This is a genomic window from Dyella jiangningensis (assembly GCF_003264855.1).
GTDB classification, from domain to species: Bacteria; Pseudomonadota; Gammaproteobacteria; order Xanthomonadales; family Rhodanobacteraceae; genus Dyella; species Dyella jiangningensis_C.
The window spans coordinates 1-115343 of record NZ_NFZS01000005.1 but is presented as its reverse complement, the minus strand read 5'-3'; the positions used below and the strand labels follow the sequence as shown (position 1 = coordinate 115343).

The 115343-nt window shown below is 65.6% G+C and carries 88 protein-coding genes and 1 pseudogene (1 of these 89 running past the window's edge); 39 read left to right on the top strand and 50 right to left on the bottom strand.

What is annotated here, in order from left to right:
• The 5 genes from CA260_RS18500 to CA260_RS18480 form a co-directional block, all read right to left on the bottom strand.
• Window positions 1-972 carry the 5' portion of a glycosyltransferase family 39 protein gene (locus CA260_RS18500; RefSeq protein WP_111984548.1) on the bottom strand. The gene continues 654 nt to the left of window position 1, outside the view, so the window shows 972 of its 1626 coding nt (coding positions 1-972); the start codon lies at window positions 970-972; its stop codon lies beyond the left edge, outside the window.
• Between the two features lie 142 nt (window positions 973-1114).
• Window positions 1115-3070: an LTA synthase family protein gene (locus CA260_RS18495; RefSeq protein ID WP_111984547.1), complete on the bottom strand. Its 1956-nt coding sequence runs from the start codon at window positions 3068-3070 to the stop codon at window positions 1115-1117.
• Window positions 3071-3232: 162 nt separating this feature from the next.
• Window positions 3233-4462: a multifunctional CCA addition/repair protein gene (locus CA260_RS18490; protein WP_111984546.1), complete on the bottom strand. Its 1230-nt coding sequence runs from the start codon at window positions 4460-4462 to the stop codon at window positions 3233-3235.
• A gap of 47 nt (window positions 4463-4509) precedes the next feature.
• Window positions 4510-5451, bottom strand: coding sequence for a complex I NDUFA9 subunit family protein (locus tag CA260_RS18485; protein WP_111984545.1), 942 nt, complete (start codon window positions 5449-5451; stop codon window positions 4510-4512).
• Window positions 5452-5464: 13 nt separating this feature from the next.
• Window positions 5465-7540, bottom strand: a complete 2076-nt coding sequence (locus CA260_RS18480) for a transglycosylase SLT domain-containing protein (RefSeq protein ID WP_111984544.1) — start codon at window positions 7538-7540, stop codon at window positions 5465-5467.
• 193 nt (window positions 7541-7733) lie between these two features.
• On the opposite strand from CA260_RS18480, the gene CA260_RS18475 reads away from it, so the two are divergent.
• Window positions 7734-9353: a glycosyl hydrolase family 17 protein gene (locus tag CA260_RS18475; RefSeq protein ID WP_111984543.1), complete on the top strand. Its 1620-nt coding sequence runs from the start codon at window positions 7734-7736 to the stop codon at window positions 9351-9353.
• Here CA260_RS18475 and CA260_RS18470 read toward each other — a convergent pair.
• From CA260_RS18470 to CA260_RS18450, 5 genes are all read right to left on the bottom strand, one after another.
• The gene (locus tag CA260_RS18470; protein ID WP_111984542.1) at window positions 9252-9686 is read right to left on the bottom strand and encodes a hypothetical protein; all 435 of its coding nucleotides are present in this window, start codon (window positions 9684-9686) and stop codon (window positions 9252-9254) included. The genes CA260_RS18475 and CA260_RS18470 overlap by 102 nt on opposite strands.
• Window positions 9683-10492 carry an endonuclease/exonuclease/phosphatase family protein gene (locus CA260_RS18465; RefSeq protein WP_111984541.1) on the bottom strand — a complete coding sequence of 270 codons (810 nt, stop codon included), beginning with the start codon at window positions 10490-10492 and terminating at the stop codon, window positions 9683-9685. Before CA260_RS18465 ends, CA260_RS18470 begins: the two co-directional genes overlap by 4 nt.
• Before the next feature lie 120 nt (window positions 10493-10612).
• Window positions 10613-11269 (bottom strand): thiol:disulfide interchange protein DsbA/DsbL, encoded by a 657-nt coding sequence (locus CA260_RS18460; protein ID WP_111984540.1) that lies wholly within the window; start codon window positions 11267-11269, stop codon window positions 10613-10615.
• Window positions 11270-11315: 46 nt separating this feature from the next.
• Window positions 11316-12185, bottom strand: coding sequence for a thiol:disulfide interchange protein DsbA/DsbL (locus tag CA260_RS18455; RefSeq protein ID WP_111984539.1), 870 nt, complete (start codon window positions 12183-12185; stop codon window positions 11316-11318).
• Window positions 12186-12254: 69 nt separating this feature from the next.
• Complete coding sequence (locus CA260_RS18450) at window positions 12255-13028, bottom strand: c-type cytochrome (protein WP_111984538.1); 774 nt, start codon at window positions 13026-13028, stop codon at window positions 12255-12257.
• A 110-nt stretch (window positions 13029-13138) separates the two neighbouring features.
• On the opposite strand from CA260_RS18450, the gene yihA reads away from it, so the two are divergent.
• Window positions 13139-13774, top strand: coding sequence for a ribosome biogenesis GTP-binding protein YihA/YsxC (yihA, locus tag CA260_RS18445; protein ID WP_111984537.1), 636 nt, complete (start codon window positions 13139-13141; stop codon window positions 13772-13774).
• 3 nt (window positions 13775-13777) lie between these two features.
• Here the strand turns inward: yihA and CA260_RS18440 are convergent, their stop codons facing one another.
• Window positions 13778-14269, bottom strand: coding sequence for a GAF domain-containing protein (locus CA260_RS18440; RefSeq protein ID WP_111984685.1), 492 nt, complete (start codon window positions 14267-14269; stop codon window positions 13778-13780).
• 104 nt (window positions 14270-14373) lie between these two features.
• Between CA260_RS18440 and bioD the strand changes: the two genes are divergently transcribed.
• The 3 genes from bioD to dcp all read left to right on the top strand — a co-directional run bounded on the left by bioD (window position 14374) and on the right by dcp (window position 17843).
• Complete coding sequence (gene bioD / locus CA260_RS18435) at window positions 14374-15045, top strand: dethiobiotin synthase (protein ID WP_111984536.1); 672 nt, start codon at window positions 14374-14376, stop codon at window positions 15043-15045.
• Between the two features lie 49 nt (window positions 15046-15094).
• Window positions 15095-15445, top strand: coding sequence for a hypothetical protein (locus CA260_RS18430; protein ID WP_111984535.1), 351 nt, complete (start codon window positions 15095-15097; stop codon window positions 15443-15445).
• A 190-nt stretch (window positions 15446-15635) separates the two neighbouring features.
• Window positions 15636-17843: a peptidyl-dipeptidase Dcp gene (gene dcp / locus CA260_RS18425; RefSeq protein ID WP_111984534.1), complete on the top strand. Its 2208-nt coding sequence runs from the start codon at window positions 15636-15638 to the stop codon at window positions 17841-17843.
• A gap of 129 nt (window positions 17844-17972) precedes the next feature.
• On the opposite strand, the gene CA260_RS18420 is transcribed toward dcp, so the two are convergent.
• A complete protein-coding gene (locus CA260_RS18420) occupies window positions 17973-19025 on the bottom strand; it encodes a DUF5694 domain-containing protein (RefSeq protein WP_425479754.1) in 1053 nt (350 codons plus the stop codon).
• Window positions 19026-19300: 275 nt separating this feature from the next.
• Between CA260_RS18420 and CA260_RS18415 the strand changes: the two genes are divergently transcribed.
• Entirely contained in the window at window positions 19301-20785 is a 1485-nt protein-coding gene (locus CA260_RS18415) for a DUF2252 domain-containing protein (protein ID WP_238149832.1), read from the top strand.
• A gap of 1071 nt (window positions 20786-21856) precedes the next feature.
• Here the strand turns inward: CA260_RS18415 and CA260_RS21530 are convergent.
• From CA260_RS21530 to CA260_RS18390, 5 genes and pseudogenes are all read right to left on the bottom strand, one after another.
• A pseudogene (locus CA260_RS21530) lies at window positions 21857-22360 on the bottom strand (ArnT family glycosyltransferase); the annotation flags it as partial.
• A 209-nt stretch (window positions 22361-22569) separates the two neighbouring features.
• A complete protein-coding gene (locus CA260_RS18405; protein ID WP_111984532.1) occupies window positions 22570-24252 on the bottom strand; it encodes an ArnT family glycosyltransferase in 1683 nt (560 codons plus the stop codon).
• Between the two features lie 96 nt (window positions 24253-24348).
• Window positions 24349-25419 carry a glycosyltransferase family 9 protein gene (locus tag CA260_RS18400; RefSeq protein ID WP_111984531.1) on the bottom strand — a complete coding sequence of 357 codons (1071 nt, stop codon included), beginning with the start codon at window positions 25417-25419 and terminating at the stop codon, window positions 24349-24351.
• A gap of 578 nt (window positions 25420-25997) precedes the next feature.
• Window positions 25998-26786: a LytR/AlgR family response regulator transcription factor gene (locus tag CA260_RS18395; RefSeq protein ID WP_111984530.1), complete on the bottom strand. Its 789-nt coding sequence runs from the start codon at window positions 26784-26786 to the stop codon at window positions 25998-26000.
• The gene (locus tag CA260_RS18390; RefSeq protein WP_111984529.1) at window positions 26783-27898 is read right to left on the bottom strand and encodes a sensor histidine kinase; all 1116 of its coding nucleotides are present in this window, start codon (window positions 27896-27898) and stop codon (window positions 26783-26785) included. The genes CA260_RS18395 and CA260_RS18390 overlap by 4 nt, the downstream gene beginning before the upstream one ends.
• Window positions 27899-28108: 210 nt before the next feature.
• Here CA260_RS18390 and CA260_RS18385 point away from each other — a divergent pair, with 210 nt between their 5' ends.
• Window positions 28109-28507, top strand: a complete 399-nt coding sequence (locus tag CA260_RS18385; protein WP_146745382.1) for a hypothetical protein — start codon at window positions 28109-28111, stop codon at window positions 28505-28507.
• 90 nt (window positions 28508-28597) lie between these two features.
• Here the strand turns inward: CA260_RS18385 and CA260_RS18380 are convergent, their stop codons facing one another.
• The 9 genes from CA260_RS18380 to CA260_RS18340 all read right to left on the bottom strand — a co-directional run bounded on the left by CA260_RS18380 (window position 28598) and on the right by CA260_RS18340 (window position 44147).
• Window positions 28598-29965, bottom strand: a complete 1368-nt coding sequence (locus CA260_RS18380) for a glutamate--cysteine ligase (RefSeq protein WP_111984527.1) — start codon at window positions 29963-29965, stop codon at window positions 28598-28600.
• Between the two features lie 79 nt (window positions 29966-30044).
• Window positions 30045-31424 (bottom strand): sensor histidine kinase, encoded by a 1380-nt coding sequence (locus CA260_RS18375; RefSeq protein WP_111984526.1) that lies wholly within the window; start codon window positions 31422-31424, stop codon window positions 30045-30047.
• Window positions 31417-32082 (bottom strand): response regulator, encoded by a 666-nt coding sequence (locus tag CA260_RS18370; RefSeq protein ID WP_111984525.1) that lies wholly within the window; start codon window positions 32080-32082, stop codon window positions 31417-31419. Before CA260_RS18370 ends, CA260_RS18375 begins: the two co-directional genes overlap by 8 nt.
• Before the next feature lie 287 nt (window positions 32083-32369).
• Entirely contained in the window at window positions 32370-35396 is a 3027-nt protein-coding gene (locus tag CA260_RS18365) for a TonB-dependent receptor (protein ID WP_238149830.1), read from the bottom strand.
• 896 nt (window positions 35397-36292) lie between these two features.
• Complete coding sequence (locus CA260_RS18360) at window positions 36293-39340, bottom strand: TonB-dependent receptor (protein WP_111984523.1); 3048 nt, start codon at window positions 39338-39340, stop codon at window positions 36293-36295.
• 553 nt (window positions 39341-39893) lie between these two features.
• Window positions 39894-40817 (bottom strand): Grx4 family monothiol glutaredoxin, encoded by a 924-nt coding sequence (gene grxD, locus CA260_RS18355; protein ID WP_111984522.1) that lies wholly within the window; start codon window positions 40815-40817, stop codon window positions 39894-39896.
• Between the two features lie 88 nt (window positions 40818-40905).
• The gene (locus tag CA260_RS18350) at window positions 40906-41763 is read right to left on the bottom strand and encodes a UDP-2,3-diacylglucosamine diphosphatase (protein WP_111984521.1); all 858 of its coding nucleotides are present in this window, start codon (window positions 41761-41763) and stop codon (window positions 40906-40908) included.
• 540 nt (window positions 41764-42303) lie between these two features.
• Entirely contained in the window at window positions 42304-42900 is a 597-nt protein-coding gene (locus CA260_RS18345; protein ID WP_111984520.1) for an SGNH/GDSL hydrolase family protein, read from the bottom strand.
• Window positions 42901-42905: 5 nt separating this feature from the next.
• Window positions 42906-44147 (bottom strand): aminotransferase class I/II-fold pyridoxal phosphate-dependent enzyme, encoded by a 1242-nt coding sequence (locus tag CA260_RS18340; protein ID WP_111984519.1) that lies wholly within the window; start codon window positions 44145-44147, stop codon window positions 42906-42908.
• A 139-nt stretch (window positions 44148-44286) separates the two neighbouring features.
• On the opposite strand from CA260_RS18340, the gene rsgA reads away from it, so the two are divergent.
• The 5 genes from rsgA to CA260_RS18315 all read left to right on the top strand — a co-directional run bounded on the left by rsgA (window position 44287) and on the right by CA260_RS18315 (window position 50051).
• Window positions 44287-45342 carry a ribosome small subunit-dependent GTPase A gene (rsgA, locus tag CA260_RS18335; RefSeq protein ID WP_111984518.1) on the top strand — a complete coding sequence of 352 codons (1056 nt, stop codon included), beginning with the start codon at window positions 44287-44289 and terminating at the stop codon, window positions 45340-45342.
• A 199-nt stretch (window positions 45343-45541) separates the two neighbouring features.
• The gene (locus CA260_RS18330; protein WP_238149829.1) at window positions 45542-45895 is read left to right on the top strand and encodes a hypothetical protein; all 354 of its coding nucleotides are present in this window, start codon (window positions 45542-45544) and stop codon (window positions 45893-45895) included.
• Entirely contained in the window at window positions 45892-47163 is a 1272-nt protein-coding gene (locus CA260_RS18325) for a flavohemoglobin expression-modulating QEGLA motif protein (RefSeq protein ID WP_111984517.1), read from the top strand. Before CA260_RS18330 ends, CA260_RS18325 begins: the two co-directional genes overlap by 4 nt.
• A gap of 162 nt (window positions 47164-47325) precedes the next feature.
• Entirely contained in the window at window positions 47326-49617 is a 2292-nt protein-coding gene (locus tag CA260_RS18320) for an NADP-dependent malic enzyme (protein WP_111984516.1), read from the top strand.
• A gap of 134 nt (window positions 49618-49751) precedes the next feature.
• Entirely contained in the window at window positions 49752-50051 is a 300-nt protein-coding gene (locus tag CA260_RS18315; protein WP_111984515.1) for a DUF6916 family protein, read from the top strand.
• On the opposite strand, the gene CA260_RS18310 is transcribed toward CA260_RS18315, so the two are convergent.
• Genes CA260_RS18310 through CA260_RS18295 form a run of 4 tightly spaced genes read right to left on the bottom strand, consistent with a single transcriptional unit; the run spans window position 50044 to window position 52209 of the window.
• On the bottom strand, window positions 50044-50604 hold the full coding sequence (locus tag CA260_RS18310) for a GNAT family N-acetyltransferase (protein WP_111984514.1): 561 nt from the start codon (window positions 50602-50604) through the stop codon (window positions 50044-50046). The genes CA260_RS18315 and CA260_RS18310 overlap by 8 nt on opposite strands.
• Window positions 50601-51134 (bottom strand): phage tail protein, encoded by a 534-nt coding sequence (locus CA260_RS18305; protein WP_111984513.1) that lies wholly within the window; start codon window positions 51132-51134, stop codon window positions 50601-50603. The genes CA260_RS18310 and CA260_RS18305 overlap by 4 nt, the downstream gene beginning before the upstream one ends.
• A gap of 28 nt (window positions 51135-51162) precedes the next feature.
• On the bottom strand, window positions 51163-51693 hold the full coding sequence (locus CA260_RS18300; protein ID WP_111984512.1) for a phage tail protein: 531 nt from the start codon (window positions 51691-51693) through the stop codon (window positions 51163-51165).
• 15 nt (window positions 51694-51708) lie between these two features.
• On the bottom strand, window positions 51709-52209 hold the full coding sequence (locus CA260_RS18295; protein WP_111984511.1) for a phage tail protein: 501 nt from the start codon (window positions 52207-52209) through the stop codon (window positions 51709-51711).
• A 391-nt stretch (window positions 52210-52600) separates the two neighbouring features.
• Between CA260_RS18295 and CA260_RS18290 the strand changes: the two genes are divergently transcribed.
• Entirely contained in the window at window positions 52601-58078 is a 5478-nt protein-coding gene (locus CA260_RS18290) for a putative Ig domain-containing protein (RefSeq protein ID WP_238149828.1), read from the top strand.
• A 172-nt stretch (window positions 58079-58250) separates the two neighbouring features.
• Window positions 58251-60944 (top strand): pyruvate dehydrogenase (acetyl-transferring), homodimeric type, encoded by a 2694-nt coding sequence (gene aceE, locus CA260_RS18285; RefSeq protein ID WP_111984509.1) that lies wholly within the window; start codon window positions 58251-58253, stop codon window positions 60942-60944.
• A 294-nt stretch (window positions 60945-61238) separates the two neighbouring features.
• On the opposite strand, the gene CA260_RS18280 is transcribed toward aceE, so the two are convergent.
• From CA260_RS18280 to CA260_RS18270, 3 genes are all read right to left on the bottom strand, one after another.
• Window positions 61239-61571 carry a hypothetical protein gene (locus CA260_RS18280; protein ID WP_111984508.1) on the bottom strand — a complete coding sequence of 111 codons (333 nt, stop codon included), beginning with the start codon at window positions 61569-61571 and terminating at the stop codon, window positions 61239-61241.
• Window positions 61572-61647: 76 nt separating this feature from the next.
• Window positions 61648-62850 carry a 5-demethoxyubiquinol-8 5-hydroxylase UbiM gene (ubiM, locus tag CA260_RS18275; protein ID WP_111984507.1) on the bottom strand — a complete coding sequence of 401 codons (1203 nt, stop codon included), beginning with the start codon at window positions 62848-62850 and terminating at the stop codon, window positions 61648-61650.
• Between the two features lie 128 nt (window positions 62851-62978).
• Window positions 62979-64226, bottom strand: a complete 1248-nt coding sequence (locus tag CA260_RS18270; protein ID WP_111984506.1) for an MFS transporter — start codon at window positions 64224-64226, stop codon at window positions 62979-62981.
• A 151-nt stretch (window positions 64227-64377) separates the two neighbouring features.
• Here CA260_RS18270 and CA260_RS18265 point away from each other — a divergent pair, with 151 nt between their 5' ends.
• Window positions 64378-64680: a DUF3247 family protein gene (locus CA260_RS18265; RefSeq protein ID WP_111984505.1), complete on the top strand. Its 303-nt coding sequence runs from the start codon at window positions 64378-64380 to the stop codon at window positions 64678-64680.
• Window positions 64681-64705: 25 nt separating this feature from the next.
• On the opposite strand, the gene CA260_RS18260 is transcribed toward CA260_RS18265, so the two are convergent.
• Window positions 64706-65917 (bottom strand): acyltransferase family protein, encoded by a 1212-nt coding sequence (locus tag CA260_RS18260; RefSeq protein ID WP_111984504.1) that lies wholly within the window; start codon window positions 65915-65917, stop codon window positions 64706-64708.
• A gap of 154 nt (window positions 65918-66071) precedes the next feature.
• On the opposite strand from CA260_RS18260, the gene CA260_RS18255 reads away from it, so the two are divergent.
• The 3 genes from CA260_RS18255 (at window position 66072) to CA260_RS18245 (ending at window position 68381) form a co-directional block, all read left to right on the top strand.
• Window positions 66072-66959 (top strand): LytTR family DNA-binding domain-containing protein, encoded by an 888-nt coding sequence (locus tag CA260_RS18255; protein ID WP_111984503.1) that lies wholly within the window; start codon window positions 66072-66074, stop codon window positions 66957-66959.
• A gap of 183 nt (window positions 66960-67142) precedes the next feature.
• Window positions 67143-67877, top strand: a complete 735-nt coding sequence (locus CA260_RS18250) for a hypothetical protein (protein WP_111984502.1) — start codon at window positions 67143-67145, stop codon at window positions 67875-67877.
• A gap of 60 nt (window positions 67878-67937) precedes the next feature.
• On the top strand, window positions 67938-68381 hold the full coding sequence (locus CA260_RS18245; RefSeq protein ID WP_111984501.1) for a DUF6491 family protein: 444 nt from the start codon (window positions 67938-67940) through the stop codon (window positions 68379-68381).
• A 221-nt stretch (window positions 68382-68602) separates the two neighbouring features.
• On the opposite strand, the gene CA260_RS18240 is transcribed toward CA260_RS18245, so the two are convergent.
• The 3 genes from CA260_RS18240 to CA260_RS18230 form a co-directional block, all read right to left on the bottom strand.
• Window positions 68603-69424, bottom strand: coding sequence for a ferritin-like domain-containing protein (locus CA260_RS18240; protein WP_111984500.1), 822 nt, complete (start codon window positions 69422-69424; stop codon window positions 68603-68605).
• Window positions 69425-69567: 143 nt separating this feature from the next.
• Window positions 69568-69984: a universal stress protein gene (locus tag CA260_RS18235; protein ID WP_111984499.1), complete on the bottom strand. Its 417-nt coding sequence runs from the start codon at window positions 69982-69984 to the stop codon at window positions 69568-69570.
• Between the two features lie 32 nt (window positions 69985-70016).
• Window positions 70017-70361 (bottom strand): glycine zipper 2TM domain-containing protein, encoded by a 345-nt coding sequence (locus tag CA260_RS18230; RefSeq protein ID WP_111984498.1) that lies wholly within the window; start codon window positions 70359-70361, stop codon window positions 70017-70019.
• A gap of 194 nt (window positions 70362-70555) precedes the next feature.
• Here CA260_RS18230 and CA260_RS18225 point away from each other — a divergent pair, with 194 nt between their 5' ends.
• From CA260_RS18225 to CA260_RS18185, 9 genes are all read left to right on the top strand, one after another.
• Window positions 70556-71014 carry a hypothetical protein gene (locus CA260_RS18225; protein ID WP_111984681.1) on the top strand — a complete coding sequence of 153 codons (459 nt, stop codon included), beginning with the start codon at window positions 70556-70558 and terminating at the stop codon, window positions 71012-71014.
• A gap of 100 nt (window positions 71015-71114) precedes the next feature.
• A complete protein-coding gene (locus CA260_RS18220; RefSeq protein ID WP_111984497.1) occupies window positions 71115-71657 on the top strand; it encodes a peroxiredoxin in 543 nt (180 codons plus the stop codon).
• The gene (locus CA260_RS18215) at window positions 71657-72226 is read left to right on the top strand and encodes a hypothetical protein (protein WP_111984496.1); all 570 of its coding nucleotides are present in this window, start codon (window positions 71657-71659) and stop codon (window positions 72224-72226) included. The genes CA260_RS18220 and CA260_RS18215 overlap by 1 nt, the downstream gene beginning before the upstream one ends.
• 62 nt (window positions 72227-72288) lie before the next feature.
• Window positions 72289-73038, top strand: a complete 750-nt coding sequence (locus CA260_RS18210; protein ID WP_111984495.1) for a DUF2884 family protein — start codon at window positions 72289-72291, stop codon at window positions 73036-73038.
• Window positions 73039-73144: 106 nt separating this feature from the next.
• Complete coding sequence (locus CA260_RS18205) at window positions 73145-73585, top strand: DUF2383 domain-containing protein (protein WP_111984494.1); 441 nt, start codon at window positions 73145-73147, stop codon at window positions 73583-73585.
• A gap of 37 nt (window positions 73586-73622) precedes the next feature.
• A complete protein-coding gene (locus CA260_RS18200) occupies window positions 73623-74195 on the top strand; it encodes a DUF924 family protein (RefSeq protein ID WP_111984493.1) in 573 nt (190 codons plus the stop codon).
• Between the two features lie 36 nt (window positions 74196-74231).
• Window positions 74232-74507: a DUF2845 domain-containing protein gene (locus CA260_RS18195; RefSeq protein WP_111984492.1), complete on the top strand. Its 276-nt coding sequence runs from the start codon at window positions 74232-74234 to the stop codon at window positions 74505-74507.
• Window positions 74508-74619: 112 nt separating this feature from the next.
• A complete protein-coding gene (locus CA260_RS18190) occupies window positions 74620-74937 on the top strand; it encodes a DUF2845 domain-containing protein (protein WP_111984491.1) in 318 nt (105 codons plus the stop codon).
• 91 nt (window positions 74938-75028) lie between these two features.
• A complete protein-coding gene (locus tag CA260_RS18185; RefSeq protein WP_111984490.1) occupies window positions 75029-76252 on the top strand; it encodes a low temperature requirement protein A in 1224 nt (407 codons plus the stop codon).
• A gap of 84 nt (window positions 76253-76336) precedes the next feature.
• Here the strand turns inward: CA260_RS18185 and CA260_RS18180 are convergent, their stop codons facing one another.
• On the bottom strand, window positions 76337-77365 hold the full coding sequence (locus CA260_RS18180; protein ID WP_111984489.1) for a 2-dehydropantoate 2-reductase: 1029 nt from the start codon (window positions 77363-77365) through the stop codon (window positions 76337-76339).
• Window positions 77362-79020 (bottom strand): FAD-binding dehydrogenase, encoded by a 1659-nt coding sequence (locus tag CA260_RS18175; RefSeq protein WP_111984488.1) that lies wholly within the window; start codon window positions 79018-79020, stop codon window positions 77362-77364. The genes CA260_RS18180 and CA260_RS18175 overlap by 4 nt, the downstream gene beginning before the upstream one ends.
• 196 nt (window positions 79021-79216) lie before the next feature.
• Here CA260_RS18175 and CA260_RS18170 point away from each other — a divergent pair, with 196 nt between their 5' ends.
• The 4 genes from CA260_RS18170 to lpdA all read left to right on the top strand — a co-directional run bounded on the left by CA260_RS18170 (window position 79217) and on the right by lpdA (window position 84903).
• On the top strand, window positions 79217-80035 hold the full coding sequence (locus CA260_RS18170; protein ID WP_172461908.1) for a DUF2884 family protein: 819 nt from the start codon (window positions 79217-79219) through the stop codon (window positions 80033-80035).
• A gap of 164 nt (window positions 80036-80199) precedes the next feature.
• Window positions 80200-81033: a mechanosensitive ion channel family protein gene (locus tag CA260_RS18165; protein ID WP_111984486.1), complete on the top strand. Its 834-nt coding sequence runs from the start codon at window positions 80200-80202 to the stop codon at window positions 81031-81033.
• A gap of 216 nt (window positions 81034-81249) precedes the next feature.
• The gene (gene aceF, locus CA260_RS18160) at window positions 81250-82944 is read left to right on the top strand and encodes a dihydrolipoyllysine-residue acetyltransferase (RefSeq protein ID WP_111984485.1); all 1695 of its coding nucleotides are present in this window, start codon (window positions 81250-81252) and stop codon (window positions 82942-82944) included.
• Between the two features lie 93 nt (window positions 82945-83037).
• A complete protein-coding gene (gene lpdA, locus CA260_RS18155; RefSeq protein WP_111984484.1) occupies window positions 83038-84903 on the top strand; it encodes a dihydrolipoyl dehydrogenase in 1866 nt (621 codons plus the stop codon).
• 62 nt (window positions 84904-84965) lie between these two features.
• On the opposite strand, the gene CA260_RS18150 is transcribed toward lpdA, so the two are convergent.
• From CA260_RS18150 to CA260_RS18125, 6 genes are all read right to left on the bottom strand, one after another.
• Window positions 84966-86009: a hypothetical protein gene (locus CA260_RS18150; protein WP_111984483.1), complete on the bottom strand. Its 1044-nt coding sequence runs from the start codon at window positions 86007-86009 to the stop codon at window positions 84966-84968.
• Between the two features lie 551 nt (window positions 86010-86560).
• Window positions 86561-87229 (bottom strand): hypothetical protein, encoded by a 669-nt coding sequence (locus CA260_RS18145; protein WP_111984482.1) that lies wholly within the window; start codon window positions 87227-87229, stop codon window positions 86561-86563.
• Between the two features lie 55 nt (window positions 87230-87284).
• Window positions 87285-89159, bottom strand: a complete 1875-nt coding sequence (locus CA260_RS18140; protein ID WP_111984481.1) for a tetratricopeptide repeat-containing sulfotransferase family protein — start codon at window positions 89157-89159, stop codon at window positions 87285-87287.
• A 67-nt stretch (window positions 89160-89226) separates the two neighbouring features.
• Complete coding sequence (locus CA260_RS18135) at window positions 89227-92136, bottom strand: TonB-dependent receptor domain-containing protein (protein ID WP_111984480.1); 2910 nt, start codon at window positions 92134-92136, stop codon at window positions 89227-89229.
• Between the two features lie 170 nt (window positions 92137-92306).
• Window positions 92307-93398, bottom strand: coding sequence for a DNA polymerase IV (gene dinB / locus CA260_RS18130; protein WP_111984479.1), 1092 nt, complete (start codon window positions 93396-93398; stop codon window positions 92307-92309).
• A 455-nt stretch (window positions 93399-93853) separates the two neighbouring features.
• Window positions 93854-95182, bottom strand: coding sequence for a tyrosine/phenylalanine carboxypeptidase domain-containing protein (locus CA260_RS18125; RefSeq protein ID WP_172461907.1), 1329 nt, complete (start codon window positions 95180-95182; stop codon window positions 93854-93856).
• Between the two features lie 220 nt (window positions 95183-95402).
• On the opposite strand from CA260_RS18125, the gene CA260_RS18120 reads away from it, so the two are divergent.
• Both CA260_RS18120 and CA260_RS18115 read left to right on the top strand, forming a co-directional pair.
• Window positions 95403-96731, top strand: coding sequence for an APC family permease (locus CA260_RS18120; protein WP_111984477.1), 1329 nt, complete (start codon window positions 95403-95405; stop codon window positions 96729-96731).
• 88 nt (window positions 96732-96819) lie between these two features.
• Window positions 96820-99006 (top strand): beta-galactosidase, encoded by a 2187-nt coding sequence (locus CA260_RS18115; protein WP_111984476.1) that lies wholly within the window; start codon window positions 96820-96822, stop codon window positions 99004-99006.
• Window positions 99007-99338: 332 nt separating this feature from the next.
• Here the strand turns inward: CA260_RS18115 and CA260_RS18110 are convergent, their stop codons facing one another.
• The gene (locus CA260_RS18110) at window positions 99339-101075 is read right to left on the bottom strand and encodes a M1 family metallopeptidase (protein WP_111984475.1); all 1737 of its coding nucleotides are present in this window, start codon (window positions 101073-101075) and stop codon (window positions 99339-99341) included.
• Between the two features lie 148 nt (window positions 101076-101223).
• Here CA260_RS18110 and CA260_RS18105 point away from each other — a divergent pair, with 148 nt between their 5' ends.
• A complete protein-coding gene (locus CA260_RS18105) occupies window positions 101224-101826 on the top strand; it encodes a DUF4126 domain-containing protein (RefSeq protein WP_111984474.1) in 603 nt (200 codons plus the stop codon).
• A gap of 1188 nt (window positions 101827-103014) precedes the next feature.
• Here the strand turns inward: CA260_RS18105 and CA260_RS18100 are convergent.
• From CA260_RS18100 to CA260_RS18085, 4 genes are all read right to left on the bottom strand, one after another.
• Window positions 103015-104391: a leucyl aminopeptidase family protein gene (locus tag CA260_RS18100; RefSeq protein WP_111984473.1), complete on the bottom strand. Its 1377-nt coding sequence runs from the start codon at window positions 104389-104391 to the stop codon at window positions 103015-103017.
• A 345-nt stretch (window positions 104392-104736) separates the two neighbouring features.
• On the bottom strand, window positions 104737-105438 hold the full coding sequence (locus CA260_RS18095) for an HAD family hydrolase (RefSeq protein WP_111984472.1): 702 nt from the start codon (window positions 105436-105438) through the stop codon (window positions 104737-104739).
• A gap of 11 nt (window positions 105439-105449) precedes the next feature.
• Window positions 105450-106667, bottom strand: coding sequence for a LysM peptidoglycan-binding domain-containing protein (locus CA260_RS18090; protein ID WP_111984471.1), 1218 nt, complete (start codon window positions 106665-106667; stop codon window positions 105450-105452).
• Window positions 106668-107001: 334 nt separating this feature from the next.
• Window positions 107002-108375 (bottom strand): Do family serine endopeptidase, encoded by a 1374-nt coding sequence (locus CA260_RS18085; protein WP_111984470.1) that lies wholly within the window; start codon window positions 108373-108375, stop codon window positions 107002-107004.
• A 431-nt stretch (window positions 108376-108806) separates the two neighbouring features.
• Between CA260_RS18085 and CA260_RS18080 the strand changes: the two genes are divergently transcribed.
• The 5 genes from CA260_RS18080 to CA260_RS18060 form a co-directional block, all read left to right on the top strand.
• Window positions 108807-110951 carry an adenosylcobalamin-dependent ribonucleoside-diphosphate reductase gene (locus tag CA260_RS18080; protein ID WP_111984469.1) on the top strand — a complete coding sequence of 715 codons (2145 nt, stop codon included), beginning with the start codon at window positions 108807-108809 and terminating at the stop codon, window positions 110949-110951.
• Between the two features lie 138 nt (window positions 110952-111089).
• Complete coding sequence (locus CA260_RS18075; RefSeq protein ID WP_191983779.1) at window positions 111090-111656, top strand: histidine biosynthesis protein HisIE; 567 nt, start codon at window positions 111090-111092, stop codon at window positions 111654-111656.
• 252 nt (window positions 111657-111908) lie between these two features.
• Window positions 111909-112652, top strand: coding sequence for an NrdJb (locus CA260_RS18070; protein ID WP_111984467.1), 744 nt, complete (start codon window positions 111909-111911; stop codon window positions 112650-112652).
• A 171-nt stretch (window positions 112653-112823) separates the two neighbouring features.
• A complete protein-coding gene (locus tag CA260_RS18065) occupies window positions 112824-114911 on the top strand; it encodes an AAA family ATPase (RefSeq protein ID WP_111984466.1) in 2088 nt (695 codons plus the stop codon).
• Between the two features lie 337 nt (window positions 114912-115248).
• A partial coding sequence (locus CA260_RS18060; protein ID WP_146745381.1) for a transposase occupies window positions 115249-115343 on the top strand: 95 nt, incomplete at its 3' end.

The following is a 115343-nucleotide window of genomic DNA, read 5'->3' as shown; positions in this document are numbered from 1 at the left end:
GCTGAACACGAGGCCTCCGTATTTGATGGCGGACCAAGCCGATTCCAGCTTCTGCCCGAAGATCATGGATTCGTTGCCCTGATCGGTAACGGCCAGGCGGGTCATGTTCCAGGCATAGGCAATGTTGTTGCCAGTAGCGCCGCTCGCTTCGAATGGGTGTAGTTCTCCAAGCATGTTGTGAATGAAGGCCAGCGTCGGGGCGATACCTTTCAACTTGATCAGCAGGGAAAGGTATCCAAGAGCATAGGGGGTCAGGCCAAGTATGAGTCCCGCTAGCCATGCGGGGAGGTCGCGCCAACCACCGCGTCGGCGCCATGCGATGAGCAAAACTAGGCCGGGCACGAAGAACCCGAGCACGAAATAGCCATAGCAGGCCAGTCCGGTGAACACTCCCGACAGTAGCGTACGCCTGCGCGCCAGTTCGGGTTGATCGTTTATCGGCATGGCGTACGCAAGAGCCACCACCAACCATGCCGCCCCCCCCATCTGGATGTAGAACTGGGTGCGAAATGATGCGGAAAAGGCCAGCTCAGTGGCCAGCCCAAGCGTGCATGCGCAGGCCAGTGCACGTGAACGCGTAAGGCGATTTGTCGTAACAAAAAGGGCCGCTACCAAGATAGCGCCGAACAGCGCTTGCGCTACACGCAGCGTGACGACGCTGAACCCGAACACTGCAAAGATTGGCAAGCCCACGTAGACATTTTGGGCGCCATAGTAAAGGCCGCCGAGAATCGGGAAGACCTTCGACGGTATTCCAGCGCTGGGCTGTCTTGCGTTGTGATGCAACAGCTGTGCAGCGACAAAATCCGGGTTCACCGCATCCATGTACAGGCCAGGCAGATTGACCTGCACAAGCACCAGAGTGAAGAACGCAGCGAGCGACAACCAGATTGGCCACGCGTGCTTTGCGTCACCCAATGACCAGCCGGGTGTCATAGGTCCCATGGCGACCGTGCAGGGTGAAGTGGTCATCTCTGACAGTCCTTTGAAAGAAGATTGTTTGTCCCGTCAGACAAGTCGAGCGCTCCCGCTCATGTCGCGTCGATGCCCATGACGTCATGGCGAACGGAGCCACCCGCTCTCCAAAAGCGGGCGCCCATTCCTCCCACGTGCCTCATTTTACCGGCTTGCTGTCCTCCGGCCGCTTCACCATCAACCCATGCTTGAACAGGAACGCCGCCACCTGGTAGTACGCCGTGGCGTCGTCTACCTGGTGCTGGTCGATCGGCGTGTTGGGCACGGCGTCGCCGTTGTCGAAGTCGGGGCGAACCTGTTCGAGCTTGCGCTGGGGTTCGAGGATGGTCAGCACGTCGTGGTGCAGGTAGCCGAGCTTTTCGTAGGTGGCGGGGAAGGCGCGTTCGCGGCCGGGTTCCAGCTGGAAGATGTCGGCGCCGAAGAAGCGGCTGCGGTAGCTGAAGTTGAGCAGGCCCATCACGGTCGGGATGATGTCGACCTGCGCCATCTGGCGCGTGACGCGCTGCGGCTGGATATGCTTGGGAGCGTAGATCCACAGCGGGATGTGGTAGCGGTTGATGGGCACGCTGGTGCGGCCGGCGCTGGAGGCGCAGTGGTCGGCGGTGATCACGAAGATCGTGTCGTCGAAGTACGGCTTGCCCTGCGCGCGCTTGAGGAAGTCGGCGATGGACCAGTCCGTGTACGCCACGGCGGCTTCACGCGTGCCGTCCTTCTGCGTCACGCGATTGGCGGGCACGGTGAAGGGGCGATGGTTGGAGGTGGTCATGATGTGCAGGAAGAACGGCTTCTTCTGCGCATACGCTTCGTCCATCTGCTTCAGCGACAGCGTGTAGAGGTCCTCGTCGGCCACGCCCCACACGTTTTCGTGATGGATGGTCTCGCCCTTGCCGATGTCGTTGCGGTCGACCGCACGATAGCCGTTGTGCGAGAAGAAGTAGTTCATGTTGTCGAAGTAGCCGTAGCCACCGTAGACAAAGTCGGACTGGTATCCGCGATCGTTGAAGACGTTGGCGGCGGAGAACAGGTTCTCGTTGTTGTGCGCCTTCACGATCGAATCGCCGGGCGTGGGCGGCACGGACAGCGACAGCGCCTCGAGGCCGCGCACGGTGCGCGTGCCGTTGGCGTAGAGGTTGTCGAAGAACATGCTCTTGCTGATGAGCGCATCGAGGTTCGGCGTGATGCCGCGCTTGTCACCGAACTCCGCGAGGAAATCGGCCGAGAAGCTTTCCACGCTGATCAGCACCACGTTGAGGTGCTTCTCAGGGCCTTCGTGGCGGATCTCGCGGGTGAGGTCGCGCGGGTCGTCGCTGACATAGGTCGCTTCGGGCGTCTTGACGAGCTCGCGCACGCGGCGGAACGCGTCCTCTTCGGGCAACGTACGATAGAAGCGCGAATAATCCAGATGGCTGCTACGGAAGGCGGCGAAGAACTCATACACGCCGTTGCCGGAGAGTTCGTTCACGTAGGCGTTGTCGGTGCGGTCCTTGTAGGTGCCCTTGATGGCCACCGCGGTCACCACGGTGATCAGCAGCCACACCAGCGCCACCTTGCTGCGCTGGAGAAAGCGCGTGCCGCTGTCCTCGGCCTTCAGGCCGCGGCGGCTGAACCACACGATCACCAGCGTCGCCAGCGCCAGCAGGCTGATCCAGGTGCCCAGCGGATACGACTCGCGGATATTGCCGATCACCTCGGTCGTATAGACCAGGTAGTCCACCGCGATGAAGTTGAAACGCGTGCCGAATTCGCCCCAGAACACCAGCTCGGAAGCGCCGACGAACAGCAGGCCGAACAAGGTCACCGCGCCGCCGCCGTAGAGCAGCCATTGGCCCACGCGCGACACGTACATGCGCTGCGGCACCAGCCACAGGTACAGCATCAGCGGCCAGGCGATGTAGATGAAGGCGACCAGGTCGTAGGCCAGGCCAACACCGAACGCGTACGCCCAGTACAGCGGGTTGTGCGGCACGCCGCTGCCTGCCATGAACAACAGCACGATGCGCGTGAGGGCGCCGATCAGCACATAGCTGATGGCCAGCCACCACAGGGGACGGAACCGCTGGCGCAGCGGCGAAGTCGGGAGAGACGCAATGGACACGGATGACTCCGGGCAGTGGAACGACAGGCGCCCGGCTCACAGGGCGACGAGCGGCGACCCGTCTTTATACACGGCGAAGGCCTGCCAGGCAGGTCTTCGGGGCGCCGAACCCGGCATTTTAGCCAGAACGGCCTTCCCGCCGGCTTTCGGCGGCGGGGCCATTCAGCGGCCCGACTGGCGCAGTATGTCGATGGCCGCGATCCGCGCGGCGGCCATGGCGTCGCCGATGGCGGGGCCGGTAAGGCCCTTGGCGACGAAGGGCTCGGAGCGGATCGCCGCGGCGGCATCCCGCGCCCGTTGCAGGTATCCGGCCTGCGGGTAAGCGTCATCCTGGTGGCCCAGCCGCCCGCGCTTGTCGGCCTCGCAGGCGGCCAGGAACAGGCTCAGGCGCTCGGGGCGTCGCAATGCATCCAGCGACGTGAGCAGGCGCAGCACCGTGGCAGCCTTCAGTTCAAAGGCCCGATGCGCGTTGAGGTGCTCGCGGCACACATGCTCGGCCAGCGTCGCGTGCTCCGTCGGTACTTTCAGTCGCGCGACCAGGCGCTGCAGCGGCGCGACGCCGGCATGTTCGTGGCCGATGTGGCGCGGCAGCACGTCCCCGGGCGTCAGCGCCTTGCCGAGGTCGTGGGTGAGCGCGCAGAAACCCACCACGTCGTTGCCCGGTGCGATGCGTGCGGCCATGTCCAGCACCATTTCGACGTGCACGCCGGTGTCGACCTCGGGATGGAACTCCGCGCGCTGCGGCACGCCGTAGAGCGCGTCCACTTCGGGAAACAGTACGGCGAGCGCGCCCGATTCGCGCAGTACGCGCAGGAACGCGGAAGGCTGCGCCTCGCCGAGCGCCTTGCGGGTCTCCTGCCACACGCGCTCCGGCACGAGATGATCCACCTCGCCATCGCGCACCATCTGCTGCATCAGCGCCATGGTCTCCGGCGCCACGGTGAAACCCAGCGGTGCGAAGCGCGCGGCGAAGCGCGCCACGCGCAGCAGGCGGACGGGATCTTCGACGAAGGCGGGCGACACGTGGCGCAACAACCGCTGCTCGAGATCCCGCTGGCCATCGAAAGGATCGACCAGCGTGCCGTCCTCGGCTTCGGCCATCGCATTGATGGTGAGGTCGCGGCGCGCGAGGTCCTGCTCCAGCGTCACCGACGGATCGGCGTGGAAGGCGAAGCCGTGGTAGCCGGGGCCGGTCTTGCGTTCGGTGCGGGCGAGTGCGTACTCCTCGCTCGTCTGCGGATGCAGGAATACCGGGAAATCCTTGCCTACCGGGCGATAGCCTTGCGCCTGCAGTTCTTCGGGCCGCGCGCCCACCACCACGTGGTCGTGGTCGATGACCGGCCTGCCGAGGCGTTTGTCGCGGACTGCACCGCCAACGAGATAGATGCGCATGCGTCGATTCTGCCATGCAGCGCCGATGCGGCCACAGTCGCGTTGCTTCAGCGCGTGAGTCGTGCGCTGGAGAGGCGACGCTGGCGCGCCGGCTCCCGCAGCAGCAGCGGCAACCATGGCGACAGTGGCTGCGGCACGATGCCCAGCGCGGCGTAACCGTCCTGCTTGCCCACTGAATCGGTGCGCAGCGTGCGGAAGTTGTCGAGCGAGAAGGGCTTGCCGGGCAGCAGCTGGGCGAACTGAGCCTGCAGGCGTCCGAGGCTGTCAGGCAGCGGCACGATGGGCGTACGCAGCCCCGCCACATCGCGGATCTGCCGCACGATATCGCCGAGCGTCAGCACCTGTGGCCCGTACAGTTCGAAGCTGCGGTCCATGCCGAGCCTGTCGTCGTCCACGCAGCGCGCGATCGCCTCGGCCACGTCGCCCGCCCAGGTCGGCGCCAGGCGCGCGGACGCGCGCGCGAGCGGCAGCGCGGGCATCTGCCGCAGCAGCGTGGCGAAACGATCGACCAGGCCGCCACCGCGACCGAACATCACGCTCGGCTGGTAGATGGTCCAATCCAGCGACGAGTTGCGCACGTGTGTTTCGGCCTCGCCCTTGGTCTTGAGGTATTGCGAGAGACCCTGGCCTGCCTTGAGCGCGCTCATCTGGTGCAGTCGCGACACGCCGGCCGCCTGGCAGGCGGCGATCACGCGCTGGGTCAGTTCCACATGGGCGTGATGGAAGGTCTGCTTGCCGAAGGCGTTGAGGATCCCGACCAGATTGATCACCGCGTCGGCACCTTCGAACTGGCGACGCAAGGCGTTGGCGTCGTAGACGTCGGTGCTGCAGATACGCACCGACGGCAGCACGCCCAGCTCGCGCTTGCGTTCGCGGTTGCGCGAGAGCAGCACGATGCGATGGCCGTCGGCCGCCAGTCGTGGAACGAGGTACGAACCGACGAAGCCGGTGCCGCCGAGCACGACCAGTTGCTTGGGTTTTTTAACCACGTGCAGGCCTCTCTCAGTGCGTGCCGTTGGAGGTTGATGCCGGCGGCGCCATGCTGCTCGCGGGCGCCGCGGTGGCGGCTTCCGCCGGTACCGCCGGCGCCGCGACCGGGCAGCCCACCAGCTTGCGTTCGCCGTTGACCGACGCGAGGTCGAAACCTTGGCCGATCGGCGTCAGGCGCTGCGACAGCGTCACCGCGTTGCCGTGCTGGCGCCAGTCGTAGATCACCGCGAAGGACATCACGCGCGCCACGTATTCGCGGGTTTCCTTGTAGGGAATGGTGGCGACGAACAGGTCCGGCGGCAGCGCGCCGCGCGCCTCCAGCCACTGGTCGACCTTGCCCGGCCCTGCGTTGTACGCCGCGCTGGCGAGCCAGATCGAGCCGCTGAAGCGCTGCGCCATCTGCGCGAGATAGCGCGTGCCCAGGATGATGTTGGTCACCGGGTCGAACAACGTGTCGCCGCCGCCCCAGCTGATGCCGTTGCGCTTGGCCACCAGTGCGGCGGTCGAGGGCAGCAGCTGCATCAGGCCACGCGCGTCCGCGCCGGAGCGCGCATCGCTCATCCATGCGCTTTCCGCGCGCAGGATGGCGTACGCCCAGGACGGATCGATGCCCGCTTCCTGCGCCTGCGTGACCAGGCCGTCCTGGCTGGCGAGCGGGAAACGCTGCTCGTAATAGCGCAGGGCTTCGCCGTTGTTGAAGGTGAACACCGCGCGGTCATACCAGCCGCGTCGGTATGCGAGGACGACGGCGAGCCGCTGCGTTTCCGCATCCGTGCCATCCAGCGCCTGGCTCCATTCGCGACGCGCCTGGCGCGGCAGGCCGACGGCGAACAGTTCGAATGCGCGCTGCAGGCCGCGATTGGCCAGCAGGGCCTGTTCGCGTTTCGCATTGCTGGTGAGCTGGAGCTGGCAGATGCCGTAGGGCTGTTCCAGCCGATCGGCGGCGAGGAAGCCGTAGAACGTGGGCTCCTGCGCCAGCGGCGTCAGCACGCGCTGCGCTTCGGCGCCGCGATCCAGTTCGGTGAGCGCGCGCGCGCGGAACCAGCGCCATTCGCCGTCCTGCTGCTGCGTGGGCGGCATCGCATCGATGGCCGCGAGCACGGCCCGCCAGTCGCGCTGGGCGAGGGCCGCGCGCACGCGCCACTCGCGGCTCACGTCGGTCTGCAGCGCAGCGGGCAGCGCCGCGAGGCGCGACAGCGCACCCTCGTCGTAGTCGGTCGCATGGAACAGGGCCAGCGCGTACACCACGCGATCGCGCTGCGGCTGCGTGAAGGCGAAACGATCCTGCAGCTTCTGCCAGGCGATGTCGGCGGTCACGGACTGGCGACGCGCCAGCCGTTCCACCGCCATCGCAGCGGCCTGGCGGTTGCGCGGCGTGTCCGGCCACTGGTTGGCGGCCACCGCCGCGGCGCCCGGATCGCTCAGCGCCGACGCCAGGCGCTTGGCGGCTTCGGCGTCTTCCGCGGGCAGCCACGCCGCCATGGCGTTGATCGAGCCCGGCTGCACGGCATCGGCGGCGCGGTCGATGCGCTCCCACAGGCGTTGCGGCGTGAGCAGGCCCTGGTCGTGCGCGGCGCTCAGCACGGGATCGCAGGCGCCGGGCAATTTGGCTTTGGCCCACAGCGCGGCGAGGTCGCGGTCGAAATCGAGCTGCGCGCCCTTGCTCAACTGGGCCTGCAGGGCATTGCAGGCCAGCGCGTCGCCCTGTCCCGGCTGATACATCGCGAGGAAGTTGTCCCAATCCTGCCGACGCGCCAGTTCGCCGAGGAAGTCGCGGCGAAGATCGCCCGCGGGAATCTGGTCGGGATAGCGCTTGAGATAGGACTCCACCTGCGTACGACCGATCTGCCGCAGGTTGTGCGTCAGCGCGGCCGCTTCCAGGTAGGGATAGATCGGATAGTCCTCCAGCCCCTTGGCGAGGCTGCGCCAGTTGTCGCCACCTCCTTGTGCCGCCGCATAGGCCTGCTTGAAGGCGGCGCGCTGTGCCTGCGTGGGCTCGGCGGCGCTGGCGGTGCCGGCCAGCAGCAGGCTGGCCATCATGATGAGCAGGCGTCCGGCGAATCGGCGCGGTGCCACGGAGAGGGACATGAAAGCTCCTTTTTTTGCCTGTTCCGCGCAGTGCATCGTAACGTCTGGCAATGCATCGGACCCGACAGCATGACCAACGGCCGCTGAGCGTGGCGTGAAACCGACGCGACCGTGGCCGCGGGGCGGGCCTGATAGAATCTGCCGCCCACGAGGCGCCGCGTCCGGCGCATGAACCTGGCTTTCAAGGAAGCGCATGACGCCACCGTCCTCGCCGTCGTCCCGTGTAGCGCCGCTGGCGTGGCTGGCGCTTGTCGCCGCGGCATTGTGGGGCGTGCTCTGGTGGTGGCAGCTAGGGCGCCCGGTGGCGCTGCCCGAAGCACCTTCCTCGCGCATCGCCTGCGTGTCCTATGCACCGTTCCGCAAGCCGGGCGAGACGCCGCTCAACATCCGCGCCTACGTGAGTCCCGAGCGCATCGACGCCGATCTGCGCGCGCTCTCCCAGCGTTTCGATTGCGTGCGCACCTACTCGCAGGGCTTTGGCCTGAACGCGGTGCCGGACATCGCGCAGCGCTACGGCATGAAGGTGCTCATGGGCATATGGATCGGCCGCGATCCGGTGATGAACGACAAGGAGATCAAGTCCGGCATCGCCACCATCAAGGCACATCCCGACGTGCTGCGTGGCGTGGTCGTCGGCAACGAGGTGCTGCTGCGTGGCGAACAGACGCCGTCGGCGATGGCGCAGTACGTGACCGAGGTGCGCGACGCCGTGCGCGACACGCATGTGCCGATCACCTATGCCGACGTGTGGGAGTTCTGGCAGCGCTATCCGGAGATGGCCAAGGTGGTGGACTTCATCACCATCCACATCCTGCCGTACTGGGAAGACGCACCGGTGGAGCCGGCATACGCCGTGCAGCACGTGGCCGACGTCTATGCCCACATGAAGGCGGAGTTTCCTGGTCGCACGGTGATGATCGGCGAGACGGGCTGGCCCAGCCAAGGCAAGCAGCGCCGCGCTGCCGCCGCGAGCCTGGTGAACGAGGCCCGCTACATGCGCGAATTCCTGCGCTACGCGGGCAGCGTGGACATGCCCTACAACGTGATCGAGACCTTCGACCAGCCCTGGAAGCGCGAGCAGGAAGGCACGGTCGGCGGCTACTGGGGCATCTTCGATGTCGATGCGCAGCCGAAGTTCTCGATGCAGGGTCCGGTGATCGAAGAGCCACGCTGGCTGCTGGGCTGGTGGGCCGGCGTGCTGGGCGCCGTGCTGTTCGTGCTGGCGGCCGTGTGGCGCCGCGAATGGCGTTCGCGCAGGGCGCGCGTCGCGTTGGTGCTGTCCGGCTTTGCCTGCGGTGCGGCGCTGGCGTGGCAGTTCCGGCAGATGTGGTTCGCCTGCCGCGACGTGGTCGAATGGGCGGTGTCCGGCACGCTGTGCGTGCTGGCGCTGCTGACCACGATTGCGTTGGCGCGATGGGTGGCCGCGCGCCTGTGCGGTGGGCCGGTTCGCGCCATGCCGAGTCCGCGCGCGCGCTTCGCGTGGATGTTCGTCCTCACGCTTTACGGCTTGCTGCTGGTGTTCGACGGGCGCTACCGCGATTTCCCGCTGGGCCTGTTCTGGCCGCCGGCGCTGGGCTACTTCGTGGCCGCCATGCTGGACGCCGGCAGGACCTGGTTGCCCAGCGCGGAGGAGCGCTTCATGGCCTGCCTGATGCCCTTGCTGGCAGCGGTGACGGTGGTGCAGGACGTCGGCCTGAACCCCGCCTCGTGGTCATGGCTGGGCGCCAACCTCATGCTGGGCGGCGCCGCGTTGATCGCATGGCGGCGCACCGTCCGCCTGGGCACGCACGAGCCGCAGGCAGCCTATCAGTAGGGCGAGTGCGCCCGGTTCGAAACAATACAGCACCACCGCGACCAGTCCCGTCGCTGCCGCCAGCCAGGCGGTGAACACGCGGTTGCGCCACAGGGCCAGCGCGGCGGCGGCCAGGGCCACCCAGCCATAGATACCGATGCGCACGCCACCGACGTTGCCGGTGATGAATCCTTCCACGGTGGCATGCCGCAGGTTGCAGGCGAACGTCGTGCCCGTTTCGCATGTGCGCGCCACGTCGGGCGACTCGACCAGCCCGTAACGCAGCATCAGCGGCACGGCGCCCAGTGCGATCAGCAACAGCCAGGGCAGTATCAGGGTGAGCGTTCGCTTCATCGGCGCAGTCGAAAGGGTTGGGGGGCGATATGGTTCGGCAGGCGGATCTCCGCCGCCAGCGGCAGGTGATCCGAAAACGCCTGCGGCAGGGCCCACACCTTGTCGAGCTGGATCGCCTCGGACGTGAGGATATGGTCCAGTGCCCGGCGCGGCTTCCAGCTCGGAAAGGTGGGCGTCGCCTGGTCGGGCGACACCAGGGTGGACTTGGCGAACAGGTGCTTCATCTCCGCACTGCGCAGCTCGGTGTTGAGGTCACCCATCAGCACCGCGTGCCGATAGTCCTGCAGCACCTCGCCGATGAAGGCGAGCTGCTTGGCGCGCGCCGGAGCGCTCAACGAGAGATGGGCGATCATCACCGCCAGCGCGTCCTTGCCCTCGCCGAAACGCGCGAGCAGTGCGCCGCGGCCGGGAATGCGGCTGGGCAGCGGGAAGTCCAGCACGCTGGTGGGTTCGAGACGGCTGATCAAGCCGTTCGCCGAATGCGCCAGGCGGGCCATCGGACGATTGGGCTGATGGCTCCAGAACGGCATGCCTGCCGCTTCGGCGAGGTAGCGCGTCTGGTTGAGGAAGCCCGAGCGCAGGCTGCCGGCATCCGCTTCCTGCAGGCCGATCACGTCGAACTGCGGCAGCACTTCGGCCAGGCGATCGAGGTTGTCGAGCTTGCTTCGACCCGGCAGCACCGCGTTGATGCTGCGGGTGAGGTATTCGCTGTAACGCTGCACGCTGGCGCCGGCCAGGATGTTGCAGCTCAGCAGACGTAGACGGCGCTCCGGGGCGGCGGGGGCGGGTGAATCGGCGCGGTTCATCGGGCGGCAGGGTAGTGGCAAAGGGTGACGGGCGCCATCGCGGGCGCCGCCGGATGCGCAAGCATGCCCGCCGGGGTGTGAATGTGGGGAAAGTCCCGCCGGACTTTCCCCGTGCAGGGATTACTTGCCGCCGGCCAGCTCGCGCTTGGCCAGCCACTGCGTCAGCGCCGCCAGCTGGTCCAGCGTCTTGATGTTGGCGCTGCGGTACTTGCCGTCGACCACGATGGTCGGCGTGCCGTCGACCTGCCAGGCCTGCACCAGCGCGGCATCCTTGCGGATCTGCTGGGTGACTTCGTCCGACGTGGCGATGCGCATGAAGTCGTCGCGCTTCACGCCATGGCTGGCGTAGAAGTCGGCGATCTCGTCCAGCGTGGAGATCGGGTAGTGGTCCTCGAACTTGGCCTTGAACAGCGCCAGGTGGGTCTGCTCCACCACGCCCAGCTTCTTGGCGGCGTAATACGCGCGGGCGTAGGGCACCCACTGGTCGTTGAATGCGGCCGGCAGCAGCTTCAACACCACGCCCGGCGGCAGCTGCTTGCGCATCTGCTCGGCAAGCGGCGCGAAGTGGGCGCAATGGATGCAGCCGTACGAGAACACCTCGACGACCTCGACCTTGCCTTCATTGCTGTAGCGCTGGGGCGTCCCGCCGATCGTGACGTACTCGGTGCCCTCCGTGTAGGGCGCCGGATCGTTGGAGCCGGTGGCGGTGCAGGCGGTGGTCAGCAGCAGGCCGGCGATCAGGCCGAGGGCGCGCAGGGAGGCGAAACGCTTGAGCATGGGCGATGTTCTCAGGTAAGCGGTGGGTGGGAATTGGAGGTCCGGCTTACTTGCCGGCCGCTTCCTTGGACACCAGCCACTTCGTCAGTTCCACCACCTGGTCGTAGCCACCGGCCGAACGCGGGGTCAGGCGGTACTTGCCGTCGATGACGATGGTGGGCGTTTCTTCGATGCCGTAGTTCTTCACCAGTTCGTCCGAGCGCTTGACCTTGGTGTTGATGGTGAAGGAGTTGGCCACGGCCACGAATTCCTTCGGATCCGCGCCGAACTTCGCGTAGACCTTGGCGGCATCGTCCAGGGTCGGCAGGGCGGATGCGGGCTTCAGGCCCGCGCCGCCAGCCTTGAGGGCGCTGAGCTCGTTGGTCTTCCACACAGCGTCATACATGGCGTCGTTGGCCTTGTCCGCCACGCCCAGCGCCTGCGCGGCGAGGAAGGCGCGCTGCAGCATCGGCCAGTTTTCCTGCGGCATGAACGAGGCGGGCAGGTAGGCGACCACGGCGTCGGAAGGCAGCTCCTGCACCAGCTTGTTCATGGTCGGATGGAACTGGTTGCAGGCCGGGCAGCCGTACGAGAACACCTCGAGCACTTCGATCTTGTCGGTGTTGGTCATCTTCGGCTGGGCCGGCTCGATGCGCACGTACTGCTTGCCTTCGACCCACTTGCCGTCGTCGACGAACGGCGTGGCCGGAGCAGGTGCGGGCGCCGGTGCCTGGGCCGCGGTGCTCGCTGCAGCCGGAGCCGCCGTGCTGGCGGCCGCAGGGGCGGCGGCGGTGGAAGCGGCCGGCGGCTGCGCGGCCGGGGCGGTTGCCGCCGGAGCCGGAGCGGGCTGCGGGGCCGTGCTGGCGTTGTCGTTGTTGTGGCTGCAGGCGGCGAGCACGAGCAGGGCGGAACACAGGAACGACAGACGCTTCAGCATGGTGATCCTCGGTACTTGGTCTGGCTTGGAACGAACACGCCGGCCTGGGGGCCGGCGTGTCGAAGGCGCTTACTTCGCGGCGGCGGCGCCGGACGCGCCTTCGGCGGCGTGCAAGCCTTCAATGTAGCTGGCGACGGCGGCGATGTCCTTCGCGTCGAGCTTCTTGGCGATGCCCGGCATGATCTGCGCGTGCGCGTCGTCGCCCCAGGTGGTGCCGTCGTGCCACGACTTGAGCGTGGCCTCGATGTACTGCGCGTGCTGGCTGGTCAGCTGCGGGTACGCGGCGCCCGGGTTGCCGCGGCCGTCGATGCTGTGGCACGCCATGCATGCCGGCACACCCTTGGTGGTGTCGCCCTGGCGATAGAGCTGCTCGCCACGCTCGACCAGCGCCTGGTCGGCCACGCCCGGCAGCGATGCCTTGCTGGCGAAGTAGGCGCCGATGTCGTGCATGTCCTGCTCGGAGAGCGGGGTCGCCATGCCGAGCATGATCGGGTTCTGGCGCTTGCCGCTCTTGAAGCTGGTGAGCTGGCGAACGATGTAGGACTCCTGCTGACCCGCGAGCTTGGGGTACTGGGCGTCGCTGGAATTGCCGTCCATGCCGTGGCAGGCGCCGCAGGCGGCGGCCTTGCCGGCACCGGCAGCGGCATCACCCGGCTTGACGGCGGCGGTGGCTTCGCCCGGCTTGGCCTGTTCGGCGCTGGCGGCGGCCGCAGGCTGCGCGGCGGTGGCCGCGGCGGCGGGCTTGGCTTCCTGGGCGAACACCACGCTGGAAGACAGCGCAAAGACGAGGGCTACGGCATAACCAACAACAGCGGGCCGGAAACCGGCGGGCCGAAAACTCATACACTTGTCTCCCGAAAAACTGCTATGGCTGCACGGCTCGCGCTGGCCTGCACGTCCGCAACTGGCAGAAACTCCCGGATTATCTCCGCGCCACCTTAGCCGGTCAAACCATGTCCAACCCATTGCAAGGGGCCCAGTTCGTGCTGGCGGCCCACCGAATCTCACAACTTCCGCCGGACGACGGCGCCGAAGTGGCCTTTGCCGGGCGCTCCAACGCCGGCAAGTCCAGCGCGCTCAATGCGTTGACGGGCCACCGCGGCCTGGCGCGTACCTCCAAGACACCCGGTCGCACGCAGCAAATGGTCGCATTCTCGCTGCCGCCGCTGCCGCAGGGTGAAGGCGAGGCGCCCTTGACGGTGCGGCTCATCGATCTTCCCGGCTACGGCTATGCGAAGGTGCCGGAGGAGCTGCGCGCGCACTGGAAGCAGGAAATCGACGCTTACCTGCATCGCCGGCGCAGCCTGCGGGGCGTCGTGCTGATTTCCGATATCCGCCATCCGATGAAGGAATTCGACCGGATGATGCTGGATTTCTGCTTCGCCACGCACCTGCCTTGCCACGTGCTGCTGACCAAGGCCGACAAGCTCTCGCGCAATCAGGCCGCGCAGGCCTTGGCGGCACTGCGCAAGGAACTGGCGGCGGGCGGCACGCAGGCCACGGCGCAGGTGTTTTCCTCGCAGACGCCGACGGGCGTGGACGAGGCGCGCGCGGCGATCGTGACCTTGCTGCAGACGCCGCGCGAGTAAACCTCAGCCCTTGAGGTTTTCCATGAAGACCGCGCACAGCGCTTCCATGCCGGTGCGGTCTTCCTCGTCGAAACGTGCGACGGACGGACTGTCCACGTCCCACACGCCGAACAGGCGGCCGTCGGCGCGCACCAGCGGCACCACGATTTCCGACTGCGACGCTGCGTCGCACGCGATATGGCCGTCGAAGTCGTGCACATCGCGCACGACCTGGGTCTCGCGCGCCTGCGCCGCCGTGCCGCACACGCCGCGGCCGAGGGCGATGCGGATGCAGGCGGGCTTGCCCTGGAACGGGCCGACCACCAGCTCGGTGCCGTCGTACAGGTAGAAACCGCACCAGTTGAGGTCGGGCAGGCTGTGATAGACCAGCGCCGAGAAATTCGCCGCGTTGGCGATCGTGTCGGGCTCGCCCTCGAGCAGGCCGCGCGCCTGCCGGCACAGGTCCTCGTAGTGTTCGCGCTTGCTCGCGTACGCCTGCGTGGATACTTCGAACATGGGCATGAGCCTCGTTGCCAAAGCACGTATTATGCGCCCGCACGGTGCGCACCGGCACGACGGGTCCGCGCATCGTTTCCAGGCCGCCACCAGGGGACAGGCGCATGTCGACGTTCTTCGTAGCGGGTACCGACACGGGCATAGGCAAGACCCATGCGACCTGCGCGTTGCTGCACGCCGTGCGTGCCCGCGGTCTCAACGCCTGCGGCATGAAGCCGGTGGCCAGCGGCAGCACCGAAACACGCGAAGGCCTGCGCAACGACGATGCACTGGCGCTGCAGGCGGCCAGTAGCGCACCGATGCCCTACGAGTGGATCAACCCCGTCGCGCTGCGCGAGCCCTTGTCGCCGCACCTGGCGGCTGCGCACGAGGGCGTGGATATCCGGCTGGCGCCACTGCGCGACGCCTTCATGCGCTTGTGCGACATGCACGACGTGGTGATGGTCGAAGGCGTGGGCGGCTGGCTGGTGCCGTTGTCGCGCGGACTGCTCGCCTCGGACATCGCGCGGCAATGGCAGTTGCCGGTGATCCTGGTGGTCGGCATGCGGCTGGGGTGTCTGAGCCATGCCTTGCTCAGCGCGCGTGCCATCGCCACCGACGGTTGCCGGCTGGTCGGATGGATCGGCAATCGCATCGATCCGGACATGGCGGCGGTGGATGAGAACCTGGCGACGCTGCGCCAGTTGCTGCCTGCACCGTGCCTCGGTGTGCTGCCTTATGGCGAGCCGCCGCAAACGGCTGCGGCTCAGCTGGATCTTGAAGCGATCTTGGAGTGATTTTCACGCCGCGCGTGCTTGCATGGGCGGCCGGAACGGAGATTTCACCATGGCGTTGCGCAGCCACTATTACCTGTCGATTGCCGATCTCGCCCATGCCCGCGGGCCGGTACCTTCGCTGAGCTATGATGGCGCCGGCCCCGACGACCTCGCTGCTGCAGTGCAGGAAGCCCTGCGTACGCCGTCGCTGTTCGAGCGCTGGCGCGCCATGCAGGAGGAGCCGGATGAGGTCGATCCCGCCCTCGGTGCGACCGACGCGGCTGCCACCGTGAGCGCCCATGTCCACGACCTGCGCATCGACGTGGACCTCATCACCGACCTGCCGATGAGCATCGTGCGGCACCGCCTGAACCTGCTGATTGGTTCGAACTGGCAGCTGCGGGACATGCGCAAGGCGTAAAACCCACCGCTGTAGGAGCGCACCCAGTGCGCGACCGCGGCTTCTCGGCGTCCCCGCTCCGTCGGCTTTTCGCGCACCGGGGGCGCTCCTACACACCGCCTTGCGGTGGCAGGGACTTCCAGCCCTTGGCACCCCCACCGCGGTGTGGTTAGGCTCCGGGTTCGTTTATCCGCCCTCCAGGGGAACCCTGATGCTTCGTCTCCGCACCCTCGTGATCGCCACCTCCATCGCGCTCGCCGCCTGTTCGCAGCAGTCGAACGAGCAGGCCCAGCAGCCCGCTCCGGCACCGGCCAGCACCGCGCCGGCCAAGGCGTCCACCGCCGCCACCACGCCTGAGGTCAGTGCCGTGAATCCGTTCCTCGAACCCAGCACGCTGCCGTTCCAGGCGCCGCCGTTCGACAAGATCAAGGATGGCGATTACCAGCCGGCCTTCGAAGAGGGCATGAAGCAGCACCTGGAGGAGATCAACAAGATCGCGGACAACCCGGAGCCGCCGACCTTCGAGAACACCTTCATCCCGATGGAGAAGTCGGGCCAGCTGATGACGCGCGTGATGCAGGCGTTCAATGCGGTGAGCGGCGCGAACACCAACGACACGCTGCAGAAGGTGCAGCAAGAAGAGGCGCCGAAGTTCGCCGAGCATCAGGACGCGATCGTGCTGAATGACAAGCTGTTCAAGCGCATCGAAACCGTCTACGAGCAGCGCGATTCGCTCAAGCTCGATCCGGAGTCCAAGCGCCTGGTCGAAGTCACCTACAAGAACTTCGTGCGCGGCGGCGCCAAGCTGTCCGACGCCGACAAGGCGAAGCTGAAGGACCTCAACAAGGAAGAGTCCACCCTCAGCACGCAGTTCACCAACAAGCTGCTCGCCGCGACCAAGGCCGGCGCGCTGGTGGTGGACGACAAGAGCAAGCTCGATGGCCTGTCCGATGGCGACATCGCCGCGGCGGTGGAAGCGGCCAAGGCGCGCAAGCTGGACGGCAAATGGGTGATCCCGCTGCAAAACACCACGCAGCAGCCGGCGCTGCAGAGCTTGAATGACCGCGCCACGCGCGAGCAGTTGTTCAAGGCCTCATGGGATCGCGCCGAGAAGGGCGACGCCAACGATACGCGCGACATGATCGCCCGCATCGCGCAGATCCGCGCCGAACAGGCCAAGGTGCTGGGCTTCTCCAGCTACGCCGCGTGGAAGCTGGAAGACCAGATGGCCAAGACGCCCGAGGCGGCGTTGACCTTCATGGACAAGCTGGCCCCGGCGGCCACGGCGCGCGCCGAGCGCGAGGCCAAGGACATCCAGGACGTGATCGACCAGCAGAACGGTGGTTTCAAGGTCGAGGCGTGGGACTGGAACCATTACGCCGAACAGGTGCGCAAAGCCAAGTATGACCTCGACGAATCGCAGATCAAGCCGTACTTCGAACTGGACAACGTGCTGCAGAACGGCGTGTTCTACGCCGCCAACCAGCTCTACGGCCTGACCTTCAAGGAGCGCAAGGACATTCCGGTGTGGCAGCCGGACGTGCGCGTGTTCGAAGTGTTCGACAAGGACGGCAGCTCGCTCGCGCTGTTCTACTGCGACTACTTCAAGCGTGACAACAAGAACGGCGGCGCCTGGATGAGCAACCTGGTCGGCCAGTCCAAGCTGATGGGCACCAAGCCAGTGGTGTTCAACGTCGCCAACTTCACCAAGCCCGCACCGGGCCAGCCGGCGCTGCTGTCGTTCGACGACGTGATCACCATGTTCCACGAGTTCGGCCATGGCCTGCACGGCATCTTCGCCAATTCGGAATACCCGAGCCTGTCGGGCGCGGCCACCGCGCGTGACTTCGTGGAGTTTCCGTCGCAGTTCAACGAGCACTGGGCGACCGATCCGAAGATCTTCGCGAATTACGCGAAGAACTATAAGACCGGCGAGCCGATGCCGCAGGAACTGGTCGAGAAGATCAAGAAGTCGAAGACCTTCAACAAGGGCTACGACATGACCGAGCTGGTGTCGGCCGCGCTGCTCGACATGAGCTGGCATAGCCTGGGCCCGGATGCGCCGAAGCAGGACCCGGACAAGTTCGAGGCCGATGCGCTGGCCAAGGCCAAGATCAACCTCAGCTACGTGCCGCCGCGCTACCGTTCCAGCTACTTCCAGCACATCTGGGGCAACGGCTACGCCGCCGGTTATTACGCCTACCTCTGGACGGAAATGCTGGCCGATGACGCCTTCCAGGGCTTCGTCGACAAGGGTGGCCTGACGCGCGCAAACGGCGACCGCTTCCGCGAGATGGTGCTCTCGCGCGGCAACACCGAAGAGCTGGGCAAGATGTACAAGGACTGGCGCGGCAAGGATCCGAGCATCGAACCGATGCTGCTGAACCGTGGCCTGAAGGAAGCGCCGCAGAAGAAGTAAGGCTTGCGCTGATGTGATGCGAAAGGGCCGGCCATGCCGGCCCTTTCTTTTTGGGCTACATCCATGGCGATGGTCGGTAGCGGTGCGCACGCCGCATGGTCGTCAATGCCTCAAGCCGCGACTTCCGGCTCACTCCAATACTTTTTCCGCATCCACGATGTCCACGCCCTGCATCTGCCCGAGCAGGTTGTCGAACCAAGGCTTGTGCGAGACGCCGACAAGGGACAGCACACGCACGCCCGGGGACTCACGGAACGCAGCGTGCACGTTCGCCACCATCCGCAGGTTGCGGGTTTCCCAGCCGGCCACGTAGATCTGTCCGTAGTGCTGCGGGGAAGCGTCACCGAGCGCCGCACCAAAATCGCTGCGAATTCGCGCATCGAGCTCGGATGGCTGATTGATGAAGCGATACAGCGCAAGCATGTCGCCACGCTGCCAAAACGCTGCTTCCGAGGCATGGAGAGGTTTCGCGATCTCCGCTGCGCTGTCCCACGCATGCTGGATGGCGCTGCCGAAGGCGGCGGCATCCGCCACGTTTACGTTGTCGCCGGTGTGGTCGTCGACTCCGAACACGCGTTGCAGCCCGAGTCGAACCGCAAGCGGCGCGGCGATCTGAAAGCTCTCGTCATTGCTGGCGGCCTGTTGGCGAAGTTGCGTCGCCAGTGTGTCGCTCAGGCCGTCACCGGCGCGGCGCTGGTCGTCGGGCAGGTAAAGCCATTGCACCATGGCGGAGGCCGCATCGCCGGCGGCCAGGAACAAGGCGGCGAGGTGCCGTCGTTGCGCGAACGCTGGCTGATCGGGCCAGTGCTTAAGCGTGCGCACCACTTCCGCGATGGCGGCGGGCACGTCCAGACCAGTGGCGGACCGCGCTGCGCTCGTGTCACGGCAGTAGGGCCGTACGTCTTCTGGCGCATAGATCGCGGGATGGCGCGCCATGGCATCGCAGCTCTCGCCGGAAATCTGTTCGACCGTGATGATCTGCGGCTTGAACGACGCGAGCCGATCCAGCACCGGACCCAGCGACGCCGGTTTGAAGGTCTTGGGCGCGTCAGCCAAGTGCACCGTGCCCAGTACGAAGACCTGGGTGCGCGGTGCGGCATCGTGCGCATCCAATCGGGACAAGTCGACGGTCGATTGCGCAAAGGCAGCGCTGGATAGGCATAAAGCCAACGGGCACAGCAGCCAGGGTTTGGTCATGGATGGAACCCGGAGGGGAGGACGGATCGACGCTAGGAGCGGCCGGGGTGCCGGGCCAGTGCTGGAGTGCAGGGGATCATCTGGCCTATGCAGGGCTGCGGGATGTCCGGCCTGACTGGCCGTTCGTCTTGGGCAACCGGCCATTTCACGTAATTCACGTAGTTTTTCGGTTCCCATCCGGCGGCAGTCGGCGTCAAATGGCGTTCCGGCCGGCGGTTTCGCGGCCAACCTGGCAACGCGCAATCTCGAAGGGGGCATCCATGTCCACGGCAGCTGAGCCTCAGGTTTCTTCCCGCAAGCCGTCCGGCAAGGCTCGCTCTGCCTCGGCCAACCACAAGCCGAAGATCGCGGCGCCGCCGCCGATGCCGCTGGACAGCCTGTTGCCCCACAGCTTCCGGCACACGGTCGAGGACCGGGAAGCCATGGGCAAGGCGCTGCGTTCCGTCTGCTCGCGCAAGACGCTGGGTGGCTGGTCGCCGACGCGCAAGCGATTCGATCCCGTGGATGTGCTGATCGAGACGTCGAAGGGGCGCATCGAGACGCTGGTGCCGATTCGCTACGGCCGCATGATGGCATCGCCGTTCGCGTTCTATCGGGGCGCCGCCGCGATCATGGCGGGCGATCTCTCCACCACGGCAAGCACCGGCGTCCACCTTCAGATCTGCGGCGATGCGCATCTGGTCAACTTCGGCGGCTTCGCGACGCCCGAACGAAAGCTGGTGTTCGACATCAACGACTTCGACGAAACCACGCCGGGACCATGGGAGTGGGACATCAAGCGTCTTTGCGCCAGCCTGGTGGTGGCCTCGCGCGCCAACGGTTTCAGCGCCGACGACGCAAGGGAGTCGGCGTGGGAAGCGGCTTCCGCCTATCGCGACCATTTGGCCGACTACGCCGCCATGCCCCTGCTGTCGGCCTGGTACGACCATATCGACCTGGAAGACGTCATCGACCGCATGGAAGACCAGCAGCTCAAGAAGCTTGCCATCAAGAGCGTGCACAAGGCAGTGGAATACACCGCGCATACCAAGGAGTTCGTCAAGCTGACCGTCGCCGGCGGATCGCCGCCGCGCATCCAGGACGAGCCGCCGCTGATCTATCACGACAATGCCTTGCAGAACGAGGTCAGCCAGGAAGACCGGATGAAGGCGTTCGCGTCCTACCGTGAATCGCTTTCCGCCGAGCGCCGCGTGCTGCTTGATCGCTTCGAGCCCATGGACTCCGCCATCAAGGTCGTCGGTGTCGGCAGCGTGGGCACGTACTGCGGCATCATGCTGCTGGTGTCTGGCAATGGCGATCCCTTGTTCCTGCAGTTCAAGGAGGCGCGCGAATCGGTCATCGAGCGGTTCATCGGCAAGTGCGCCTATACGCACCAGGGGCAGCGCGTGGTGTCGGGGCAGCGCCTCATGCAGTCGGCCAGCGACATGTTCCTCGGCTGGACGCAGGGCGCGAACCGGCACTTCTACGTGCGGCAGCTGCGCGATGCGAAAGTGTCGCCGCAGGTGGAGCTGATGAAGCCAGCCAACATGCGGCGTTACGGCCGGCTGTGCGCGCACGCCGTGGCGCGTGCGCATGCGCGTTCGACCGACGCCATCGTGCTGGCCAGCTATCTCGGCAAAAGCGATGCGTTTGCCGATGCGATGGCATCGTTCTCGGTCGCCTACGCCGACCAGAACGAGCGCGATCACGATGCGCTGGTCAAGGCGGCGCGAGCCGGCCGCGTCGATGTGGCGACGATCCAGTGAGCACGGCGTGTCGACAGCGCGCCGGCGTGCTGCCTGCGGATCGTGTCGGCGCTGGAATGCGTCGACACGATCCACGCGTCATTCGATGAGCTCGCCCTTGGATTGCGCGTCCACCAAGGCGGGTGCTGGCCAGACCGCCAGCCATATTCCACGGAACGGCTGGATGTAGACCGCATGCGCGCGGTCGAGCGCGGTGAGCCGGCGCGGGTAGGTGATCACCCGTCCGTCCGGATGCGCCTGCGCCCAGCGCGTGGCTTCGTCCATGCCGTGGAGCTGCGTCACGGGTTGGGTCAGCCGTCCGAGGAAGGTGTACTGGCCGTCGTTCGATTCGAAATTGGCCATGGGATGGCCTTCCGCTTCCGCCCGCGCAAGCATCTTCGCGACGGGCGTGAAGTCGTATGCCGGCCACAGGGTGAGCGTGAAAAGACCGTTGGCGGCCACGGCCGCGATCAGCCCGACGATGGCGATGCGTTGAAGTTCGCCCTTGCGTGGCGTGACCAACACCCCTGCCAGCAGCAGAAAAAGCAGGCCGAACGGGAGACTGCTGCGCGACACCGCGACCAGCTGGTGATCGAGCACGCGCCCGTCATGGACCAGCTTGCCCAGCAGCGCCAATGCGATGCCGCCGACGCCCAGCAGCAAGGCGAGCGGCCAGGGCTGAAGCCAGCGCGACGTGGTCGGTCGACGTTCGTGCAGAGACGCCAGCGCGAAGGCGATCAGCAGGGCGAAGCCGCCGAATTCCGGCAGCACGTAATAGGGTTGCTTGCCGCTCACGACGGAGAAACCGAGCAGCACGGGGCCGAGCCATGCGAACAGGAAACGCAGCCCGTCCTCGAACGGTCGTCGCAGGGACAGCAGGGCCACCCAGCAACGTGGCCAAAGCGCAAAGGGCAGCACCAGTACCGGAAGCAGCGGCAGATACCACCAGAACGGTTCGGCGTGCGCGAATGCGTCGACGACGCGTCCGGCGGTCTGGTGGATCAGCAGTCGCTGCCGATAGGCCTCGCCGCCGGCATCGGTGGCCGCCAACGCCCACGCCAGCAGCAACGCGCCACCGGCGAGGATAGCCGCAGCCCCGGTCGCATACCAGCGGCCACGATGGTGTTGCGCCCAGCGGTTCCAGAGAGGTCCCAGCAGCCACGGAAAGGCCACATGCAGCAGCATCACCGGTCCCTTGCTGAGCAGGCCCAGGCCCACCGCAAGCGCGAACCAGGCAAAGCGCGGCGCGTCCTGCCCGCGCCCGGGCGTCAGGCACAACAGGGCTGCCAGCACGCAGTCGGCGAGCAGCACTTCGTACATGACCTGCAGGCCGAACAGGAATCCGAACGTGAGGGCGCCGGCGATCCATGGCGCCGTGCGAGCCACCGCTGCGTGCCGTGGAAACAGGCGCCGCGCGAGCATCGCGACGAGGACGAGCTGCAGCGCGCCCAGCAGCACTTCCAGCAGGCGTGGCCACACATCGCCCACGCCGCCCACGAGCCAGCCCAGATGGATCAGCCACAGCAGCAACGGCGGCTTTTCGCTGTAGGGCAGACCGTTGAGATAGGGCACCACGAAGCTGTGATGCGTCCACATCTCCCACGCCACCGACAGCGTGCGCGTGGAATACATCGGCATCGGCCCATGCTGGAAGATGGCGACCAGGGCAGCCAGCAGCCAGCACCAGAGCCACGGCATCTCCGCGACCAGGCTCCGCAGCGAGCGTTGGTGGCCGGCGATGGGGCTGGTGTCGCCGGAATATCGGGCCGGTGTGCCGCGCTCTTGATGCATCGTCATCGGTGGGCTCAGCGGCGCTTGTCGATGCCGCCCCAATCCTCGACGTCACCGACGGGCACGACGCCGCCGCGACAGGAGGGGGCCACGGCATCGAGCCGGTAAAGTCGCCAGTCGCGTCCGCTGGTGATTCCCATGTCCAGCGTCGCCGCCTTGTCGATGCACGGCGCCATGACGTCGGAAAGCACCAGCACCCAGCGATGCGCGGGCGACTGTTGCTGCCAGCGGATCGCGGCGGCCAGTTGCTCATGCCACGGCGTCACGAAACCGAAGTCGGTCACCTTGCGCTGGAAGGCGAGCGGAAGTTCTTCCTTCCAGGCGACGAGGGCCAGTTCAGCATCGGGTCCGATGGTCTGCTCGACACGTTGCACCAGCGGCGCCTGTGAGCTTGCGCGGGCCAACAGCGGCGCCACCCACAGGCCCCACGCCAGCCAGAGGCCGGCGAGCCCCGCGAGCAGCGCCATGCCGGCGCGGCGCAGGCGACAGGCCGCGATGCAAAGACCCATCCAGATGCCGATGACGATGCACGCGATCCACAACGACGACGCGTGGTCCCCAAGCTGCCGGGCTTCGACGAAATGACGCGTCCACGCCGTGGGATGCAGCATGCCGAGCAGGCCCAATGCCAGCGCGGGAACCGCCAGCGCCAACACGAACGCCAGCGCCAGCCATTGCGCCCAGCGTCGCTGGAGGATGTCGCGCAGGAACGGGCCTGCACACAGCGCCAGCAGCGGCAGCGCCGGCATGATGTAGACATCGCGCTTGGCGCGCGTGAGGCTGAAGAACACGATCACCAGCACCGACCAGGCCAACGGCAGCAGGAAACGGGCATCGTGTTCACGCAGCCGTTGCCGCCACGCGGGCAACAGCCCGGGTAAGGCGAGGCTGAGCGGCAACCACGAGGTGAAGATCACCTCCAGGTAGAACCATGGTGGCTGGAAGCTGTTCCATGGATGCACGTAGCGATGCAGCGTCTGGTTGACGAAGATGTCGCTGACGTAATCGCGTGCCGCAATGCTGTCGTGCGCGTGCAGATAGAAGGCCAGCGGCAGCAGCCAGCACGCGATGGCTGCCAGGAAAGCCAGCGCAGCCACCAGCCAGGTTGCGATGCGCTCCGGCGCCGTGGAAAGGCCTTGCCAGCGATACCGTCGCGCCAGCAGCCATGGAACCAGCATCAGGAAGGCGAGCACGCCCACGCCCTTGGTGATGACCCCCAGCCCTGCGGCGAAGCAGCCGAACCATAGCGCGCGTCGGTCCGGCCCGAGCAGGAAGTGCCTCAACAGGCCTGCGTTGGCGGCGGTGACGAAAAACGTGACCGTCGGATCGATCTGCCCTCGCTTGGCCTGGAACACGAACTGCACGGTGCACAACAAGGCGAGCGCCGCCCACATGCCGGCGCGATGGTTCCACAGTCGCCGGCCCAGGTCGTAGACCAGCCACAGCGTGCCCAGTGAAGCGAGCAGCGAAGGAAGCAGGAAGGCGACGCGCCAGTCGCCAGTGAGCGCATGCGACGCCGCCTGCATCGCCATGAAGGTCGGCGGCTTGTCCGAATACCAGTCGCTGCCGCGATGAGGTATCAGCCAGTTGCCGGAGGCCACCATCTGATGGGCCACGAGCGCGAAGCGTGGCTCGTCCGATGGCGTGGGCGTGCGCATGCCGATGCCCGCCGCGAGCAACAGCAAGGCCAGCAACATCAGCCACCATCGTTCGCGACGCTCCCGTCGCAAGGCATCCGCTATGACAGGGCCTTGATGCGATTCGACGCGATCATCCACGGGATATATGCGCCATCAGTGCGACAGTCCCAGGCTGCCCAGGCCGGCTTCGTTCCAGTCCAGGTCGGGGCTCGTGCTGGCCGAAGTGCTCGCGGCAGCGCCTGCGCGTCCCAGCAGCGAAGGAAAGCTGCGGATCACCTGCTCGGCCGCTTCCCTTGCGGAAAGGCCGTGTGTGATCAGCGAGCAACTTCCCGATCCGTACGGCGCGTATACCGACGCATCGGTGACGCAGAACATGCCGACCGTGGGCACCTTGGACGCCACCGCCAAGTGCATCACGCCGCAGTCCGCCGTGATCATCAGGTCCATGCCTGCCATCACGGCGCCCATGCGCCGAATGTCCGACGAGTAATAGCCCGGATACGCTTCGCCGAGCATGGAATGCCCATGCATGGGAATGAGTTCGAGGATGCGCGATTGCGGACTCATCGATTCGAACGCCGCAGTGAACTCATTCCACCACGTCGCCGGGTATCGCTTGGCGCCGGTCGCGTTCGCAAAGACGCCGATGGTCGGCTGGGAAGCAGCCTGGCGCGATGGCGGCAGCAGTTGCTCGATCACCGCGCGGCCATGGGCGCGTTCCTCTTCGGTCAGGCGGATATCCAGGGAGGGATAGTCGGCCACCGGCTCGCTCTCCGCCGCGTAGTGCTCGCGTGCCCAGCGCAGCAGGTTGATGGGACGCTGCGCCATGTGCTGGCGGGCCACCGCCGTCGGCACCGGATGCGTCAGGCCCGAACGCAACGCGTCGTCACTGAAGCCGAGCTTGTAGCGTCCCCGCAGGAATTTGGTCAGCACGCGGCTGAAGCCCGAGCCGAGGCATGGATCGACGATCAGGTCGTACTCGGTCTTGCGAATGCGCAGCAGCATGCCGGCGAACGATATCGGGTGCTTGAAGCCGCGCTTGGGCAGGCAATAGACGTTCTTGACGCAGAAGAAGGTGCTGAACACTTCTTCGGCGATCGGTCCTTCCGTCAGGACATCGATCTCCGCGCCCTTGTACAGGCGTTCCAGCTCCGTGATCAAAGGGGTCAGCAGGATCGTGTTGCCGAGCCGATGGTTCGGCCGGCATATCAGGACGCGATACACGCCTTTTTTCGGCAGGGAATCCTGCTTGGCATTAACGCCGGATCTTTGCACGCGACACCAGAAGGGAAGAAAACGTTGGTATGGAGTTAAACCATCGCATCCAGCGCGGCGCTTCTTGCGAAGCCTTCGACACGAGCCGTCCCATGGCCACCACAAGTATCGGCGGGCTTACTTTCACCAAGCTTATGCATGATCGCTTTCCACCGCCGGTGTTCGCTGCAAGCGATGCGATTCAAGCAGCAGTCAGTCCGATTTAAGCTTCGCGAAAGCATTGGTTTGGACATCCGAACGGCGATGCGCATGAAGTCGCTCCGCCGCGACGAAAGATAGGGAGCGTGCACCGCTACACAAAGTGGCGCTTCGGCGTTTGCCTGCCACGAAGTGAGGCAGCGGATGCTTCGCAACGACGGCCGCGAGGCGCGTGAACTTGCGGTTTGCATCGCATGCGCCAGGAACAGGGCTGAGCGCTGACACGCGTCCCGGACGATTTCCGTTTGCGTGGTCTGGCCGTACTGCGCATGTGCAACGCGAGGGGCGATGTCGCTATCCGCAATGGCGCGTATATTGGGTGGAACGCACTAAGCGTCAGGCTTCGCCTCGCGTGCGGAGACAAGCCGCAGGAAGGCCTCGTGCTGGTAGCGGCTCATGCGCAGCTTCTGCCCGGTGTCCATGGTGACGACGTGGTGTCCGTTGAACCACGGATGGATCGCCTGGACGCGGCGCATGTTGATGATCGCCGAACGATGGATACGCGCGAAGCGCCGTGGATCGAGCCGCGTGGCCAGCGACGACATCGTTTCGCGCAGCTCGTGTACGCGATCGGCCAGGTGCAGCAGCACGACGTTGCCACTGGCCTTGATCCACACGATGTCGTCGACGCCGACGAAGGTGATGTGCTCGCCGATGCGCACGGCAAGGCGCTCGACATACCGGTCGCGCTGCCGCAACGCCTCCAGCGCCTGCATGATCCGGGCGGAGGACGGCTCGTTGCGGTTCGCTCGCTCGGCCAGCCGGCTTTTCGCGCGCGACAGGGTTTCGGCGAAACGCTCCCGGCTGAACGGCTTCACCAGGTAGTCCACCGCGTTCGCTTCGAACGCCTTCACCGCGTACTGTTCGTACGCCGTGACGAACACGATGGCCGGCATGCGCTCCACGCCGATCGCCGCCACGACATCGACGCCGGTGAGCGCCGGCATCTGCACATCGAGAAAGACCAGGTCGGGCGAGTGCTGGCGGATCGCCCGCACGGCCGATGCGCCATCCCCGCATTCGCCCAGCAATTCGATGTCCGTGTCGTTGCCCAGTTGCCGCACGATCGCGCGCCGTGCCAGCGGCTCGTCATCGACGACCAGCGCGGTGATGGTCATGCGGTCGCCACCTCGGGCGCCTCATCGGGTTCCTCGATCTCGTGGAACGGCAGGCGCAGCCGGCACACCACGCCCTGCGGCCAGATCATTTCCAGGCGCACCTGCGCCGCATCGCCATAAAGCTCGCGCAGGCGCAGTACCGTATTGGAGAGACCGATGCCGTGTCCCGAACTCGATGCCGGACCGGGCTCCAGAGTGCTGTTGCGATTGCGCACGTCGATGCAGAGGCTGTCGCCTTCGCGCCGGCTTTCGATCTCGATGCAGTCGGAGCCGACACGCTCGCCGATGCCGTGGCGGATCGCGTTCTCCACGATCGGTTGCAGGATCAGGCTGGGCACCGCGCCTTGCAGCGTATCGGGGCTGACGTAGATCTGCGTGGTCAGGCGATCCTTGAAGCGCACGCGCTGGATGCCGAGATAGAGGTCGAGCAGCACCAGTTCACGGCGCAGGCTGATCTCCTGGCCGTCATAGTCTTCCAGGAACGCGCGCAGCAGGTCGCTCAGCCGCAGCAGCATGTCTTCCGCCGACAGCGTGTCCTCGTCGAGCAGGGTGGCAATGGCGTGCAGCGTGTTGAACAGGAAGTGCGGCTGCAGCTGCGATTTCAGCGCCTGCAGGCGCGACTGCGCCAGCTCCGCCGCAAGACGGTTGGCTTCGACCTCTCGACGGGATTTCTCCTCGTGGAACGCCATCGCCTGCTGGATCGCGAACAGCATCCAGTAGGTGAGCAGGCCCAGGGCGAAATGCTGGCCGATGAAGAACCACAGCTGCTGGAAGAAGTCGCTCGGCTCGAAAGCGGTGGACACGAACGCGCCGATCACCATGCCGAGCAGCGTCACGCCAAGGCTCAGCGGCAACTGCCTGCCCAGGCCGCGCAGCCGCAACGGCGCGCGAATCGGGTAGGTCGCCGCGAGGCGGAACACCCATGGCGCCAGCGCGGCCCAGGTGTACCACTGGATCATGGCCCAGCGAAGGTAGTCCCACAGCGGCCACACGTGATGGTCGGCCATGATGTCGCGCAGCATCCCCTGCACGCCGAACACCACGGCGACAGTCGTCCACAACCCGATGTACTGGGCAAGGCCGATGTCCGTGGTGCCGAGGCGGACCTTCATCGCTGTCTATCCTGGCGGATCGTGTCCGCATCTTAGGCGCAGGTCTGCACGGAGAAAAGCAAACGGCGGCGCCACTACGATTCATCACGCCGCCACGACGATTCGTCCCGTCGCGCTTCCGCGGCGGCATGAAACGGCGCTCCGATATCGCCGCCGGCCTTTCGTTACGTTCGAAGAGGGCGGCATCGAAACGACCATCGGAGCAATGCCATGGCTGCCCTTCGTCTCTTGCCTCGTGTCGCGATCATCGCGGTTGCCGCATCATGCGTTGTGCCCGGCGCGCCCGCGGATGCCGGTGACGCGCGGACACCCGCGCACCACCTGCGTCTCGTCAATGCGACCTTCGACAGCGTGACGGCTTTCGCCATGGCGCCCGCCGGAAGCGGTGCCTATGTGGAGGCTTCGTTCGCTTCACCGTTGCAGGGAGGATTGAGCTCGACGACGGTGAGCGTCCCCTCCGGTGACTGCCTGCGCGACGTGCGCGTGACGTTCATCAATGGCCGCGTGGAAACCTATCCCATGCTGGACGTGTGTCGCCATAGCGGTCTGCGCCTGACCAATGGCGGCGGCAAGTCGTTTCGTCCTGGCTTGCTGGTCGCCGGCGATTGAAGCGCCGTTGCGAGCCGGTGGTTGGCGCGTGCGGATGGCGGCGAAAAAAAGCCCCGCTCGAGGGCGGGGCTGTCATGCATGCGGGTGCGCTCAGTAGGCGAACTCGCGGAACACCGGGTCGACGTTGCCGTTCCATGCGCCGTGGAACAGTTCCAGCTTGCGCTCGGCGGGTGTCTGGTTCGCTTCCACGATCTCGATCAGCGGTTCGAGGAAGATGCTTTCATCCGCGCCGCTGCGATTGAGCCTGGCGCGACGCTTGAGGCCGTGGGAGGCAATCTTCAAGGTTTCACGGGCCAGTTCGCGCACGGTATGGTTGCGGAACGGCAGCTTCAGCGCCTGGCGCGGGACGCCATCGCGTAGCGCCTGGCGTTCGCCATGCGAGAAGTCCTTCACCAGGTCCCAGGCGGCCGTCAGCGCGTCATCGTCATACAGCAGGCCCACCCACAAGGCGGGCAGCGCGCACAGTCGGTTCCACGGACCGCCGTCGGCGCCGCGCATTTCCAGGTATTGCTTGAGGCGCACTTCCGGGAAGGCGGTGGTGAGGTGGTCGGCCCAGTCCTTCATGGTCGCGCGCACGCCGGGCAGTGCTGGCAACTCGCCGGCCATGAAGCGCTTGAAGTCCTGCCCCGAGAGATCGACGTAGGTGCCGTTCTGGTAGCTGAAGTACATCGGCACGTCGAGCATGTAGTCGACGTAGCGCTCGTAGCCGAAGCCGTCCTCGAAGACGAAATCGAGCATGCCGGTGCGATCGGGATCAGTGTCTTCCCACACGTGCGAACGGTAGGAGAGATAGCCGTTTGGACGGCCATCCGTAAACGGCGAATCGGCGAAAAGCGCCGTGGCGATCGGTTGCAGCGCCAGGCTGGTGCGGAACTTGCGCACCATGTCGGCTTCGCTGTCGAAGTCGAGGTTCACCTGCACGGTGCAGGTGCGGGTCATCATGTCCAGGCCGAGGTTGCCGACCTTGGGCATGTACTCGCGCATGATTTTGTAGCGGCCCTTGGGCATCCACGGCATTTCCTCGCGGCGCCACTTGGGCTGGAAGCCCATGCCCAGGAAACCGATGCCCAGGTCGTCCGCGATCGAGCGCACCTCGGTCAGGTGCGCGTTGACCTCGCAGCAGGTCTGGTGGATCGACTCCAGCGGCGCACCGGACAGTTCCAGCTGGCCGGCGGGCTCGAGCGTGATCGAGGCCTTGTCGCGCGACAGCGCCACCGGGCTGTCGCCTTCGCGGGCGATGTCCCAGCCGTAGCGCGCTGCCAGCTGCTCCAGCAGCACGCGGATGCCGCGCTCGCCTTCGAAGGTGGGGGGGCGCAGGGTATCGGTGAGGAAACCGAACTTCTCGTGCTCGGTGCCGATGCGCCAGGCATCGCGGGGCTTCTCACCGGCGGCAAGGTAATCGGTGAGCTGCTGGCGGCTGCCGATCGGCGTGCTCTTGACGGCACTGGGTATGGACACGGGGGACTCCTGTCAAAGGCTGCCCCCACTTTGGGGGTGGACTGGCCAAATTCAAAGTGCCACCCGTGGCACGTGTGTTTCAGCTGACGGCGGGAAAGTCGATGCGCATGCGGGTGCCGCGGCCGGTGCTGCCGTCCAGGATGCTCAGTCGGGCGTTGTGGACCCTCGCGACCTCGTCGACGATGGCCAGCCCCAGGCCGCAGCCCTCCGTCTGGTTGCCGCTGCCGCGGTAGAAGCGTTCGCGGACCTTGGCGCGCTCTTCCGGCGCGATGCCGGTGCCGCTGTCGTCGACCTCAAGGAAGGGATGACCCCGGTCCACGCCGCAGCGGACGGTGATGTTCCCGCCCGCCGGCGTATGGCGGATGGCGTTGTCCATCAGGTTGCCCAGCAGTTCGTGCAGCAGCCAGTACACGCCGTTGACCTGCGCCGGATGACTGCCCGCGCCGAGGTCGATGCCGTGCGCGATGGCGCGATCGAGCGAACTGTCGATCACTTCGCCGATCAGCTTGGGCAATTCGATCAAGGCGAAATGGCTGGACCGGTGCGCGGAAGGTTCGGCGCGGGCCAGGGTCAGCAACTGGTTCGCGGTGTGGGCCAGGCGGTCCACGCCGCCGTGCAGCAGGGCGATGCGTTCCTGCAGCGGGCCGCCGGCGGTTTCGCGGGCGAGCACCTCCAGTTGCGCCTTGAGCCCGGTCAGCGGCGTGCGCAACTGGTGCGCCGCGTTCGCCATGAAGTGCTGCTGCGAGAGCACCGAGTCGCGGATGCGGCCCAGCAGGTTGTTGAGCGATTCCACCAGCGGCAGCACTTCGCTGGGCACGTCCTGCGTCGGCAGGTGGGTCAGCGCCTGGCGCGGACGACGGGCCAGCTGCCGGCTGAGGCGTTGCAAGGGCCGCAGCGCGATGCGGATGCCGACCAGCGCGATGATCAACACCAGCACCATCTGCACCGTATCGTTGATGAGGAAGGCGACGTCCAGGCGATGCACGGCACGATCGCGCCGCGCCGGTGTTTCCGCCACGGTGACGATCAGCGGTTCGCCGGTTTCGCTGGTGCGGTAGCTGGCGAGGCGGAAGGCGTCGTTGCGATAGGTAAGGTTGGTGTAGCTGAAGCCATCCTCCGCGCCGCTGTCGGGCGCGAGCGGCAGGTCTGGGGTGCCGGCGATGGTGCGGCCGTCGGGCAGGCTGACGCGATAGAAGAAGTGCTCGTCCGACATCGCGCGCAACGGCGGTGGCGGGTGCTGGGGCAGGGCTACTTCGGGCCTGCCGTCCTGGCCCGGGCGGATGCGCGCCATGATCGCCAGCGCCGAGCGCGACAGCGAATGATCGAAGGCGTTGTGGATCGGCGTGACGATGACATGGTGGTCGACCGCCACGCCCGCTACGAGCAGCAGGAACAGGGGTACCAGCAGGTAGCTCAGCAACCGTCCGTGGACGCTGGCGGGGGGCCGGGTCTCAGCCATCTTCGAGGCGATAGCCCAGCCCGCGGATGCCGCGCACGGTGGCCGAGCTGCCCAGCTTGCTGCGCAGGCGCGACACGTGCACCTCGATGGCGTTGCCCGAGATGTCCTCGCTCCAGCCGGTAATGGCCTGGGTGAGGCGCTCCTTGCTCACCACGCGACCGCTGTGGTGCGCCAGGCATTCAAGGATCGACCACTCGCGTCGGGTGAGCTCCAGCACCTCGCCCTTGTCGTTCAGCGCGCGGCGACCGGCCAGGTCGATGCGCAGTCCACCGATCACGATCTCGTTCGCGGCGGCCGCGGTGGCGCGGCGGATCAGGGCGCGGCAGCGCGCCGCCAGTTCGGGCAGCGCGAACGGCTTCACCAGGTAGTCGTCGGCGCCCAGGTCGAGGGCATTGATGCGGTCGTCCAGGCCGTCGCGGGCGGTGACGATCAGCAGGGGCAGCGCACTGCCGCCGCGTCGCAGCTTGCGCACCAGCGACAGGCCGTCTTCGCCGGGCAGACCCAGGTCGACAATGGCCAGGTCATAGTGCGAATCGGTCAATCGGGTCGCCACCGATTCGGCGTCAGGCACGGCGTCGACCACGTAGCCGGAGCCGACCAGCCCACGGGAAATGGCATCGGAAACCAGGGAATCATCTTCGACTAGCAGGATTCGCATAGGGCGCACAAGTGGATGAATACCCCTCATGCTAGCAGGCGACCCTTCCAACCGCCTTACTGAACCCGGCCATCGTCGTCTTACCAAAGCGTCACTTGACGCCCAAAAAAGGGGCGGCGAATCCCTCGCCGCCGGTGTACCGGGAGGTGCTGATCGCTGGATCGATAACGGGAGGGTGGTCGAACCGTACTCCCGGAAGGGGTCACCTGAAGGCTTCCCCGGGGTGGCCCGGGGAAGCGTTGATAGGGAGTGGTCCTTCAGCTCCCTGTTGCGGGGACTGACGGGCGTCAGAAGTCGTAGCTGACGCCGAACTGCACGTAACGCGGGGTGGTGTAGAACAGCGGCACCTTGTACAGCGTAGACGCTTGGCCCGGCCCGGACTCGGACGTGCCGTATAGCTCGGTCGCGCGTTGCTGGTCGAACAGGTTGTAGACCTGCACCGAGAACGCGAGCTTGTGCTGCGCCCAATCCGGGCGGTATTCGGCATTCAGGCTGACCAGCTCCGTCCACGGCGTGCGGCCGGTGGAACCCGGAGCCGCCGGCGTTCCGTTCGGGCCGCAGAAGTGATACGACGCACCGTAGTTATAGTCGTCAGCCTGTTGCGGGCCGAAATAGCCCAGGCACACGATCGGCGTGCCGGACAGGATCTGCACGTTGGCGCCCACAAGCCACTCAGGCGTGACCTGGTAGTAGCCGTATGCCTTGATCTGATGGCGACGGTCATTGGCCTGGTCACCGTTGGCGTAGGTCATCACGCCCTTGTTGTCCCAGTCCTCGGTCTGCGACACATCTTGCTGGCCGATGTCCGAACGCACCGAGCCTTCCGTGTTGCCGTAGTTGTGCGACCAGGTGTACATGATCTTGGCGTACCACTTGCCGTCGAACGGATGCTCCAGGTAGGTATCGAGGGCGACGTACTTGCGCAGGAGTGATGGCATACCAAGCGCGGACCATGGCACGACCATGGTGCCGTAGCCACCGGTGGCCAGCGGTACGTTGATGTCAGCGGTGCGCCCTGGGTTCATGACGTAGCAGCCCGATCCCTCCGCCGCCGCCTCGTCGAAGCCCTGCGAAACACCTACCGCGCCGAATGTGGGGTAATCGCAGATGTCATCGAGGTCGTTTCGCAGCACTCGATAAGTCGCCTTAGCGCCGGCCGTCCATTTTTCGCCGAACATTTCGAACGCCTTGTCCACGCCAGCGATGTACTCGTCCTGATATTCCGCTTTCACGTTGCTGCTTGTGACTGTCTTTGGATCGGGCGGCTGGCCGTATTCCTTATCAGCGGACACGCCGGGGTAGATATCCTGTGGAATTTGCGCCAGTCCGGTGGGTGCGCCAGTGGCCGGATCGATGCCGGTATAGGTGAAGTACTGGCGGGTATACGTGCTGCCAGCTGCGGCGCGAATCGCCACGTTGGTTGGTTCATCGAGGTAGTAGCGGCCTGCATTGCCATAGACCTTGAGCGACGAGTCACCATAGACGTCCCAGCTGACGCCAATGCGCGGCGCCCAGTTGGGCTTGCTCAGCCGGATGTAGGGCACGCTGTCGGGGTTGTAGTTGGTGAACTGGTCATTGCGCAGTCCCAGCGAAAGCAGCACGCGATCATTGACCTGCCACTGGTCCTCGATGAACTGCGCGCGCTGCTTCACGTGCACCACCGCGGCACCCGTGGTGTAGATGTACTTGTCCACGTAGTAACCATCGCCGCCTGGAGCACCCACGCCGGCGCCGGCCGCCGTGCTGATCGGCGTATTCGGATCACCTTGGCCGTACTCCCACGAGTAGCCCGGACCCGGCTCGATATTGCCGATGTCATAGGACGACACGTTGAGGTTGTCGATACCGGCCGTGATCGAGTGGCTGCCAATCTTGTAGTTGATGTCGAGACGGTAGTTGGTGGTGTGGTCGTGCGCGTCAGGGTTGGCGACCGAGCCGGACGTCTGCGGCCCCACGATGGGTACGCCGCCGTTATAGGCCGGGTTCTGGTACTGCGCATCGATGATGCGTGATGCATCGCTGCCCCCGACGTTGCTGTAGCTGATCTGATGCATCTTTCCGTACAGCGCATCGACGGTCAGGCTGTCGGTGATGTAGCCGGTGTACTTGGCGATCCACAAGTCGGCGCCGTTCTTCGTTTCGGTGTCCGGACCGAGGTAGGAGCCCCAGCTGCCCTTGCCGTTGCCCGTGCCGTAGTTGTACGCGTAGGTGTTGCCGTTGTACTCGGTCTTGTTCGACGCGCCGGTTAACTCGAGGATGTTGTTGTCGGTAATGTTCCAGTCGACCTTGGCGTACCACTTCGGATCGGAGTACGAGTAGGTCTTGGCGGTGCCGTTCGCCACCGTGCCCACGTTGACACCGTTCTGCTGCTGATAGCCTTCGACGGCGCCGAACACGTACAGCTTGTCCTTGATCAGCGGGCCGCCGAAGTAGGCGTCGTACGTATAGGTGGACTGGTTGTTGTTGTCCTGGCGATAGCGATACAGCTGCCCGTTGGTCAGGTAATAGTTGTCCGGGTTGCTCTGCGCCCAGCTCGGCTGCATGAGCACCTGGCCGCCGAAGTGCCAGTCGTTGGTGCCGCGCTTGCCGACCTGGTTGATCACACCGCCGTCGGAACGGCCATACGCCGCACCATAACCGCCGGTGAGCACCTGCTCCTGGTCCACCGCGCCGTAGGGCAGGGTGAGGCCGCCGAAGTTGTGCAGCGGATCGCTGGTGTTGAAGCCGTTGATGTAATACGCGTTCTCGGCAATCGACGAGCCGCCGAACGAGTTGAGCACCTGGCCGGTGGAACTGGTGAAGTAGCCACTGCCCGTGTTGACGCCGGGCGCCAGCGTGGCGATGGCTTCGGCACTGCGCTGCAGCGGCAGCTTGGCCAGCTGTTCCGAGGTGATCACGGTGCGCGAATCCACCTGGCTGACGTCGATCGCCGGCAGCGCGTTGGCCATCACGGTCACCGCGCCAAGGCTCTTCGCATCGTCCGAAGCCGCCGCGACGAACGACACCTGCGTGCCCGCGCCGACGACGAGCGTGACGTTGGAACGGGTCTCGACGACGTTGCCGTCCTTCTTGAGGCTCACCTTGTAGGTGCCCAGCGGCAGGCTGGCGGCCGAGTAGCGACCGTTCGCGTCGATGGAGACTTCGCGGCTGACGCCGCTGTCGCTCTGGATCAACACCGTTTCGCCGGCCGCGACCGGGGCGGTGCCGAAGATCGAACCCGTTGAACTCTGTGCGAAGACCGGGCTGGCCAGCGCGACGCCCGCGGCGACCGCCGCGGCAAGCGCCGTGCGACGCAGCGTCGCTCCGCGGTTCATTTGTACAAATCGTTGGATGGACATGCTCTCCCCTTGACCTAAGTGGTACGACTCAATGCGGGCTGTTCCGGTCGCGTGGGTGCACGCCACCGCAACCCGTGCAGGCACGGGTTGGCTGATCAGTCCCTTTTTTCCCGAGAAAGACGCCCAGCCGTCGGCTGGCGCTTAGCGGAATGACTGCGCGGCGGCCTAGCTGGCGCCGCTCAACGCGTTGGCGATCGCCTCGGCGATCCCGTGGTGATGCGAAACAAGCGGATCACGATTCAACGGCATGACACACACCCTGTCGAAAGGCTGCGGTCCGCGATGCGTCCGAAGCCACCAAGCAAGTGCGAATTTCCGGACAAGCGACTCCGCGCCATTCCGCTCGCGGAACAGCTGGTTTCGCTTGAGAAAGTGGCACTCCCCGCACCGTCGCCGGATCGTTCTGTGAGGTATCACCCGGCGAGGCGAGAGCTGACCTTACGCATAACTGACGTGTCTCACAATGGCTTCGACGTCGCCCGTCCGCCGCAAAAACATGGGGCGAAAAACAGGGCTGGGCCCGCCGTGTCGGTTTGGTAATACAGCAAGAAATCGAGGATGAGAGGGCGATTTCGCAGGCTTGCACGATTTCGCGCCGTCTCGGCGCGGTTACATGCGGATGGTGTTAAGACAGACCGCGATTTTTCGCTGTGAAAAAATCACATACATAAACACCAGCTGAATTTTGCCATCCTCGGCAGCAACATCCCTGGACGGCAATCCGCACGGGCGCCTTCCGATACGCACATCGATCGCCGATCGTTTCAGCCGTCCAAAAAAGAGGCCGCCGGGGGCGCCGGCGGCCAAGTTCGGGAAGATCCCCTCGTCGTCCGCCCGGACTCGACGGGCGGCAACGAGGGGTTTGCTCTCACTTACAGTGAGAAGTCGTAGCGTGCGCCCAGGCGGACATAGCGCGGATCCTGGAACGAACGGGCACGCAGGTAGTTCACGTTCGGCGCGCCCGAGGCCGTCTCGCCGGTTTCGTAGTACTGAGTCACGCGCTGTGAGCCGAGCAGGTTGAAGATGTCGGCCGTGAACGTGACCTGGTGGTTGAAGAACGCCGGACGCCACGCACCGCTGAGGTTGATAGTGTAGGTCCAGGGCGTACGGCCCACCGAGCCACGCGGCGAAGGCTCGCCGTTGCACCAGAAGTACGAATTGCCGTAGCCGAACGGGTCGCCGCCGGCGGCCAGCGGACGCGTGCCCATGCAGCTCACCGGCGTGCCGGAGGCGATGCGGGTTACCGTGGAGAGGCTCCACTCATCCGTCGGCTTGTACGTGCCGAGGATGCGCAACTGGTGCGTCTGGTCGTTGGCCAGCGGACCGTTGGTGTTCTCCATGATTTCCGGGAAGTCCCAGCTCTCGGTGGTCGACACGTCGGCCTGCACGATGTCCGAATCCAGCTGGCCTTCGGAGTTGCCGTAGCTGCGCGAGAAGGTGTACTCGACGCGGCCGTACCACTTCTCGTTGAACTGGTGTTCGGCGTACAGGTCGAGCATGTAGTAGTCGCGCTTGGGCTTCTGGAAGCCCAGGTCCTTCGCGGTCAGCGGCACGGCAAGGTACTGGCCCGGCGTCGGCGACAGCAGGAACGTGTTGGCGCGGCCCGGGTTGAACAGCCAGCAGCCGGTGCTGGCGGCAATGCCGGCGGCCACTTCGGCGCTCAAGCCGTGGGAGTCGCCCCAGGCCTGCAGCGGACGCGAGTCGCAATCGTCGTCGATCAGGCTCTTCAGGCTGCGGTACATGGCCTTGGCGCCCACGGTCCAGTCTTCCGTCAGCTGCTTGTCGAAGCCCAGGATGTATTCGTCCTGGTAGTACGAGTGGAGCTGCTGCGCGGAGACGGTCTTGCCATCGGGCGGCACGCCGTTGGCGCCGTTGAGGTAGTAGGTGGCGGAAGCCGGCGTGTTGGTCAGGCCGGTCGGCAGGCCGGTGGTCGGGTCGATGCCGCTGAACGCGAAGAACTGCGACGGATAGGTCGACGGGCCGGCGCCACGCACGGCCACCGAGGTCGGCAGACCCAGGTGATAACGGCCGGCGTTGGCGTACACCTTCAGCGTGCTGTCGCCGTACACGTCCCAGGTCACGCCCAGGCGCGGATCGAGCTGGTGGCGGGCCTTGGCGTACGGCACGCCCACGCCGTTGTAGTTGGTGAACTGCTCGTTGCGCAGGCCGATGTAGGCGTGCCAGCGATCGCTGATCTGCCAGTTGTCTTCGGCGAACTGCGAACGCTGCGCCGTACGTGCCGACGTGCCGGTGCTCAGGCCCGTGACGTTCACGTAGTAACCGTTCGGATACTGCGCCGGGTTGTACGCGGCCGGATCGAGCCCGAGGTTGATCAGGCGCTGCTGGATCACCGAGCCGTTGCCCACGTCTTCGTACAGGTATTGCGCACCGCCGACCGGCGCGCTGCCCCAGGTCGCACGCAGCATGTAGTTGTCCATGCCGGCGCGGATGTCGTGATCACCCAGACGGTATTCGAGGTTGAGGCTCCAGCCCGTGGTGCTGTCCTTCGAGCCCGGAGCCAGCACCGTGGAAGAGCCCACCGTGCAACCCGACTGCGGGTTGTTGGCGAACTCGGTGCGGTTGTCGGTGATGGACGGGCACACCGTGCCGCCCGCGCCCGTCACCGTCTGCACGTGCGGCGAGTTGCTCCTGCCGTACATCGCGTTCACGGTGAAGTTGTCGGTGATGTAGCCGGTGTAGTGGCCGATGTAGACGTTGCCGCCCGGCGTGCCGTTGGTCTGGGTGCCGTTGTAGTTCTTGGTGTACTGGTAACCGAGGAAGTCGGTGCGGCCCACGCCGTAGGTGTAGCCGTAGATCGTCGAGTTGGTCTGCTCGGTGTCGCCGATGCCGGTGAACTCGAGGATGTGGTTGTCGGTGATGTTCCAGTCGACCTTGGTCAGCCAGCGCGTGGTCTTGTTGTGGTCGTGTTCGTCGTCGTTGCTGCCGATCGGGCCGGTGTAGTAGCCGTCGCGGAAGATCGCATCGGCCGCGGCGAAGAAGAACAGCTTGTCCTTCACCAGCGCACCGCCGATCGAACCGGAGTACTGCAGCTGCTCCCGGTCACGCAAGGTGTAGGCGTTGCCGATCTGGTAGAGCGAGCCGTTCGTGCGATAGACGTTGCGCGGCTCCTGCGCGAGGTCGCTCGGCGCCCACAGCACCTGCACGTCGCCCTTCCACTCGTTGGTGCCGTGCTTGGTCACCACGTTGATCACGCCGCCGGTGGAGCGGCCGTACTCGGCGCCGTAGCCGCCGATCAGCACCTGCTCCTGGTCGATCGCGTCATACGGAAGCTGGCGCGAGCTCACGCCGGTCAGCGGGTTGGTGACCGAGAAGCCGTTGACGTAGTACGCATTCTCGGAAGCGGACGAACCGCCGAACGACAGCGCGTTGCCGTAGCCGCGTGCCGCTGGAATCGTGCCGGGCGCAAGCAGTGCGATCGAGCTGATCGAGGTGCGATCGATCGGCAGCTTGGACAGCTGGTCGGCATTGATCACCGTACGCGAGTCCACCGAGGACACGTCGATGGCCGGCAGGGCATTGCCCACCACCTGCACGGCTGCCAGGTTCTGCGCGTTCTGCGCCGAAGCGGCGAAGGAGACTTCGGTACCCTGGCTGATCTGCGTCTGCACGTGGTCGCGTGAGCTGACGGCCGTACCGTTCTTGCTCAGCGTCACCTTGTATTCGCCGATCGGCAGCGAGCTGGCGCGATAGCGGCCGCTGGTGTCGACGGTCAGTTCGCGCTTGAGGCCCGTGCCGGTGTTTTCGATCTGCACCGTGCTGCCTGGATCGGCGCTGCCGAAGATCACGCCGGTGGCGTTGCTTTGTGCAAAGGCGGCGCCGCCAGTGAGGCTGAGCGCCAGGCCGATCGCGAACGCCATGCTGCGGCGGTTCGGAACTCGCGGATAGTTCTTCAACTGCATTACCCACCCTCCGTTGAGCGGCAAGCACGGCTTCGTGAGCCGTGTCTCCCCTGAAAGTGCAGCTTTGAAAAGGCTGCAAGTGTTTTTTTGAGCCGAAGAAACCCGCGCCACCTTGCTCTCGCAAAGCGGCGGTCCTGGTTGTCGGCTTTGAGTGATGCTCCCCAGCGTCACGCGGCGACGTCACGCGTCGTGTCGCGTCGCCTCTTCGACGTTACGTGCAGCAGAAACGTTACACAACGGTTATGAAATGGCGTCGCGAGGCCGCAAAAACTTGTGCCTGTAACCAAACTGTCTCGCAGCGGGGAGTTTGGTTATGGCTAGGAAAATTTCTTAGCCGTGACAGTGAAATGCGCGAATGCAAACGAAGGCTTACGGCTTCCCTACGCGTATTTCGCAGGAACATGCGGAGCGCATGAGGCGCTTACGCAGCATTTATCGCCGTGGATGGTATTTTAATGAACGAATGCTGAATTTCACTTCGCGTATACGCAAATAAAAAAGCGCCCACCGAAGTGGGCGCTTTTCTATCGATCAAAATAAACAATAACCGTTATCAATACACGGGCACCGAAGAGTCGATCTCGCGAGCCCACGCGTCCATGCCGCCCTCGACGTTGTAGACCTTCGTAAAGCCATGCGCCGCGAAACGCTCGGCGACGCCGCGGCTGGACATGCCGTGATGGCAGATGAAGGCGATCGGCGTGTCCTTGGGCAGGTTGGCCAGCGCTTCGTAGCCTTCCTCTTCCAGCACGCGAGCCTGCGCCAGCGGCGCTGCCTGCGCACGGCCCTGGGCCGGGCGAACGTCGACCAGGGTGATGTCGCCGGCGGCGAGGCGGGCCTTGAGCTCCTGCACGGTCAGCGAGCCGATGTCCTGGGCGCCCGGGAACTTCAGGCTCAGGCCTTCGCCCTGCACCGTGGACACCCAGTCGATCACGATGCCCTTGGCGCGCTGGGCGCTGCCCGGGTCGAAATGCACTTCGATGCCGTTGGCGGTGACCACGATGTCATGGTCGCTCGGCGGCGCCAGCTGGAAGCCGGCGCTGTGGTCCGGGCCGATTTCCAGGTGCAGGGCCAGGCCCTGGGCGTTGGCCGTGCCCTGGCGGATCGCCTCGGCGGCCTTGTCGGTGATGGTGATTTCCGGCGGCGTGCGGTCCGGTGCTTCCGCACCAAACAGCTGGTGCAGCTCGCCGCTGGCGTACATCTGGCGAATGATGTCGGCGCCGCCGACCAGCTCGCCGCCGACGTAAAGCTGCGGAATGGTCGGCCAGTCGCCGTAAGCCTTGATGCCTTCACGGATTTCCGGGTCTTCCAGCACGTTGACCGTGTGGTATTCCGGCAGCAGCTCGTTGAGCGTGTTGGTGGCCGCGGCGGAGAAACCGCACATCGGCTGGTGGCGGGTGCCCTTCATGAACAGCACCACGCGGTGGCTCTGCAGCAGGGATTCGATACGTTCGCGGGTGGCGCTGTCGAGGGACATGGAAGACTCCGGCAAAGAGGGCAAATTGTAGCCCCCTTGATATGCCGACGCCCGCTGCGCCTTCAAGGTGCGACAGCGGTTCCTTCGATCAGGCGGCCGGGCGCATTTCGCCCAGATCCAGCCGGCTGCGGGTCAGCGGGGCCAGCGCCAGGGCGGCGGCGGGCGAGGGCAGCACCAGTTCGCGGCTGGCCCGGCCCAGCGGAGCGTGCTGCTCGCTCCAGTGGATCAGCTCCATGGCGCCGGTGTGGTCCTCGACCAGGGCCGTGCAGTGCTCCACCCAATCGCCGTCGTTGAGATACAGCACGCCATCCATCTCGCGCACATGGCCGAAATGGATGTGGCCGCAGATATGGCCGTCGAAGCCGCGTTCGCGGGCATCGCCGGCCACGCGCTCCTCATAGGCGCGGATGTAAGCCAGCGCCTTGCCGATATGCGACTTCACGATGATGGAAAGCGGCAGGTAGGGCAGTTCCAGGCGCCGGCGCATCGCGTGCACGCGGCGGTTGGTCCAGCAGATGAAGCGATGCATCACTTCCCCCAGGTGCACCATCCATGTGCGCCCGACGTGCTCCGGATCGAATTCGTCGCCGTGGCTGACGCGGTAGCGGCGCCCATCGGCGCCTTCATGCACCGCATCCAGCTCGATCTTCACGCCGCCGAAGCTCTGGCCGGCAAGGCCGCGCATCGGTGCGTCGTGGTTCCCTGGGATATAGATGACTTCGACGCCGCGCTGGGCAAGGTCGAGCACTTCCGCGATCACCGCACCGTGGTCGGCGTGCCACCACGTGCGACGGGCCAGCGACTCCATGTCGACGATGTCGCCCACGAGGTACAGCTTCTCGCAGCGCAGCTTGCGCAGGAAATCGAGCAGATAGCTGGCCTTGCAGTCAGGCGTGCCCAGATGCACGTCGGAGATGAAGGCGCTGCGGCAGTGAAAAGTCGCCATGGCAGGTCTCTCCCGGTGGTTACCGGGACGCCAGAATGCCGTTGGCACGTCACCGCACGATGGCGGAATGGTTGCAGAAGCGTTGCGGTGCTTGAGCTCGCGGTGCCTTCATTGCCGAGGAGAAAGGAACACTATGACGCGATCCGCATTGTGAGTCCTTCTCCCTATGGGAGAAGGTGGCGGCAGCCGGATGAGGGTGCGGACGAAGCGGGCCATGCAAGGTCGCGCAAGCCCCGCACCCTCTCCCCAACTCCTCTCCCGCGGGGAGAGGGGCTCCATCGTGAATCCTTCTCCCCCTGGGAGAAGGTGGCGGCAGCCGGATGAGGGTGCGGACGAAGCGGGCCATGCAAGGTCGCGCAAGCCCCGCACCTTCACCCCAACTCCTCTCCCGCGGGGAGAGGGGCTCCATCGTGAATCCTTCTCCCTCTGGGAGAAGGTGGCGGCAGCCGGATGAGGGTGCGGACGGAGCGAATCATGCAAGGTCGCGCAAGCTCCGAACCTTCACCCCAGCCCACTCCCACTCCCATGGAGGGAGAGGGTCTACTTGGCAAGCATCCCGCGAACGGTCGGTAGCGCCGCCTCCATCCACAACGTGTACTGCGTCGCCGACGGATGCAGTCCGTCGTCGGTCAGCAGTTCGGGGTGCTTTCGCGAGATGCCCGTGATGTCCACCCAGTGCGCGCCGGAAGCCTTCACCTTATCGGCGGCGATGGCGTTATAGACGTCCAATTCTCTGGCGATCTGCCCAAGGTGGCGTCCGCTCGATGCGGCAAACGGCGTGACGCCCCAATCGGGAATCGACAACACCAGCACGCGTCCGGGCTGCCCGCCCGCGAGCGTGATGGCGCGCCCAAGCATGCGCCGGAATTCGCCGCGATAATCCTCGGCGCTGCGCCCGCGGTACTGGTTGTTCACGCCGATCAGCAGGCTCACCAGGTCGTAGGGCGGTGCGAAGGCTTCGGCGTCCATCGCGGCCGAGAGCTCGTCGGTGGTCCAGCCCGTCGTGGCGACGATCCATGGATCCTCCAGCGCAACCGCTTCGGCACGCAGCCGGGCGGCCAACTGCATCGGCCAGCGCCCAGCCTCGGGCACGCCCTCGCCGATCGAATACGAATCGCCCAGCGCGAGATAGCGCATGCCGGTCAGGCCACGGCAACGCGCGGCTTCTGCGCGGCAGCCATGCCGGCCAATACGCGCTCGATGCGCACGAACACCTCGCGGATCTGTTCCGGCTGCGGCAGCAGGGTCAGGCGCAGGTGGCGACTATGCGGCACGTTGAAGCTGCTGCCCGGCACGACCAGCACCGATTCCTCTTCCAGCAGGCGCAGCGCAAAGGCGTTGTCGTCGAAGTCGGCCAATCGATCGGCACGCACGCGCGGGAACGCGTACAGCGCGCCGCTCGGCGCCACCATGTCGAGGAACTGGCTGGCGGCGACACCTTCCAGCGCGGCGCGGCGTGCTTCGTGCAGGCGACCGCCCGGTGCGGTCAGCGCCTGGATGGTGGGAGCACTCTGCAATGCCGGGCGCACCGCCCACTGCGCGGTGACGTTGGCGCACAGGCGCAATGCGGCGAGCAGTTGCAGCGCATCGCGATAGTCGGTGGTCTTCGAGGGATCGCCCGACAGGCTCATCCAGCCGACACGGTAACCACAGGCGCGGTGCACCTTGCTCAGGCCGCCGAAACTCACGCACGGCAGGTCGCCGGCCACCGCGGCCAGCGGCTGGAACGGCGTGCCGTCATAGAGGATCTCGTCGTAGATCTCATCGCTCAGCAGCAGCAGGCGATGCTTGGCGGCAATGGCGACGATGCGCTCCAGCAGCTCGCGCGGATACACGGCGCCGGTCGGGTTGTTGGGATTGATCAGCACCAGGGCACGCGTGCGCGGCGTCACCAGCGATTCGATTTCATCCGGATCGGGCAGGTGGCCGTGCTCGGCAAGGCAGCGGTAATAGCGCGGCTTGCCGTCGTTGAGGATGGTGGCGGCGCTCCACAGCGGGTAATCCGGGCTGGGCAGCAGCACCTCGTCACCCGGCTGCAGCAGGGCGCGCAGGCTCAGGTCGATCAGCTCGCTGACGCCATTGCCGACGAAGACGCGCTCGACTTCCACGCCCTGCGCGCCGCGATGGCGCTGCTGGGCGACGATGGCGTCGCGGGCTTCTTCGAGGCCTTGCTCATGCCCATAGGCCTCGCTGTCCTGCAGATGGTGCGCGATGGCCTCGCGCAGGTGCGCGGGCGTTTCGAAGCCGTAGCGCCCCGGATTGCCGATATTGAGCTTGATGATCGGCAGCCCGGCGGCTTCCAGTTCACGGGATCGCCGGGTGAGTGCGCCGCGGATTTCATAGCGCACGTCCGCCAGGTGCGCACTGGGTTTGATCGAGGCCAACGCGAGCGTCCTTCGTTGTCGGTGTTGTTGCGGCGCAAGAAAGTCGCCGTTTTCAGCATCCTAGCAGCGTCCTGCCGCGCGATGGGAGGCAGGATTGGCCTCATTTCGGGCTTTTTCGAGGCAGGGCATAATCTGCGCCATGACGGATGCCCACATCATCGAGCGACTGCGCCGCATCGGCTGGCGCGGCGACGCGCTGCCTGCCGAGGGGCGGCAGCTGGCGCGCGTCGTGGCACAGCATCGCGCAGGCTATGAACTGCACGATGGCGAGCACCTGTTCGGTGCGCAGCCGGCGGGCCACTTCCTCAAGCGCAGCCTGGATCCGGCCGAGCGGCCGGCCGTCGGCGATTTCGTCGAGATCGAGCCGGGCAAGCCGCCGCATATCGTGAAGGTGCAGGCGCGCCGCACCGTGCTGTCGCGCGCCGCCGCCGGCGAGCGCTACGAGCGCCAGATCATCGCCACCAACATCGACTACGTGCTGGTACTGACCGGGCTCGATGGCGATTTCAATCCGTCGCGCATCGAACGCTATCTCTCCCTGACCGAGGGCTCCGGGGCGCAGCCCGTCGTGCTGCTCAGCAAGCTCGACACCCGCGACGATGTCGACGCATTGTTGGCCACGCTGCGCGGGCGCTTGCCGCCCGGCACGCCGATCCACGCGATCAACGGCAAGGAGCCGGCGAGCGTGGCCGTGCTGCTGCCCTATCTTCAGCCTGGCGACAGCGCGGTGCTGGTGGGCTCCTCCGGCGCGGGCAAGTCCACGCTGACCAACACCCTGCTCGGCACCGAGCGGATGGCCACGGGCGCGGTGCGCAATCACGACAGCCGCGGACGGCACACCACTACCTATCGTGCGCTGCTGCAATTGCCGAGCGGCGGCTGCCTGATCGATACACCGGGCATGCGTGAGCTCAAGCTCACCGGCGAGGAAAATCTCGACCTGTTCGCCGACATCGACGCGCTGGCCGAACAATGCCGCTTCGCCGATTGCGGGCACGGCAGCGAACCGGGCTGCGCGGTGCAGGCGGCGCTGGACAGCGGCGAGCTGTCGGCCGAGCGCTGGCGCAATTACCTGAAGCTGCGCGATGAGCGGGAAGAGCAGGCATCCACGCTCGAAGCGAAACTGCGCCGGCAGCGCGGCGGCCGACCCGCCACGAAACCTCACGGCCATCGCCATTCGCGCGATCGCGAGTAACTGGCCGCCGCGGTTTTGCGGCGGGCCAGCCTGAAAGCACTACTATCGGGTCACTTTGGCCTGGGGTGTGGACATGCAGCGGCTGTCGTCGCCTTCCACGTTTTTCTACAAGCGGGTGTTTCCCGTGTTCTGGTTCGGGTTCCTGACGGTATGGACCGTTGGATGGACGTGTGGATCCGTGCTGACGCACAACCTGAAGATGCTGGCAGCGCTGCCCGGACCCGTGATCATGGCGCTGTTCGGATTCTGGCTGTTCAAGACTTTGCTTTTCGACCTGGTCGATGAAGTCTGGTTGGACGGCAATCACTTGGTGGTGAAGTGCCGCGATGAGTCCTCGCGCATCGATCTCGCCAACGTGATCAACGTGAATGCTTCGGCGATGACCAATCCGCCGCGCATCACCCTGACATTGCGCACCGAATCCCCTCGTCTGGGCAAGGCCGTCGCCTTCATTCCCGCGGGGCGTAGCGGGCTTTTCGCATTGTTCAAGCCCAACCCGGTCGCATCCGATCTGATCGAGCGCATCGATACGTTGCGCGGGAGGCCGGCATGAGCGTCCCCGCCACCATTCCCGCTGGCCTGCAGCGCTACGCCGACCTCGATCAACGCCTGCTTGCGGCCGTGAAGGGCATCCGCATCCTGTCCTCGGTGGCGTGGCCGGCGTCGCTTGAAGACCGCATGATCGCCGCGTATGCGAAAGGGCAGTTCAGCCTGCCCGAGGTGAGCTACCAGGCGCCGGACTTCTCGGCCGAGCGCGCGGAACTCGCGGCGATCGAGCGCGAGGCCGGCTACCACGACCCGATGGGCGAGTACCTCTGCCGCACGGCCGAGTCGTGGCGCATCGCGGCGGAAATGCTCGAGGCGGTGGGCACCAGCAACGTGACCGCGCCGTCCATCGTGCTCTATGGCCGCCCGGGCGACGTGATTCCCGGCAGCGATCGCAGCAACCTCGACGCGGCGCGCTATTTCGTGGAGCTGTCGGACGAGCTCGGTTCGGAGATGATTGCGGACGACGTGAGCGTGAACCTCACGGCCGAGCAACTGCGCGCGGACCTCGCCAAGGCGCTCGACGATTTCTTCGGGGAGCCGATCATTTCCGTGGAAGTGGATCCGGAGCTCACCGCAAAGGCCGCCGCGGGCGCCACGCGCATCCGCCTGCGCGGAGGCACGCGCTTCACCGAGTACGACCGTCATCAATTGCTGGCGCACGAAGCGCTGGTGCATTCGCTCACGGCGCTCAACGGACGCGCGCAGCCGGTGCTCGCATCGCTGGGCCGCACGTCGCCTCGCGTCACGGGCACGCAGGAGGGGCTGGCCGTGTTCGCCGAGCTGATCTCCGGCGCCATCGACATCTCGCGCCTGAAGCGCATCAGCCTGCGCATCCTGGCCATCGACATGGCGCTCAACGGTGCGGATTTCGTCGAGGTCTACCAGTTCTTCAGCCATTGCGGCCAGAGCGCGGCGGACAGTTTCCATTCGGCGCAGCGCGTTTTCCGCGGCGTGCCGCTGACCGGTGGTGCGGCCTTCGCCAAGGACAACGTCTATCTCGCCGGCCTGCTCACCGTGCACACCTTCTTCCGTTGGGCGCTCAAGCAGCGTCGCATGGACATGCTGCGTCATTTATTCGCGGGAAAACTCGCCCTTCACGATGTGATCAGCCTGCAGCCGTACTTCGAGTCCGGCGCCATCGCGCCGCCACGCTGGTTGCCGCCCTGGATGCAGCACGTGCACGGACTGGCCGGCAAGCTGGCGTTTTCGCTGTTCGTCAATCGCATCCACATGGGCAAGGTGCAGGCGGAGACGCTGTCGCTGAGCCTGTAGAAAACCCGCGGTCATGTGCGGGAGTGCATGTTTTCAGGGCTGTGACGGCCCCATACGTGCGCGGATCGCTGCATTGCTCCATGGGGCCCGGCCTCGCGGGTGGTACCATGAGCGCCTGCCGCTACCGCGGCCCCGACTCCCCCTTATCGATCAACACATCCCATGTCCCTTCCCGAAGATCTGCGCAACGCTGCTCTCGAGTACCACCGCTATCCGCGTCCCGGCAAGATCAAGGTCACTGCCACCAAGGCGATGGTGACGCAGCGTGACCTTGCGCTGGCCTATTCGCCTGGCGTGGCCTATGCGTGCGAAGCCATCGTGGAAGACGCCAACGCCGCGAGCGAAATGACCGCGCGCGGCAACCTGGTGGCGGTGATCACCAATGGCACCGCGGTGCTCGGCCTCGGCAACATCGGCCCGCTGGCCGCCAAGCCGGTGATGGAAGGCAAGGGCGTGCTGTTCAAGAAGTTCGCCGGCATCGACGTGTTCGACATCGAGCTCAACGAGTCCGACCCGGACAAGCTGGTCGACATCATCGCCACGCTCGAGCCGACGTTCGGCGGCATCAACCTCGAGGACATCAAGGCGCCGGAGTGCTTCATCGTCGAGCGCAAGCTGCGCGAGCGCATGAAGATTCCGGTGTTCCACGACGACCAGCACGGCACCGCGATCATCGTGGCCGCCGCCATCGTCAACGCGCTGGAAGTGGTCGGCAAGAAGATCGAGGACGTGAAGCTCGCCACCACCGGCGTGGGCGCCGCGGGCATCGCCTGCCTGGACATGCTGGTGGCGCTGGGCCTCAAGCCCGAGCATATCCTCGCGTTCGATCGCGAAGGCGTGCTGTACACCGGCCGCGACCAGATGGATCCGGACAAGCAGCGTTACGCTCGCGACACCGACAAGCGCACGCTGGCCGACATCGTGGCGGGCGCGGATGTGTTCCTGGGCCTCTCGGCCGGCGGCATCCTCAAGCCCGAGATGGTCGCCACCATGGCCGACAGGCCGATCATCCTCGCGCTGGCCAACCCCAATCCCGAGATCAGCCCGGAAGACGCCAAGAAGGTGCGCCCGGATTGCATCATCGCCACCGGCCGTTCGGACTATCCGAACCAGGTCAACAACGTGCTGTGCTTCCCGTTCATCTTCCGCGGCGCGCTCGACGTGGGCGCGACCGACATCACCGAGGAGATGAAGCTGGCCTGCGTGCACGCGATCGCCGCGCTGGCGCGCATGGAAGCGGGTGACCTGGCGAGCGCCTACGGTGGCGACGTGCCGACCTTCGGCCCGGACTACCTCATCCCGCGTCCGTTCGACCCGCGCCTGCTGGTGATGCTGGCGCCGGCCGTGGCGCAGGCGGCGATGGATTCGGGCGTCGCCGCACGTCCCATCGTCGACATGGATGCGTACAAGGAAAAGCTCGGCCAGTTCATCTATCGCACCGGCCTTCTGATGAAGCCGGTGTACGAGCGCGCACGCGCCGACCGCAAGCGCGTGGTCTACGCCGAAGGCGAGGAAGAGACCGTATTGCGCGCGGTGCAGACGGTGATCGATGAGCGCCTGGCGTTCCCGATCCTGATCGGCCGCCCCGAGGTGATCGAGACGCGCATCCAGCGGCTTGGCCTGCGCATGCGCGAAGGCGTCGATTTCGAGCTCACCAACATCAACGACGATCCGCGCTTCAACGAGTACTGGCAGCAGTACCACGCGCTCACCGAGCGCCGTGGCGTGAGCCCGGCGGCCGCCAAGAACCTGATGCGCTCGCGCCCCACGCTGATCGCTTCGATCATGGTCGAGCGCGGCGAAGCCGATGCGATGATCTGCGGCCTGGTCGGTCGCTTCCACAAGAAGCTCGGCTACATGCGCAGCGTGTTCGGCCTGGATCCGGGCGTGTCGTGCACGTCGGCGATGACCGGCGTGATCAACGACCAGGGCGCATGGTTCTTCCTCGACACGCACGTGCAGTGCGACCCGACCGCGGAGCAGATCGCCGAAGCCACGCTGCAGGCCAGCTATCGCCTGAAGCTGTTCGGCGTGGAACCGAAGATCGCGTTGCTGTCGCATTCGAACTTCGGCAGCCACGAGAACGCCAGCGCCGCGAAGATGCGCAAGGTACGCGAGATCCTGGTGCAGCGCGGTCCCAAGCTCGACATGGACGGCGAGATGCAGGCCGACACGGCGTGGGACGAGGCGCTGCGCCTGCGCATGTTCCCCAACACCACGCTGAGCGGCCGCGCCAACCTGTTCGTGATGCCGAATCTCGACGCGGCCAACATCGCCTACAACCTGGTGCGCGTGATGACCGACGGCGTGGCCATCGGCCCGATCCTGATGGGCATCAACAAGCCGGCGCATATCCTCACGCCGGCCTCCACCGCGCGCCGCGTGGTGAACATGACGGCCATTGCCGCCGTGGATGCGCAGATCCGCCACGCACAGAGCGAGCGTCGCAGCTGATCGGAACGCGATCCTGCTGTCGTTGCAACGGGGCCCTGGTGGCCCCGTTTGCTTTTGGCGCACGGGAGCGCGCTACGGCCGACGCGGTCTGTGCGACACTCGGCGTTCCTTCATCGACAGCGTAGGGGCGCGCGATGCAATTCCTGGGACTGGATCATTTCGCGGGGTATGTGGGCGAGACGTTTACCGTCGCCCTGGATCACGACGGCAACGCGCCGTTCGCGCTGGTCGAGGCGCGGCCGCTCGCCATGCAGCAGGTGATACCCGGCCAGGTGCGTGCACCGTTCTCGCTGCTGTTCCGGCACGAGGCAGCGATCGTGTTTCCGCAGAAGATCTATCAGATGAAGCATGTCGCGCTTGGAGAGTTCGGCATCTTCCTCGTGCCGGTCGCGCGCGACCGCGACGGATTCATCTACCAGGCCGTGTTCAACTGAGCCCGTTCGTGGCGAGCCAGCGCATGCGCAGGTGGGTGCCGGTATCGGCCTCGGCCACGAAGTGCATGCGCTCGTAGAGTTTTCTCGCCCCATGGTTGCGCAGGTCGACGTGAAGCACCACGGCGTCCAGTGCATCGCGCACCGCCGCGCGTTGCACTTCGCGCAACAGCGCCGAACCGAAGCCACGGCCGCTCCAGGCATCGAGCAGGGCGATGTCGACCACGGTCGCTTCGTGCTCCGCGCAATGGAGGTATAGACGGCCGATCGGCTGGCCTGCGTACTCGATCACGAGGTAATCGGCGGGCTGGTAGTACGCCGTGTAGTGCCGGTGCTGCAACGTGAACTGGCTGTCCAGGAATGCATCACGCACCGTGTCGGGCCATGATACGGCGGCAAGCTCGGCGGCACGCGAGTCGGCATAGAGCTGGCGCAGGAACGGCAGGTCGGCATCGTGCGCGTTGCGCCAGCGCAGGCCCGATGGGAGCGCTTCCTGCGGTGCGGGCAGCCACGCTGCCCGCACCGAGGGAAAGCACAGGGTCGCCTGGGCGCTCACGGTCGCTGGGGGAAGGCGCCCGCCAGCGCAATACAGAAGTTCAACGATAGATACGGCTGTTGATTGGGATGCGGCTGGCTCGCGCCCGTGATGCCGATGGTTTGCGGCGCGAACGCCGTGTTGACGGCGCTGGTGTTGGTGAACGGGCCGGTGGTCTGTGGCACGGTGAGGGAATTGCCCGTGCCCGGAATGCCGGTGCGCTTGGTCGCCTCGGTTTGGTTGTAGACGCGCGCGCCATGCGTGTGCGCCGGCATTTCCGTGGACAGCAGGGTTACCGTTTCGGTGCCGAAAGTCTCGCCGAGCACTCGCTCCGAGAGGCCAACGCCCAGGCCCTGTCCGCAAGCGGCATTGCCATTGAAGTTGGGCAGCTGGTAGTTGGACGTGCCATTGCCACCATATGTGGTGCCCAGCAGGGAAAACAGTGCGGTGTTCTGCTGGATCGGCATCAGCTGGCCCTGACACATCGCCCACTGGTTGGGGGCGAAGTTGAAGCCGTAGATCTGGATCTCGCCGAGAAAGGGATCGCTCATGGGTATGTCCTTGTGATCGTCGACGGCGTCAGTTCTGCGAGGGAAACACGCCAGCCCAGGCGATGCAGAAGCGCGCGGTCAGCGTGGGCATGGTGTTGTCGTGCGGCTGGCTGCCGCCGGCGGCGCTGACGGCGGTCGCCGCCATGTCGACACTGGCGAGGCCGTTGATATCGGTCGTGTAGAGCACGTCACCGCTGACGGCGCCCAGTTGCAGCGACGGCGACGGCTTCACGTCACTGCCTGCCGATGCGTTCGCGTTGAAGGCGTGGCTGTGCGCGGGCATCTGGTTGGAAGTCAGCGTCACGCTCTCCGAGCCGGACATCTGCCCGATGGCATAGGTCGAAAGGCCAAGTCCCGTACCCTGGTGGATCGGCACGCGGCCGCGCAGGTCGGGCAGACCGAAGGTGTTCACGCCGTCACCACCGTAGGTCGTGCCGAGCAGGGTGTACAGCACCTCGTATTCGGCGATGGAGAGCAGGCGGCCGTCGCAGTCGAACCATCCATTCGGTGCAAAGGTGTAGGGGAACAGGCGGATTTCGCCCACGTAAGGTTGGGTCATGGCAGGGAACTCCGGTCAGCCGCGCGAGGGGAAGACGCCATTGAGCGCGATGCAGAAATTCAGCACCGTGTATGGCTGCATGTTCGAGTGCGGTTGCGTCTGCCCCGCGTTGTCGACGGTGGCCGCGAGCGCTACTTGCTGGCCGCCCGAACTGCCGTAGATCTTCAGCGATCCGCTGCCGCCGAATACGCCGCTGGAAGGATCGTAGGCGCCACCCGGATTCGTGCTGCCGTTGAAGCCGTGGGTATGCGCGGGCAACTGGTTTTGCAGCAGCGTGACGTTCTCGACGCCGCCCGACTGGGCGATGCTGCTGCCGTCGAAACCGATCGGCGTGCGGCCGCGCAAGTCGGGTAGTGCAAAAGTGGTAGTGCCGTTGCCGCCGTAGTACGTGCCAAGCAGCGAAAAGAGGGCCTGGTTCTGAGCGATTGACAGCAGGCTACCGTTGCATCCGGCGAAGCCTTTGGGCGCGAAGTTGAACGCCGCGGGCATGATTTGCCCGAGGAAGGGTTGCGACATACGTGTTCCCCTGGTTGTGCCGGCGGACACTCCCGTCCGCCGGATCGCCTAACTCTCGCGCGTACTTGGCATATTGACAAGCTGTCGTAAGGGTGCGGCAAAATGTTTCGGTGATTACCCGGCAGATGATGGCCAGGGGATGTTGCGGGACCGTTGATACAGCACAGGGCGTGTCGACGGAGGATGCCGGTACCGCGGCTGCTCATTGACGAGCCACGGCAGCTTTCACACATGCGCCGCCAGGCGCCGCCCGTTGGAAGCGGGCTACAGGGGACAACACATGCGGCATCCGGAGTCGAAGCATCGCTTTGCGATGAGTCACGCGCGTGGTCGTGCAACCGGCCGTTGGATGGCATTCGTCGTCTTGTGCATCTTGCTGGCATTGCCTGGCATGTCGCGCGCGACCTGTCCGGACTTCACGCCGCCCAACGCGAGCGCCTCGTCGCCCATGCCTGCCGGTGGCACCATCGTGATCGATGCGACTGGTTGCAGCGGTTCGTCCTTTGGCACCATCGGCGACGTGGTCACACCGGCCGTGCACGGTACAGCGACGGTTACCGACCACTCGGCCGACAAGATCACCTATGTCAACAATGGTGACGGCGCCACGACCGACAGCTTCACTTTCGATGATGGCAAGGGCGGCGCGGATCCGCCGATCACCGTGACGCTGCATATCGCAGCGGCAACGTCATCCATCGTGATCACGCCGAGTTCGCTACCGTCCGGGACCGTCGGTGTGCCTTACACCTCGACTACGCTGAGCGCATCGGGTGGCACAGGGCCATACACCTATGCCGTCACGGGCGGCACGCTGCCGCCCGGCCTGCAACTCGTGGGCGGAACCATTTCAGGTACGCCCACCACGCAGAACAATTACTCGTTCACTGTCACCGCGACCGACAACACGGGCGCGACCGGCAACCTGAGTTACACGGTGACGATCGCGGCAGCGATCATCAACATCACCAATACGCCTACGGCGGCAGTCATCAACACGCCCTACAGCTTCACGCTTACGGCATCGGGCGGAACGTCTCCGTATACGTACACGATGGACGGCGGCACCACGCTTCCGCCTGGTCTCACGCTGTCACCGACCGGCGTCATCAGTGGTACGCCGACGACGTTGGGCACGACCAACTTCACCGTGCGCGCGACCGACAACTCTTCGCCGACGCACTTCTTCTCGGCGAACAACCTGTCGATCACGGTACAGAATCTGCCGCCGCCGATTGCCAACCCGGTAAGCGCCACGGTTGCCTACGGCAGCAGCGGCAATCCGATCACGCTCAACATCACCGGCGGCGCGCCGGCCTCGGTCGCCGTCGGTACCGCTGCCGCCCACGGTACGGCGGTCGCCAGCGGCACGTCGATCACGTACACGCCCACACCCGGCTACGCGGGCCCGGACAGCTTCACCTACACGGCCAGTAATGGCGGTGGCACCTCCGCGCCGGCGACAGCGACGATCACCGTGTCGCCGCCGACCATCACTTACACGCCGTCCAGTCCCGCCGCTGGTACGGTCGGCGTGGCGTATAGCCAGTCGATCGCCGGCGCCAGTGGTGGCGCGACGCCGTATACCTACACGATCGTTTCGGGCACTCCGCCGCCGGGCGTCACGTTGGCTGCGAACGGCACGCTGTCCGGCACGCCGACTTCGAACGGCACGTTCACCTTCACGGTGCGCGCCACTGACAGCAGCACCGGCAGCGGACCGTTCACCGCCACCAGCGGCACGCTGACGCTGACCATCAATACGCCGACCATCAGTTACGCGCCAGCCAACCCAGCGGCGGCGACGGTAGGCGTCGCCTACAGCCAGTCGCTGGCAAGCGCCAGCGGCGGCACCTCGCCGTATAGCTACGCCATCGCGACCGGCAGTCTGCCGCCGGGCATCACGCTGGCAAGCAATGGCGCGCTGTCGGGTACGCCTACCGCGGGCGGTACGTACAACTTCACCGTCACTGCCACCGACAGCAGCGGCGGCACTGGACCGTTCAGCGCGACCAGCGGCCCGCTGACGCTGACCGTGAATGCGCCCACCATCACGGTGGCGCCAGCCACGCTGGTTCCCATGACCGTGGGCGCAACGTACGCGCAGAACGTGACGGCCTCCGGCGGCACCTCCGGATATTCCTATGCGGTCACCGGTGTTTTGCCGGCCGGCATCACCGTGAGCAATACCGGTGCGATCTCGGGTACGCCCACGTCCGCTGGTACCTACACTTTCACCATCACCGCCAACGACAGCAGTACCGGCAGTGGGCCCTATACCGGCAGCCGCGCGTACACCGTCACGGTGAATGCGCCTGCACTGACGCTGACGCCATCGTCCGGCGGCACCGCCAACGCCACTGCCGGCTCGCCGGTCAGCGCGACCTTCGCAGCCGGCAACGGTACGTCGCCGTACACGTATGTGATCAGCGCGGGCGCGTTGCCCGCGGGTGTGACGTTGTCGCCCACCGGCACGCTATCCGGTTCGCCGTCGGTCGCCGGCAACTTCAACTTCACTGTGACGGCCACGGACAGTTCGACGGGCGCGGGCGCACCCTTCTCCATATCGGGCAGCTATACCCTGGCCGTGGTGGCGCCGACGATCACGCTGTCGCCGGGCACGTTGCCGCTGCCAGCGGTCGGTAATCCCTACAGCCAGGCCATCACGGCGTCCGAAGGCCACCCGGCCACCTTCACCTACAGCGTCAGTTCGGGCCTGCTGCCGACGGGCCTAGCGCTGGATGTCAACACGGGCATGGTGAGCGGTACGCCCACGGCGGCGGGCAACTTCAACTTCACGATCACCGCGACCGACAGTGGTGGTTTCACGGGCAGCCAGGCATACACCGTCAACGTAGGCGCCGGCACCGTCGTGCTCAATCCGGGCACGCTGACCGGGACCGCGGCGGAGACGCCGTACACGCATAGCTTCGCCGCCAGCGGCGGCACGGCGCCGTATACCTATTCGCTCACGTCGGGTTCGATTCCCGCAGGCCTGGCGCTGTCGTCGGCCGGCGTGCTGTCCGGCACGCCCACTGCTGCCGGTACGTTCAATTTCACCGTGAAGGCAACCGACAGCAGCACCGGTACCGGTGCGCCGTTCACGGCAACCCAGTCGTACTCGCTGACCGTGAGCGCTCCGTCGATCACTGTCTCCCCGTCGACACTGCCGCCCGGGACCGGTGGCACCGGCTACAACCAGACCTTGACCGCTACCGGCGGTAGCGGCAGCTATACCTATAGCCTGTCGGCGGGTGCGCTGCCGCCCGGCATCGGGTTGAGCAGCAGTGGCGTCGTGTCCGGCACGCCGACGACAGCAGGCACCTACAACTTCACTGTCACCGCGACCGACGGCTTCAGTTTCACCGGCAGCCAGTCGTACACGTTTACGGTGAATGCGCCATCGATCAGTATTTCGCCGGGGACGCTGCCGGCAGGCACGGGCGGCGTGGCCTTCAACCAGACCTTGACCGCCAGCGGCGGCAACGGTGGCTATACCTTCAGCCTCGTGTCGGGCGCGCTGCCGCCAGGCATTGCGTTGAGCAGTGCCGGTGTGGTTTCCGGCACGCCGACGACCGCCGGCAATTACAACGTCACCGTCAAGGTGACCGACGGTTTCGGCTTCACCGGCAGCCAGGCCTATACGTTCACCATCAATGCGCCGAGCATCACCCTCACGCCGGCGGCGGTGCCGGGCGGTCAGGTTGCTGTCGCGTACAACCAGTCGCTGAGCGCGAGCGGCGGCAATGGCGGCTATACCTACAGCCTCGCCGCAGGCGCGCTGCCTCCGGGCGTGGCGTTGAGCAGCGCGGGCAGCCTATCCGGTACGCCGAGTGCGGCAGGCAACTACAGCTTCACGGTGAAGGTGACGGATGGTTTCGGCTTCACCGGCAGCCAGGCGTACACGGTGGGCATCAACCAGCCGGCACCGGTGGTGGTGAACGATACCGCCACGACGCCGGCCAACTCGCCCGCGACCCTCGCGGTGACCGCCAATGACACCGGTCCGATCACCAGCATCGCGGTGGCGCAGGCGCCGGCCCACGGCAGCGCGACGGTCAACGGGCTCAACGTGGTCTACACGCCGGCCAGCAACTACTTCGGCAACGACAGCTTCACCTATACGGCGATAGGCCCCGGCGGAACCTCCACGCCGGCCACCGTCAGCATCACGGTGACGCCGCTGGCGGTGCCGGTCGCTGCCGCGCAGTCAGCGACGGTGCTGGCCGGCAAGTCGGTGACGATCCACGCCACGCAGGGCGCCACGGGCGCGCCGTTCACCACGGTGGCGATCGTCACGGCGCCGGCCAAGGGCACGGCGTCGGTGAGTGGCACCGATATCGTCTATACGGCGCCGATCGATGCATCGGGAGCGGTGACCCTGGACTACACGCTGTCCAATCCCTTCGGCGCATCGCAGCCGGCGCGCGTTACGGTCACGGTGAATCCCGTGCCGCTGCCTGCGGCATTGAGCGCCAGCGTGGTGGCCGGGCGCACGGTGCAGGTGGATCTGACCAGTGCAGCGCACGGCGGTCCGTTCACTGCGGCGACGCTGATCGCGGTATCGCCTTCCAATGCGGGCAGTGCCAGCGTCCACGGTTCCGCTTCCGGCTACACGCTCGACTTCACCGCAAACAGCGCCTTCAGCGGGCAGGCGCAGGTCAGCTATACGTTGAGCAATGCGTACGCCACCTCGGCCGCCGCCACCGTCACCATCAGCGTGACGGGACGCAGCGATCCGTCGAAGGACGCGGAAGTCCTCGGCATCCTGGCGGCGCAGGCGGATTCGGCACGACGCCTCGCGCTGGGACAGATCGACAACTTCCAGCGCCGGCTGGAAACGCTGCACACCGGCGCGGCCAGCGGTGGATTCACCAACGGCATCAGCCTGAGCTCGGCGAGTGCTCGCCAGAACCGCGACCCGATGCTTGGGCTGCGCGGTCGCGACGACGAGTGGAGCCGTCGCTACATCGTGCAGCCGGACGAGCCGTCGACGGGCGAGGCGACAAGCGGTGGCGGCAAGCTGGGCGGGTGGTCGGTATGGACCGGCGGCGCCGTGAACTTCGGCAAGACGCTGCCGGGCACGAGCGACAATGGCATCGACTTCACCACGTCCGGCATCAGCATGGGCGTGGATCGTGCCTTCGGCGACACGTTCGCGCTGGGCGCCGGCGTGGGTTACGGCCACGACGCGTCGGACATCGGCCATCACGACAGCCGCAGCACGGTGGATGGCTACAGCGCCGCCGTGTATGGCAGCTATCGGCCGTCGCCGCTGGTCTATATCGATGCGCTGGCTGGCTACCAGTGGATGTCGTTCGATGCGCGCCGCTACGTCACCGACAACGGCAACACGGTGCACGGAAGCCGCGATGGCACGCAGCTGTTCGCCTCGCTGTCGGTGGGCTACGAACACCGCACGCAGGACGGCATGCTGGTGTCCCCGTACGGTCGCTTCGACTTCGCCCGCGCCAGCCTCGACAGCTACACCGAGCATGGCGACGACATCTACGCGCTGCAGTACGAGAGCCAGACGGTGAAGACCAGCACCGGCGTGCTGGGCCTGCGCGCGCAGTGGGTGGCCAAGCGCGACTACGGTGTGTGGATGCCGCAGCTGCGTGCCGAATTCCGGCACGACTTCCAGGGTTCCAGCGTGGCCGCCATGCGCTATGCGGACCTGCTGGGTGGCCCCCTGTACTCCGCCTCGCTGGGCGGCACCTCGCGCAACCACACCCTGGTCGGCGCGGGCGTGATGCTGCAGACGGTCAGCGGCTGGTCGTTGCGCGCGGAGTACCAGAACCTGCTGGACAACAGCACGCGCGACAACCAGTCGATCCAGCTGGGCGTGGAGAAGAAGTTCGACCCGTAAGGGACGCGGTGGGTCCGGATCTCCGGACCCACCCATTCGCGGCCGTATTGTCTCGATCCAATTGGCGAAAAAGGCCGCCGGAGCTACACTCGGAGGGTTTCCCGCCTCCTCGCCCAGGGGGCGTCCACCTATTGCCGCGCCAACCCCCGGGCGCCGCGGAGAGAAGCTCCCCATGGATCAGCTCGACGACATCCTTCACCAGGACCTCGACCCCACCGAAACCCAGGAATGGGTCGAATCGCTCAATGCGGTCATCAACCATGACGGCACCGAGCGCGCGCATTACCTGCTGGAGAAGATGGTCGATTCGACCCGCCGGGCCGGCGGCTACCTGCCGTTCAACCCGACCACCGAATACGTCAACACCATCGCGCCCGCCAACGAAGCGAAGATGAGCGGCGACGCGGCGATGGAATGGCGCATCCGCACGCTGGTCCGCTGGAACGCGATGGCCATGGTGGTGCGCGCCAACCGCAAGCCGGGCGAGCTGGGCGGCCATATCGCCAGCTTCGCCTCTTCGGCGACGCTGTATGACGTGGGCTTCAACCATTTCTGGCGCGCACCGAGCGCCGACCATCCGGGCGACCTGGTGTTCCACCAGGGCCATTCCAGCCCGGGCATCTACGCACGCTCGTTCCTGGAAGGCCGCATCTCCGAGGAACAGCTCGACCTGTTCCGCATGGAAGTGGCCGGCCATGGTCGTGGCCTGTCGTCCTACCCGCATCCGTGGCTGATGCCGGACTACTGGCAGGTGCCGACGGTGTCGATGGGCCTGGGTCCGATCCAGGCGATCTACCAGGCGCAGTTCTGGAAGTACCTGGAAAACCGCGGCCTGATGCCGAAGACCGATCGCAAGATCTGGTGCTTCATGGGCGACGGCGAAACCGATGAGCCCGAGTCGCTCGGCGCCATCTCGCTGGCCGGCCGCGAAGGCCTGGACAACCTGGTGTTCGTCATCAACGCCAACCTGCAGCGCCTGGACGGTCCGGTGCGCGGCAACGGCAAGATCATCCAGGAACTCGAGGGCGTGTTCCGCGGCGCTGGCTGGAACGCCATCAAGGTGGTCTGGGGCAGCTACTGGGATCCGCTCCTCACCCGCGACACGAAGGGCGTGCTGCGCAAGCTGATGATGGAAACGGTCGACGGCGAGTACCAGGCGTGCAAGGCCTTCGGTGGCGCTTATACGCGCGAGCATTTCTTCGGCAAGTATCCGGAGACGCGCGAGATGGTCGCCAACCTGTCCGACGACGACATCTGGCGCCTCAACCGCGGCGGTCATGACCCGCACAAGGTCTATGCGGCCTATCACCAGGCCGTGAACACCAAGGGCATGCCCACGGTGATCCTGGCCAAGACGGTGAAGGGCTACGGCATGGGCTCGGCCGGCGAATCGCAGAACCCGACGCACCAGCAGAAGAAGCTGGACGCCGACGCCGTGCGCCACTTCCGCGACCGCTTCAACATCCCGGTGACGGACGACAAGCTGGCCGAGGTGCCGTACTACCACCCGGGCAAGGATTCGCCGGAAGTGCAGTACATGATGGAGCGTCGCCGCGCGCTGGGCGGCTTCCTGCCGCAGCGTCGCCGCCAGACCGACGTGAAGCTGAAGGCGCCGGATCTCTCGGCGTTCACGCAGATCACCAACGGCACCGGCGAGCGCGAGATCTCCACCACCATGGCGCTCGTGCGCGGCATGAACCTCTTGCTGCGCGACAAGCAGATCGGCGAGCGCATCGTGCCGATCGTGGCCGACGAGGCCCGCACGTTCGGCATGGAAGGCATGTTCCGCCAGATCGGCATCTACGCGCCGTTCGGCCAGAAGTACCGTCCGCAGGACGCCGACCAGCTGCTGTACTACCGCGAAGACCAGAAGGGCCAGGTGCTGCAGGAAGGCATCTCCGAGGCCGGCGGCATGGCCGCCTGGATGGCCGCGGCCACCAGCTACAGCATCAGCAACCAGCCGATGCTGCCGTTCTTCATCTACTACTCGATGTTCGGCTTCCAGCGCATCGGCGACCTGGCCTGGGCGGCCGGCGACATGCGTGCACGCGGCTTCCTGATCGGCGGCACCGCGGGCCGTACCACGCTGAACGGCGAAGGCCTGCAGCACGAGGACGGCCATTCGCACCTGCTGTCCGGTGCGATTCCGAACGTGAAGTCGTACGACCCGACGTTCTCCTATGAAATCGCGGTGATCCTGCAGGATGGCACCCGTCGCATGGTGCAGGAGCAGGAAGACGTCTACTACTACATCACCGTGATGAACGAGAACTACAGCCACCCCGACCTGCCGCAGGGCGTCGAGGAAGGCATCATCAAGGGCATGTACCTGTTCAAGGACGCCGGCAAGCCGAAGAAGGGCGAGCCGCGCGTGCAGCTGCTGGGTTCGGGCACGATCCTGCGCGAAGTGATTGCCGCCGCCGAACTGCTGGAGAAGGACTTCGGCGTTACCTCCGACATCTGGTCCTGCCCGAGCTTCAGCGAACTGCGTCGCGACGGTTTCGACGCCGAGCGCTGGAACCGTCTGCATCCGGAAGCCGAGCAGCGCGTGCCGTTCGTTACCGGCCTGCTGCAGGGCCGCCAGGGTCCGGCGATCGCCGCCACCGACTACGTGCGCGAGTTCGCCGACCAGATCCGCGCCTTCATGCCGGATGGCATGCGCTACACGGTGCTGGGCACCGACGGTTTCGGCCGTTCGGATACGCGCGAACACCTGCGTGGCTTCTTCGAGGTGGATCGCTACTGGATCGCGCATGCCGCATTGGCCGCGCTGGCGAAGGACGGCAAGGTCAACGCGAAGGACGTCGCCCGCGCCATCAAGACCTACAAGCTCGATCCGGAAAAGCCGAATCCGCTGACGGTTTGATGCTCGGTTCTTTCCTTCCCTTTGGGTGAGGAAGCAGGATGAGAAGGCCCGCTGCGATCCAGCGGGCCTTTTTTTTCGCCGGTGCCCTCCCTCTTTTGTAGGGGCGTACCTGGTGCGCGCTCGTCCTATTCACTTAACTGGCGCGGCCTTTTCCTATGTTGTGGGAGCGCACCCTGTGCGCTACAGCCCTTCGCGCCGGTCTTCATGTTTTCGGCTCCTCGCCGGACCACTCCGCATGCCATAAAAAAACCCGCCAAACGGCGGGTCTTTTTATGCCACGGAAAAAGAAACACCTCAGTCATCCTGATCACGGAACAAATGCCGCAACAACAGGAACGCGCCGACCGTGCCAGCCACGATGGCCGTGGTCGCGACCGGATGTCGTGATACATGGCGGCGCAGACGGCGGTATTGGTAGTTGGCTTCGTCGGCGAAGTCTTCCGCGGCGTGGCCGATGCGGCGCGCGTAGGTGTTGCGGTTGCGTCCGAAGCGGCGGCGCGCATCGCGCCCGCGTTCCATCAGGTCGTCTGCGCGGTCGGCGGCTTCGCCTGCATAGTGGCGGATGCGGTCGCCCACCCGTTCGCGGACGCCATTGACGGTGTTTTCGATGTCGTAGGGTCGGCCCATGGCGTGCTCCTCGCAGAATGAAGAGCCACGTTGCCAGCGCTCGCGTGAGTGACGCGTAAACACCGGCGTTGGCCGTTCATCCGGACGTCGGCGTCGGGCGATCGTCGCGATCCTGGGCTTCGAGCATGCGGGCCAGCGTGCGCCGGAACGGCGGCGTGGCCTGGGCCGCACGCAGCAGGGCGGTGCGCGCCACGCGCGCGGGCAGGCGATCGTCGGTGTAGAGCTTCACGATGGCCTGCGTGGCGAAGTAAAGCGGAAGCGTCGCGACGCGGTGCGCGCGCTCATAGCGCTGCAGCACGCGGGCTGAGGCGAAATCCTGGCCGGCGGCGTGCGCGCGGCGGATCTGGCCGGCGAGCGTGTCCACGCTGAGCAGGCCGAGATTGAAACCATGCGCGGTGACGGGGTGCATGCCCACGGCGGCATCGCCGATCAGTGCGAGGCGAGGACCGATGAAGCGATGGGCGTAGGTGGCGACCAGGGGATAGGTATGGCGCGTGCTGGTCAGGCTCATCGCGCCGAAACGGCCATCGAAGCGCCGGCGCATGTCCTGGTTGAACTGCCCGTCATCGAGTGCCATCACGGATTTCATGGTGTGGCCCGGCAAGGTCAGCACGACCGAAGCCTCTCCGTTGTGCAACGGCAGCAACGCCATGGTCTGTCCGTGATCGAACCACTCCAGCGCCTCGCCATCGTGGGATTTCTCCAATGCCATGCGGCAGACGAGCATGGTCTTGCCGAAGTCATGCATGTCGACCGAAATGCCCGCGTCGCGACGCAGCGACGAGAAGCGGCTGTCGGCGGCCACGACCAGGCGCGCGACCACGCTGGTGCCATCGGCAAGCTGCAGTTGCGGGTGGCCATCGGCCAGCGACACCGAGCTCACGGCCGTATCGGTCACGAGTGTGATGCGCGGCTCCTGCTGCACGCTGGCATAGGCCGCGCGGCGGATGCGGTCGTTGGGCACCAGGAAACCCAGCTCCGCATCGCCCGTGCCGGTGGGCAGCACGCTCAGGCCATGAAGCGAATGCCCGTTGAGCACGCGAGCGGTGCGCAGCGGCGAGATGTCCGACGCCCCCAGGCGATCCCACAGGCCCAGCTTGCGCAGGATGCGCACGGAGCGTTGGGTCAGGGCGATCTCGCGTCCATCGAAAGCCGGTTCGCTCAACGCACCGAGCGGTTGCCGTTCGATCACCACGATGCTGAGCCCGGTATCGGCCAGGGCGCGCGCAAAACAGAGGCCGGCAGGGCCGGCACCAACCACCACGATATCGACATTCATGCGGGGAGGATCATCCGTGCAGGGGCGGTGAGCCTGCACATGCTAGGAACTCCGCGCGGTGCGGCCATGACGTCCGTCAAGTGATGGAGCCATAGCGACGCAGCGGTGGTTGTCGCCGCATGCAAAGTTCAGGATGGTGACGGCGCAGGCTCCGTATGCAACCGCTGCCTACGGCGAAGCGTGGGAAACATCGCCATCCACAGTGCCACCACGACAAGCGTGCCGATGCCGCCGATCAGGGTGGCGTTCACCGCACCGACCCACGCGGCAAGCAGGCCCGACTCGAATTCGCCGAGCTGGTTGGACGTGTTGATGAAGATCGCGTTCACCGCGCTGACACGCCCTCGCATGTCGTCGGGCGTATCCAGCTGTACGAGCGCACCGCGAATCACCATGCTCACCATGTCGAACGCGCCCAGCGCAAACAGCGCCAGCAGCGACAGCCACAGCGCGGTGGAAACGGCGAACACCAGCGTCGCCAGGCCAAACCCGGCCACCGAGGCGAACATGATCGGACCCACGTGTCGCTCCATGTTTTGGCGGGTCAGCCATAGCGACATGAGCAGCGCGCCCACGGCAGGCGCCGCGCGAAGCAGGCCCAGACCCCATGGACCGGTATGCAGCACATCCTTGGCGAAGATCGGCAACAGGGCGGCGGCGCCGCCCAGCAGCACGGCAAAGAGGTCGAGCGAGATCACGCCGAGCACGTCGGGCCGCGCGCGGATGAAATGCACGCCGGCAAACAGGGTCTTCAGCGTGGCCGGCTCGCGCTTCGGTTGCGCCTGCTCGTAGCGCAGGTGTGCCATCAGCAGCACGGCGGTGAGATACAGCAGGGCGCATGTCGCGTAGACCACGCCCGGGCCCGCGACGTACAGCAGACCGCCGATCGCAGGGCCCATGATCATCGCGGCCTGTCCCGCCGACGCGCTGGCAGCCATGGCGCGGGGAAGCACGCTCATCGGCACCAGTGCGGGCAACATCGACTGCATCGCCGGAAATTCGAAAGCCTTGGCCACGCCGATCACGAACACCAGCGCAAGTATCGAAGCCTCATGGGCCTGGTGCAGGAAGCTGATGACCGCGAGCGCGGCGATCGCCAGCATGTCGACGATCTGTCCCAGCAGCACGATGCGGCGACGTTCGAACTGGTCCGCCACGTGTCCCGCCGGCAACGCCAGCACGACCGAAGGAATGAATTGCACGAGGCCGATCAGGCCCAGGTCGAAGGCTCGGCCGGTGATGGCGTACACCTGCCAGCCCACCGCCACGGACAACATCTGGAAACCGAAGCCGGAACAGATGCGCGCAAACCAGAACTGGACGAAGGCGGGATGCGAACGCAGGGCATCCGCCGCGGGCGACGTGGGGGAGGGCATGGATATTCCTGACGAGGTCCCGCGCATTATCGGCGGCTGAAGCGCAGGGGCAAGATTCAGCGCCTTCACACCGATCTCCCCGCATGTTGACCTGTTCTTGGCGACGCTGCCTCTAGCGTGAAACGCAACCAGGCAAGTCGCGAGGTGCCTCATGGGCCAGTTTGCTGAACGCGTCTATACGGATCCCGTCCACATCCGTCGGCTGGAATCGCTGGTGCAGGAGCTGCCCACCAACGGACACGTGGTCCTGCTGCTCAAGGACGGCAGCATCTACGACGGTGTGGTCTGCGAGCGTCCGAACGTGCAGTTGTTCCGCGACGGCGATGAGAACGAAGGCATCAACGGCGTGGTCCGCCTCGAGCGCCCCGACGTGCCCGATTGGAGCTGCTACGTCTGGCTGGGCGATATCCGTCGCGTGGAACATCTCGATTCCACCATGGGCAGCGAGAGCTGACGAGCCCGCGCTGCCCATGGCGGCGTCATGCGTGCTGGGTTTGCTGCGGGAGCGCCACGCCACATTCGCTCGCGGCGACGCGAGGCTTCGCATCGAGTCCGAACAAGGGGCGCAGCCAGCGCGAACGGCGTATGGCGAATTCATGCAGCAGCGCGCAGCCAGCCACGGTGCACGCCAGCACCAGCAGCGGCTCCAGCACCGCACCCAGGCGCAGCGGAATCAACCAGTACGCGGCGGCCAGCATGATGCTCTGGTGCAGCACGTACCACGGGAACACCGCCTCGCGTGCATACGGCAGCCAACGGAACGGGCGATTCAGATAGTGGTGCCCCCAGCCCAGCACGGCGGCGATGGCGGTCCAGGTGTAGAGATAGTTCAGCGCGCGCAGCACCTCGTGTACTGCCGCCATGGCGGCGGGCGCCAGCGGCGAGGCATCCATGAACCGATCGAGGCAGAGGAATCCCGCGAAGCACAGCAGTGCCGTTGCGAGTGAAGCGCAACGCAGCCGCGCCAGTTCATCCCACAGGCCACCACGCGTGCCCAGCAGATAGCCATAGAAGAACACCGTGCCGTACTGGGCATGCGCATGCCAGTCGTTGAGCAGCGCATGGTTCTGCGGAAAACGGTTGGCGAGCAGGGCCGAATAGACCATCAGCGGGACAGCGGGCACGACCAGCAGTGCGATGCCGTGCAGGCGCCGGCAGGCGGCGACGGCGCGTTGCCCGAGCGGCGATTCCAGCAAGGGAATCAGCGCCAGCAGCACCATCGTGTAGACCCATACGTAGGACAGGTACCACAGGTGGTTCCAGGTCACGCCGAACTGCCAGCCGTCGAAGGCGCCCGCCGGCCAGGGGCCACCCGTCCAGTAGCGCAGCAGGAAGGTGCCAAAGCCCGGCGCCACCAGGCCATTGTCCACCCCCTGGACGTAGGGCTGGATCGGGATGACCACGGCCATGCCGAACAGCAGCGGCAGCTGCAGTCGCACGGTCCGTCTCCAGGCCACGACGGGCAACGGGTGTCGTCCGCGCAGGAAGTGGACGGCCAGGCCGGAGATGAGGAACAGCAGGTCCATGCGCCAGCGGTTCAGGAACAACATCGGGTATTGCAGCCAGCCGGCGAGATAGTGGCTCTTGAGGTGGAACCCCCAGTCGCTCACGTAGAGCATCCCCAGGTGGTAGAGGATCAGCAGGCCGAAGGCCAGGACGCGCAGGGCGTCGATGTCGTGGCGGCGGTTCATCGGGGCAGCTCCAGTGGCGGGATGGCTCCATGCTGTCCATGGAGGTCGCCGCTGTCCGCCGCCAAGTGATTGATGGCAGGGGATGAGGGACGAATGGAGGGCACGCCGGGACGAACATGCGGCGCCGGCGCCGCGTCCACGTAGAATCCGGGCCATGACGACACGGATCGGTTTGGACTATCAGGGATTCCAGCGCTGGCGCCGGCCTTTCGAGGTCGGCTTCTGGGTGGTGATGCTCACCGCGAACACGGTCTTCAACGGGCTGGTATCGTGGTTCGACCACGTCTACCACAGCAGCGGCACCTCGAACCTGGAACCCTGGGTGTGGGAGGCGAGCAGCAGCCTGGTGATCCTGGCGCTGGTGCCCTTCGTGGTGGCGGCGACCCGGCGTTGGCCGCTGCGCTTCGATACCTGGCGGCAAAGCCTCCAGGTGCACGTGCTGCTGACCGTGCCGTTCTGCCTGGTCCATGTCGGCGCCATGGTCGGCCTGCGCTCGCTCGCCTACCTGGCCATGGGCAGCCATTACCGGTTCGGCAATGTGCCCGTGGAACTCTTCTACGAGTACCTGAAGGACTTCCGCACCTATCTGTCGTTCGTGTCGCTGATTTCCTTCTACGGCTTCTTCGTGCGCCGCCTGCAGGGCGAAGCGAGCCTGCTGGCCGAACCGGACGAGGGCCCCCCGGTGGAACCGGTGGATCGTCCGGAACGCTTTCTGGTGCGCAAGCTCGGCAAGGAATTCCTGGTGGCCGCGCGCGACATCGAATGGCTGCAGGCCTCCGGCAATTACGTGAACCTGCACGTGCGCGGGCGCGACTACCCGCTGCGCGCCACCATGGCCGGCATCGAGGAGCGGCTCGATCCCTCGCGTTTCCTGCGCGTACATCGCAGCTACCTCATCAACCTCGACCATCTGGCCGAGATCGAACCCCTGGAAACCGGCGACGCCCGCCTCACCATGCGCGACGGTGCCCACATCCCCTGCAGCCGACGCTACCGCGCGCAGCTGCGCGAGCGCTTCGGTGAAACCCCCGTCGGCGCGTGACACCAAAGCTCTCTGTAGGAGCGCACCCAGTGCGCGACCGCGGCGCACCAGGCTCATCCGTAAAGGAGTACATGCGGGCTGTTCGCGCACTGGGTGCGCTCCTACAGCGATGAAGCGAACAGTTGCACTCGCCCGCCCCACCGTTCCACTCTAAACGCCTTCCCTTTACCGGACGCCTCGCCCATGAACCTGCTTCGTCCTGGCCTTGTCGGCACCTCCTTCTGCATGGCACTCGCCCTGGCTGCATGCTCCCAGTCGGGAGACCAGGCACCGGCACCGCAGCAGGCCCAGGCACCCGCCGACGATTCCGCACAGAAGCTCGATACCTATCGCCAGTTGCTGCGCATCCACAACGACGAGATGGCCGTGACGATGGGCAAGGAGATCGTCAGCCGCTATCCCAACAGCGACGCCGCCAGGGAAGTGCAGCAGAGCCTGCCCGAGATCGAGAAGCGCTATAAGGAAAACAGCGAGAAGAACCGCCTGGCCAGCCTGTGGCTCTACCAGGTGTCGCCGATGCAAGGTGGCACGCAGTCCACCGCCACCATCGCCAACAGCCAGTCGACCGCCGAGGATCGCGTGAACCTGATCCTGCGCCGGCACACCGACTGGGGGCAGAACGTCTTCCTCTACAACACCGGGGGCCGCCACGGTTTCGTGTGCAAGGGCGTGTGCTCGATCAAGGCCACCTTCGACGGCAAGCCCGGCAGCATCAGTGCCTTTGCACCCACCACCGGCGAGCCGGCGCTGCTGTTCAAGGACGACAAGGGCTTCATCGCGCAGATGGAGAAGGCCAAGAAGATCACTATGGATGTGACCATGCAGGACGGCGAGAAGAAGGTCACCCTGGTCTACGAGGTAGGTGGTTTCGATCCGGCGAAGTGGCAGTCGGTGTCCAAGCCGGCGAAGAAGAAGTAACGCGTCCACCCGCACAGCGTTCGCGCGTTTTTAAATGCATCCCCTCATGAGTACGCCGCGATGGCCATCAAACCCGTTCTGATCATCGGCGCCGCGCTGCTGCTGGGCGCCTGCGCGCGCGTCGGCCAGGAATACACGACGCGCCTCAACGCCCGCCAGCAGGCCTATGCCGCCGCCGCGGGCGCACCCGTCCAGAGCTTCCACTATTTCAGCCTGTGGTCGTGGGAACCGCTGAGCGATGAGCAGTTGGCCGTCTATACGCGGTCCAACGAAGCGTGGCTGCTGGACCTCGACGGCAAATGCCGCAACCTGCAATTCACCAACCATATCGGCCTGACTTCGAGCGTCAGCGAGGTATCCGCGCGCTTCGACCGCGTGATCACCGGCGCCGCCGACGCACCATGCTTCATCAAGCAGATCCGCCCGGTGGACATAGCCAAGCTCAACGAACCGCAGCAGGGCAAGCCACGCGAGGTGGAGGAGATGCAGCGGCCGGAGAAGTGACGGGCGACCTTGCGCCGTGATGCTTCGTGCGTAGAGGAGCCGGCGCGCGTTGCGACTCGCCTGTAGGAGCGCACCCAGTGCGCGACCGCAGCGTGCCATTTATGCATCTGTTGACGGTGGTCGCGATAGCTCACTAGCGCGCCACGCCGCAACGCTGCGGTCGCGCACTGGGTGCGCTCCTACAACACAGCGGCGGCACTCCGCTCACGCCAGCTTGCCCATCAATGCAAGAACAGCTTCTCCGCGATTTTCGCCAGCGGCCGCTCCATCGCGCTCTGCAGTCGCGGCGGCAGATCCAGCGGCTTCAGCAGCATCTTCACCGTCATTTCGGCCGGTATATTCCGCCGCAACAACGCCTGCGCCCGCCCGGTCACGCGGCGGAACTCCGCCTCGTTGTCCTTGTGCTGGGGATAGCACTGGTTGAACACGTGGCGCAGCGCGACGTCGCTGTCCTCGCTCTTGATCTCGTTGACGCGACGCAGGATGGCGCGGAACACCTTGTAACGACCGAAGCCCTCGCGTTCGCGATAGAGACGGTAGTGCTGGTAGAAGTGCTTGAAGTGCCGCACCTCATCGCTCTTGATGTGGTTGGTGAGCTGCTTGAGCACCGGTTCGTCGGTGATGTCGTTGAGCGCGCGGTACAGGCTGGCGGTGCCGGTTTCCACCACGCAACGGGCGGCAAGTTCCAGGCCGCGGCTGCTTTCGAGCTGTTCGTTGGTGCACATCGCGCCGTACTCGTTCCAGAACGAGGCGAAGCCGCGCTCCCAGTCGAATTCCGGCCATACGGCTTTCACGTAGGCGGCGAGCGCGCGGCCGTGCTGCAGTTCCTCGTGTTCCCAGTGCTGGCTCAGCCAGGTCTGCAGCTCTTCGTCGCCGGCGAAGTGGTCGACCAGGTTGTGCGTGTACAGGTCCGAGCCGCTTTCCACGAAGGAGGCGCTGCACAGCAGGAAGAACAGGTCCTCGTTCTGGCGTATGCGCTGGATCTCGATACGGCTGAAGTCCAGGCTTTCCAAGGTCCAGGGCAACGAAGTGGTGTAGCTCACGCGGACATTCCTGTGCGATTGGGCGGTCGCCGCGGGGCGCGGCGCCGGCCGGCATGACGATTATGTGACAACAGCATACGACCGGAAGGCCGCGCGGGATTAACGCGCGCCGACCCGGAGGCGACGACGGAGAGCGCGGGGCTTCAGCGCACCACGGTGACCGGCACGTGGGACCGCTGCAGCACGTCGCCGGATACCGAGCCCAGGAGCCAGCGGGCGAGCGCGCCGCGCTCGGTATGGCCGATCACGATGTGGTCGATGCTGTGGCGGCTCACCTGCTCCAGCAGCACATCGCCGGGGCTTCCGCGCACGACCTCGGCATCGATGAGGGACGCCGAGTCGGGCACCAGCTCTTTCACCTCGGCAAGCAGTCGCGAGCATTTGCCGGTGCCTGGATCGGTCATCATCAATGCGCACGTGTCGGCGCTGCCTTCGGTCATCTGCAGCACGGAAACCACGCGGACCCGTCCACCGCTGGCGCGGGCCAGTTCGGCGGCGAAGCGGACGGCGCGCTGCGACGAGGCGGAACCGTCATAGCCGACCAGCGAATACTTCAGCATGCGTACCCCTTTGGCCTGGATGGGCGAACCGGTCAGTTGGGAACCTCACGGCAGCGACGCTCGACGTGGGTGTTCTTCGACTGCTGGTTCTCCTGCACTTTCTTGCCAGCGTACGCGCCGCCGGCGGCGCCCGCTACCGTCGCGATCGTTTTTCCCTTGCCGCCACCGACCTGGTTGCCGAGCAGTCCGCCGGCCACGCCGCCGATCGCCATGCCGGCGATCTGATGCTTGTCCTTGGGCTGGTCCTGCACGACGACGTCCTCGCATACGGTGTGCGTCTTCTTCGGCGGAGGCGAGGTGGACGACTGCGCGAGGGCCGGTCCGCTGCCGGCCCATGCCCACGCGACAATGAAAAGAATGGAGACCCTGGTTTTCATGGCATCGTCCTCGCTGCTTCCTTGCGACTAGTGTGCGCGGGACTTTGTTAGTGCGGCATCAAGCGTTGTTTCTACGCCATATTCACGAAGGCAGCGGAGTATGAATGGCCTTCGGTGCGCATGCCTTTTCGTTCAGCAAGTCTGTCGACAATGGCAGTCGGACTATCAAGTTCCATAGAGCCAAGGAGAACACGATGATGAAGCGTACGTTCGTAATGGCAGCTTTGGTGCTGGCTTGCGCTGGCGTGACCACGGCGCTGCCGGTGAGCACCGCGCGCGCCGCCGAGGCCGAGGTGAAGTGCGACCTGAGCTTCAGCCTGTCCGGTTGGTCGATCATCTACAAGCATGCGGAAGGCAGCGGCACGGTGGTGTGCAGCAACGGCCAGCGCGCCAACGTGAAGATCACGGTGAACGGCGGTGGCCTGACTGCCGGCAAGTACCGCATCGACAACGGCAAGGGTGACATCAGCCATGTGCGCAGCATCGACGATGTGTTCGGTGACTATGCGCAGGCCGGCGCCGAAGCGGGCGTGGTCAAGAGCGGCGAAGCCCAGGTGCTTACCAAGGGCACGACGTCGCTGGCGTTGCACGGCAGCGGCGAAGGCGTGAACCTCGGCGTTTCGGTGGGCGCCTTCAGCATCACCCGTCGCTGAGTATCCCAGCGCAAGGACGAAGGGCGCCGCGAGGCGCCCTTTGTTTTGCCGGAGTAACGCGTACACTGCACCGGTTTTTTCATGAAACCGGAGTGCCGTCATGCGACGTCTTTCGCTGCTGTTGCTGTTGGTCCTGCTGCTGGGCCTGGTGGTCCCCGTGCAGGCCGACGAGGCGTCCGCCCTGCCGAGTGCAGGCCAGCCGGCACCGGCATTTCGCCTGCAGGACCAGAACGGCAAATGGCATACGCCGGCTGATCACCAGGGCCACTGGGTCGTGCTGTACTTCTACCCGAAGGACTTCACGCCCGGCTGCACCACCGAGGTATGCACCTTCCGCGACGACATCGCGAAGCTGCGCAAGGCCGGCGCGGAGGTGCTTGGCGTAAGCCTGGACGACGTGAAGTCGCATGCGGAATTCGCCGCCAAGTACCACGTGCCGTTCCCGCTGCTTTCCGATGCCGACGGCAGCACGGCGCAGGCCTATGGCGTGCTCGCGTCCAAGGTCGGCTTCAAGTACGCGCGCCGCACCACCTTCCTGATCGATCCGCAAGGCAAGGTCGCCAAGGTCTACCAGGACGTGGACCCGGAGAAGAACTCCGCGCAGGTGCTGGCCGATCTCACTTCGTTGAAGGCCTCTTCCTGATGTTCCTGAAAGTGCGTGGTACCGGACACACGGATGGCTTTGCGCTGTGGCGCATCGTGGCCTGGTTGATGCTGCTGCTCGCGGCCTATGGCTGCCTGCAGTACGCGGTGCACGGCGAGCAGGTATGGGCCGTACTCAAGCAGTTGCCGCCCGGAAACACCAGCGATGCCTGGCAGTTGCGCAAGATCCTGGCATGGGACGTGGGCTATTTCCTGATCGCCTTCGGCGTGGTGGTGGTCTGCGCCGGCGCGATCCTGCGGCAGGCGTGGGCGCGCCCGGCCCTGCAGGTGCTGTCGATCCTGCTGGCCCTGGGTTGGGGCGTCGCTGGTGGCCTGCTGCTGCTCTCCCAGTGGCGCGAATTCAGCCAGGGCGTGGCGATGACCAACGCACAGGCGCCGCTGGATCCCGCGTCGCTGCAGGCGCTGGACCACGTGCGCCGCTCGTTCGTGATCGCGATGGCGGCCAAGGCGGTCGCCGTGCCAATCCTGCTGTGGCTCGCCTGGTGGCTGGGGCGGCCGGCGGTGAAAGCGGGTTTCCGCGAGCTGCGTCCGTCGCGGCCATCGCGGTGATTCAGCCGCGGTTGCCGCCGCACGGGTTATCGCTGCGGCACCGCTTGCTACCGTGGCATCCCATGTACCGCCGCCTGTTTCTCGCTCTGACCGTCTCCTTCGCCGGCGTCGCCGCCCATGCGCAGGACCTGGCCACCACCTGTCATGCCACCAGCAGTTATGACCTGACGGTGGCGCCGGACCATCTGTTGTTCGATCGACCGCAGCCGGCTCCGCACCAGGTGGAGCTGCATGATGGCCGCCTGCGCACGGACGGCGCCACGGTGTCCCTGCGCCCGGACGAACAGGATCGGCTCGCGCTGTTCGAACGCGAACTGCGTGCCCTCGTCCCTCGCGTGAAGGGCGTGGCGGCGAAGGGTGTGGATCTGCTGGTGTCGGGCATGCACGACGAGGGTGCGCGCCTGTCGTTGAGCCCCGATACGCGCGCGGAGCTGGATCGTCGGGTGGCCGCGCGGGCGGCGGAGCTCAAGCAACGCCTGGCCGCGAGCAACAGCACGCACGACTGGCAGGGCAACCTGGCCGACACCTACGCGAACCAGGTCGCGGCCGACCTGATGCCCCTGATTGCCAACGATCTGGGGCAGCAGGCGATGAACGCGGCGATGACGGGCGATCTGCAGGCCGCCGCGAATCTGCGTGATACCGCCGCCGACCTCGCCACCCAGCTGCGTCCACGCCTCGAGCAGCGCATGCAGGCCCTGGCGCCGCAGATCCAGGCCCTTTGTCCCTCGATACAGCGGCTCGCGGAGTTGCAGCAGGATATCCGTGGTAGCGGCGGGCAGCCGCTCAACCTGTTGCAGGTCGGGCAGTAGAACACAGGCTGAGCGCGACGCCACGCATACCTTGGATTAACCTTCTGCTAAGCGCGGAAGGGCGAGGATCGAGTCGAAATTCGCTGTTTTTTCAGGAGGCGGCCTTGTGTCGCACGCTCGAGTACCGCGCTACAACAGCTTGATCCGTCGTGGCATCGACGACCGGGATCTGTACCGCCGCGCGCTCGCGCAAGTGCGCGAACCCGGCCTGCAGGCCTTGCTGGCGGAGAACCTGCATACGCTTGATCTGCTGATCGACGACCTGCAGGTCCAGGCCCACGCCAGCGGAATGACGCCGGCGCGGCATGGCACGCTGGCCGGGTCGATCCGCAGCGCGCTCGCCGAATGGACGGCCGGCTTGTCATCCAATCGTGACTCGGCGTGGGTTCGTTCGCTGGCGCGCAACGAGTGCGCACTGCTGCACCGCTTCGAGAAGCAGATGGCGCATGCCTCGCGTGAATCGGCGCACGCGCTTGGCGTGCAGCTGTCGCGCCTGCACGGCATCCATCACGACATGCATTGCCTGGCCGGCACCCATCACGCCTGACCGATCACATCATCCAGACCAAACAAGGGGCGCAGGCATGCCAACGCCGGAAGACGTGCTGCAGTTCTGGTTCGATCCCGCTGCCGGAGTGCACTGGTTCGACCGCGACGATGCGTTCGACGCGCAGGTGCGCGAGCGTTTCGGTGCCGTGCTGGCGGCGGCGACACGCGGGGAACTGGATGGCTGGTCGGCCACGCCGGACGGCTGGTTGGCCTTGCTGATCGTGCTGGACCAGTTCAGCCGCAACATCTACCGCGACGACGCGCGGGCCTGGGCCCACGACGCGAAGGCGCAGGCGCTTGCAGTGGAAGGCATTGCCCGGGCGGATGACCAGCGGATCGCGCCGCTGCGTCGGCTGTTCGCCTATCTTCCCCTGGAACACGCGGAAGACCTCTCGCTGCAACGCCATTGCGTGCAGCTGTTCGAACGCCTGGTCGGGCAGCTTCCCGCAGGGCAGCGTGCGCAGTTCGAGAATTTCCTTGATTATGCGCGCCGCCACCACGATGTGATTGAGCGCTTCGGCCGCTTTCCCCATCGCAATGCCGTGCTTGGCCGATCCAGCACCGAAGCCGAGCAGGCCTATCTGGCTCGCCCGGGATCGGGTTTCTAGGTCCTTCACCACCGTGTTTTCGACAAGGAGTTCGATATGCGCCGCAGTCTCTTGGTCACCTTGCTGTTGTCATTGAGCCTGGCGGCCCACGCCAGCAGCACCTATCGCATCGGCAGCGAGGTGCTCACCGTCGGCGACAGCGCCGTGCGCGCCATGCAGTTGCTGGGCAAGCCGGATTTCAAGGAGCCGGTGGAATCGGAGTACGGCGGGCACCAGGGCGAGCGTTGGCAGTACCAGCGCGACGGCGGCCACATCGTGACCGTCACCGTCATCAGCGGCAAAGTGTCCGATATCGACGATCGCACGCGCTGAGCGGGCGCGCTTCCTACACCCGCGCACGGCGTGCGGCGCCTGCCGCTGCTGCCTTGCCTGTCGCTAGTGTGAACCCGCCGCGCGAGGCGCGGGTCACGGACAGGGAGGCGTCATGCGCGGATACATCGGATGGATATGCCTGGCGGTGGCGTTCACCGCACAGGCGGGCAGCGGGACCTTGCGGGTGGGCAGCCAGGTGCTGGTGGTGGGCGACAGTGCGACCCGGGCAGTCGAATTGCTGGGCAAGCCTTCCTACAAGTCGCACGGCAAGTCATCAACGGGCCCTCGCACCGCCAAGGGCCGCAAGGCGCGCGGCCGGAGTGCCGGCGACGCCGGCGGCGAGCAATGGCAGTACCGCCAGGGCAACCGCATCGTCACCATCGTGGTCGTGGACGGCAGGATCAGCGCCATTCGCGATGGCGGCCGCTAGAGCGGCGCTGCATGGAACCGGCGGCACGCGCAAGGGTTCCTGCGCGGTGCCGCCCATGCGATAAAAGGCGCGATGCCAGGGAGGTCGCGCCATGCCAGAACTACCCCATGCCGAAGGAGCGAACGCGCCCAGCCTGTTGCGTGCGCGTCACGCGGGCGCGCATGGCAAGGTCACCAACATCGAGCTGTTCTTCGATCTGGTCTTCGTCTATGCGGTGACCCAGCTCTCGCATACCTTGCTGCACGACCTGACGCTGGCCGGCGCGTTGCACGTGCTGCTGCTGTTCCTCGCGGTGTGGTGGGTATGGATCTTCACCGGCTGGATCACCAACTGGCTGGATCCCGAGCGGCTCGCCGTGCGCCTGCTGCTGCTCGTGCTGATGTTCGCGGGTTTGCTGTTGTCCACCGCGCTGCCGCAGGCGTTCGAAGGGCGCGGCATCGTGTTCGCCTGCGCATACACCTTCATGCAGGTGGGGCGTTCGTTGTTCATGGTGTGGGCGCTGCGTCATTCGCCGCCCGCGGCGCAACGCAATTTCCATCGCATCACCAGCTGGCTGGTGGTGTCGGGCGTGCTGTGGATCGCGGGAGGATTCGCTTCCGGTGACGCCCGCTTCGCGTGCTGGCTGGTGGCGCTTGGCATCGAATACCTGGGCCCGGCGCTGTACTTCTACGTGCCCGGCCTTGGCCGCTCCAGCACGTTGGAGTGGGACGTGGAAGGCGGGCATCTCGCCGAACGCTGCAGCCTGTTCGTGATCATCGCGCTGGGCGAGTCGGTGGTGGTAACCGGCAGCAGCTTTGCCGAGAGCCCGCGAGCAGCGTACGACTGGCTGGCCTTCAGCATCGCATTCGTCGGCTGCGTGGCGATGTGGTGGATCTATTTCGACCTGGCCGTGGAACGGGGCAGCCGTTCCATTCGCGAATCCGCCGATCCCGGCCGCACGGCGCGGCTGGGCTATACCTATCTGCACCTGCTGATCGTGGCGGGCATCGTGGTCAGTGCCGTGGGCGACGAACTGAGCCTCAGCCATCCGCACGCCATGGCGAGCGCGGCGCAGGCTGCCGTACTGCTGGGCGGGCCGGCGCTCTACCTGCTGGGCAATGCGTTGTTCAAGCAGGCCGTGAACCATACCAACCTGCCGTTCTCGCACCTGGTCGGGCTGGTCCTGCTGTTGCTGCTGTGCTGGCCGGCCACGATGCTGTCGGTGCTGGCGCTGGCTGGCGCGACCACGCTGGTGCTCGTGATCGTGGCCGCGTGGGAGACGCTATCGCTGCGGGTGCTGCGTCGCGAGCTGTATGGAAGCGAGCCGCATTTGTAGGAGCGCACCCAGTGCGCGATGGGCGTCGCGACAACCGTGCCAATGCGCGGGAGGCCGCGCCGCGGTCGCGCACTGGGTGCGCTCCTACCGTGGGGCCGGGCGGTGTTGCAGCTCCTGCAGCAGTTCATCGGCGCGCCATTCGCGCGGTGCGCGCTCGGCCTGATGGATCAGCTCCACCAGCTTTGCGTTGATGGGCGCGGCGAGGCCGTGCGCCTGTGCGATCCGCACGATCTCGCCGTTGATCGCATCCACTTCCGTGGGACGATGGCGTTGCAGATCCTCCCACATCGATGACCGCGCCACGGGGTCGATGGCCAGCATGCGCGACGCCACCCGCTGGAACCACGCGTCCGGCAATTCCAGCACGCGTGGCAGCCAATGCGCGGGCAGCGGCGTGAGGCGCGTGGCCTGCACGTGCGCCGCCTCGAACACGGCAAGCGCCTCGCGCTGGGCCAGCGCCAGACAGCGTCGCCAGCTGCGCTGCGACAGCTCATCGCGCAACGGCAGTGAAGAGAGCGCATTGATGGCGTTGTTCAGGTTGAGCAGCAGCTTCGCCGCCTGCACCGCGGGCATGTCTTCGCGCACGGTGAGCGGCAAACCGGCGGCGGCGAACAACGGCACGAACGGCGCCAGCGATGCGTGCGAGGCCACCATCAGTTCGCCGCTCGATCCCTGGTGGAAGCTGCCGGGCTGAGCCTGCAGCACGTTGAACGGCACCATGCCGGCCAGCACCGGATGGCCGGGCAGGGCGGCGCGCAGGATCTCGGTGTTGTGCAGGCCGTTCTGGAAGCTGATCACCGGGACGCCGGGCGCGAGCACGCCGGCAAGCTCGCGTGCGACGGTTTCGGTGGCGCCGGATTTCACCGTCACCAGCACGAGATGCGCCTTCGCGGCGGCGAACGGATCCGTCTGCACGTCCAGCGCGCGGCCCGCGACGTGTCCCTCGTGGCCTTGCAGGTCGGTCCAATCCAGTCCGTGCAATCGCCAGGCGTCGGTCACGCGGCGGCGGCCCACGAAGGTGATCCGCGCGTGCTCGTGCAATCGCGCGCCCAGGTAACCGCCCACGCTGCCCGCGCCATAGACGGCGATGCGCGGCAAGGCATGCACACTCATGCGATGGCAGCGGCCGCAGCGCGACCGGCGACGCGGCCGGAGAACAGGCAGCCGCCGAGGAAGCTGCCTTCGAGCGCGCGGTAGCCATGCAGGCCGCCGCCGCCGAACCCCGCCGCTTCGCCGGCGGCGTACAGGCCGGGCAATGGCTGGCCGTCATGTCCCAGCACACGACCCGAAAGGTCGGTTTCCAGGCCGCCCAGCGTCTTGCGCGTGAGAATGTTGAGCCGCACCGCGATCAGCGGACCATTGGCCGGGTCGAGGATGCGATGCGGCCTGGCCACGCGCACCAGCTTGTCGCCGCGGTAGCGACGTGCGTTGTGGATGGCCATCACCTGCGAGTCCTTCGCGTAGGGATTGTCGAATTGCAGGTCGCGCGCTTCGATCTCGCGGCGAAGATGCGCGACGTCGAGCAGCGTGTTGCCCGCCAGCGCGTTCATGCCGGCGACGAGATCGTCCAGCGTGTCGCGTACGATGAAGTCCTTGCCATGCTGCTTGAACGCCTCCACCGGCGCGGGCGCGCCCTTGCCGACGGCACGCTTGGCGACCTGTCGCCAGCTCTTGCCGGTGAGATCGGGATTCTGCTCCGAACCAGACAACGCGAATTCGCGGCGGATGATCTGCTGGTCGAGGATGAACCAGCTGTAGTCGTAACCGGTGCGGCGCAGGTGATCGAGCGTGCCCAGCGTATCGAAGCCGGGCCACAGCGGGCCGGGCAGGCGGTTGCCGGTGGCGTCGAACCACAGCGACGAGGGGCCCGGCAGGATGCGGATCGCGTGCATCGGCCAGATCGGGTTCCAGTTCTCGATGCCTTCCACGTAATGCCACATGCGATCGCGGTTGATCAGCTTCGCGCCGGCGCTTTCGCTGATGCCGAGCATGCGGCCGTCCACGTGCGCGGGTACGCCGCACAGCATGTGTGCCGGTGGCGTGCCGAGACGTTCCGGCCAGTTCCTGCGCACCAGCTCGTGATTGCCGCCGATGCCGCCCGAGCACACGACCACCGCTTGTGCACGCTTCTCGAACGGTTCCACTTCATCGCGCGAACTGGGCTTGCCGCGTTCCACCTCGTCGTAGGCCAGCACGCTGCCGCGCACACCGACCACGGTACCGCCTTCGACGATGAGCTCGTCGACGCGGTGGCGGAAACCGAATTGCAACACGCCCCTGGCCTGCGCCTCGCGCGCGCGGCGCACGAAGGGTTCGATCACGCCGGGGCCGGTGCCCCAGGTGACGTGGAAGCGCGGCACCGAATTGCCGTGCCCGACTGCGCCGTGCCCGCCGCGCTCGGCCCAGCCGACCACGGGAAACCAGCGCATGCCCATGGCATGCAGCCAGCTGCGCTTCTCGCCCGCGGCGAAATCGACGTAGGCCTCGGCCCAACGGCGCGGCCAATGGTCTTCCGGGCGATCGAACGCGGCCGTGCCCATCCAGTCGGCCAGCGCCAGCGCATGCGAATCGCGCACGCCCATGCGTCGCTGCTCCGGCGAATCGACGAAGAACAATCCACCGAACGACCAGAACGCCTGCCCTCCCAGGCTTTGTTCCGGCTCCTGGTCGAGCACCAGCACACGCTTGCCGGCATCGGCCAGCTCCGTGGCGGCGACCAGGCCGGCGAGGCCCGCTCCCACCACGATCACGTCCCACCTTTCGCGCATCCCACGACTCCCCTCATGGCGATCACCGGGTGAACTTAGCGTGCCTCTCCGTGGCCTGCCTATGCGCACTGCGTCATAGCCATGACCGATGGCACGGCATGACACCTGGCCCATGCTCGGCGGCGGCGGCGCGGCGCATCGTGCCGGGGAACCATGCGGCTTGCGCATGGACACGGTACTCAGGGAGGCGAGTGGCATGCGTACGATTCCGATCGCTTGCGCGATGGCGGCTGGCTTGGCCTTCGGCGGCATGGCCGAAGCCAAGGGCTACCAGATCAACGACGTGAACTGTGGCTACTCGACCGACTACGACGTGAGCGTGCAGCCGGCCGGCATCGCGTTCAGCCGTACGGACGGCCATCCGGGCAACGTGTTCATGCATGACGGCCAGCTCCACGTGGATGGCCGCGAGGTGGCGGTGTCCGCCGCCGATGCGGGTCGACTGCGCCAGTACGAACAGAACGTGCGATCGCTGATGCCCGAAGTCGCCGGCATTGCCCGCGAAGGCGTGAACATCGGCTTCGCCGCGATGCGCACGGTGCTGATGACCTTCGCCGACAACGAGAGCGAACGCAGCGAGATGGTGGGGCGGCTGGACCGCAACCGCCAGCAGGCGCTCATCCGCATCGACGACACGCTGGGCAAGGGCGTGTGGAAGCGGCACGAGATGGACGACGTGATCGGGCAGGGCATCCAGAGTTCGGTGTCCGACCTGGTGGGCAAGGTGGCTGGCGCGGCGGTGACGGCTGCGCTCAGCGGCGACGAGAGCAAGGTCGCCGCGTTGCAGGCGCGCGCCGATTCGCTGGACGAGACCATCGACAAGGAGATCGACGGTCGTTCCGATGCATTGAACAGGCGTGCCGACGCGCTGTGCCCGAGGTTCAGTGCGCTCGAACAATTGCAGCAACAGTTCCAGTTCCGCCTGCAGGACGGTTCGCGGCTGAAGCTGGTCACGCACGAGGACAAGGACAACAAGAAGCTGGTAACAGCCGCCGATCATGTACGCGCCGATTGAGGCGACCTCCGTGCATGCATCCTGAAAGGTCGACGCTCCCCAGCACGACCCGCTTGTGCCGCGCTCCAACCCTGGCGCGGCTTTTTTATGCCCGGGCGGCAACGGAACCTTGATCGGCGTGCTGCTAGGCTCGCGAGGTTTTTCCCTCGAGAGACCTGCGATCCATGCACGCATTACTGGCCCGTCTGCCGCTTTCCGAAGGCACCATCAACACCATCATCAACGTCGTCATAGCGCTGTTGATGCTGCTCATCGGCATCTGGCTCGCGGCGCGACTGGCCAACGTCGCGCAACGCGCCATGCATCGCGCCAACGTCGATCCCACGCTCACCGGCTTCCTGCGCAACCTCATGTATGGCGTGTTGATCGCACTGCTCATCGTGATGGTGCTGCAACAGGCCGGCGTGCCGTCCGCCCCGCTGGTGGCGGCGCTGGGCGCCGGTGGCCTGGCCATCGGGCTCGCCTTGCAGGGCTCGCTCAGCAATCTCGCCTGGGGCGTCCTGCTGATCGTGTTCCGCCCGTTCCGCGTGGGCGACTACATCCAGGCGGGCGGCGTGGAAGGCACGGTGCAGAGCCTGAGCCTGATGCATACCCAGTTGGTGCTGCCCGACAACCGCGAGGCGGTGGTGCCGAACGCCAAGATCGGCTCGGACGCCATCATCAACTTCAATCGCCTGGGCACGCGCCGCTTCGAGGTGAAGCTGCGCATCGGCTACAAGGACGACATCGGCAAGGCGATGGATGTCATCCGCGAACTGCTCGCCGCCGATCCGCGCATCCTGCGCGATCCCGCGCCCGGCGTCTGGACCGAAAGCCTTACCGACAGCGGCGTGGGCCTGGTGGTGCGCGGCTACACCGGCAGCGCCGATGGCTGGGGCGCGCAGACGGACCTGCTGCGCGCGCTCAAGGATCGTTTCGAGGCCGTCGGCATCAGCCTGGCGGCTCCGCAGCGCGACTTCATCCTCATGCAGGGACGCCCGCCGGAGCAGACCACCTGACCAAGTGGAATGCCCGGCGAGCCCTTGATGGCGCTCGGTTTTCCGAGGCGCTGCAACAGTTCGTTCGAAACCTTGGACCAAAGTCGTGCATACGTATGCGAATGGTGCATTCAACCGATCCAAAAGCGTCCGGAAAGGGGTCTCGTTCGCTATGATTAACGCCTTACGCGGCCGTCATCCCCGCACGGCACGCCATCGCCATCCGTAGGAGAAACCATGGCCGACCTCAAAGAAGCACGCGTTCCCGATATCGGCAGCGAGAATGTGCCGGTGATCGAAGTGCTGGTGAAACCGGGCGACAAGGTCGCCAAGGAACAGGGCCTGGTGACGCTGGAGTCGGACAAGGCAACGATGGAAGTGCCGGCCCCGTTCGCGGGCACGGTGAAGGAAGTGAAGCTCAAGGTGGGTGACGAGGTGTCCGAGGGCGCCCTGATCGCCATCATCGAGGCCGAAGGCACGGCTGCCGCACCGGCGCCGGCCCCGGCTCCCGCCGCCGCGCCGGCCAAGGCCGAAGCGCCCGCCAAGTCCGCTCCCGCACCGGCTCCGGCCGCTGCCCCTGCCGCCGCGCCCGCTGGCGGTGGTGGCGTGCAGGAAGTGAAGGTGCCCGATATCGGCAGCAGCGACGTGCCGGTCATCGAGATCCTGGTGAAGGTGGGCGACACCATCGCCAAGGACCAGAGCCTGATCACGCTGGAATCGGACAAGGCCACCATGGAAGTGCCCGCGCCGTTCGCGGGCGTGGTAAAGGAGATCAAGGTCAAGGTCGGCGACGAGCTCTCCGAAGGCAGCCTGATCGCCCTGGTTGAGGCCACCGGTGGCGCGCCTGCTGCTGCGCCGGCCCAGGCCGCCGCGCCCACCAAGGTGGAAGCGCCCAAGGTCGAGGAGAAGCCCGAGCCGATCGCGACGCCGCGCGGCGTGGTGCCCGGCAACGCGCCGGAAGGCGACGTGGCGCCCACGGCCCGCCCGCCGTTCGATTCGAAGATCATCATGCCGGGCGACGCCCCGTACGCCAGCCCGGCCATCCGCGCCTTCGCGCGCGAGCTGGGCGTGGATATCCGCCAGGTGAAGGGCAGCGGCCGCGGTGGCCGCATCCAGCGCGAAGACGTCACCGGTTACGTGAAGCACGCGCTCGCCTCCGGCGCGCGTCCCACCGGCGCGCCCGTCGCAGCCGGCGGCGGTCTCAACCTGCTGCCGTGGCCCAAGGTCGATTTCAGCAAGTTCGGCGAGATCGAAGAGAAGCCGCTGTCGCGCATCCAGAAGATTTCCGGCGCGAACCTCGCGCGCAACTGGGCGATGATCCCGCACGTCACGCAGCACGAAGACGCCGACATCACCGAGCTGGAAGCCTTCCGCAAGAAGCTCGGCGAGGAGAACAAGGATCTCAAGATCACCCCGCTGGTGTTCCAGATCAAGGCGGTGGTCGCGGCGCTGAAGAAGTTCCCGCAGTTCAACGCCTCGCTGGACGAAACCGGCGAGAAGCTGATCCTCAAGAAATACTTCCACATCGGCATCGCGGTGGACACGCCCGATGGCCTGGTGGTGCCGGTGATCCGCGACTGCGACAAGAAGGGCCTGCTGGACCTGGCCGTCGAACTCGGCGAGATCTCCAAGAAGGCGCGCGACAAGAAGCTCGGCCCCAACGAAATGTCGGGCGGCTGCTTCTCGATCTCCTCGCTCGGCGGCATCGGCGGCACGGCGTTCACGCCGATCGTCAACGCGCCGGAAGTGGCGATCCTCGGCGTCTCCAAGGCCGCGACCAAGCCGGTGTGGAACGGCAAGGAATTCGCCCCGCGCCTGGTGCTGCCGCTGTCGCTCAGCTACGACCACCGCGTGATCGACGGCGCGCTCGCCGCGCGCTTCGCCTCCTACCTCGCGCAGCAGCTGGGCGACATCCGCCGCCTGCTCCTGTAACTGCTCCCTCTCCCCCGGGGAGAGGGTTGGGGTGAGGGTGCGGACTTGCGCCGCCCCTCCCTGCGTAGCGAAAAGAAATCGAAGGATCCCCCCATGGCAAGCACCATCGAAATCAAAGTCCCCGACATCGGCGGCCACGACAACGTGCCGGTGATCGAGGTGCTGGTGAAGGTCGGCGACACGGTCGCCAAGGAACAGAGCCTGATCACGCTTGAATCGGACAAGGCGACGATGGAGATCCCGTCGAGCGCCGCCGGCGTGATCAAGGAGCTGAAGGTCAAGGTCGGCGACGAAGTGTCCGAAGGCGCGCTGATCGCCGTGCTCGAAGCATCGGACGCTGGCGCCGCCAAGCCGGCGGAAGCGCCGAAGGCCGCCGCTCCTGCTCCCTCTCCCCAGCGGGGAGAGGGCCGGGGTGAGGGGGCAACCTCGCCTCAGTCCGGCACTAGCAATGCTCCCGCGAGCACCCGCCCCTCACCTCAATCCTCTCCCCAGAGGGGAGAGGAGGCGAAGGCGCCGCAAGCGGCATCATCGTCTGGAAGAGCGGCCGACATCGAATGCAAGCTGGTCGTGCTGGGCTCGGGCCCGGGCGGCTACACCGCCGCGTTCCGCGCGGCCGACCTCGACGTCGACACCGTGCTGGTCGAACGCTATGCGTCGCTTGGCGGCGTCTGCCTCAACGTGGGCTGCATCCCGTCCAAGGCGCTGCTGCACGCCGCCGCCGTGATCGACGAGGCCGAAGCGATGGCCGCGCACGGCGTCAGCTTCGGCGCGCCCAAGATCGATCTCGATAAGCTGCGCGACTTCAAGACCAAGGTGGTCGGCAAGCTCACCGGCGGCCTTTCCTCCATGGCCAAGCAGCGCAAGGTGCGCACCGTGCAGGGCGTGGGTACCTTCATCTCGCCGAACGAGATGGAAGTCCAGACGGCCGACGGCACCAAGCTGATCCGCTTTGAGAACGCCATCATCGCCGCCGGCTCGCAGTCGGTGAAGCTGCCGGCGTTCCCATGGGACGACGAGCGCATCATGGATTCCACCGGCGCGCTGGAGCTGAAGGAAGTGCCGAAGAAGCTGCTGGTCGTCGGCGGCGGCATCATCGGCCTGGAAATGGCGACCGTGTACTCCTCGCTCGGCAGCGAAGTGACCGTGGTCGAGTTCATGGACCAGATCATTCCGGGGGCCGACGCCGACCTGATCAAGCCGCTGGCGCAACGCCTCAGCAAGAAACTCAAGGGCGTGCACCTTAGAACTAAGGTGGTCGAGGCCAAGGCCACCAAGAAGGGTATCGAGGTCAGCTACGAAGGCGAGAGCATCCCCGAGACCAAGCTGTTCGACCGCGTGCTGGTCGCCGTGGGTCGCGCGCCGAACGGCAACAAGATCGGCGCCGACAAGGCTGGCGTGGCCGTGACCGAGCGTGGCTTCATCAACGTCGACACGCAGATGCGCACCAACGTGAAGCACATCTTCGCCATCGGCGACCTGGTGGGCCAGCCGATGCTGGCGCACAAGGCCACGCACGAAGCGCGTGTCGCCGCGGAAGTCGTGTCGGGCATGAAGAGCCACTTCGATGCGCGCGTGATCCCGTCGGTGGCCTTCACCGATCCGGAAGTGGCATGGGTCGGCGTCACCGAGCGCGAGGCGAAGGAAAAGGGACTCAAGGTCGGCGTGGGCAAGTTCCCATGGGCCGCCAGTGGTCGCGCCATCGGCATCGATCGCACCGAGGGCTTCACCAAGCTGATCTTCGACGAGGAAACCCATCGCATCGTCGGCGGCGCCATCGTCGGCCCGCATGCGGGCGACCTCATCAGCGAACTGTGTCTGGCGATCGAGATGGGTGCGGAGGCCGCGGACATCGGCCTCACCATCCACCCGCACCCCACGCTGGGCGAATCGGTGGGCATGGCCGCGGAGGCCTACGAGGGCACCATCACCGACCTGTACATGCCGAAGAAGAAAAAGTAAGTCGCTTGATGCGGCTTACCAGGAAAGCCCGGGAATTCCCGGGCTTTCTCGTTTCTGCCGCCTCAGTTCGATTCGGTGAACTGGATCGACGGCGACGTTCCGCTGCTGGCGGTGCAGCTGCCGAGGTTGAGGTTGTTGCTTTCGCCGGTGGTGCCGGAGTTCGCCACGCAGGACGGCGCCGCGGTCGAGCCATCGCTCACCGCCACCTTCACCGTGATCGACGAGCCGCTGTTGAACACGGCTTCCGATCCGCCCGCATTGCCGACCACGTTGAACTCCGACTCCTTCCAAACTTGGGCGAGGTACAGCACGCTGTCCTTGCCGCTGGAGCTGTAGGCCTGCGTGCCGTTGGTGAAGACCACGGTATCGTTGCCGCCGGCGGTGACCGAACCGGTGAGCTTCACGTTGCCCAGCTGCGTGGCCGGTACGTCCGGAGCGGCTGCCGCTGCGCTGTTCTTGTAGCAGTCGCCGGCACCGTCACTGCCCCAGCCGCTCGGACAGCGGCGACCGTAACCGATCAGCCAGTACTGCATGAACACGGCCGCCTGTCCGTTGACCTGGTAATCGGGCGCATACACGAACTGCTGCCACACGGTGCAGCCGGAGTGGCCGCCGCACGCCGCCGTGGTGTTGCTGAAGCTGGAATTGATCTGCAGCGAGTACTCGTTCGGTCCGAGGATGCCGCCGCCGCCGTAGGCCGCGACGCCCTGGCCGGTTTCGGAGGTCACGCCCGTCACCGACGGGAAGCTGCCGACGGTCTGCGTGATCAGCGTGGTCGTCTGCAGCGTGTAGTCGTTGCCGTTGCCCGCTGTTTCCGACGCACCCAGCAGGGACCAGCGCGGCACTGGGTGCACGCGCGGCGCCACGGCGTGACACGCCACCTGATGCCACACGATGCTCGGGTACGTCGCCTGGAAGCAGCCTTCCGATGGCGTGGCGACGTGCGCGATGTCCTCGCGCCAGCTGGCGCGCGCCTGCGCTTCCAGTGGCCCGACGATGTCGGCGGGCGGCTGGAGGGATGCCCCGTTGGCCGGTGCGGCCTGGACGGGAAGCCAGGCGGTGGCGACGAGGCTGGCAAGCAGCGCGAGCTTCACTTTGGTATGCATGGATGTCTCCCTGGTATGCGAATGGCTATCGGTTTCGGCCCGGGCGGTCCAGGGCCGTTGACGCGGACAACAACTCACCTGCGCCGGCAACTGGGATCAGTTGCAGCGAGTCATGCGGTAGAACGTTGGCCTCGGAAAGCGAGCCGAGGTTGCAGCGATGACGCTTCCCCAAGTGCGCAATGCCGGACGCCTCGGCGACAGCATTGCGGCGGCTTTCGTAACGCATTCGACGCACGCTTGCAAATCGAAAAAAGGTGCGTGAAGACGCGACAGAAAAACGCAAGCCAATGCGCGTCGCCATCGCAGCGCGAGAGCCCTTGCTTACAAGGTCATTGCAGAGAAATGACGCGATGCACCGAGCCCGCGCTCGCTTTCACTGTTCGCAACTTTGCGCGAACACCTTTCGTTGACAATGCATGCCGAGCGCGCAGGGTGGAACGGTTGTGAGGTACGGCGCAGGTCGCGTGATACGTGAAGAAAAAGCCTATTTCCAGGCTTTTTCTTGCGCTCCATCACAAAAGGGAAAGTGCGATCAAGATCGGCGAGCCGCGTCAGTTCGTGGCCTCGGCCAGGGCGCGCTCGATCGGCTTGGCCGTCTGTTCGAGGTGCCCGCTTGTCTCGGTGGAGGTGTTGATCATCTGCTGCAGGATGCCGAGGAACTCGACCGGATCGACATCCTTGCCGAGGTTGATGCGCGTGCGCAGGTCCACCATGCGCGGTCCGTTGAGCGCGATCGTGCTGTCATGCGTGACCCAGTTCGATGCATCGCGTTGCGCCGCATAGGCCGTGGCGTACTTGTGCAGGCGGTCGATGTCGATCCATGTAGCGGACTGGTTGGCCACGGCTACGTCCCACGATTGCGTGGCGAACGACGGCCAGCTCACGCTGAGCACGAAATCGTTCTTCAGTTCGCGGATGTGCTGGTTGATCTGCGCATCGGGCAGCCCACGCCGGACGTCGTCGCTGATGGCCTCTTTCAGCGTGCGCAGCGGTGCAACCTGGCGCGCGTTGTTGGCGAGCGCGCCATGGATGCTGTCGAGTGTGCCGCGCAGCTCCACTTCGATCTGTTCGCTGGCCTGTTCCGCCGCATGGCGGTGATGCGTGTGTTCGATCCATTGTTCCAGGCCGAGCGCGGTGAGGATGGACAACACGATCATGAAGTAGTGCTGCGCGAACTCGCGCAGGGAATGCATGCGGACCTTGGGCACTTCGAAATGCATGCGAACTCCGTTCAATGCAGGCAGGCGCGCAGGGTAGCCGATCTTCCGGCTGTCTTCATGCCTCGTAGCCGAGCCGCTCCAGCATCGGGCGCAGGATGGGCAGCACTGGCTCGAAATGCTCGCGGTAGGCGTGCCAGCGATTGACGGCCCGGGCATGGATGCCCTGCGTCACCTGCGCGTAGCTTGGGGTGCTGATGTAACCCTTGGCCCGCGCGTGCTCGGCGAAACTCGCCATGGGCGCGGCATCGGCGATCTCCAGGAACTGTCCCAGCCGCGCGACGTGTTCGTCGAAGCGGCTGACCACCGATTCGTAGCGCCACTCCAGCACGCGCGGCGCGAATACCTCCACATGGTGGTACCACTGCTCGAACGCCTGCACGTAGCCTTCGGCCAGTCGCTTCAGCGAGGAGCACAGCACCATGAAAGGTGGCGCGCGGAAGGGAAGCATGTAGCAGCTGAGCAGCACGTCGCAGGGATGGCGCAGGCACATGACGATGCGTGCTTCCGGAAACAGGCGCGCGATCATCGGCAGGCACAGCATGTTCAGCGGATTCTTGTCGACCAGGCGACGCTGGCCGAGATCCGGAACCACGCGGCGCGACATGTCGAGATAGAGGCTGCGCAGCTGCTCCGCTTCGTCCTGCGCCAGTCGACCCAGGTCCTGCGGATACGATTGCCCGGCAGCCTGCATGCGATGGATCAGTTCGTAGACGAAGTCGCGTTCGTCCATGGAGCGGAAATCCGGATGCGCGTCGAGCATCTGTTCGAGCAGGGTGGTGCCCGATCGCGGGAAGCCCACCACGAAGACGGGACTGTCCGCGTTGCGCGGTGCGTGCAGCGTGGTCCATCGATCGAACTCGACATGGCTCACGCGCTGGCCCGCCATCGCGAGCGGCTGGCTGCCTTCGACCGTCAATTCGGGCGCGAGCGCGCTGGCGATGTCCCACTGCGCGGCGTGTGCGGTCTGCGCCGCGAGCCAGGCTTCCTTGTGGCGGCCTTGCTTGTTCATGACGCCGGCCAGGCCGAAGGCGGCCGTGGCGCGTGTATCGGGTCCGTCGCTGAGTTCGAGCATGCGCCGGTAGAGGCTGGCCGCATGTTCGGTGTCCGCCCGTTGCGCGGCGACGGCCGCATGGGCCTGCCAGGCCGCCGTGGCGAGCGCCGGCGATTGCGAGAGTGCCGCGTCCACTTCGTGCAAGGGAACGCGCGCAAGCTCGGCTTCGGCGAGGTCGAGCTGGTTGCTGCGCTCGTGCATCGAAGCGCGCAGCGCGGCGATGCGCCAGCGCATGATCCGCGCGGATTCGTCCGCAGGCAGGACCGCCTGCTCGATGACCCTGAACGCGGTCGCCTGCTCGCCCTGGGCGGAAAGCATGGTGGCCAGCAGCAATGCCTGCTCGGCGGGCTGGGGCGGCCAGTCGGCGGCGCCCTGCAGCATCTCCTGTTCGCCTCGGTGGTCGCCGCAGGCGTAGCAGGCGTGCGCCGCCTGCAGGCGCGCGTCGATGAAGGCCGGCACCAGCGCCACTGCGTCGAGCAGCGCTTCACGCGCCTGCATCCAGCGCTGCTGCTCCGCATAGAGCAGGCCAAGGTTGTAGTGGATCTGTGCTTCCTGCGGCGCCAGCGCCACGGCGCGTCGCAGGGCATCTTCGGCGGCATCCGCGTCGCCCAGCTGGCGGGCAACGACGGCGAGGTTGTTCCAGTATTCGGCGGCAGCCGGCTTGCGTTGCACCAGGCGGCGAAACGTCGCCATGGCCTCGTGCAGTCGCTGGCTGGATTGCTGTGCGGCGCCCAGCAACAGCAGGGCGGTTTCGTCCACGTCGTCGAGGGTGGCGATGGGTTCGCCGAGCGCCAGCACGGCAGCGATGTCGCCGCGGTGGTAGGCCGCGAGCATGCGCGCGGCGAGGTCGGCGGAGGATGGCGAGGGCTTGTCCGTCATCCGGAAATCCTAGCAGCGAGACGGTCGCGGCGAGACGCCGCGACCGTTCGCAGTTCTTGCAGTCAGATCAGAACTTCACCGTCGCGCGAGCCCAGAAGTAGCGGCCCATCACGTCGTACGTCGCCGTGTCGACGTTGTAGTTCGAACCGTTCTGGTAGGCCAGCGGCGGGATCTTGTCGCTGAGGTTGTCGATACCCACGTCGAACCGGGTGTGGATCTTCGTCCACTCGTAGCCGGCCTGGATCGAGTGATACAGCACCGAGGCCATCGGCGCGGATGCGCCGGTGTCGAGGTTCGCGTTGAGGTTGGTCACGTTGTGGATGTAGCGCGACTGCCACTGGGCGCTCCAGTCACCCAGTGCCCAGTTGAGCGTGAACGTGCCGCGCCAACGCGGGATATTGCCGAACTGCAGGCCGTACGTGCCGGCGTAGTTGATCGACCCCGAACCCGGCTGGCCGGGCGTGGCGTTGTTCTTGTACGTCGAGATGTACGTGGTGTTGAGGCCGGCCCTGAAATTACCCGGATCCACGCTGCCCACGTCGAAGTGCGGGATGGCGTAGGCGAAGGTGAAGTCGACGCCGGTGGTGCTCAGGTTGCCCAGGTTGACCACGGGCGTGTTGATGTAATTGACCGCACCGGCCAACTTGTTGGTGTTGTCGTAGCGGTTGATGTACGAGCAGTACGGGCTGCTGCCGTTGGCGAAGCACGCGTTGACCACGGTCTGCGCCTGGATCGGCGTAAGCGTGTCGGACAGGTAAATGTGCCAGAAGTCCAACGTGCTCGACGCACCTTCCCACCAGCTCGGCGAATACACGAAGCCGAAGTCGATGGACTTGCCCTGTTCCGGCTTCAGCGTGCTGCCGATCGCGGCCGCGCCCGAGTAGTAGGCGGTGACCTGGCCGATCGGGTTGCCGCTCCAGTTCGGCGGCACGTACTGGCAGGCCGTCGGGTGGGCAGCCAGCTCGGCGGCGGTCAGGTGCACGCATGGGTCGGTCAGGTTCGGGCCGGCAACGGTGCGGCCGTCATACAGCTCGTTCATGTTCGGCGCGCGGAACACCTGCGATACCGTGCCGCGCATCAGCAGGTCGGCGATCGGGCGGTATTCGATGGCGATCTTGCCGTTGGTCGTGCTGCCCGAGGTGTCGTAGTCGGAGTAGCGCAGGCCGATGTCGACATTGAGCGAGTACGCCCACGGCTGCTCGTTGAGCAGCGGGATCAGCGTTTCCGCGAACAGTTCCTTCACCGTATCGCTGCCGCCGCCAGGCGAACCGCAGGCTTCGGACAGCACCACGCAGGTGTTCGTGGTCGGGTCGAGGATCGCGTCGGCGGTGACGTTGTAGTTCATCGACGTCTTGCGATACAGCGCGCCGGTCGACAACTGCATGGTGCCGGCGGGCAGATCCCAGATGTCACCCGACGCAGTGAACTGACCCTGCTTCATGGTGTTGGTCAGGGTGTACTGCGGTGCGTCCACGCCCTTCTTCAGCAACGCGGTGACCGCCGGATCGGCCTGGTTGAAGATGTTGGCACCGGCATCGATCGCGGCCTGGAAGGCCGGCACGTTCACTTCGTTGTAGTTGGTCTGGATACGACGCGAGTGGCCGTAGTCGAAGCTGGCATCCCAGCTCCAGGTGCTCTGGCCGAAGTTGCCGCGCAGCCCACCGTTGATCTCTGAGTTGGTGGTCGTGAAGGTATGCAGGCGGGTGCCCAGGCCGGTCAGGCGGGTGTTGAAGGCATAACCGCTGTCGGCGCCCGGTGCGTTCGGATCAACCAGGGTGCCCTGGCTGAAGGTCACGCCGAACGGGTTGTTCGGGTTGCTCGCCAGCACGTGCCAGCCGTCACCCACGCCCGTCGGTGCCGGAGCATCCTGGCCCGAGGAGTTGGTGTGGTTGTAGAACGCGTCGGCGTAGAACGTCACGTAGTCGTTGATCTTGTAGTTGCCGATCACGAAGACGTTGGTGCGTTCCTGCTGCTGCTGGATGTAGTTGTAGGCGTTGTAGTTGTACGTGTCGTTGGCGTTGCTGAAGCAACGATAGTTGCCCAGGCTGTTGCCGACGCCGTTGGCCAGCGTCACATAGGCGTTGCCCTGCGAGTTGACCTCGCAACCGCCCGGGGTGAGGGCCTGCGGCACCAGCAGGCGGCCGGTCGGGATCGTGTGCGAACCCGACGGCTGCGGACCGCCGTTGTAGAGGTACAGCTGTCGTGCCGAGAAGTCGCGGCGCGGTGCCAGCACCGGGTTGTACTTGTTGTAGTCGATACCGGCGACGATGTTGCCCTGTTCGCCGGTGGCGCCCACGGTGAACTGCGCGCCGTGGCGCTGGCCGTCACCATGGCTGGAGATGCCGTCGTTGACGCTCAGCTCCGCGCCCTTGTAATCCTTGCGCAGGAGGATGTTCACCACACCGCCCACGGCATCGGAGCCGTAGACCGTGGAGGAACCGTTGGCGAGCACGTCCACGCGCTCCACCATGTTCTGCGGAATCATGTTGAGGTCGGCGTTGGCGAGGCGCTGGCCGTCCACCAGCATCAGCGTGCGGTTCACGCCCAGGCCGCGAAGCGACACGCGGGCTGCACCGTCACCGCCTTCCAGCGTGGGGCCTGCGCCGCCGCCGCCGTTGCTGTTGTTCTGGGTGTTGGTGGCGTTACCGGCGATCGCCGGCAGCGACTGCAGCACATTGCCCAGGGTCGGGCTGCCGTTGTTGGTGATGGCAGCGCGGTCCAGCGTGACGACCGGGTTGGCCGTTTCCGCGTCCACGCGGCGAATCAGCGAACCGGTGACCGACACGGCGGTCAGCGTCTTGGCGTTGGCCTGCTTGGGTTGTTCGGTGGTGTCCTGCGTGGACGTCTGGTTCTGTGCCGCGGGTCCGTTGCTCTTTACGGCGGCGTCCTGTGCCTGTGCCAATGCGGCGGTCGATGCAATACCAACGGATAGGGCCAAACGTACCGCGACTGATAGGCGATTGAGATTGGACTGCATGATGTCTCCCCGATTTTTGAAGGCAAAAGGGACCCGCTATGGGCGCCTAGACGTCCATAGGTGTCGTGTTGCCATTGGTTCCCCCAACCCAACTCTTTCAGGAAACGCGTAGCGAGTAAAGGCCTTTTTAACGTGTATTTCGGCATAGGCTGCCGATAAACACGCAAGCTTCACGCAAGCTTGCCGAATAGATCGGTCTGCGCGACGAAACTGTCCAGGTCCACGAAGCCCCCCAGACCGACGCCCACGAGGCGATAGCGCGTGTCGGCGGAACGGTCCACGCGATCACGCAGCGCACACGCAATCTCGGCCAATTCCGCCGCGGAGTCGGGGCGTGTAGACGGCGTGAAACTGCGCGTGAGCGTTTGGAAGTCCGACGTCTTCAGCTTCAGCACCACGGTGCGCGCGACGCGTCCGTCCTGTACTTCGCGCTGGTGTCCGGCCCAGGTCTTTTCCGCCAGGCGATGGATGTGCGGAGCGAGTTCGCCGAGCGTGAGATCGTGCTCGAAGGTGTCTTCGGCGGAGACCTGCAGGGTAGGGCGATGCGGCTCGACCGGATGCTCGTCGATGCCCAGCGACAGCTCATGCAAGCGCCGTCCCCAGCGGCCGAAGCGTTGCTCCAGTTCCTGCGCAGGGAAGGTACGCAGGTCGCCCACGGTGGCGATGCCCAGCTCGGTGAGGCGAGCCTCCATCACCTTGCCCACGCCGGGCAGGCGGCCCACGGCCAGCGGCGCCAGGAATTCGGCGACCTGATGCGGGCGTACGACGAACAGGCCGTCGGGCTTGCGCCAGTCCGAGGCGATCTTGGCCAGGAACTTGTTGGGCGCCACGCCTGCCGAGGCGGTGAGCTGCGTTTCTTCGCGAATGGCCGTGCGGATCGCTTCCGCCGTGGCCGTGGCGGACGGCAGCTGCGTGCGCGTGCTGGTGACGTCGAGGTACGCCTCGTCCAGCGACAGCGGTTCGATCAGGTCGGTGTGGCGCGCGAAGATCTCCCGGACCTGCCGCGACACCGCTTTATACCGGGTGAAATCCGGCGGCACGAAGATCGCCTGAGGGCACAGCCGCTCCGCGCGCACGGCGGGCATGGCCGATCGCACGCCGAACTTGCGCGCCTCGTAACTGGCGGCGCAGACCACCGAGCGTGTCCCGCGCCAGGCCACGACGACGGGCTTGCCGCGCAACGACGGTTCGTCGCGCTGCTCCACCGATGCGTAGAACGCATCCATGTCGACGTGGATGATCTTGCGGGCTGGCGTAGGCACGAGGGGAGGCGTTGGAACGACGGCGCACAGTCAACCACGAACCCACGCCCCTGGGTACTGCCATCATGTTTTTGTAGGAGCGCTACGCGTACACGCCATGTCCTATCTGTGGGAGCGCACCCTGTGCGCGACACCTGACGGAGCGGCAGGCCGCATCGCCCAGTCGTGCGCAAGGTGCGCTCCGACAAAAGGGTGAGCAAGGCAGCAGTTGCTACTGCCACTGAGTCCGCAACGTGCATCCAATGCGTTTTCGAAGGCCACGAACCTGTCGAGGTCGAGCGTATCGCTGCGGATGGGCGCCCATCGCGCACTGGGCGCTCCTACAGGGAAGCTATGCGTACGTGCCATGTCCTATATGTGGGAGCGCACCCTGTGCGCGACGCCTGACGGAGGCAGGCCGCATCGCCCAGTCGCGCACAAGGTGCGCTCCCACAAGGGCGAGCAAGGCAGCGTCGCTACCGCCACTGCGTCTGCAGCGTCTCATCCACCAGCGCGTTCTCGAAGGCCACGAAGCTGTCGAGGTCGAGCGTATCGAGGCGGAAGCGCTGGGCCGCAGTGAAGAACGCCAGCAGCGACAGCACGCGCTGCGGATTCCTTGCCCACGGCGGCACGTACACCGCGCGCGTGATCAGGCCGCTTTCCAGGTAGGGCGACAGCGTGATCACGTCCGTGGTCGTCACGCGCCCGGCGAACAGCAATGGCAGCATTTCCGCCTTGCCGGCCTGCAGCACCTTGCGGATGAACAGGTACACGATCATCACGCCCTGCAGGTAGGCGCCGTCCTTGGTGAAGCAGATGCGGCCGCGCACGTCGCCGCCGCGGAAGATGCGCGAGGCGCTGCGGTAGCTTTCCACCGGCGTCTGCCCGGCTTCGAGGAAGCCGCGGAATATCTCGATGAAGTCCGCACCGTCGAGCGCGCGTTTCACCATGATCACGCGCAAGGCGACGCGCCGCAGCCGCGCCAGGTCGATCGAGCCGGTGATGATCTCCGAGAACGTCGCCAGGCCTTCCTGCGCGCGCGTGGTGCGTGGCGAGCCCAGGCCCAGCGATTTCAGGTAGGGCTGGTGCTTGCCGTTGAGCAGGGTGGCGGTGTGCACGAAGGCTTCGTGCTCGGTGAGCTGTGCCAGGTCCAGTTCGGAGAACAACGCCGTGGATCGCAGGTTGATGCTCTTGCTGCCGGCGGTGGCCTTGGACGAGAGCTCGGGATTGAGGATCACGTCCACGCGATCCTGGTCGAAGAACGAACCCAGGCGCTCGCGCAGGCGTTCGGCGAACGCCTCGGCAGGGATGTCCGCCGGCACCGGCGGTATGGCTTCGCGGCTGATCAGGTCGTCGGTGATCGAGATGACGTCCTGCGCGGCGTCGTATGCACTCGCGGTCTGGCTGCTGTGCACGCCGTCTGGACGTCCATACAAGGCGGTGGAGCAGCGCGTAAAGGTCTCGGTGCCCACGTTCATCAGCATCTGCGCCGCCGTCAGGTAGCTCCATGCGGTCTTGAACAGCCAGTCGCCGATCGGATGGCCGCGGTCGAGCCGTTTCATGATGGCCCGCAGCGCGTCCATCTCGCTGCTGAGATCTGGGTGGCGACGCGGTGGCTCGGGCAGCTGCGGGTTGCCGCGCTCGTATCCTTCAAGGAATGTCGCTTCCAGTTCGACGGGCCAGTCGATGGCCTTGAGTACGCGGATCTTCTTGCCCACGGTGACCAGCTCGCGATCGAGTTCGAGCAGTGGCCCCAGGGCGGGGTCGTCCTCGGGACGGACGATGTCACTCTCGGCGATACTCATGACGCCTCCTGGGAAGGCGCCGACCGGTGTCCCGGCCGGCATGCAGCGAGGGGAGAGCGCAACTGTGCGCCCGCACCTCGTGATGCGCTAGCGAAGAACTACTGAACACGGGCGAAAAAACGCAACGCCGCCCGATTGTTGCAACGGCATGTCGAAGTCGATGGCGAAACCGCGCTATCGTCCGGCCTTCGTACCTGTCGCCAGGATGCTGTAGCGCACCATGACTGCCGAGACCAACCCCTCGTATCTGCGCCGCCTGGGCACCTGGGATGCCGCCGCCATCGTCATCGGCGGCGTGATCGGCGCCGGCATCTTCCGCAGCGCATCCACCGTGGCCGAGCGCACGTCGTCGGGCGCGCAGACGCTGGCGCTGTGGGCGATCGGCGGCCTGCTCACACTGGCGGGGGTGCTCTGCTACGCCGAGCTCGGCGCGCGGCGGCCGCAGGCCGGTGGCGTCTACATCTACCTGCGCGAAGCGTTTGGCCAGCTGCCGGCCTTCCTGTTCGGCTGGACGATGGCGCTGATCAACTACCCCGGCAGCGTGGCCGCGGTGGCCACGACCTTCGCGGATTACTTCTGCGCGGCCATCGGACTGCCCGCGACGTGGGTGAGGCCGGTGGGCGCCGGCGCCATCGCCTTCATCGTCGCCGTGAATTTCTTCGGCATCCGCGCCGGCTCGCGCATGCTCAACGTGTTCACCATCCTCAAGGTCTCGGCCATCGCCCTGCTCGTGGTGGTGGGCGTGGTGCTGGCGCACGGGCAGTTCGGCAACGTGCTGGCGGTGGATACCACGCGCCAGCTGCCGGCCGGCGCCTTCCTGGGCGCGCTGCTGCCGGTGCTGTTCACTTACGGCGGCTTCCACTATCTGAACGACCTCGCCGGCGAAGTGCGGGACCCGCAGAAGACCTTGCCGCGCGCACTCGGCCTCGGCCTGGGCGGCGTGGTGGTGTGCTACGTGCTGGTGAACTTCGCCTACCTCGCCGGCCTCGGCCACGCGGGCCTGGCAGCCAGCCATGCACCGGCGGCCGACCTGATGCACGCGTTGTTTGGTGAAACCGGCGCGACCGTGATCGCCGTGGGCATCGCCTGTTCCACCTTCGGCTACTGCAGCATCGCCATCGCCGGCGGCGCCCGCGTGCTGCAGACCATGGGCGCCGACGGCATGCTGTTCAACGCGGTGGGTCGCATCGATCCGCGCTGGCACGCGCCGCGCGTCGCGCTGGCCGTGCTGGGTGGATGGGCCATCGTACTGGTGCTTTCCGGCAGCTTCGGCCAGCTGGTCGACTACACCACGGTGGGCGAGTGGTTGTCGCACGCGTTCGGCATCGCCACGCTGTTCTGGTATCGCCGCCGCTTCCGCAACGAGCCCTCGCCCTATCGCGTGCCGTTGTATCCCGTGTTGCCGCTGCTGTTCGTGGGCACGGTGTTGAGCGTGATCGTGGCCACCGCCATCCATTCGCCGGGCGACGCAGGGATGAGCCTGCTGCTGATCGCCGTGGGCGTGCCGGTGTACTACGCATGGCGCGCATGGCAGCGGAAAAGGGCATGATCTTGCGTTGTCCGCGCGCTTCGGCGCAGCAAGGCAAGCTTCAGATGACACAGGCATACTGCCGCCACTTCTTCGCATCGAGTCGCTGATGAGACGGACCGCCCCACTAGTCGCCTGTTGCCTGCTGGCCCTCGCGGGTTGCCAGAAGGCCGCTGATACCGACCGGGCGGATCTCAGTCGCGTGGCCGCCGCGCCGCAGTCCACGGCCAAGGCACAAGCGGCCAGTGCACCCTCCACGCAGACCGCGCTCGATCACGTGGACCGGGACGGCGTGCCCATCACCGTGGCCGGCATGTCGCTGCAGCGCTACGTATTCCAGCCTTCACCACAGCCGCAGCTCACCGTGTCGCTCGACAAGGGCGAGTGGGACTGGTCGAAGGAAGGCTCGCTGCGCGTGGACATGCAGAACGCGATGCCATGGGCGGTGACGCTCACCGTCGACATCGACGGCGCCAGGGAAGGACAGCACCTGCACGCCACGGTCGGCATCCCGGCCGGTCCGCCGCAGACGCTGGTGATCCCGCTGCATGCGACCTCGCCCAGGGCGATGGGCATGCAGGCCGGGCCGCCGATGCCCTACGTGGCGGGCGGCAAGCGCGTCTTCGTCGCCACCACGGTGGAAGGGGCGATCGACCTGGCGCATGTGAAGTCCGTGCGCCTGGGCATGCCCGCGCCCACGACACCGCAGACCGTGCTCTTCGGCAAGCTGGACACCAGTGCCGGCGACCATGACCTGCGCGACGCCTATACCGGCATCGTCGATGCCTGGGGCCAGTACACGCGTGGCCAATGGCCGAACAAGGTCGATTCCGACGATGCGCTGCGCGGCGTGCGCCACAAGGCCAAGCCGGCGGTGCTGACGCCGGTCGTCGCGCACAAGGGCTTCGATCGCTACGGCGGCCGCACCGACATGCCGGCGTTCAAGGCCAGCGGCTGGTTCCGCACCGAGCAGCGCAATGGCCGCTGGCACCTGGTGACGCCCGAAGGCCATGCGTTCTTCTCGCTGGGCGTGAACGTGGTGGACGACGACGGCGGCCGTACCTACATCGAAGGCCGCGAGTTCATGTTCAAGGACCTGCCGCGCAACAGCGGCCGGTGGGCGCCGTTCTTCGGCACCGAGGGCAAGCCCTCCGGCGATCAGTCCGCTTCCGCAGGCATCGCCTATAACCACGGCCGCTGGTTCGACTACTACTCCGCCAACCTGTTCCTCGCCGACGGTCGCCATTGGCGCCAGGCGTGGCGCGTGCGCACGCTGGATCGCCTGGAGAACTGGGGCTTCAACACGCTGGGCAACTGGAGCGACGAGGTGCTGACGCAAACGCACCACCTTGCGTACACGCGCTCGGTCAACATCGCGGGCGTGTTCGGCAATGTTTCCAGCGGCTACGACTACTGGGGCCGCATGCCCGATCCGTTCGACCCGCGCTTCGCACAGGCGGCGGACACCGCGGCAGCGCAGGCCGCCAAGGAAGTGCGTGACGACCCGTGGCTGCTGGGCTATTTCGCCGACAACGAACTGGCCTGGGCCGGGCAGGGCCCGCAGGGCCGCTGGGGCCTGGCGCAGGGCACGCTGCGCGGCGAGGCGCGCAGTCACGCCAAGCAAGCCTTCATCGAGGTGCTGAAGAAGAAATACGGCACGCCGGCGAAACTGGCCGCGGCCTGGGGCATCACGCTGGATTCGTGGGATGCGCTGGAGGCGACCAACTACGCCGCGCCCGATCCGAACGAAGCGCACCCCGCCATCGCCGACGACTACAGCGCGTGGCTGCGCCAATATGCGGACCAGTATTTCCGCACCGTCGCGCAGGCCATCCACAAGCATGACCCGCACCATCTGTTCCTGGGCGGCCGTTTCGCCGTGCACACGCCGGAAGCCGTGGCCTCCTGCGCGCAGTACTGCGACGTGGTGAGCTTCAACGGCTATGCCGACGTGCCCGAGCACGCCTTCGACGTGGCCGCCTTCGCCAAGCTGGGCAAGCCAGCGCTGATCACCGAGTTCCATTTCGGCTCCGATGACCGCGGCCCGTTCGGCAAGGGCGTGGTGCCGGTCTGGAACGAGCAGCAGCGCGGCGAGGCCTATGCGCGCTATGTGGCCGCCGCCGTGGCCAACCCGGTGATCGTTGGCGTGCACTGGTTCCAGTATGTCGACCAGCCCATCACCGGCCGCCTGCTCGACGGCGAGAACGCGCACATCGGGCTTGTCGCCATCACCGACAAGCCGTTCAAGAGTTTTGTCGATGCGGTGCGCGAGGCGAATCGCAACACGGGGTACTGACCACCGCGGACTTCAACTGTAGGAGCGCACCCAGTGCGCGATAACACTTCGCGTCAGCCTCCACACTAGCCCCGCGCTTTTTGTGGGAGCGCACCCTGTGCGCGACCGCGGTCCCACGCGTCCAGCCTCAGTCAACGGTCGCGCGGGAGGTCGACGCCTCGGCTCGGAACCCTTCCGCTCGCCGGACCTGTGTAGGAGCGCACCCAGTGCGCGACCGCAGAGATCCACCTTCATCTCTGTTGATGGCGGTCGCGACAACCCAATACCGCAGCAAACAGCAATGCCGCGGTCGCGCACTGGGTGCGCTCCTACACTGAAGAATGCGGGCCGACTTATTTCGCCGCCTTTGCCTTCTTCGCCGCCTGCTCCTTCTTCCACTGCAGGTATTCGGTGAAATGCGGCATGTCGCGCAGCACCTTGGTGTGCGGATCGACGATCACCCGCGTGCCCGCCGGCGCCTCCACGCTGCCGTTGCCATCCGCCATCGGCAACGTCACCAGCTTGTCGCCCACCAGTACTTCCACCGGCATCGGGAACGGCTTGTCATGCGGCACCTGCCAATGCAGGCGCAGCGTGTTGCCGTCCTGGCGCGTCTCCAGCGTCGGCAGTGCTGATTCGTAGAGATAGACGTCGAAGAACCAACGCATGTCGCGCCCGGTCACCTGGTTCACGATGTCGATGTACTCGCGCGTGGTGGCGTAGTGCGGCGTGAAGTTGCCCGGCTTGGGATCCGGACGTCCATAGACCAGCCGGCGCGTGCTGTCGAAGAACGCCTGGTCGCCGATCAGCTGACGCAGCGTGTGCAGCATCAGCGAACCCTTGTAGTAGATGTCGTTGCCCGGGCCATGATCGGCGTCGTACACCTCGTGCTCGAACTGGCTGCGACCAGCCACGATCGGGAACGCGTTGCGCACCATCGAGCGCTCGTCCTGCAGCATCGAGAAGTACGGCATGTCGCCATACAGGTACTGGCCGTACAGCGGCTGCATGTAGGTGCCGAAACCCTCGTGGATCCACATGTCGTCCCAGTCGGCATTGGTCACCTGGTTGCCGAACCACTCATGCGAGAACTCGTGCTGCAGCAGCCAGTCGAAACCGTACTGGCTGCGCGGATAGCCGTTGCCGTAGGCGTTGATGGTCTGGTGCTCCATGCCCAGGTGCGGCGTTTCCACCACGCCCATCTTCTCGTCGCCGAACGGGTAGGGGCCGATCTCCTGCTCGAAGAAGTCGAGCATGCGCGGGAACTCGCCGAACAGCTGCTTCGCCTGCGCTTCGTGGCCGCGCAGGTACCACATCTGCATCGGGATCGTGTTGCCGTAGCGGCTGTGGTAGTCGCCCTTGATGACGTCGAACGGACCGATGTTGAGCGAGATCGCGTACGTGGTCGGATGCTTGGCGCGCCAGTGATAGGTGTGCATGGCGCCGTGCTCCTTGATGTCCACCAGCACGCCGTTGCCCGGCGCCGCCAGCGACTTCGGCACGGTGACATAGGTATCCACCAGGTCCGGCTTGCCCATCGGGTGGTCGATGCACGGCCAGAACAGGTCGCAGCCTTCACCTTCCACTGCGCTGGCGACCCACGGCTGGCCGTCTTCGGTCTTGGACCACACGAAGCCGCCATCCCACGGCGCCTTCTTCGCCACGTGCGGCTTGCCGCCGTAACGGATCTCCACGGTGGTCTTGCCGCCCTTGGCCAACGGCTTGGGCAGATGGATGGCCAGACGGCCATCCGGATTGCTCCACTGATCCGTCGCCAACACCTTGCCATCCACCGACACGCGGCTGATCGCGTAGTTGTGGTCCAGGTCGAGCAGCAGCACGCCGGTCGCCTCGCGCGCGCTGAAGGTCAGCTTGGCGGACGCATCCAGGCTCTGCTGGTCGATGTTGACGTCGAAGTGCAGCTCCGCATGATCGAAGTGCAGGCGCGCCTGCTCGGCCGGCATGGTGCCGCCGGAACGAATCGTCTGCTCGCTGAGCGGTGGCTGCGTGGCGGGCTTGGCGTCGTCCGCATGGGCGAAGGAAGCAAGCGCGGCGCACAAGGCGAGAGAGAGCAGGCGCGGTGTCGTCATGGGCGATCCCCTGTTTCTGGTCAAACCCGCAGGATGACAGCCCGGGCGCGCGGGCGGCATCGCCGAAAGTCATGGGTCAGGTTCGTGCGCTTGTGACTGGCCATCCGCGGCGCGCATGCTTGGGCGGCCTGCGGACGAGGGACAACTCATGGACATGTTGCAAAACCTCGCGTTGGCCGGTGGCCTCTCCTGGGCCAGCGGCTTCCGCCTCTACGCCACGGTCTTCATCGCCGGCCTGCTGGGTCGGCTGGGTTATGTGCACCTGCCCGATGGTTTGAGCATGCTCACCGACACCTGGGTGCTGGTGACGTCGGGCGCGCTGGCGGTCGGCGAGTTCGTGGCCGACAAGGTGCCTGCGTTCGACAGCGCGTGGGATGCAATCCACACCTTCGTGCGCGTTCCCGCCGGTGCGTTGCTGGCGTGGGGCGTGTTCCGCGACTCCGGCACTGGCGCGCAGTTTGCCGCCGCGTTGCTTGGCGGCGCGATGGCCTCAGGCACGCATCTGGCGAAAACGGGTGGCCGCGCGCTGATCAACACGTCACCCGAACCCTTCAGCAACTGGGGCGCCAGCGCGGGCGAAGACATTTCCTGGCTCGGCGGCATGTATCTGATGTGGCAGCACCCGGCGGTGTTCCTCGTGCTGCTCGGGATCTTCGTGGTGTTGCTGTTGTGGTTGGTACCGAAGATTCTGAGAGGGTTGAGGGTGCTGGCGCGCCGGTTGCGGGGAGTGGGGGCGTCGTCACGCGCGTAGCGTGAGTCTTGTTTGTTTCCCCTTGGGCCCCTTCGCCGTTGTGGGAGCGCACCCTGTGCGCGACCGCCTTTCGCCTCGGTTTACATGATCGTCATCCCGGCGTAGGCCGGGATCCAGAGCCTCGGTTTATGGTTGTCTCGATATCGCCAGCGGGCTCGCCTGCGGCGGGCTTCCGCCGGCCTGCCGGCTGCCGGGTCACTTCTCTTTGCGTGGCCACGCACGCGCAGGAGCGCGTGCGAACGGCGAAGCCGGCCCGAAGGGCGGAGGGCAGGACGCCCGGAGTAAAGAGAAGTAACCAAGAGAAAGGCCACCCCGATGCCGCGCCTTCCGGGCTTATGCCCGGAAGGTTCGCGGGCGGGTTACGGGGTTTGTCGACAGGGCATCCTGCCCTGACGACAAACTGGCCGGCGTCCTGCCGGCCACCCTTCGGGCTTTCCTCCACCCGCCCGCCGCGGCATAGGGGCCCGGAGGTCACGAGCCAGAGCCAAGAGCGGGGGCTCGTCCCTGTAGGAGCGCACCCAGTGCGCGATCGGCGTCGACGATGACCTCTGCGGTCGCGCACAGGGTGCGCTCCCACAACGAGCAAAGCGACTGCGCATCGCGATGTGCCGCGCAGCGGCACGAGCCTTTCCGGGGCCCCTGTGGGGCGGTGAGGGGTGGACGATCAGGCCCCGCAGGGGTGCCCGACAGGACGTCGGGCACTTTTCGTCCGGACAGGAGCCCGGTCGAAAAGCCCGGCCGCCCCTCACGGACTGGCTGGGCGCAGCCCGGCCAGCGCCACGCGGGGTGCTCTTTCTTTTGGTTACTTTTCTTGACTCAGGGCATCCTACCCTTCGCCCTTCCTCGCTCCTCAAAGCCGGCGCCATTCATGGCGCCTCCCCGCGTGCGGGCCGGCTTCGCCGTTCGCACGCGCTCCTACGCGCGCGAGCAAGCAAAGAGAAGTGACTCGGGCCGCGGCAGCGGCTCGGAAGCCCGCCCCTGTCCCATGGGGACTCCCTTCGGTCGCAGGCGAGCCCGGTGGCGATAGCGCGACAACCAGAAACCGAGGCTCTGGGTTCCGGCCTTCGCCGGAACGACGAACAATGAAGACCGTGGCGAAAGGCTGTCGCGCACTGGGTGCGCTCCTACAGGGGAGGGCGCAGAAGGGGCGATGGCATCGCACCGCGCATCACGCTCGCGAGGGCCGCATCAGCCCCCATACCTCTTCTGCAAAAACGCAAAGAACGCCCGCAATCCCAGCGCCTCGCCACCCCGCGGCCGCCCCGGTCGGTCGGCGTCGTTCCACGCATACGTATCCAGATGCAGCCACGGCGTCGTCTCAGGCACAAACCGCTCCAGATACAACGCCGCGGTGATCGCGCCCGCATGCCGCGAAGCACCGGAGTTGGCCATGTCCGCCAGATACGACTCCAGCATCTTGCGGTACGGACGCCACAACGGCAGGCGCCACAGCGGGTCGTTGACGTTGCGGCCGGCGGCGAGCACCTGGTCGGCAAGGTCATCATGGTTGGCGAACAGCGCCGGCAGGTCGGGACCCAACGCGACGCGCGCAGCGCCCGTCAGGGTGGCGAAGTCGATGATGAGTTCGGGCTTCTGCTCCGCCGCGTAGGTCAGCGCGTCGCACAGCACCAGGCGGCCTTCGGCGTCGGTGTTGTCCACTTCCACGGTGATGCCCGCGCGCGTGGTGATCACTTCGCCCGGCCGCATCGCGGCGCCCGATACGGCGTTCTCCACCGCGGGAATCAACAGCTGCAAACGCACCGGCAGCTTCGCCTGCATGATCAGTCCGGCCAGCGCGATCGCGTGCGCGGCGCCGCCCATGTCCTTCTTCATCCAGCGCATGCCGTCGGCCGGCTTGAGGTCGAGGCCGCCGGTGTCGAAGCACACGCCCTTGCCGACCACGGCGATCTTCGGATCGCTGGCCTTGCCCCAGGTGAGTTCGACCAGGCGCGGCGCGCGATGGCTGGCGCGGCCCACGGCGTGGATGGTGGGGAAATTGGCGTCGAGCAGCTCGTCGCCCACCCACTCGCGGAATTTCGCCTTGTGCGTCTTGCCCAGCTGCTTCACCGCATCGGCGAGGTGCTTGGGGCCCATGTCTTCGGTAGGCGTGTTGACCAGGTCGCGCACCTGCGTGGTCGCTTCCACCAGCGGCGCGAGCAACTTCAGGTCGGCGGCGGGAATCGCCAGCTTCGCCGGCGCGCGGCGCGCCTTGCGGTAGCGGGTGAATTCATAGGCGCCCAGCGCCCAGCCCAGCGCCGCCTGCAGGCGATCCTTCAGCACGCCCTCGTCGGCAAGGTGATAGGTCGCCTCGGGCAGGCCGCGCGCGAGCGCACCCATCGCACCCAACGGATCGGCGGCGTCCACGCCCACCAGCACGCGTACCAGCTTGCCGCCTTCATCGGGAAGCATCGCGAACGTGCCCGGCGAGGCTTCGAAGCCGAACGATCCCAGCCACTGCCGCTGGGCGGCGGTGAGTCGACGTTTGGTGGCGGCGAAGTGGGTGGCGTCGGTGGTCTCGATGGCGATGCTGCGATCGCTGGACTTGCGTTCGATCAGGACGGACATGAAGTTCCTTGCGCGACGCACCGTGCGTCGTGGACAGACGAAAGATGCTTAATGATGCGCGCTTTTGGCGCGACGGGCGAGCGAGGGCGTCCATGCGCGCTACGGCTACCGCTCCCCCTCACAACCGTCATTCCGGCGCAGGCCGGAATCTAGTGGCGATCAAGCAGGGTTGTCGCGAACGCGTCGACGTTTGGCGAGCAAATGAGGCTTGCAGCGAAACCCCATCCCGCGGCTGCTGGATGACCAGCCCTCGGCTGTTCTAGAGCGCCTCCGGCCTACGCCGGAATGACGGCTGGAGGCGTGAAGAAAGGTTTCGAGGTTTGGCGCATCCCTGCCCGAGTGCTTTCAATCGGCGCGGAGCGACGCCTCCAACCAGTCCACCAATTCCCCCATATGCCGCACATCGATGTCGGGCGCCCGCCCCAGCGCACCCGGCCACGGATGACCCGCACGATTGACCCACGCCGTGCGCAACCCCGCCTCGCGCGCACCGACCACATCCAGCTCGGGGTCGTCGCCCACGTGCAGGATCTCGGCAGGCAGCAAGCCCAGCCGTTCCGCGGCGACAAGAAAGATGCGTGGATCAGGCTTCGGCACGCCCGTATCGCGGGCGCACACGTGATGCGCGAAGTGCGCGCGGATGCCGATGCGGTCGAGGTCGGCGTTGCCGTTGGTGAGGCTGGCGATCGGCCAGCGCCCGGCGATGCGCTGCAGCGCCGGCATGCTCTCGGGGAAAAACTCCACGCTGTTGCGCGCGGAGAAGTAGATCTCCCACAACGCCTCCACCGGCGCCTCGTCGATGCCACAGTGGGCAAAGGCGCGCTGGATGGTCAGGTGGCGCTGTGCGGTGAAATCGTGGGCGAGATCGGTGCGCTCGGCGGCGACCTCGGCGCGCAGAGCGCGCATGGCCGGGATGGGCCATGCGCGTGCCACGTTGGGATAGTGCTGGCGCAGGTACGCGTCCACATCGCGATCCGCGCGTTCCAGGGCCGGCAGCACCGGCCACAGGGTATCGTCCAGATCGAGCGTGAGGGCGCGGATGCGCACGCCGCGGCCGATCAGTTGCCGCTGACCTGCAGTACCTGGTCGGCCTTCAGGTTGTCGCTGCTCAGGTGGTTCCAGTCCTTCAGCTGGGCAACCGTCACCGAGTACTTCTGGGCGATGGTCGACAGCGTTTCACCCTTGGCGACCTTGTGGGTTTCGCCGGACGCCGCAGCGGCCTTGCGCGATTCCACCGCCTGCCTGGCTTCCAGCGCGCGCTCCGAGGTCGGCGCGGTGGCCGAGGCCGAGGCATAGGTCGCACCCGGCGCGGCGAGCACCGGCGGGGCCGGGGTCGGTTCCACCTGCATCTTGATGCCGATGTCGGCGAGGATCTTCTCGCGACGGGCCGTGTCGTTGGCGGCCAGTTCCGGCGCATCGGAGTACGGCACCAGCTGGTGCTGGCGGGCCAGCGCCTTCACCGTATCGGTGTGCAGGAATTCCATGAACTGCTGGATCAGCGCTGCCTTCGGGCTGTTCGCGTTGGTCACGAGGTACAGCGGGGTGTAGAAGATGTAGCTGCCGTCGGTGACGGTGGCCAGGCTCGGGCGCACGCCGTTGACGCTGACCATCTTCACCTTGCTGTTGGTCGCCACGCCCGAGAGCGTGGTCACGCCCAGCGCATTCGGATCCAGCGTCACCGCCTCTTCCAGCTTGGCCGTGTTGACGTACAGGCGCGGCGCGGCCACCGGCTGGTTGCCGCGGCCGAACAGCAGGCGGCGCAGGCTGTATTCCACGCCGTCACCCGGGCTTGCCACCGCGTACAGGTTGATCGGCGAGTCCTTGCCGCCCACGTCCTTCCAGTTGGTGATCTTGCCGTAGTAGATGTCGTGCAGCTGCTTCGGGGTAAGGCTGGTCGCCGGGTTCGACGGATGCGTGATCATCACCAGCGCGTCGTACGCCACCGGCATGAACTGCAGGTCGGTCTCGGTGCCGCCCGCGCTGCCGCGTGCGCTGCCGGCCACGTCGGCCATGCCGTGCGCCACGGCGTCGAGGCCCGAGGCAGTGTTGAACGGTTCGATCTCGATGCGGCCCTTGCCGCTCTTTTCCCAGGCCTTGGCCACGTCGTCGACCACGCCGCGCGCGGTGGCGTAGTCACCACGCCAGACCAGCGAGGGCAGGGCAGCGGCCTTGCTCGACTTGGCGGGCGTCTTGGTCTTGCCGGCGGCGAGTGCGCCGGTGGCCGCGCATGCGGTAAACAGCGCGACGATGAAAAGGCGGGAAATGCGTGATGACATGGCGGTTGGGAACCCCGAGTGCTGAAGGTGGTCCGCAGGCCGCCGTTCCGGGCGCGCGTGCAGGGAATGATGTAACCCGGGTATTTCAGCCAGCTCAGCCCCAAACATCAAGCTAGTGCGAAGGCCTGCCGCCCGGAAAAACGCGATGCCGCGCACGATGTCCTCCTATCGTTCATGGGCGGTTATTCGTCTCAGCTCGGCAAATACCGTCGCAGCTGGAATGCGACGGTTTGGCAGGCGCATGGGCGGTGCGGGCCGAGCGTGTCGCGGCTCACATCGCCCATGCCAAGGGCTTCGTCATCCCGGCTCGCCAGGACGACGAAGCGGCCATCACTCAGCGGATGTCCACGTAGCGCACGCCGTCGTCGCCCGACACCACCAGCACCAGCTGGCGCGGATTCACGCCGGAAAGCTTCTGCAGCGTGCGCATGTCGGGCACGCGCAGGTTGCCCACGCCGATCACGATGTCGTCCGGCTGCAAGCCCGCCTGCGCCGCACGGCTGCCCGCGCGCACCGCGCTCACACCCACGCCGGCAACGCCCTGGCTGCGCATGCTCTGCGAGAGCTCAGTGAAGGTCACGCCGGTCAACCGCGGGTCGAGCTTGGCGCCATCGACGGTGGCCAGCTTCTCCGGCGCGAGCTTGGCGACCACGTCCTTGCTGGTGCCGTTGCGCTGCACGGTGAGCTTCATGGTGGAGCCGATCGGCATCAGGCCCTCGGCGTTGCGCAGCTCCTGCGCGCTGCGCAGCGGCTTGCCGTCGATCGCGGTGATCACGTCGCCCACTTCGATGCTGGCGGTGTCGGCCGCCGAGCCGCCGGTCACGCGCGTCACCACCACGCCCTTGGTGTCCTTCAGGCCCAGCACCTTGGCGATGCGCGGAGTGATGTCCTGCGCCTCCAGGCCCAGGTTGCCGCGATTGACCTTGCCGTGCGCGATCAGCTGCTGCATCACCTCGCCGGCCAGGTTGGTCGGGATGGCGAAACCGATGCCCACGTTGCCACCCGAGGGCGAGATGATCATGGTGTTGATGCCCACCAGCTCGCCGCGCAGGTTCACCAGCGCACCGCCGGAGTTGCCCGGATTGATCGACGCGTCGGTCTGGATGTAGTTCTGGTAGCCCGTGCCGCCCAGGCCCGAGCGGCTCAGCGCGGAGACGATGCCCGACGTCACCGTCTGGCCCAGCCCGAACGGGTCGCCCACCGCCACCACGAAATCGCCCACGCGAAGCTTGCCGGAGTCGGCCATCGGCAGCGCGGCCAGGCCGGTCGCCTGGATCTGCACCACCGCCAGGTCGGTCTCCGGATCGGTGCCCACCAGCTTGCCCTTCACGTCGCGACCGTCCTGCAGGGTCACGGTGATGTCGTCGGCGCCGCCCACCACGTGGTTGTTGGTGAGCACGTAGCCCTTGGCCGCGTCCACGATCACGCCCGAACCCAGGCTCTGCTCCACGCGCTCGCGCGGCGAACCCTGCAGGCCGAAGAACTGGCGGAACACCGGATCCTCGAAGAACGGGTCGCGCACCTGCACCCGCGTCTTGGTGGAGATGTTCACCACCGCCGGCGTCACCTTCTCCAGCATCGGCGCCAGCGAGGGCAACGGTTGCCCGTCGACCACGGGCGGCAACGCCGCGGCGTGTCCGGCAAACGGCAAGGCGGCGGCAGCAAAAAGACTCAAGGCAGCCCATCGGCGGGCAACACGAGCAAGCATGGAAGCTCCTTTTTCTCTTTGAATCGGCGGTCGTTCGACTCGCAACACGGCGCGCGGTTCCTCAGCGACGCAGGCCTTTGCTCCGTTGCCTACCGCGATGCCCAACGCATCCCACGGATGCGTTCGCAGCAAGCCTGGGAACAGGAACGAAGACGCGTGGAAAGACTTTACAACCAACCATCCGAGGGGTAACTTTCCCTTCCGTTCGCGACCACAACATCTTGTGTGACGACGCTGGTAATAAACCCAAGAGCTGGTGTCAGGGGATGCGGCCTTGGGGGAGTTGTCGAAGGTCAGGCAGGGAGCGCAAAGGTCGGGCAGTGTGCTGGCTATGTGGTTTCTCCGGCACGTGACTGACGCGAGCGGCATAGCCGAATAAAACAAGAAACCAACACGGGGCCGAAAGGCCGTACCGGGAGGTCAGGAAGCCGATGAGCACCATGCGTGCACCAGCCGTAAATCGCGACACCACCATTCCGCTGCAGCCGGCGTCCTACGACATCTGGGACAAGAAGTACCGTCTCAAGGCGAAGTCCGGCGAGCCCGTCGACGGCAGTGTCGACGAAACCTACCAGCGCGTCGCCCGCGCTCTTTCCGAAGTGGAAACCACCCCCGAGCTGCGCGAGCACTGGAACGAACGCTTCCTGTGGGCGCTGCGCCGCGGCGCCATTCCCGCGGGCCGCATCACCTCCAACGCGGGCGCGCTGGAGCACAAGCCGGCCACCTCCACCATCAACTGCACGGTGTCGGGCACCATCCGTGACTCCATGGACGACATCCTGGAGAAGGTGCACGAGGCCGGCCTCACGCTGAAGGCCGGTTGCGGCATCGGCTACGAGTTCTCCACGCTGCGTCCGCGCGGCGCGTACGTGTCGGGTGCGGGTGCCTACACCTCCGGCCCGCTTTCCTTCATGGATATCTACGACAAGATGTGCTTCACCGTCTCGTCCGCCGGCGGTCGCCGCGGCGCGCAGATGGGCACGTTCGACGTGAGCCACCCGGACGTGAAGGAATTCATCCGCGCCAAGCGCGAAGACGGCCGCCTGCGCCAGTTCAACCTGTCCCTGCTCATCACCGACGGCTTCATGCAGGCGGTGGAGCACGACCAGGACTGGCCGATGGTGTTCCCGGTGCACGTCAAGGAACAGGACGAGATCGACCTCAACGATCCCGCCAAGGTCGTGTGGCGCGAATGGCCCACCCACGAAAACTACGTGGAGCGCGAAGACGGCCTGGTCGCCTGCAAGATCTACGGCCACATCCGCGCGCGGCACCTGTGGGACATGATCATGGTGTCCACCTATGACTTCGCCGAGCCGGGCTTCATCCTGATCGACAAGGTCAACGAGATGAACAACAACTGGTGGTGCGAGCACATCCGCGCCACCAACCCCTGCGGCGAGCAGCCCCTGCCGCCGTACGGATCGTGCCTGCTGGGCTCGGTCAACCTCACCACCTTCGTGCGCGACCCGTTCGGCCCCAAGGCCCGCTTCGACTGGGACGAATACCGCGAAGTGGTCAAGGTGTTCACCCGCATGCTCGACAACGTGGTGGAGATCAACGGCCTGCCGCTCGAGCAGCAGCGCAACGAGATCCTCTCCAAGCGTCGCCACGGCATGGGCTTCCTGGGCCTGGGCACCACGCTCACCATGCTCAAGATGCGCTACGGCACCGCCGAGTCCGTGTCCTTCACCGAGGACGTCTCCCGCGAGATGGCCGTGGCCGGCTGGGAAGTTGCCCTCGACCTCGCCAAGGAGAAGGGCCCGGCACCGGTGCTGGCGCGTGACTACACCGTCACCGGCGACATGCTGCGCAAGCGCCCCGAGATGGTCACCGACGGCTACAAAGTCGGCGACACCATCCCCGGCCGCGTGCTGCACGCCAAGTACAGCCGCTACATGCAGCGCGTGGCCGAAGTGGCCCCGAACCTGGTGGCCGAGCTCGCCGAAACCGGCGCCCGCTTCACCCACCACAGCTCCATCGCGCCCACCGGCACCATCTCGCTGTCGCTGGCCAACAACGCCAGCAACGGCATCGAGCCCAGCTTTGCCCATCACTACTCGCGCAACGTGATCCGCGAGGGCCGCAAGACCAAGGAAAAGGTGGAGGTCTACAGCTACGAGCTGCTGGCCTACCGCGCGCTCATCAACGCCGACGCGCTGCCGTTCTCCGACGACCCGAAGTCCAAGCTGCCCGAATACTTCGTGGCCGCCGACGACATCTCGCCCAAGGAGCACGTCGACATCCAGGCTGCCGCGCAGCGCTGGGTCGATTCGTCCATCTCCAAGACGGCCAACGTCCCCACCGACTATCCCTACGAAGACTTCAAGGACATCTACTTCTACGCTTACAAGCAGGGCCTCAAGGGCTGCACCACCTTCCGTTTCAACCCCGCTGCATTCCAGGGCGTGCTGGTGAAGGAAGCCGATCTTGAGAGCACCCTCTACCGCTTCGAATTGGAAGACGGTAGCGTTGTGGAACTGAAAGGCAACGAAGAAGTGGAGTACGACGGCGAAATGCACACGGCCGCCAATTTGTTCGATGCCTTGAAGGAAGGGTATTACGGAAAGTTCTAATATCGTCGCCGGGACCTGGTACTCAGGTTCCGGCACGCTTGTAAGAGTCGTTCCGGATGCCTTGAGGCAAGGCTCACTACAAGATCCAAATCCACGTCGGAGGGGATTACCCGCATGTCTATCGATACTGATTTCGAAGTGAAAGAAGAAGCCGCACAGGTTGTTGACGCGCCGGTGGAGGTTCCCGTGGTCGAAGTGACCTCGGCAGCCGCCCCCAAGAAGGCCCGTGCCAAGAAGAAGTCGGCTCCGGCCAAGAAGGCAGCTCCGGCCAAGAAGGCGGCAGCTAAGAAGGCAGTCAAGAAGGCTTCGGCCAAGAAGACCGCCAAGAAGGCTGCCAAGAAGACCGTGAAGAAGGCTGCCGCTAAAAAGGTCGCCAAGAAGGCCGTGAAGAAGGCCGCTGCCAAGAAGGGCGCCCGCAAGGTCGCCAAGAAGGCCGCCGCCAAGAAGCGCGTGGTGAAGAAGGCCGCCGCCAAGAAGGTCGCTCGCAAGGTCGCCAAGAAGGCCGTGCGCAAGTCGGCCGCCAAGAAGGTTGCTCGCAAGGTCAGCAGCAAGAAGACGGCCAAGAAGGCCGCAGTCAAGAAGACGGCCCGCAAGGCCGCCGGTAAGAAGGCCGCCAAGGCGGTCAAGAGGTCCACTGCCAGCAAGAAGGCAGGCGTGAAGAAGGCCGTGCGCAAGCCGGCCAAGAAAGCCGCCCGCCGCAAGTAAGTTGTAATCCGGTCCGGCCCGGCGACAAACGCCGGGCCGGATTGTTTCCAGCGACGCGCGCCGCCAGGACGTCGCTACCAAACCCAGGACACGGACGCCTTCGTTAAGGCCGTCATTCCGGCGCAGGCCGGAATCCAGCGCCTCAAGGCCCCAATCCGCGCCAGGCCCCAGCCCCTAAAGCTGTTGGAAACCCAGGCCCGGACCCCAAGGTTCTGTTAGCGCCCCTCAAGACTCGAAAAAGAAGCACACACCATGGCGATCAAGATCGAAAAGAAGATCAAGGGCTACAACGTCGTCAAGCCCGAGGACAAGGCCGCCGCGCCCGTCGCAACCCCTGCCGCCCCGGCTGCCAAAGAGGCGCCCAAGGCAGAAGTCATCCAGATGCACGAGAGCCTGGAGCGTCCCGAGACGCTCATCGGCTCCACCTACAAGATCAAGTCGCCGCTGTTCGAGCACGCGTTGTACGTCACCGTCAACGACATCGTGCTCAACGCCGGCACGCAATATGAGCAGCGCCGCCCCTTCGAGATCTTCATCAACTCGAAGAACATGGACCACTTCCAGTGGATCGTGGCGCTCACCCGCATCACGTCGGCCGTGTTCCGCAAGGGCGGCGACGTCACTTTCTTGGTCGAAGAGATGAAGGCCGTGTTTGACCCGCGCGGCGGCTACTTCAAGGCCGGCGGCGTCTACATGCCCAGCATCGTCGCCGAGATCGGCACCGTCATCGAGCAGCACATGAAGATGATCGGCCTGATCCACGACCCGGAGCTGGACGAGAGCACCCGCAAGCTCATCGCCGAAAAGCGCGCCGCTTATGAAGCTGCCGCCAATCCCAAGAAGGCCGCCCCGGCTGCCGAAGGCAGTGCCGAGCCCACCAACGCCAATGGCTTCCCGCCCGGCGCCACCCTCTGCGCCAAGTGCAACACCCAGGCGCTGGTGCTGATGGACGGCTGCCAGACTTGCTTGAATTGTGGGTATAGCAAGTGCGGGTGAGTTTGCCGCGCTAATTTTGAATAGAAAGGGGCGGATGTTTTCCACGCCCCTTTTTTTTGCCTATAGATTTGGTTGCGTCAATTTGGACGCAAGCTTTGGGCAATTCTTTGTGCAAAAGCTCTCGCATCGAGCGTGGGATAAATTTCGGTAACGAATGGAAGGGGATGATCAATGAAGATTGAAAGCCTGCGCATATCAAATTTTCGAGGCATTGCTGATGTTTCCATGAAAGACCTTGGCAGCATCGTGATCATCGCCGGCCAGAACGGCTCGGGCAAATCATGTGTTTTTGATGCCATTCGATTGGTTAAGTCGGTATACGGCGGTTACCAGGCAAATGAATGGCAGCAATGGATGGGCGAGTTTCAGATCAACCTAACGAATAGTGCCGCTGACTTCACGTCGATCTTCAACAATCCGCAGCGAGATGTAGTCATCGAATGTGAGTTTAAGATGGCGAGCGAGGAGCGAAGCTTCATTGCGAACAATGCGCATGAGCTACTGCGCGAAAAAATCTGGAAGGTAATTCTTCCTGAGGCCTATTCCTGGGGTAGGACGGCAAGCATGTTTGCCACCCAGGTTAGAGATCGAGAAGCTGAAGTGGCGAGTCGAGTTGAACAAGAGTATGCGGTGCTCATGTCCGAATTGAACAGGCCGACCATCAACGCTCGCTTCCGCATTCAGCCCGGAAAGCCTCCTGAAATCAGAAACTCGATTGCTCTGTCCATTGTGTTTAGTACTTTCAGGCCGCGGCAGATCGGTGTTATCGACTTTCATGGGGCGCAGCGCCACTACGGACGGGAAAGTGTCCAGGGGATAAATCTCAACCTTGATGCAAACGATCAGCAGCGAAGTCATACGGCGCTCTACAACTATGCGGCCAAGTACAACAATGTAAAGAGCGAAATGGCCGCCTCGTATGTGAAGGAGATTCTGGCCGAGCGCGCGGGATTTGATGATGCAGCGCAGTCGACCTTGACCGCGACTCTGCAAGAGCTCTTTCAGACATTTTTTCCGGAAAAGGTATTCCTGGGACCGCAGCCCACTAAAGCAGGAGCTCTGACTTTTCCTGTCAAGATCGGTGAGAACAGTACACATGATCTCGATGAATTGAGTGCTGGCGAAAAAGAGATCTTGTATGGATATCTTCGAATCAGGAACTCGGCCCCTCGTTATTCAATAATTCTTCTTGATGAGCCAGAGCTTCATCTGAATCCAAGGCTAATTCGTGGGCTGCCTGAGTTCTACAGGAAAAATTTGGGTGAACGTCTGGAAAATCAAATATGGCTCGTAACACATTCGGACGCGCTGCTGAGGGAGGTGGTGGGGCGCGAGGCCTACAACGTGTATCACATGCTTCCATGTGCTGCTGTTGCTCCTGGTGAAAACCAGTTGAAGGCTCTCTCCGTGAGGGAGGATCTCGACCTTGCGCTCATTGATATGGTTGGAGATTTGGCCGCTTATCATCCCGGTGCAAAGGTCATAATTCTCGAAGGTGGTGGCGACTCTGACTTTGATAAGCGAGTCGTCTCCACGTTGTTTCCAGAGGTCGGGCAGCAGGCAAACCTTATCTCCGGGACGAACAAGCAGAGAGTAAGGGCGCTACTAGATATCCTTGAAAAGGCCGCAAACGAGGGAGAGGTGCCGCTTAAGTTCTTTTGCATCAATGATAGCGACGGTGAACCTCTTTCGACTGAACGCACGAATCAGTTCAGTTGGGATGTGTACCACATCGAAAATTATTTCCTCGAGCCGGACTATATCCTTCGCGTAGTTAAGGAACTAGAGCCAGGCAGGGCATTAACAAAGGAAGGGGTCTACAAAGCTCTTTGGGATGCGGCGAAAGATACGTTGCCCATGCTTCTTCGCCGTGATCTCTCTGCATACGCGAACACAGCGCTTGTAAGGTCCATCAATACGGAATTTGATCCGAACTCTCCCGATTTGGCAGGCGCTGCCGCCGCAGCCGTTGTTCGATCCATGGAGAAGCTAGGCAAGGCTTCGTTAGGGCTCAATGTAGATAGTCTTCGAGCACTCGCGGAAGAGAGGAGGTCCTATTACCAGGATGGTCTTTCGAACGAGTCTTGGATGAAGATATTTCCGGGGAGGGATGTTCTTCGACGATTGGTTCCCAAGTTGAACATAACCGTTTCTTACGAAGCCTTACGGAACCTCATCTTGGCGAAGATGAGTCAAGACGGCCATAGGCCCTCTGGAATGGTTAATGTATTATCGAAGATTATCGATGTTGCGAGCTAGGCACCTATGAAAGGGAGATTCAAACGGATATCACCGGCTGCCTTTGCTGAGCGAATTGGCATCCCTCTTGGTTGGATGGTCATTTCGCATCGCTGGATGCCAGACAAGGCCGATCGCAGGCGCGCCCACGGGAAGTGGTATCGCATTAAAAGCGACTACGGCACCTCATATCGTGTACTGAGATTTTCCGCCAATCTGGCCGGTGCTCCGCCGGATACTGCTGGCGACTTGGTCTTGGACTGGCCCGCATGGCTTGAGCTCAATGGTTACGCAGACGATGTGGTACGCCCCCGATTCCGTAGACACCTGATAGTGTCTATTGAGGATCGGAGGATCTATGACCAGCAAGCGTTTCACTGACGAGTTTAAGGCTGAAGCGGTTAAGCAGGTTAGCGAGCGTGGCTACCCCGTTACGGAGGTGGCCGAGCGACT

Coding starts and splice junctions, on each gene's coding strand:
- CA260_RS18490 (WP_111984546.1), bottom strand. CDS start 4,462: ATGCGCATCTATCTCGTTGGCGGTGCAGTCCGCGACAAACGCCTCGGC.
- CA260_RS18480 (WP_111984544.1), bottom strand. CDS start 7,540: ATGTCCCTCTCCGTGGCACCGCGCCGATTCGCCGGACGCCTGCTCATC.
- CA260_RS18475 (WP_111984543.1), top strand. CDS start 7,734: ATGACGCCACCGTCCTCGCCGTCGTCCCGTGTAGCGCCGCTGGCGTGG.
- CA260_RS18470 (WP_111984542.1), bottom strand. CDS start 9,686: ATGAAGCGAACGCTCACCCTGATACTGCCCTGGCTGTTGCTGATCGCA.
- CA260_RS18465 (WP_111984541.1), bottom strand. CDS start 10,492: ATGAACCGCGCCGATTCACCCGCCCCCGCCGCCCCGGAGCGCCGTCTA.
- CA260_RS18460 (WP_111984540.1), bottom strand. CDS start 11,269: ATGCTCAAGCGTTTCGCCTCCCTGCGCGCCCTCGGCCTGATCGCCGGC.
- CA260_RS18455 (WP_111984539.1), bottom strand. CDS start 12,185: ATGCTGAAGCGTCTGTCGTTCCTGTGTTCCGCCCTGCTCGTGCTCGCC.
- CA260_RS18450 (WP_111984538.1), bottom strand. CDS start 13,028: ATGAGTTTTCGGCCCGCCGGTTTCCGGCCCGCTGTTGTTGGTTATGCC.
- yihA (WP_111984537.1), top strand. CDS start 13,139: ATGTCCAACCCATTGCAAGGGGCCCAGTTCGTGCTGGCGGCCCACCGA.
- CA260_RS18440 (WP_111984685.1), bottom strand. CDS start 14,269: ATGTTCGAAGTATCCACGCAGGCGTACGCGAGCAAGCGCGAACACTAC.
- bioD (WP_111984536.1), top strand. CDS start 14,374: ATGTCGACGTTCTTCGTAGCGGGTACCGACACGGGCATAGGCAAGACC.
- CA260_RS18430 (WP_111984535.1), top strand. CDS start 15,095: ATGGCGTTGCGCAGCCACTATTACCTGTCGATTGCCGATCTCGCCCAT.
- dcp (WP_111984534.1), top strand. CDS start 15,636: ATGCTTCGTCTCCGCACCCTCGTGATCGCCACCTCCATCGCGCTCGCC.
- CA260_RS18415 (WP_238149832.1), top strand. CDS start 19,301: ATGTCCACGGCAGCTGAGCCTCAGGTTTCTTCCCGCAAGCCGTCCGGC.
- CA260_RS18405 (WP_111984532.1), bottom strand. CDS start 24,252: ATGTTGCTGGCCTTGCTGTTGCTCGCGGCGGGCATCGGCATGCGCACG.
- CA260_RS18395 (WP_111984530.1), bottom strand. CDS start 26,786: ATGACCATCACCGCGCTGGTCGTCGATGACGAGCCGCTGGCACGGCGC.
- CA260_RS18390 (WP_111984529.1), bottom strand. CDS start 27,898: ATGAAGGTCCGCCTCGGCACCACGGACATCGGCCTTGCCCAGTACATC.
- CA260_RS18385 (WP_146745382.1), top strand. CDS start 28,109: ATGGCTGCCCTTCGTCTCTTGCCTCGTGTCGCGATCATCGCGGTTGCC.
- CA260_RS18375 (WP_111984526.1), bottom strand. CDS start 31,424: ATGGCTGAGACCCGGCCCCCCGCCAGCGTCCACGGACGGTTGCTGAGC.
- CA260_RS18370 (WP_111984525.1), bottom strand. CDS start 32,082: ATGCGAATCCTGCTAGTCGAAGATGATTCCCTGGTTTCCGATGCCATT.
- CA260_RS18365 (WP_238149830.1), bottom strand. CDS start 35,396: ATGAACCGCGGAGCGACGCTGCGTCGCACGGCGCTTGCCGCGGCGGTC.
- CA260_RS18360 (WP_111984523.1), bottom strand. CDS start 39,340: ATGCAGTTGAAGAACTATCCGCGAGTTCCGAACCGCCGCAGCATGGCG.
- grxD (WP_111984522.1), bottom strand. CDS start 40,817: ATGTCCCTCGACAGCGCCACCCGCGAACGTATCGAATCCCTGCTGCAG.
- CA260_RS18350 (WP_111984521.1), bottom strand. CDS start 41,763: ATGGCGACTTTTCACTGCCGCAGCGCCTTCATCTCCGACGTGCATCTG.
- CA260_RS18345 (WP_111984520.1), bottom strand. CDS start 42,900: ATGCGCTATCTCGCGCTGGGCGATTCGTATTCGATCGGCGAGGGCGTG.
- rsgA (WP_111984518.1), top strand. CDS start 44,287: ATGACGGATGCCCACATCATCGAGCGACTGCGCCGCATCGGCTGGCGC.
- CA260_RS18330 (WP_238149829.1), top strand. CDS start 45,542: ATGCTGGCAGCGCTGCCCGGACCCGTGATCATGGCGCTGTTCGGATTC.
- CA260_RS18325 (WP_111984517.1), top strand. CDS start 45,892: ATGAGCGTCCCCGCCACCATTCCCGCTGGCCTGCAGCGCTACGCCGAC.
- CA260_RS18320 (WP_111984516.1), top strand. CDS start 47,326: ATGTCCCTTCCCGAAGATCTGCGCAACGCTGCTCTCGAGTACCACCGC.
- CA260_RS18315 (WP_111984515.1), top strand. CDS start 49,752: ATGCAATTCCTGGGACTGGATCATTTCGCGGGGTATGTGGGCGAGACG.
- CA260_RS18305 (WP_111984513.1), bottom strand. CDS start 51,134: ATGAGCGATCCCTTTCTCGGCGAGATCCAGATCTACGGCTTCAACTTC.
- CA260_RS18300 (WP_111984512.1), bottom strand. CDS start 51,693: ATGACCCAACCTTACGTGGGCGAAATCCGCCTGTTCCCCTACACCTTT.
- CA260_RS18295 (WP_111984511.1), bottom strand. CDS start 52,209: ATGTCGCAACCCTTCCTCGGGCAAATCATGCCCGCGGCGTTCAACTTC.
- CA260_RS18290 (WP_238149828.1), top strand. CDS start 52,601: ATGTCGCGCGCGACCTGTCCGGACTTCACGCCGCCCAACGCGAGCGCC.
- aceE (WP_111984509.1), top strand. CDS start 58,251: ATGGATCAGCTCGACGACATCCTTCACCAGGACCTCGACCCCACCGAA.
- CA260_RS18280 (WP_111984508.1), bottom strand. CDS start 61,571: ATGGGCCGACCCTACGACATCGAAAACACCGTCAATGGCGTCCGCGAA.
- ubiM (WP_111984507.1), bottom strand. CDS start 62,850: ATGAATGTCGATATCGTGGTGGTTGGTGCCGGCCCTGCCGGCCTCTGT.
- CA260_RS18270 (WP_111984506.1), bottom strand. CDS start 64,226: ATGCCCTCCCCCACGTCGCCCGCGGCGGATGCCCTGCGTTCGCATCCC.
- CA260_RS18265 (WP_111984505.1), top strand. CDS start 64,378: ATGGGCCAGTTTGCTGAACGCGTCTATACGGATCCCGTCCACATCCGT.
- CA260_RS18260 (WP_111984504.1), bottom strand. CDS start 65,917: ATGAACCGCCGCCACGACATCGACGCCCTGCGCGTCCTGGCCTTCGGC.
- CA260_RS18255 (WP_111984503.1), top strand. CDS start 66,072: ATGACGACACGGATCGGTTTGGACTATCAGGGATTCCAGCGCTGGCGC.
- CA260_RS18250 (WP_111984502.1), top strand. CDS start 67,143: ATGAACCTGCTTCGTCCTGGCCTTGTCGGCACCTCCTTCTGCATGGCA.
- CA260_RS18245 (WP_111984501.1), top strand. CDS start 67,938: ATGGCCATCAAACCCGTTCTGATCATCGGCGCCGCGCTGCTGCTGGGC.
- CA260_RS18235 (WP_111984499.1), bottom strand. CDS start 69,984: ATGCTGAAGTATTCGCTGGTCGGCTATGACGGTTCCGCCTCGTCGCAG.
- CA260_RS18230 (WP_111984498.1), bottom strand. CDS start 70,361: ATGAAAACCAGGGTCTCCATTCTTTTCATTGTCGCGTGGGCATGGGCC.
- CA260_RS18225 (WP_111984681.1), top strand. CDS start 70,556: ATGATGAAGCGTACGTTCGTAATGGCAGCTTTGGTGCTGGCTTGCGCT.
- CA260_RS18220 (WP_111984497.1), top strand. CDS start 71,115: ATGCGACGTCTTTCGCTGCTGTTGCTGTTGGTCCTGCTGCTGGGCCTG.
- CA260_RS18215 (WP_111984496.1), top strand. CDS start 71,657: ATGTTCCTGAAAGTGCGTGGTACCGGACACACGGATGGCTTTGCGCTG.
- CA260_RS18210 (WP_111984495.1), top strand. CDS start 72,289: ATGTACCGCCGCCTGTTTCTCGCTCTGACCGTCTCCTTCGCCGGCGTC.
- CA260_RS18200 (WP_111984493.1), top strand. CDS start 73,623: ATGCCAACGCCGGAAGACGTGCTGCAGTTCTGGTTCGATCCCGCTGCC.
- CA260_RS18195 (WP_111984492.1), top strand. CDS start 74,232: ATGCGCCGCAGTCTCTTGGTCACCTTGCTGTTGTCATTGAGCCTGGCG.
- CA260_RS18190 (WP_111984491.1), top strand. CDS start 74,620: ATGCGCGGATACATCGGATGGATATGCCTGGCGGTGGCGTTCACCGCA.
- CA260_RS18185 (WP_111984490.1), top strand. CDS start 75,029: ATGCCAGAACTACCCCATGCCGAAGGAGCGAACGCGCCCAGCCTGTTG.
- CA260_RS18180 (WP_111984489.1), bottom strand. CDS start 77,365: ATGAGTGTGCATGCCTTGCCGCGCATCGCCGTCTATGGCGCGGGCAGC.
- CA260_RS18175 (WP_111984488.1), bottom strand. CDS start 79,020: ATGCGCGAAAGGTGGGACGTGATCGTGGTGGGAGCGGGCCTCGCCGGC.
- CA260_RS18170 (WP_172461908.1), top strand. CDS start 79,217: ATGCGTACGATTCCGATCGCTTGCGCGATGGCGGCTGGCTTGGCCTTC.
- CA260_RS18165 (WP_111984486.1), top strand. CDS start 80,200: ATGCACGCATTACTGGCCCGTCTGCCGCTTTCCGAAGGCACCATCAAC.
- aceF (WP_111984485.1), top strand. CDS start 81,250: ATGGCCGACCTCAAAGAAGCACGCGTTCCCGATATCGGCAGCGAGAAT.
- lpdA (WP_111984484.1), top strand. CDS start 83,038: ATGGCAAGCACCATCGAAATCAAAGTCCCCGACATCGGCGGCCACGAC.
- CA260_RS18150 (WP_111984483.1), bottom strand. CDS start 86,009: ATGCATACCAAAGTGAAGCTCGCGCTGCTTGCCAGCCTCGTCGCCACC.
- CA260_RS18145 (WP_111984482.1), bottom strand. CDS start 87,229: ATGCATTTCGAAGTGCCCAAGGTCCGCATGCATTCCCTGCGCGAGTTC.
- CA260_RS18140 (WP_111984481.1), bottom strand. CDS start 89,159: ATGACGGACAAGCCCTCGCCATCCTCCGCCGACCTCGCCGCGCGCATG.
- CA260_RS18135 (WP_111984480.1), bottom strand. CDS start 92,136: ATGCAGTCCAATCTCAATCGCCTATCAGTCGCGGTACGTTTGGCCCTA.
- CA260_RS18125 (WP_172461907.1), bottom strand. CDS start 95,182: ATGAGTATCGCCGAGAGTGACATCGTCCGTCCCGAGGACGACCCCGCC.
- CA260_RS18120 (WP_111984477.1), top strand. CDS start 95,403: ATGACTGCCGAGACCAACCCCTCGTATCTGCGCCGCCTGGGCACCTGG.
- CA260_RS18115 (WP_111984476.1), top strand. CDS start 96,820: ATGAGACGGACCGCCCCACTAGTCGCCTGTTGCCTGCTGGCCCTCGCG.
- CA260_RS18110 (WP_111984475.1), bottom strand. CDS start 101,075: ATGACGACACCGCGCCTGCTCTCTCTCGCCTTGTGCGCCGCGCTTGCT.
- CA260_RS18105 (WP_111984474.1), top strand. CDS start 101,224: ATGGACATGTTGCAAAACCTCGCGTTGGCCGGTGGCCTCTCCTGGGCC.
- CA260_RS18100 (WP_111984473.1), bottom strand. CDS start 104,391: ATGTCCGTCCTGATCGAACGCAAGTCCAGCGATCGCAGCATCGCCATC.
- CA260_RS18090 (WP_111984471.1), bottom strand. CDS start 106,667: ATGTCATCACGCATTTCCCGCCTTTTCATCGTCGCGCTGTTTACCGCA.
- CA260_RS18085 (WP_111984470.1), bottom strand. CDS start 108,375: ATGCTTGCTCGTGTTGCCCGCCGATGGGCTGCCTTGAGTCTTTTTGCT.
- CA260_RS18080 (WP_111984469.1), top strand. CDS start 108,807: ATGAGCACCATGCGTGCACCAGCCGTAAATCGCGACACCACCATTCCG.
- CA260_RS18070 (WP_111984467.1), top strand. CDS start 111,909: ATGGCGATCAAGATCGAAAAGAAGATCAAGGGCTACAACGTCGTCAAG.
- CA260_RS18065 (WP_111984466.1), top strand. CDS start 112,824: ATGAAGATTGAAAGCCTGCGCATATCAAATTTTCGAGGCATTGCTGAT.